We start from the raw sequence: 88,216 nt of genomic DNA on the forward strand, positions 1-88,216 counted from the left end.
ACGGCTCGATGGTGACGATGACCTTTGCGAACTGGCCGGAACCACCAGTCTGCTTCTTGTGGGTGTAGTCCAGGGACTCGACCTTCTTACGGATGGTCTCGCGGTAGGCAACCTGCGGGTTACCGATGTTCGCCTCAACCTTGAACTCGCGCTTCATACGGTCGACCAGCACGTCGAGGTGGAGCTCACCCATGCCGCCGATGACGGTCTGGCCGGTCTCCTCGTCCAGCTGGACGGTGAAGGTCGGGTCCTCTTCAGCGAGCTTCTGGATAGCGGTACCCAGCTTCTCCTGGTCAGCCTTGGTCTTCGGCTCGATGGCCACCTGGATAACCGGATCCGGGAAGTCCATGGACTCCAGGATGATCGGGTGATCCGGGTTGCACAAGGTGTCACCGGTGGTGGTGTGCTTCAGGCCAATGAACGCGTAGATGTTACCGGCGTCAGCGTGCTCGACCGGGTTCTCCTTGTTCGCGTGCATCTGGAAGAGCTTGCCCACGCGCTCCTTGTTCTGCTTGGTGGAGTTGAGCATGTTCTCGCCCGGGATAGCCTGGCCGGAGTACACGCGCACGTAGGTGAGCTTGCCGAAGAACGGGTGCACAGCGATCTTGAACGCTAGTGCGGAGAAAGGCTCATCGACAGACGGCTTACGGGTCATCGGAGTCTCGCCGTCGACCGCGGTGCCCTGAACCTCGCCCACGTCGAGCGGGCTCGGCAGGTAGTCAACGACCGCGTCGAGGATCGGCTCGACGCCCTTGTTGCGGTATGCGGTACCACAGAAGACCGGGTAGACCTCAGAGTTGACGGTGAGCTTGCGGATAGCGCCCTTGATCTCTTCCTTGGTCAGCTCCTCGCCGCCGAAGTACTTCTCCATGAGCTCTTCGTCGGACTCTGCGACGGTCTCGAGCAGCTTCTCGCGGTACTCCTCAGCAAGCTCCTGCAGGTCCTCCGGAATCTCGGTGATCTGCGGCGGCGTGCCGGTCTCGACCTTGCCCGGCCATTGGAGAGCCTTCATGTCGATCAGGTCAACAACGCCGTCGAAGTTGTCCTCGGCACCGATCGGGATCTGCATTACCAACGGCTTCGCACCGAGACGGTCAACGATGGTGCCAACGGTGTAGAAGAAGTCCGCACCGAGCTTGTCCATCTTGTTGACGAAGCAGATACGCGGCACGTCGTACTTAGCAGCCTGACGCCACACCTGCTCGGACTGCGGCTCAACGCCCTCCTTGCCGTCGAAGACGGCGACAGCGCCATCGAGCACGCGCAGGGAACGCTCCACCTCAACGGTGAAGTCCACGTGACCCGGGGTGTCAATGATGTTGATCTGGTTGTTGTTCCAGAAGCAGGTCACGGCAGCGGACGTAATGGTGATGCCGCGCTCCTTCTCCTGCTCCATCCAGTCGGTGGTTGCGCCACCGTCGTGGGTCTCGCCAACCTTGCGGTTGATACCCGTGTAGAACAGGATGCGCTCGGTCGTGGTGGTCTTACCAGCATCGATGTGGGCCATGATGCCGATGTTGCGAACCTTGTGCAGGTCCTTAAGCACTTCTTGTGCCACGTTATTACCCCAACTTAAAAGTCGTCGACGCGCTGGGCCGAAACCCAGCGTGCGCCTATGGCGAATAATTTCTTTGTCAATTCTGCCACTTCTTGAAGCAAATGGCAGGATAAGTCGCATTCATCACTATGAGAAACACCCGGGTGCCACCTCACAACGCGACTGTGGGAAGCAGGTATTCAATTTGCTTCTGCTGTCTTGTTGCAGGTGACGTCCGGGTGTCATAGCTACCGTGCGCGCAGGTATTACCAGCGGTAGTGGGCGAAGGCGCGGTTGGCCTCTGCCATCTTGTGCATATCCTCGCGGCGCTTCACGGATGCACCGAGGCCGTTGGAGGCATCGAGGATCTCGTTAGCCAGGCGCTCAACTATGGTGTTCTCACGACGCTGGCGGGTAAAGGTAACCATCCAGCGCAGTGCGAGGGTGTTGGAGCGGCCAGGCTTGACCTCAACCGGCACCTGGTAGGTAGCGCCACCAACGCGGCGGGAACGAACCTCGAGGTCCGGGCGGATGTTGCCCAGAGCCTTCTCCAGGGTGCCGACCGGGTCGGTGCCGGTCTTCTCGCGACACTGCTCGAGGGCACCGTAGACGATGCGCTCGGCGGTGGACTTCTTGCCGTCCTGGAGGACCTTGTTGACCAGCTGGGTCACCAGCTCGGACTGGTATACCGGGTCCTTGACTACGGGACGCTTCGGAGCTTGCTGCTTACGCATATCTGATTACTGTCCCTTCTTTGCGCCGTAACGGGAACGAGCCTGCTTACGGTCCTTCACGCCCTGGGTATCCAGCGCGCCACGGATGATCTTGTAGCGAACGCCCGGGAGGTCCTTCACACGGCCACCACGCACGAGCACCATGGAGTGCTCCTGGAGGTTGTGGCCCTCGCCCGGGATGTATGCGGAAACCTCAATACCGGAGGTCAGGCGCACACGTGCGACCTTACGCAGTGCCGAGTTCGGCTTCTTCGGGGTGGTGGTGTACACACGGGTGCACACGCCGCGACGCTGGGGCGAGCCCTTCAGCGCAGCGGTAGCCACCTTCTGACTCTTATCGTGGCGGCCCTTGCGGACCAGCTGCTGAATAGTAGGCATTCACGCTCTTTCTTGTTCTCGCGATCCGTGCGCAAGGTGGCCGTACATGCAAAAATGAGGGCTCTTCTTCGGGGCCCTGCCGATGCATGAACTACCAGCACTTTCACGAAACCGCTTGGAGTTCGTATTTTTCCGCCACGCGATAGGTCGCGAGCGAAACCTCATATACCTTACAACACGCCAAGGTGGCACGGCAAATCCGTGCTATTCTGCGTTCCATGAGCGAGCCGAACCTCCCCCGCAAGCGACTCAGCAGCGCCGAGCGTGCTCGTGCTGAAGCCTCCCTCCACGACGCATTCGTCGATGGCCAGCTCACGGTCACAGAGTTCGACGAGCGATCCGCCGCCCTCTACAGAGCCACCTTTGTCGATGAGCTTCCTGCGCTTATCGACGATCTCTCCCCCGTCACTCCCCAACACAACCAACCCGCCCGGCAAGACGGCACCATGGCTCGCTACGCCACCGGCGAATCGGGCGGTTCCCCGTTCAGCCTTTCCATCATGGGCGGCAGCGAACGCGGCGGTGATTGGCTCGTCGCTCCGAATCACACGTCCATCACGGTCATGGGCGGCAACTCCCTCGACCTGCGCGAAGCGCGACTGAGCGCACACGAGACCATCATCAACGCGTTTGCAGTCATGGGCGGCATTGAAATCATCGTGCCGGAAGACGTGCGCGTGGTGGACGCCGGACTGGGAATCATGGGCGGATTCGGGGTGGAAACCCACCCGTCCTGCACCATCGCACTCGCAGACCTTCCGGTGGATGCGCCTGTCATACGCGTGCGCGGGCTCGCGCTCATGGGCGGGGTAGGCATCGTCCGCGCCGCCCGTGGCGCACGTGTTTAGTGAACGGCGCGGCGAATGAGCTCGCGAATGCGCGCCCGGGTATCGTCGTTAAGTTCTTGGATGGCGTAACTGGTCGGCCACATCGCGCCGTCGTCAAGATGGGCGTTCTCCTGGAACCCGAGCGTGGTATAGCGGGCGTCGAATTTCGACGAGACCTGCAGGAAGAGCACGACGCCGTCTGACCCTTCCCAGGCGGGCATGCCATAGAACGTCCGCGCGTCGAGTTGGGGCGCTTCCTCCGTGACCATCGTGTGGACTGCGGCGGCGAGGTCGCGGTCTTCCGGCAGCATGGCGTCGATCAGCTCCTGCACGGCCTCGAGATTCTTGGCCTTCTTGTTGCCGCCTTTTTCGCGACGCAGTTCTTCTGCGCGCTGGCGCATCGCCTCGCGCTCGGCTTCGCTAAATCCGCTCATGCCGCCACGATACGCATGGATTGACTTGCGCTGTTCAACGCCCTGATCGCGTGTCGGCGGTCTTCCTAAAAGTGTCTTCCTAAATGGAGCTAGCTCCATTTGAACCTACGCCGGTTACAAAAGCCCAGGTCGCACTTCGCCGAGCCCCCTAAATGGAGCTAGCTCTATTTGGGCCTGCGGCGTCGAGAAAACGCCAGGTCGCGCCTCAGCGATCTCTCTAAACGGAGCTAGCTCCATTTGGCCCCGCGCCGGTTGCAAAACACCAGGTCGCGCATCGGCGATTTCCCTAAACGGAGCTAGCTCCATTCACCCCAACCGCTCCCGGCAGCAAAGGTCCTCAAAAGCCACCCCAACGCTTTGGGGCCCACGCAGCCAGCAACGCCAACGGCCCGGCCCCCGCGAAGGGAGCCGGGCCGTTAGCAGCAGACCGAAAAGACCTAGCAGTCAGCCAGAAGGCTAGATCTGGTCGAGCCCGTACTCGTCGAGCGGGACGGAGGCACCGGTGTACTCGCCGAAGCCCTCGTCGCCGTAGATGCCCTCGCCGAAGCTCGGGATGGAGTACGCGGCGGAGCGCGCAGCCTCGGTCGGCTTGACCTGGATGTTGCGGTAGCGGGAGATACCCGTACCGGCCGGGATCAGCTTACCGATGATCACGTTCTCCTTCAGGCCGATGAGCTGGTCGGAGCGCTTGTTGATCGCGGCGTCCGTGAGCACGCGGGTCGTCTCCTGGAAGGAGGCGGCCGACAGCCAGGACTCGGTAGCCAAGGAGGCCTTGGTGATACCCATGATCTCGGAGCGCATCTCTGCCGGCTGGCCTTCGTCCGCGACGGTGGCGGCGTTGACCTGGCGTGCCTCGGCGAGGTCGATCAGCGTGCCCGGCAGGAACTCGGTCGAGCCGGAGTCGATGACCGTGCCGCGGCGCAGCATCTGGCGGATGATGATCTCGATGTGCTTGTCGTGAATCGACACACCCTGGGTGCGGTAGACAGCCTGGACTTCGTCGATGAGGTGCTTCTCCACACCGCGGCGGCCGAGGACCTCGAGCACGTCGTGCGGATCCGCAGCACCGCGGAGCAGGCGGTCGCCGACCTCCACGTGGTCGCCCTCGCGCAGGGAGCGCTCGATCATGGCGTCCGGGTTGGACTCCATCGGGCGGCGCACCTGGGCCAGGCCCTGGCGCTTGGACAGCTTCTCGTAGACCACGTCGTCGGAGCCGTCGTCCGGGTGGATGGTCAGGGTCCAGAAGTTGCCCTCGTCCTCCAGCGAGATCGTACCGGCCACCGACGCGATCGGAGCGCAGTTCTTCGGCACGCGGGCCTCGAACAGCTCCTGCACACGCGGCAGACCACCGGTAATGTCGCCGCCGACACCACCCTGGTGGAAGGTACGCATGGTCAGCTGGGTACCCGGCTCACCAATGGACTGTGCAGCGACGATGCCGACGGCCTCGCCGATGTCCACCAGCTGGCCAGAAGCCATGGACTTGCCGTAGCACTTGGCGCAGACACCGGTCGGGGTCTGGCAGGTCAGCACGGAGCGGACCTTGAGCTCGGTGATGCCCTTCTCCACGAGCGTGTCGATGCGCTCCTCGGACAGCTCGGTGCCGGCCTCGAAGACCACGTTGCCCTCGGAGTCCTTGACGTCGGAAGCCAGGACGCGGCCGGAGACGGAGGTTTCGACCAGCTCGTGGCGGACGAACTTGCCCTCAGAAGCTTCAACCGCAACCGGAACCTTGACACCCTGGTGGGTGCCGCAGTCCTGCTCGCGGACGATGACATCCTGGGCCACGTCCACCAGACGACGGGTGAGGTAGCCGGAGTCAGCGGTACGCAGCGCGGTATCGGCCAGGCCCTTACGGGAACCGTGGGAGTTGTTGAAGTACTCCATCACGGACAGGCCCTCGCGGAAGGAGGTCTTGATCGGGCGGGTGATGTACTCACCGCGCGAGTTCACAACCATGCCCTTCATGCCGGCCAGGGTCCAGATCTGGCGCATGTTACCGGCAGCACCGGACTTCACGATCATCGGGATCGGGTTGTCGTCCGGGTACAGGTCCTCGACGGCCTGGCCGACCTTGTTGGTGGCGTCCTGCCACAGCTCGACCAGACGGTCGTAGCGGTTCTCCTCGGTCAGCGCACCCTTCTCCCAGTACTTGCGCTCGATCTCCTCGGCTTCCTTCTCGTAGCGCTCCAAGACCTCGGTCTTGTTCGGCAGCACGAGCACGTCGGACATCGTAATGGTCACGCCCGAGCGGGTGGACCAGTAGAAGCCGGCGTCCTTCAGCTTGTCCAGGGTCTGCGCAACAGTGATCATGGGGTACTTCTCCACCATGCCCTGGATGATGTCGCCGAGCAGCACCTTGCCGGAGCCGCCGCCCTTACGCACCATCGCGCCTTCCTGGTAGGGGAAGTTGTACGGCAGCAGCTCGTTGAACATGATGCGGCCGAGCGTGGTGTCCATCATCCACGGCTGACCCTTGGTCCAGCCGTCCGGGAACTGCTCCTTTTCCACCTCAACCGTCGGGCGGAGGTGGTCGATGCGGACCTTGATCGGAGCCTGCAGGCCAAGCACGCCACGGTCGTAGGCCATAATGGCCTCGCGGTAGGAGGAGTACACGCCGCGTGCCGGGCCGTTCTCGTCGGCAGGCGCGTACGCGCCCTCGCCGCCGACCTCGGAGGTGGACTTCTCCATGGTGAGGAAGTACAGGCCGGTCACCATGTCCAGGCGCGGGATCGCCAGCGGCTTACCGGACGCCGGGGACAGGATGTTGTTCGAGGACAGCATAAGCACGCGGGCCTCGGCCTGCGCCTCTGCGGACAGCGGCAGGTGGACTGCCATCTGGTCACCGTCGAAGTCGGCGTTGAAGGCCTCACAGGCCAGCGGGTGCAGCTGGATGGCCTTACCCTCGACCAGCTTCGGCTCGAAGGCCTGGATGCCGAGGCGGTGCAGGGTCGGTGCGCGGTTGAGCAGCACCGGGTGCTCGGAAATCGCCTCTTCGAGGACGTCCCACACCTCGGGGCGCTGGCGCTCGACCATGCGCTTCGCGCTCTTGATGTTCTGCGCGTAGTCGTTGTCCACCAGGCGCTTCATCACGAACGGCTTGAACAGCTCGAGTGCCATCAGCTTCGGCAGACCGCACTCGTGCAGCTTGAGCTGCGGACCGACAATAATCACGGAACGACCGGAGTAGTCGACACGCTTACCCAGCAGGTTCTGACGGAAGCGGCCCTGCTTGCCCTTGAGCAGGTCGGACAGGGACTTCAGCGGGCGGGAGCCCGGGCCGGTGACCGGACGGCCGCGGCGGCCGTTGTCGAACAGCGCGTCAACGGACTCCTGCAGCATGCGCTTCTCGTTGTTCACGATGATCTCGGGCGCGCCAAGATCGATCATGCGCTTGAGGCGGTTGTTGCGGTTGATCACGCGACGGTACAGGTCGTTCAGGTCGGAGGTAGCGAAGCGGCCACCGTCCAGCTGCACCATCGGGCGCAGCTCCGGCGGGATCACCGGGATCGCGTCCAGGATCATGCCGGCCGGGTCGTTGCCGGAGCGCTGGAACGCAGCGACAACCTTCAGGCGCTTGAGCGCGCGGACCTTCTTCTGGCCCTTGCCCTCAGCGATGATGGTGCGCAGCTCCTCGGCCTCGGCCTCGAGGTCGAAGTTGCGGATCAGCGTCTGAATCGCCTCGGCGCCCATGCCGCCGGTGAAGTAGTCCTCGTAGCGGTCGACGAGCTCCTCGTAGAGCACCTCGTCGATAATCATCTGCTTCGGGGCCAGCTTCTGGAAGGTCTGCCAGATCTCCTCGAGGCGCTCAACCTCGCGCTCGCCGGCCTCGCGGATGTGGGTCATCTCCTTGTCCGCGGCCTGCTGCACCTTCTTGCGGGCAGCGGCGGTCGCGCCGGAGGCCTCGAGCTCAGCGAGGTCTTCCTCCAGCTTGTGGGCGCGCTCGGCGATCTCGGAGTTGGCGTCCTCCTCGACCTCCTTCTTCTCCAGCAGCATCTCGGCTTCGAGGGTGGACATGTCGTTGTGACGTGCCTCCTCGTCGACACTGGTGATGATGTTGGCAGCGAAGTAAATGATGCGCTCGAGGTCCTTCGGCGCAAGGTCGAGCAGGTAGCCCAGGCGCGAAGGCACGCCCTTGAAGTACCAGATGTGGGTCACGGGAGCAGCGAGCTCGATGTGGCCCATGCGCTCGCGGCGCACCTTGGACTTGGTCACCTCGACGCCGCAGCGCTCACAGATGATGCCCTTGTAACGGACGCGCTTGTACTTACCGCAGGCGCACTCCCAGTCGCGGGTGGGGCCGAAAATGCGCTCGCAGAACAGGCCGTCCTTCTCGGGCTTGAGGGTGCGGTAGTTAATGGTCTCCGGCTTCTTCACTTCGCCGTGGGACCACTTACGGATGTCTTCGGCAGTGGCCAGGCCGATGCGAAGCTCGTTGAAGAGGTTTACGTCAAACACGTAAATTCCCTTTCACCTCCCCCAGCTGGGGAGGATTGCGTGTGGATAGTTTCTTCTCGTTTTCTTTCCAGGCGTCGACAAGCGCATGCTTTTCGACGCCCGCCTGGCGTCTAGACGGAATCCGCCGCAGAGCCCTCGTCGCGCGAGAGGTTGATGCCCAGCGAGGAGCCGGCCTGATCAAACTCATCGTCGTCGCCGTCGAGCTCCATGGCGCTGCCGTCGGTAGAAAGCACCTCAACGTTGAGGCACAGCGACTGCAGCTCCTTGAGCAACACCTTGAAGGACTCGGGGATGCCCGGATCCGGAATGTTGTCGCCCTTGACGATTGCTTCGTAGACCTTCACGCGGCCGACCACGTCGTCCGACTTGATGGTGAGCAGCTCCTGCAGGGTGTAGGCAGCGCCGTAAGCCTGCATTGCCCACACCTCCATCTCGCCGAAGCGCTGGCCACCGAACTGTGCCTTACCACCCAGCGGCTGCTGGGTAATCATGGAGTATGGGCCAGTGGAGCGGGCGTGAATCTTCTCGTCCACGAGGTGGTGCAGCTTGAGCATGTACATGTAGCCGACCGAGATCGGGTACTTGTACGGCTCGCCCGAGCGACCGTCATACAGCTTGGCCTTGCCGTGCTCATCAACCATGACGTCGCCGTCGCGGTTCGGCTTGGAGTTAGCGAGCAGGCCCGCGATCTCGTCATTGGACGCGCCGTCGAACACCGGCGTTGCGGTGAGCGACTCCGGCGGCACGTCGTAAAGCTTCTCGGGCAGGGTCTCCAGCAGCGCGGCGTTGGCCGGGTCATCCGGGTTCACGGTCCAGCCGGCCTTAGCCAGCCAGCCGAGGTGTACCTCGAGGACCTGGCCAATGTTCATACGACGCGGCACACCGTGGGTGTTCAGGATGATGTCCACCGGGGTGCCGTCCTCCATGAACGGCATGTCTTCGGTCGGCAGGATCTTGCCCACGACACCCTTGTTGCCGTGGCGGCCGGCCATCTTGTCGCCGTCCTGGATCTTGCGCTTCTGCGCCACGTAGACGCGGATCATCTCGTTGACACCCGGGGACAGATCGTCGTCGTCCTCGCGGGAGAAGCGACGCACTGCAATGACCTTGCCGGTCTCGCCGTGCGGCACCTTCAGGGAGGTGTCGCGCACCTCGCGAGCCTTCTCACCGAAAATGGCACGCAGTAGGCGCTCCTCCGGGGTCAGCTCGGTCTCACCCTTCGGGGTGACCTTACCGACCAGGATGTCGCCGTCGCGCACGTCCGCGCCGATGCGGATGATGCCGCGCTCGTCGAGGTCCTTGAGCACGTCCTCGGAGACGTTCGGGATCTCGCGGGTGATCTCCTCGGCACCGAGCTTGGTGTCGCGGGCGTCGATCTCGTGCTCCTCAATGTGCACGGAGGTGAGGATGTCCTCCTCTACCACGCGCTGGTTGAGGATGATGGCGTCCTCGTAGTTGTGGCCTTCCCACGGCATGAACGCGACCAGCAGGTTGCGGCCCAGCGCCATTTCGCCGTCCTTCGTGCCCGGGCCATCGGCGATGACCTGGCCGGCCTCAACGCGCTGGCCAGCGGACACGATCGGGGTCTGGTTGTAGCAGGTGCCCTGGTTCGTGCGGTGGAAGGTGCGCAGCTGCTGGGTATCGCGCGTGCCGTCGTCGCCGAGCACGGTGATGTAGTCGCCCGTGACGGTCTCCACAACACCCGTGAGCGGGGAGATGACGGTATCGCCAGCGTCGTACGCGGCGCGCTGCTCCATGCCGGTGGCCACGTACGGGGCCTCGGCGCGCAGCAGCGGCACAGCCTGCTTCTGCATGTTCGCGCCCATCAGGGCACGGTTCGCATCGTCGTGCTCCAGGAACGGAATCATCGCCGTTGCCACGGACACCATCTGGCGCGGAGAGATGTCGAGGTAGTCGACGCCCTGCGGGCCGACGACGCCGATGTCGCCGTCCTTCAGGCGGACCTCGATACGCTCGCCGGTGAGCTGACCGTCCTTGGTCATCGGGGTGGCCGCCTGCGCGATGGCGTAGCGGTCCTCCTCGTCAGCCGTGAGGTAGTCGATCTGGTCGGTGAGCTGGCCGTTGTCCACCTTGCGGTACGGCGTCTCGATGAACCCGAAGGGGTTGACGCGCGCATACGAGGACAGGGCACCGATCAGGCCAATGTTCGGGCCTTCCGGGGTCTCAATCGGGCACATGCGGCCGTAGTGCGAGGGGTGCACGTCTCGGACCTCAATGCCGGCGCGCTCACGCGAGAGGCCGCCCGGGCCCAGCGCGGAGAGACGACGCTTGTGGGTCAGGCCAGACAGGGAGTTGTTCTGGTCCATGAACTGGGACAGCTGCGAGGTACCGAAGAACTCACGGATCGCCGCGGAGACCGGTCGCACATTGATCAGCGAGGTCGGCGTGATCGACTCTGCGTCCTGGGTGGTCATGCGCTCGCGCACGACGCGCTCCATACGGCTCAAGCCGACGCGGACCTGGTTCTGGATCAGCTCGCCGACGGTACGCAGGCGGCGGTTACCAAAGTGGTCGATGTCGTCGGTGTTGATCGGGATGATCTCGCCGGACGGGGAGGTCATCTCGGTCTCGCCCGCGTGCAGGCGCACGAGGTACTCCAGCGTGGTGGCGATGTCCTCTTCGGTCAGCGTCATCAGGCCCTCGTGGTCACCGCCCAGACCGAGCTTGCGGTTGACCTTGTAGCGGCCCACGCGAGCCAGGTCGTAGCGCTTCGCCTTGAAGAAGGAGTTTTCCAGCAGGGACTGCGCAAGATCGCGCGTCGGCTGCTCGCCCGGGCGCTGCTTGCGGTAAATCTCCAGCAGCGCCTCGTCGGTGTTTGCCACACCGTCGTTCTCCAGGGTGGACATCATGAGCTCGGAGAAGCCGAAGCGCTCCGTAATCTGCTCGGTGGTCCAGCCCAGCGCCTTCAGCAGCACGGTCACCGGCTGACGACGCTTGCGGTCAATGCGCACACCAACGGTGTCGCGCTTGTCCACGTCAAACTCCAGCCACGCACCGCGCGAAGGGATCACCTTCACGGCATGCAGCGGGCGCTCGGTGGACTTATCAATCGTCTCGTCGAAGTAGACGCCCGGGGAACGCACGAGCTGGGAGACGACGACACGCTCGGTGCCGTTAACGATGAAAGTGCCCTTGTCCGTCATCAGCGGGAAATCGCCGATGAACACGGTCTGGGACTTAATCTCCTGCGTGTCGTTGTTAATAAACTCCGCGGTGACGTACAGCGGCGCGGAGTAGTTAATGTCCTTGTCTTTGGCCTCCTCGATGGAGTACTTCGCGTCTTCGAAACGCGGCTCGGACAGCGTCAGGCTCATGTTGCCCGAGTAGTCCTGAATTGGGGAGATCTCGTCGAGGATGTCCTCGAGGCCGCTCTTGACGCGTGCCTCATCCCCGCGCAGCTCCTGCTCGCGCTCACGCCACTCAGGCGTGCCGACAAGCCAAGCAAAAGATTCAAGCTGTACATCAAGAAGACCCGGGACGGTGATCGGCTCTTCGATCTTGGCGAACGAGTAACGTTCGGGGGCCCCGGGAATTTCAGCCATTGACATGGTCTGGTTTGAGACTGCCAAGTTGGGTCCTTCCAGCACCTAAGGCGGAGGCCGCTGTGCCCACTCTGGCTCTGCAGGCAAGCGGCGTTTCCGCTGGGTAAGTTAGCATTTCGGTCTGCTTCAGAAGACCCGCCCCCAGAGATGACAAAATCACCTTATCAAATCAGCACTCGCCGAAATCATTGCTGCCCAAAGGCCCGCTTTTCGACGAGCGCCTCATGCAAGGCGCACGCGCACACTGGAGACGGCTTCCAGCGCAACGACTTAGCCTATAGCACACTTCCACGTTTGTAAAGAGACAACACACCCCCGTGCCATCTTTGCGGCGGAGGAGCGAAGCCGTGCCGTCGAAAAGCTTGCTCTCGCTGCCAGAACCCCTCTGGCGACGCCGCTGCGGGGAAGCCTACCACTACAAGTGGCGGGGAAAACAAACTCGCGGCGCGCGCCTAGCGCTCACGGGCCGGGCGGAACGCCCCGACCAGGCCCAAAAGAGCGATAAGCACGCCCAGAGCAAGCACCGCCCACGTGGCCTTTTGCGAGACTGACTGCGAGTAGACGCGCGACAGCTGCTGCACCATAGCCCCGGTGTCCGCGGGGTCCATCTGCGCGTCGTAGGTAATCACGTTGGTGGGGTGCGCGCCCTCGTTGTCCGCGTAAAAGACGTCAACCTTTTCCTTGATACCCACGACTAGCCCGGAGATCTGGTCGACCTGGTACTCGCGATCTGCGGCGTAATAGCGGAAGGTGCGCACGGTCTCCCCCTCAACCTCAATGGAGCTGGTATTGAAGGCATCCGCGTAGCGCAGCGCGAGGTTCGTGGGCTCGATGTGCTGGGTAAAGGTGTAGACGGTGCGGCCCGCGATCTCATCCTCGCCGGCGAACTGCGCGGGCGCGCCGCCGCGCAGCTGCGGATCAAAGATGGCGTAGTCCTGCCGTTGTACATCCGAGGGCAGCTTCAGCCACGGGGCATCTAACGGCACCTCCACCGGCGGCATGCCCATCACGAAGGCCACCTGTGCGGGCAACGCAACCTCGCCGGTAAGACGGTCGAGCACCATCGACCACGTCGAGGCAGTGACGAGGTTGTCAAAGTCCCGCTCGGCGGTACCGGCACGCAGGGTGTCGCCGATGCGCACGCTGGCCACGTCATCATTGGCGGGGTCCTGGATCTCCATGTGAAGCTGGCGCGTCACCGGGGCGCGCTCCCCCTCGCGCGTGCCGTCCTCATCATGCAGCGTCCAGGTGGTGCGCTCCAGGTCAAGCGGCAAACGCCCATCCCCGAGCAGGAAACGCGGCGCGAGCAGACTGCCGACCACGAGCGCAAGGCCGAGGCCGACAAGGAGCGCGGAAAGGATCCGGGATTTAGGCAGCATGGCCAAAAGTGTAATGGACGCCTGCGCGCACGCCCGAGGGTACGTCGTAAGAACAAGGAAGACAGGTGTAGACGAGAAGGTAGCGCTGAGACCTCACGGCAGACGACCTGAAAATTTTGAAGCAGAGCTTACGTTAAGGAAACTCCCATAAGACCAGGTAAAGCGCATTGGCTACGTATTTTTTACACGAAACGTATTTTTTGCGCGTCCTTTCGGTAGGGATATTTTTGTACATTCCCGCGCTTTTTGTGCGCCCACCTGCACTTTTATGGGCACCCTTTTGGTTCCCTAATATTATTCCATACGTAACTACCCCCGGAGTTTCACCCTCAGGAAACGACACAATGCGCCAAACATAGTGATCAGCAACACTTTCTCCCGCTTGCCACATATACACACGTCCACAAATTACCCCCGCGACACCACTTCACCATTCACACTTGTCTAAGAAATGCTTAATGTGAAATGGCACCCCGTCAGAAAATCTTAAGGAGTATGTGATGACATCCACATCACCGCATCACAGCAAGGGCCGCCGCCGCGGCCTTACCATGCTCGCCGCGTCGATGGCTCTCGCGGTCGGCTCACAAGCTCTTCCCGCCGTCGCCGCACCGGCTGCCGGCTTCTCCCCCGCCGCGCACGCCGCCGAGGCACCGGGCGCAGGCGAGTGGGATCCGGCCAACATCGTTGCCGCCGACGCTATCGCCCCCGGCGAGCGCGTCACTAAAGGCAAGCTGGATGGCAAGCGCAACGTGGTCTGGGGCTATCTCTCCTTCGCTGACCGCGGCACGATGGAGGCCGACGACATGCGCAGCACTTGGCGCGACACCGCCGTGCCCGCAGGCATCGACGTCTACATGCGCTATGACACCGGCGGCGGCAAGATGTCCCGCATTCACAAGGCCACCACGCACACCGATAACCTGGGCAACACCGTCTATGCCTTCACCTTCAAAGACGGAAAGCCAACGCTCGCCGACGGCACGTGGAAGGACGGCTCCGCAGACGTCCAGCTGCTCATTGGCCAGGACAACGTGGCGGACAACCCCGCGATCGGCGAGCCGATGGCCGCGGTGCGCGTCACCCCAGGCGGCGCGTGGTACAGCGGTAGCGTCGCTGACTCGCGCAACATGAACTGGTCCATCCACCCGGTCGCCGTAAACGATGCGCGCGGCCCGATGTGGGGCGAAACCCTGGTCAAGATCTACCAGGTCTCCCCCGCCGCCACCGGACTCAAGAGCCGTCTCACCGCCAACGCAAACAAGGCGATCCCTCGCACCTATTCCGGGCGCGTGTGGAACGACTCGATGAAGGGCAACAACACCGAGAACGTCTGGAAGCGCGATGCATACAACATCAACGTGGACAATGGCGTGCTTTTCGACGGCACCGACACCCCGGCGAAGGGCCACACCGTCTACCAGGCAGTGCCAAACGACGCCGCCTACCAGGCCCTCGACGCCATCCGTCGCGAGACGAACCCGCAGAACAACCGACAGCGCGCCGACATCCAGTCGCGCATGAAGCGCATGGCAGACTACGTGCGCGCAAATCCGGAGAACTTCACCGTCTACTCCGCCAAGGTTAACGACGACGGCACCTACACCCTGCGCTCCTCCTTCGACCAGGCGCGTCACGCCGACTACGTCTACATGTGGGTCGAGGACGGCGAGGGCAACATCAAGACCAACCTGTCCGCCTGGAACACTCCGGAGTTCCGGGCACCGGTGGGTAATGATGTTTACACCGAGGCGGGGCACGCGCAGGCGTCGCTAAGCGATCAGAAGTCCTACCCCAACGGGCACGTGCCGGGCCAGGCGCACCGGCCGAATACTCCCACACCGAATTCCCCACGCCGCGACGGCGGCGGCAACTGGTCGAACGTGCACTTCGCGCTGGCGACGAACCAGGACGGCACCGGCCACACGGTCAAGCCGGGCGAAGAGGACCGCACCCCGGACAACGACGCGAATGATCCGACCTACGGCGACCGCGTGGAAACCCCGCGCGGCACCGACACCGTCGTCGGCCCGCCGAAGAACACCGACGGCACCCCGCTGGCGGACGGTACCTCCTACGAGCAGCACCCATCGTTGCCTGTCACCGGCCCGGACGGCACCAAGCTGCCGGAGTTCCCCGGCACCGTCACCGTTGACCCGGACACCGGCAAGGTCACGGTCAACCCGGATAACGGCGCGCGCGAGGGCGACTACGACATCCCGGTGCTGATCACCTACCCGGACGGCACCACCGACACGGTGAACGTTGAGGTCACCGTCCCGGCGCGCCCCGACACCCCGGGTGGCCCTGACGACCCTGACAAGTCGGATGCAGACACTCACGACCCCTACTACCAGCCAGCCCAGGGCAAGCCTGGTGTGGGCACGAGGGTCGACCAGACCGTGAAGGTGCCGAAGGGCACGAAGTTCGAGCCGACCCTGCCGGAGGGCTGGACCGCCACCGACGCGGACGAGGGCGGCGACTTCACAGTCACCCCGGCGAAGAACGCGCGCCCGGGCAAGGTCAACATCCCGGTCCTGGTCACCTACCCGGACGGCTCCCAGGAGACGGTCATCGCGCCGTTTACCGTGCTGCCGCTGGATGCGGACGAGAACGATCCGCGTTACGAGGATGCGGTGACCCCGCCCGGCGAGTCGACCATAATCGCCCCACCGAAGAATCCGGACGGCTCTGACCTGCCGGACGACACGACCTTCGCGCCTGGCGACAACGATGTCCCGGGCACCGTCGAGGTCGACCCGAATACCGGCGAGATCACCGTCACTCCGGATGAGGACGCCACCCCGGGCGACTACGAGATCCCGGTCGAAGTCACCTATCCGGACGGCTCCACCGACACCCCGACCGTCACCATCACTATTCCGGAGGACACCGGCGGCGATGGCGACGGCTCCTCCGACCAAGCCGCCGACAACAACCCGGGCTACGGCACGACCGAGGGCGCGGCGGGCAAGGAGACCAAGGTCTCCCAGGACGGCGACCGCGAGCTGCCGGAGGGCACGAAGATCACCGTCGCTGACGCGCCGGAGGGCTGGACCTTCGGCAAGCCGAACGAGGTCGGCGACTTCACCGTCACCCCGGATGCCGACGCGCTCGACGGCACCCGCGTGACCATCCCGGTCCTCTTCACCTACCCGGACGGCACGAGCGACAGGGCGGACGCCATCTTCATCGTCTCCAACGACGCCGGCGCGAACGACCCCTCCTACAAGGAGACCGAGGCACCGCGCGGCAAGGAGACGCTTGTCGACGCCCCCACCAACCCGGACGGCTCCACGCTGCCCAAGGACACCACCTTCACCCCTGGCGTAAGCGATGACCCTGACTTCCCGGGCAAGGTCGAGATCGACCCGAACACCGGCGAGGTCACGCTGACCCCAGATGAGGACGCCACCCCGGGCGACTACCGTATCCCGGTCGAGGTGACCTACCCGGACGGCACGCAGGAGACCATCGACGTGCCGGTCCGCGTCCCGGACGACGCCACCGTCACTCCGCCTGGCGATGGCGGCGATGGAGGCGACGGTTCCGATGATGGCGACGGCGGTTCCGACGACGGCTCCACGGACGCCGCTGACAATGACCCGGCCTACACCCCCGCGAGCGGACCGGCCGGCAGCGCGACCGAGCTGAAGCAGGACGGCGACCGCGAGCTGCCGGAAGGCACCAAGTTCGTCCTGCCGAAGGCACCGGCCGGCTGGAGCTTCGGCGAGCCCAACGAGCACGGCGACTTCACCGTCACCCCGCCGGAGTCCGCCCTGCCAGGTACCTCCATGACCATCCCTGTGACCGTGGAGTACCCGGATGGTTCTCGCGAGGTCGTGGACGCGCAGTTCGAGGTCGTCGGCTCGAGCGACGATGCGAAGGACAACGATCCCATCTACCCGGACGACACCAAGGTGAAGCCGGGCGAGACGGAGAAGATCGACCCGCCGCGTAACCCGGACGGCTCTGGTCTGCCGGACGACACCAAGTTTGAGAAGGACGACTCGGATCTCCCGGGCACCGTCGAGGTCAACCCGGATACCGGTGAGATCACGGTCACCCCGAACGAGGATGCCAAGCCTGGTGATTACAAAGTGATCGTCGAGATCACCTACCCGGACGGCTCCACCGACACCGTTGAGGTGCCCGTCAAGGTGATCCCTGACGACAAGGGCACGGATACCACCTCGGATGCGGACAACAACACGCCTGGCTACGAGAACCGGGAAGGCCCGGCGGGCACGCCGGTCAAGTTCACGCAGTCCGGCGATCGCGAACTGCCAGAGGGCACGAAGTTCGTCTTCCCGCGCTTCCCCTCCGGCTGGAGCATCGAGGGCGATGCGGCAACTGGTGACTTCACCATCACCTCCCCGAAAGACACGCCGAACGGTACCGAGGTGAAGATCCCGATCATCGTGTCCTACCCGGACGGTTCCAACGCCTCGCTCACCCCGGTGCTCAAGGTCACCAGCACCTCGCCTGGCTCCGACGAGAACCCGGGTACGCCTGGCGACGGTGGCAACGGTAACGACGGCGGTAATGACGGTGGTGACTCCAACGACCGCGAGAAGAACGACCCCACCTACGGTGATGATCGCACGGAAACCCCGCGCGAGAAGGACACCGTAATCGAGGGTCCGAAGAACAAGGACGGCACGGACCTGCCAGACGGTACGACCTTCAAGCCGGGCGAGCACGATTTCCCGGGCAAGGTCGAGGTCGACCCGGGTACCGGTAAGGTCACGGTCACCCCGGACAAGGACGCTAAGGGCGGCAACTACGACATCCCAGTCGTGGTGACGTACCCGGATGGTTCCAGCGTGACCATCACCGTCCCGGTCCGAGTCCCGCCGAAGGCAGGCAACGGCACGGAGGTCGAGGTCGCACCTGGCGACACCGTCATCATCGGCGGCGACGTCGACCCGAAGGATCTGCAGATCCGCTTCCCCGACGGTTCGGTCAAGGACATCTCCGAGCTGGACCCGACCAGGGATAAGAACGGTGACATCATCATCACCATCCCGAAGGATTGGGCCGACGGCACCTACATCGTCGAGACCAAGGATGGCACCCGCGTGGTTGTTCTGAAGGTCCGCAGCCCCCAGACCGGCGGTGGCGAGATCAAGACTGGCTCCTCCGAGCTGAGCGAGCGCTGCGTCGCAGGTCTCGCAGGTGTTGGTATCCCGCTGCTCCTGCTGATCCCGCTGGGCGTGGCCACCCAGGTTGCGATCCCGGGCCTGGAGGACTTCCGCGCCCAGGCTGGCAAGGCAATCGAGCAGGTCAACACCCAGATCCAGCAGCAGATGGGCATCTTCAATGAGCAGCTCGCTCAAGCGCTGGGTAAGAACTTCCCGGCCCGCGAGCTCGGTACAGCCGCAGCTGGCCTGGCGATCACGCTACTCGGTCTGCTCATCGCCGACCAGATCGCCCAGGCTTGTGCCCCGGGCTACGACGGGCTGAGCTCCAAGATTAGCGGCGGCGAAGGTGACAAGGCGCAAGGGTCTTCCACGCAAGGGTCTTCCACTAAGGAGGACGCGAAGAAGAACGAGGAGGATGAAAGCTAGTCCCTTGTAGCGGCACAAGGTTCACTACGGCACACCCCTGCACGGTCGTTGCGACGACCGGGCGGGGGTTCTGTCGTGTGTGCAGCAGGCAACTCGCCCGCTAGTTCATCAGCACTGCGATTGCGTCGCCACGTTCAGCCGCTGCCGCGTAGATCGTAGCTAGCTCCCCTACCGCATACGAGTCTTCCATCGTCCCAAGGTCGATAGCATCAAGCAGGGACGAAAGCTTTTCGACGTCACCCGGCTCGTTGCCCCGCAGTCCATCCGTTTCCTGCTGCGGATCCAAGTCGACGCCCCCATACACAATCGCCGCCGCAGCATCTTCACCGACGAGTTCGACCAGCACCCGGTGCGTCGCGCCGTACAGCTTATCGATATCTGCAACCGGGTACGTTTCTTCCTCCATCGCATCACACACTGTGTCTGCACGGGTCTCAGCATCAGCGGAAAGAAGCGACGAATACTCTCCCGCCGGCATCGACACATAGATCGGAATAGGACCACTCACCCCGTCATCAGCCAACGACTCCGACTCGACCGAAGTCTCAGCCGCGACCTTGTTATCTGAAGCAGCCAGCATCCGGTCGAGAGCGCCATCAAGATACTTGTTTTTGCCCCGGAAGCGCGATGTCGCCAACCATTGCAGCTCCGGAGCTTCACGAAAGAACTTCTTCCGCACCCCTGTTTGGATCACCACGGATTGTTGTCCTGCGATCGTGTCTGACTCAATCCGCAGCAGCCTGTCGAGTTGGTCAATATTGGATGCCGACATCACCTCACACAAAATGGTCAGATCGAAATTCAGTACCGCGTCCAGCTCAGGACCCATCTCCTCGTCTTTGAGCCGCTCCATTTCATCGACCACATAGCTAATGTCGGGGTATTTCACCCCGAGCCCCGGAAAACACCCAAAGAGATAGCGAGCTAGTGGATCATCAAACGATCGCTCCGCCAGCGGACGGACTCCCTCACGAATCGCGTTGAGCTCAGTCCGACTTGCATGCTCTTTGAGTTGGTCGAACAGACTCATACTCGCATCCGGGTCAAGCATGTTTGCCAATTCAGGATTGACTTCCTCCACCACCCGCAGAATCTCACCGCGAGCAGCCTCCGCCTGGTTCTTCCGATCCAGCTTCACGAACATGTCCGTAACTCCTCACCTGTGAAAGTCTCAACTACAGATCGAAAACGTGACTGACTCACGCGATACCGTAGGGCGAGCGGAAAATCGATGAGTCACTCTCAAGCGCGGCGAAAACCTTCCCAACCGCGAATTCCACTTCCGCCTCGCAGTACAGCGCTCACAGGTTGCCAGGGTACCGAATAGTCTTCGAATTCGAAGGCTAAACCGAGTGCTACCTGGCCTGAGCACCCGCTCCTCAGCGGTAAGGGAACTGCACTCCTGCACCCCCCAAACACGCGAAACCCCCGCTCCCCGGTGTAAATACCGGCGGCGGGGGTAGCGTCGAGAAGCGAAAGGCTCTTACTTGAGGGAGACCTTTGCGCCAGCCTCCTCGAGCTTAGCCTTAGCAGCCTCAGCGTCGTCCTTGGAAGCGCCCTCGAGGATGGCCTTCGGTGCACCCTCGACCATTTCCTTAGCGTCCTTCAGGCCCAGGCCGGAGACGATCTCGCGGACAGCCTTAATGACACCGATCTTCTTCGCGCCAGCGTCCTCGAGAACGACGTCAAACTCGTCCTTCTCCTCAGCAGCGGCAGCGTCGCCAGCAGCGCCCGGAGCAGCAGCAACAGCAGCAACCGGTGCAGCAGCGGTGACGTCGAAGACCTCCTCGAATTCCTTCAGGAACTCGGAAAGCTCGATGAGGGTCATTTCCTTGAACTGCTCAATGAGCTCGTCCTTAGACAGCTTAGCCATGGTGGCATCCTTTCTGTTGGTGGGCGTTTCCGCCCGAATGTTTGGTGTGTGTAGTTAGTTCGCGTTATGCGGCGTCGTCCTGCTTGTCCTGCAGTGCAGCGACAAGGCGGGCCGTCTTGGACGCCGGAGCCTGGAACAGGCCGGCGGCCTTTGCCAAGGAGCCCTCGAAGGCACCAGCGAGCTTTGCAAGAGTGGTCTCGCGGTTGTCCATCTCGGCGATGGCGTCAACCTGAGCAGCGTCGATGGCTTTGCCATCCATGTAGCCGCCCTTGATCACGAATGCGTCGTGATCCTTGTTGAACTTCTTCATGACCTTCGCAGCGTCGACTGCCTCGCCCTTGATGAAGGCGACAGCGGTCGGGCCGACAAGAAGATCGTCGAGACCCTCGATGCCCTGCTCGTTAGCAGCGATCTTGATGAGGGTGTTCTTGGCGACGTGGTATTCGACGTCGAAGCCGAGCTCACCGCGGAGTTCCTGCAGCTGACCAACGGTCAGGCCACGGTACTCAGTCAGCACGATCGAGCTAGCTGCCTCGAACTTCTCCTTCAGAACCTTTAGCTCCTGCTCGTTCTTCGGGTTAGCCATGTACACACGCCTCCTTCCAATTCTTCATGTCCTTCAATCCGCCCGGGACACAAAAAGTGCCCCGTGCAGAAGCACGAGGCACCTGAAAGGCAAGCCACGTTCCTCCTGCGTGGGTCGATCCCTGGAGTGGGATACCTTCGACTCCGCGTGACGCAGAGTGACCGACGGTCTTCGGTGAAACTTGAGCGCGGGTTTGCACCCGTTCAAACTTCGTGTCGTAGCTTAGCTGGTTGTGGGCGCTGATTCCAAATCGCGGTTGCCTGGTTTGCACTGATGACTGTTTTCGTTTTTGCGCGAAACAGTCATCAGCGAGTTTTCGGCCTTTTCCGGCTTCCTCGACCTGGGCTTTTGCGCGGCAGTTTTCGCTGATGACTGTTTTTGAGATTTTGCAAAACAGTCATCAGCGATTCTGTTCACCCGAAGCATGCCGGAGCATCTTCGCTGCCGCGGCAAACAGCACGATCCCACCCAGCAGCGCCATCAGCCCCACGCCCAGGATCAGTCCGCCCCAGAACCCGCCGGCGGTGATCCCCTGCGCGGCCATAATCTGCTGCGCATCCGCGTCATCCTCGGCCGCGTGCAAACTGTTGGGGTCAGTCCCGTCAAAGGAGGACACAATTCCGCCGCCAGCAGCTGCAGTGCTTGTCGATGCCGCAGACGTCGCCGCCTTTGTCGCCCGTTTCCCACTCGCGGTCGCACTCGGTTTCGCCTGCGCAGTCTTCTTTACCTGGCCAGAAGATTTCTTCTGCGCCGTCGGCTTCGCGTGCTCCGCTGGTTTTTCCTGCGCCTGCGCCCGGCGCGCAGTCTGCGTCGCAGACTTTTGCTCGGCAGGACGCTGCACAGGGCGCTGTGTCGCGCGCTGCTCGGTTGGCCGCGCAGTAGCGGTAGTCCGCGGTCCAGCAGTCTGCGTCGCAGACTCCGCCTTTCCGCTGCGGCCCAGCAGGTGCGCGAAGAAAGGCCCAGCCTTCTCACCAAACGAGGCGAATTCCTTATCTATATCGCGGATGCCCTTTGCCAGCGCACCCAGCCAGGAATCGGGCTCGCCGGAATCCGTGGCAGAAGACGCGCCGCAGTTATCCAGGTCAACACCTTCCAGCGCCGCGTACCCATTCGAGGCATACTCCTTGGCCTGTTGCACTGCGTCATCACCAACAGCAAAGGTGGCAGTGAGGTCCTTGGAGAACGGTGCCCCCGCGGCATCGGTGCCGGCGAACGTGAAGGTCGCAGCGTAGAACCCTGCTTTTGTAAAACCGAAAGCCTGGTGATCGTGATCGTTTAGTCCGTACTCCAGGGTGCGCGAACTGTCGCCGGAGTCGAGCTCTAGCTTCGCCCCTCCAACGCCTTCGTGCCAGGTGTAGATCCGCCCCGGACCGCGCACATCCCGCATGGTCACGGTGATTTTGCTGCCCTGCTGCAGGCTGTCCCCCGACAGGCGCGTGGTGGAAAAGCCGAGCCACGGCAGCCCTTTCACCTGTGCTTGCGGTAGCACCCACATAGATTCGGGCTCGCCTGGAAAGGTGCTGCGGAAGTTTGCGGGGATCTCTGTTTTCGCGGGATCGGGGACCTCGAAGAGGAAGGTTCCGGAGTCACGCGGGGTTGGCGCGCGGGGGTCGCTGTCGTCGATGAGTTTCGCGGCGATACCGCCCTCGTCCACCAGGCCCATATCCATATGCCCCGTACTAATCAGCGCCGAGGGTTTGGTGTGCAGCGCGCTCGCGGCTTCGCAGCGCGCGTCGGGCGCCGGTTTCGGGGAGGTGGGCGGCGCAGGCTCGGCAGAAGTAGACGGCGCGGGCTCAGCTGGAGCAGGCGGCGCGGGCTCGGCTGGAGCAGGCGGCACCGACGGCACTGACGGCTCAGTAGGCGCAGGCTCAACAGACGTAGAAGGCTCGGCCGGTTCCCCCGCGTCTCCGCCGACGTAGTGCTTCACCTCACGCAGCTCGGTGGTGGTGCCGTCGGCAAGGCCTACGTCGCTGTCGTCGCCGACGAGCCAGTATTGGGTTATGGGGTCGGTGAGCTGGCTCGTGCCGTCGTCAAGCACTGCCCTGCCTTGCCACGTCATGGCGTAGATGCCGGGTTTGCTGAATGTCCAGTTGAAGTGGCCGTGCCCGCCGACCTCGTACTCGATGCTCTGGGCGGCGGGGTCGGCGCTGTTGAAGAGGATTTCCGCAGGCGAGATGGCATTTTTGAAGAAGATCTGGACATCACCCGGCCCCTCCATTTCGGTCAGGTCGAAGTACATCAGGTCGTCCTTATAGTTGGACGGGATGGTCTCCGGGTCGCCCTCGTGGGCGGGGTCGAAGGCACCGATGCCGGACCAGATGGGCCGCCAGTTGTCGCTCCAGTCCACGGACTGCGGGGCGATCCAGACGCTTTCGCCCGGGGTACCGAGGAAGTCGAGGGAGCCGTCGTCGGGGATCTGAATGCGGGAGACCTCGTTGCCTTCTGCGTCGGCGTCGCGCGGCAGGCGGAAGCAGATGGAATCCTGGTCCACGACCTGCTGCCCGTCCACTGCCATGACTTTGAGCTCATCGGCGACACTGGTGCCGTAGAGCGCGTCGTTGTGCGAGTGGTAGAGCAGCTTGCGGCCCGCGCACGGGTGGGTCTTCCCCTCCCATTCCGTGTCGGCGGGCAGGTCGACGCCAAAGCCCACATCGCCGGGAACGTGCCCGGTGTCGGTCAGCTCGGCGGCGAAAGCTACCGGAGCGCTAACCACAACAAGCACCGCTGCGGTGACGAGTCTCAAAGAGCGCATCTAGACGGTCTCCTTCCGGATGGTGCGCAGCACGCCGCGCCGCGGGGCGAACAGCCAGCTCAGCCCGAAGATGGCGGTCACGCACAGGACAATCGTGGCGCCAGTGGGCGAGTCGAAAGACCACGCGAGCCACACACCAAGCACGCTTCCCGCAACCCCGATGAGCGCGGCGAGCAGCATCATGGTTTCCAGGTTGTCGGTAAACAGCCGAGCGGCAGAAGCGGGCGTGACCAAAAGCGCGATGACCAGGATGTTGCCGATGGTCTGCACGGACACCACCACCGCGGCCGTCACGCACAAATACAGCGCCAGGTCCAGCGTGGCAACCGGCAGGTGCATCGCGCGGGCGGTCTCGCGGTCGAGCGCCACCGCGGTCAGCCACGGCCGCAGCGCCACCATCAGCGCGATGATCAGTGCCCCGGTGATCCCGCTGACCGCGAGGTCGCGGGGGCTTACGCCAGTCAGGGAGCCAAAAAGAAAGGCGCTTAGCGACGCCGTGTAGCCCTCCACCCGCGAAATAATGACCAACCCCAGCGCGAAGGCTGCCGCGAACACGATGCCGATGATCGCGTCCTCTTTAATCGTTCTGCGCTGCGACAACACCGCGATCAGGATCGCCACCAGCGCCCCGGCCACAGCCCCGCCGAGCAAGACGGAGGCGTGCAGCGCAAAGGCGACGGCCACGCCCGGGAAGACGGCGTGCGCGACCGCGTCGCCGATAAACGCCATGCCGCGCAGCACCACGAAACAGCCGACCACGGCGCACAGCACCGAGGCGCACACCGCCGCGGCCAGCGCGCGTGGCAGAAACGCCAGCTGGGGGTTGGCCACGTCGGCAAGGAATTGCAGAAAACCGATCTCAAGCACTGGCGGCCTCCCGCACGTGTGTCTGAAGCGCGGCCAGCCATGGCGAATCCGGGCCGACGCCGAAGGTGTCCATCCATGCCTCTCGTTCGGTGAGCGCGTGCGGCGCGGCGTCGGCGACGATGCCGCGGTTGAACAGCACAAGGCGGTCGCAGGCGTCGACGGCCTCGACGATGTTGTGGGTAGACATCACGATCGCGATGCCCTGGTCGGCCAGTTCGCGGAATAGCCCCAGGAGTTGTTCGGTGGACGGGATGTCGAGGCCGGTAAACGGCTCGTCGAGAAGCAGTGCCTTGGGCTTGCGCACCAGGGCGCGGGCGACGAGCACGCGCTGGCGCTGGCCGCCGGAGAGATCCGCGATGGGGCGGCGGGCCAGCTCAGCGAGGTTCACGCACTCGAGCGCCTCGGCGACCGCCGCCCGCGTGTCCGCGCCCGCGCGCTTGTACCAAGGCCGCAGGTCCAGGGTGGCGTTTTCCACGGCAGAGGCGACGTCGATGGGAAAGTCCCAGGCCACGTCGTGGCGCTGCGGGACGTAGCCAACGCGCTTGCGCACCTGCCGACCCCGCGCACCAGCGACACTCACGGTACCGCGCGCACCCGGGATGAGCCCGAGAATGGCGCGCAGCAGTGTCGTTTTGCCCGCGCCGTTCGGGCCGATGAGGCCGACGAACTCGCCGCGGCCAATGCGCAGATCAACCCCGCGCATCACGCTGCGGCCCGGGTAGCCGGCGTCGAGCCCTTCCACCTGGATCAATGCTGCTTCGCTCACTTACTCCCTCCCCTTCCGCGCGCGCACGAGCAGCAACGCAATAAGTGCGATGACCAGCACGCCGACACCAAGCGCGACGAGCAGCCCGGTGTACTGACCGCCTGCCTGCGTCTCTTCCTCCGCCGCGGCCTCCCCGCCACGGAAGGGGCCTGCAAACGTGGCGGCACGCGCCTGCGCCGGATCGGTGCCGTCGCCTACCGCCACGCGCACGACCTGCTCATCGGTATGTGTCACGCCCTCGTTGTCTTTGACGACCGCGCGAACGCCGACCAGATGGACGCCGGGCTCAGTGAAGACCCAGTTGGCGTGGGTGTGTGTGTTCGGCTCCACCCACATCGGCTGGGTGCCGTCGACCTGTGAGGTCCACAGCAGTTGCGGCTCGTGGAACCCGCCGGGTTGCAGGAACAGGGAAAACTCGCCTTCGCCCTCGTGTCCGCCGAACTCCAGGCTCACCCCGTTGGAGGAGCGCTCGAGCAACGACGGCGCCTGCGCGTTCCAGCCCAGCCAGGGCACGCCTTGTACCTCGGTCTGCGGTATCACCCACACGTCCTCGCCCGCGCCCGCGCCGGTGAAGTCGAAATCCCCGGTCTCGGGCAGGGTCTGCTTCGCGGCGTCGGAGACCTGCAACACTACGTCGTCAAGCTCGCGCCACACGGGCGGTTCCTGCGAATCGTCGCGCGCGAGCATGGTGAGTTCGCCGTCGACGAACATCGTGCCAAGATCGACGTGACCTGCGCTAATGACAGCATCGCCGTGGGCGATCTGCTCGTCACCACTGACAGTCTGCTGCAGCGCCGGATCTGTCTGCGCGCCAGCCGCGGGCGCAAGCGCAATCGCCGCCGCCAGGAGCATCGTTTGCATTTTCATTTAAGGTTTCCTTTCACTCAAGCATTTGCTTATCGACGCCGCGTTTTCCTCCACGAGGCGCACATACGTCCCCGCCGGCCCCGCTCCCGGCGGGTCGAGCGTGTCCCCGCGGATCGGACACACTTCGATGCCCAACTGCGCCGCGGTCTCGGTGAGCACGCTGCTCGCGCCCGCGACCTGCGGCTCCAAAAAGACCGCGGGTACGCGCAGGTTTTCCAGCGTGCGGGTAAAGGCGATGACGTCGCGGGGGCTCGGCTCCACACTCGGGTTCGGGGTGACGAAGCCTGCGATCCGCAGCCCGTAGGCCTCGCCCAGATACGAGTAGCCGTGGTGGGTGGTGACCAGGTTGCGGTTGGCTTCCGGGATCTGCGCCACGGCCTGGCGCATCACCTCGTCCGCGCGGTCCAGCTCCTCTAGGTATGCGTCCGTGTTGCGCGCGTAGTCGGCCGCGTGCGCAGGATCCGCGCTGCTCAGCGTGTCGCGGACGACCTTGACCACCGCCTGCATGGCACGCACGTCGTGCCAGAAGTGCGGGTCCAACTCGCCGTGGACGTGGTTGCCCAGCACCGCCTGCGGAAGCAGGTAGGTCTCGCCGCCGGGATCGCCGAGGAAGCGGAAGGCACGCTCGGGCGGAACCGGCTGCAGCGTCGTGGTCGGCACCGCGATCACCGCGTCGGCCGGGTCCACATCACCCAGGTCGTCGTGGCGCAGGGTGAGGTGGGCTTTCCCATCGTGGTAGACGGTGGTGATGTCTACGTGCCCCTGGTCCAGCACTGTCTTGCCCGGCGCTACCTGGGCGGGGTCCTGGCCCACCACCACGGTGAAGGTGTCCTCCGCGCTGCCGCGGACTTCCTCGTCAGCGACCGCGTCGCGGACCTCGCCGCGCAACGTGAACTCGTAGACCCCGGGAGCGGAGAAGGCCCAGCTGACGTGGGTGTGGGCGTCGACAGGCAGCGTGGTCGCGTCGCGCGAATCGATGCCGTCGTGCGAATCGAAGACCACCTCCGGAGTGCCGAAGGTGCCGAGGATGAAGGCGAAGATATCGCCTGGGCCGTCGGCACTCACAAGCGAAAGCTCCGTGATGCCGGTGACGGGCAGTTCCTTGCCCGTATCTACGCGCAGACCCAGCCACACGGTGTCCAGGCTGGCATCCTCGACCAGGCGGATCGGCGAAAAGCCGTAGCGCTGCGCCTGCTCAGCGACCTCCACCACGGGGGTGTCCTCGGCTGCTGTGGCGTCGATGGTGTGGGTCAGCGACTGCGGTTCCAGCAGCAGACCGTTGGTGAAGACGGCGTCGGCGTACGCGATGTCGCGGGTGGCGTGCAGGCTCGGCTCGTAGGTGTGCGGGTCCACGCCCGCGCCGATGAGCGGCGTGACCTCGGCGTGCTCCCCGCCGACGTTTTCCACTACGTCCGCGAGGATGGAGGTCGACGCCACCACGCGGAGCTTGTCCGTCTCAGGTGTGCCGGTGGCCGGACTGCACGCGCTGAGTGCGAGGGCGGCGGCGATTGCGGCTGCGTGTATCGGCTTCACTGGTCGACCCCGAATGCTGCGAGCAGCCGACGGCGCAGCGCCGTGTCCAGGCACAACATGCCACCGCCGAAGACGAGGATGCCCAGGCCGAGCACCGCGATCGGCAGCGTCATCACGGTCGTGCCGGTCTCGGCGAGCGCGCCGTTGCGGGTACTGGTGGTGCCGGCGTTATCACCGGTGCCTGCGTTGCCTGCGCCGCTCGCGCTGCCTGCGCTGCCTGCGCCGCCTGCAGTACCCGCCGCGTGCGTTTCACCGCAGTCCCCCTCCGCGTCGTAGACGGAGCCGAAGTCGAAGTGCCCGTCGTCAGCATTGCCGGTGCCTCCCACCTCGAAGGTGAGCGTCGCGGTACCGCTGAGCTCGCCGCCGTCCTTGGCGGTAGCGGTGTGGCGGATTCCTACGTGGTAGGTGCCCGGGGCGCTGAAGACCCAGTTGGGGTGGACGTGCGAGTTCGCCGGGATGGTGTGGCTGCCCTGCGCGCTGCCGTTCTCAGCGCGGAACCACTCCTCGCCCACGATTGCACCCAGTCCGCCCTGGGTAAAGACGAACATGCTGCCGGGTCCGTCGAAGCTGGTTACCTCCCAGGTCACGTCACCCGTGGTGTGCTCGAGAAGCGACTCGTGCTGCGTATTCGCACCCAACCAAGGGACCCCGGCCTGCTGAGTTGCGCCGATCATCCAGGCTTTGCCAGCCGGGATCGGCCCAACCGCCTCGGGCAGCTCAGTCTGCGCGGCCTCCCCGAGTCCGAAAACCATGTCGGCCGGGTCATTCCAGGTGGCCGGCACCTGGCGATCGTCTTTGACCTGCGGGCGCAGCCCCGGCTTGCACGCTGCGGTTTCCGTCTTCTGCACGGTTTCCTGCGCGACCTCGTTCGCGTGCTCTTCTACCTGGAGCTCAGGCGCGTCGGTCTCCGCCAGCGTCCCCATTCCCGCCGCCTCAGCCTGCTCACCAACGCGCCAGGTGTACGTCGCTTCGTTCGACGTCGCGCCATCCGCGTGCGCCACCACGCGCATGGTGTACGTGCCGGGCTGAGTAAAGAGCCAGTTCGCGTGTGCATGGGCGGGCGCATCCTGGTGGATCTTCTCGCCAGCGGTGACCTCGAGCGCACCGCTTGCAAGCACCGGGCCAATGCCACCGAGGCCCTGCGTCTGGAAGAGATACACGGACCCCGGGCCGTCGATCTCAAGGAACTCGATATCAATGTCGTTGGAGCCCGCGAGCGCCTGCGTATCCCAGCCGGGCCAGAGCAGATCCGCCTGCTGAGTCTGCGGCAGAAAGTAGCCGACTTCACCGATGCCCTCCAGGGAGGCAGTTTCCTCCGTGTATGCGTGCTCACCCACCACGAGCTCCACATCCTCCGGCGCATGACGCACGTGCGTGCCGGTGACGTCCTCCTGCAGGCTCAGCGCAACTGTGTCGCCATCTGGATGCACCGCGAACGCGTCCACGTGGCCCGTCTCCAGGGTCAGTTCGGCCGCGGCGGCGCGCGGCACGGTGAGCACTAGGACAAGGATCGCCATTATCGACGCCAACACGCGCCGCACATCTCCAAAAGTTTGCACCTAATGAACACTATTTTCATTAAGTGCGTGAGGCAAATCGCCAGGCACACAGGTTGTTCCCAGACTAATTCCGCACGTGCGGAACCTTGGGATGATTCCAGCCTGGGTACCGGCGTACCGGCGGCCCCAAACGTTGCGCCGGGCGATGCCCCAAATGGAGCTAGCTCCATTTACACCAACGCTGCCTGCAAAACCCCAGGTCGCCACTCGACCGCAACCCCAAACGGAGCTAGCTCCATTTAGACCCGGACGCCAACCCCACCAACCCCCGCACCCAACACACCCCCAAACACAAAAAGCGCCCCGACACCAGACACACAGAGTCTGGCACCGGGGCGCTTTACGTGCGTGGGACTTATGCCTTCTTGGCGTAGTCCTTCTCCACGGACGGGTCAACCGGGACGCCCGGGCCCTGGGTCGCGGAAACCACGATCTTCTTCAGGTAGATGCCCTTGGCGGATGCCGGCTTCAGACGCAGCACCTCATCAAGCAGGGCACCGTAGTTCTCGGCGAGCTGCTCAGCGGTGAAGGAAGCCTTGCCGATCAGCGCGTGCAGGTTCGCAGCCTTGTCGACGCGGAAGGCGATCTTGCCGCCCTTGGACTCGGAGACAGCCTTCGCCACGTCCGGGGTGACGGTGCCGGTCTTCGGGTTCGGCATCAGGCCACGCGGGCCGAGCACGCGAGCGACGCGGCCGACCTTGGCCATCTGGTCCGGCGTTGCGATCGCAACGTCGAAGTCGAGCTGACCAGCGTTGATCTGCTCGATGAGCTCGTCGGTGCCAACGATGTCGGCACCAGCTTCCTTTGCCTTGGTGGCGTTCTCGCCCTCGGCAAAGACGGCGACGCGGACGGTCTTACCGGTGCCGTGCGGCAGGTTGACGGTGCCGCGAACCAGCTGGTCTGCCTTGCGCGGGTCGACGGACAGGCGCATGGCGACGTCGATGGTGGCGTCGTAGTTCTTGGAGGAGGTCTCCTGCGCCAGCTTGACGGCGTCGAGCGGGTGGTACAGGGCGTTGCGGTCGACCTGTGCGAGAGTCTCGTTGTAACGCTTGGACTTCTTAGCCATGTTGCGTTCCTTTCTTCGAATGTGATTTCAAGGAGTGGTGGTCCGGGCCTGGCCGGCCCTCCCACCGGGGAAACGTCGAGTAGGTTTTACTTCTCGACGGTGATGCCCATGGAACGGGCGGTACCAGCGATAATCGCGGCGCCAGCCTCGATGTCGCGGGCGTTGAGGTCCTTCTTCTTGGTCTCAGCGATCTCCTTGCACTGATCCCAGGTGACGGAGCCGACCTTCTGGGTGTGCGGGACGCCGGAGCCCTTCTGAATACCCGCAGCCTTGAGCAGCAGGGAAGCTGCCGGCGGGGACTTCAGGATGAAGTCGAAGGAGCGGTCCTCGTAGACGGTGATTTCCACCGGGATGATGTTGCCGCGCATCGATTCGGTAGCGGCGTTGTAGGCCTTGGTGAACTCGACGATGTTCACGCCGTGCGCACCGAGAGCCGGACCAACCGGCGGAGCCGGGTTCGCCATGCCTGCTTCGATCTGCAGCTTGATCAGGCCAGTGACCTTCTTCTTTGCCATCGTTAAACCTCAATTCCTTGGTACGACGCTCCACCCACGATGCTTGGTGGCGCGCCTCCGGATGCCCTATTTCGTTCAGAGCCACCGGGGAGACGAACAAAAACGTCGCGCCTTACCCACGTGTGGGCACGCGCGACGTATCAGCTTACGGCAGGTAGAGCTTCAGAAGCAAAACGCTTCTGTTACATGATCCGCTCGATCTGGTCTGCGGTCAGCTCCACCGGGGTCTCGCGGCCGAAGATGGACACGAGCGCCTGGATCTTGCCGGTCTCGTCGTCGATCTCTGAAATGGTCGCGGAGACAGAAGCGAAGGCGCCGGACAGGATGGTGACGGCCTCGCCGACCTTGTAGTCGTGCGAGATCTTCGGTGTGCTCTCCTCCTGCGGCAGATCCACGACGGTCTCGCCCTCGGCGTTGGTCTTCGCCGACTGGCCCTCGACCGGGGCGGCCTTGGGCATCAGGAACTTAGCGACGTCACGGTGCTTGACGGGCGTCGCATTCCCCTCATTGCCCACGAAGCTGGTCACACCCGGAGTCTCGCGAACCACGGACCACGCCGCGTCGTTCATCTCCATGCGCACGAGCACGTAGCCCGGCAGCAGCTTGCGCTTAACCAGCTTGCGCTTGTCGTCCTTCTTTTCCATGACCTGCTCGATGGGCACGACCACGTCGTAGATGGAGTCCTCCACCTCGAGGGTCTGGATACGCATCTCCAGGTTGGTCTTCACCTTGTTCTCGTAGCCCGAGTAGGACTGGATGATGTACCAATCGCCCGGCAGCTTCTTCAGCTCGCGCACGTAGGCGCGCAGGCGGCGCTTGTACTCGGCGTCCGCCTCGGCCGCCTCGTCGTCGCCCAGCGCGGAAGCCGCAGCGTCGACGTCACCCTGCGCGATCTCGCCTTCTGCTGCAGTCTCAGCCGCTGGCTCGGTCTCGGGATCAGTCTCCGGCGCAACCGGGGCACCCTCCTCGACCATGTCGAGCTCTGCCTCGCGCTCGGCCTCTGCTGCCTCTGCGTCAGGCTCCTGCGTGGCGTCGTCCGCGTTGGTTTCCGGGTTGGTTTCCGGATCGGTCTGCGCCTCCACGGGCGCGCCCTCCCCGATCATCTCCAGCTCGTTGTCCTCTGCCATGGTCAGTCTCCTTCGATCCTTTACACGTCCCACCCAAGCGTACCCACCTTGGCGGGTACGAGTGCGGGCCAAAAACTTATCCCGCCCCTCGAGTCTTTCCGAGGCGGCGGGATATTAAATAACCTTCAAGCATTATAGCTAACGGATGAAGATCCATTCAACCAGCATTGTGGCCAGGCGATCAGTGCCCCACACCATGATGGTCAGCACGATGAGGAAGGCGAACACGATCAGCGTGTAGTTCAGCATTTCTTTGCCGGTCGGCCAGATGACCTTGCGCATCTCCTCGACGACTTCGCCGGGGAACGCGGCGACGCTGCTCTTCTTCGAGTCCTCGTCGGTGTCGGGCTGCGCGGGCGTGCGCTTCTGCTCGTAAGCGTCCGTGGAAACAGGAGAAACCCCGCGCAGCTGACGCTTGCCGGTCGGCTGTGCTGGGTTCTGACCGTTGGGGTTAGTCAAGAAAACTCCTCCACGTTGATGTTTTGGCAGGGGCGACAGGACTCGAACCTGCAACCTACGGTTTTGGAGACCGTTGCGCTACCAATTGCGCCACGCCCCTAGGTTCCTGCTTTGCTTTACACGTACAGGAGCCTAACCCTACCACGGACACCGTCGCGCCCGCTTCAAAGGTTGAGTAGCGATGGAGAGAATTGAACTCTCGACACAGCGATTATGAGTCGCTTGCTCTACCACTGAGCTACACCGCCCTGCGCCTACCGGGGAAGGCCCCGGCAAACAACAGAGCCCCCTGACAGAATCGAACTGTCGACCTTTTCCTTACCATGGAAACGCTCTGCCGACTGAGCTAAGGGGGCACAGCCTCGCTGTTGTGAGTCTTACCTTTCGGTGTGACCCGCTCCGTTGAAGCCTTGAAAAGATTAACCCGAACTGCTTATAGAACACAAATCGCCTGCACAGTACACATTTTCACGCATGTTTATCCGCACTATAAACCGCCCCTCCCGGGCACCCCGCGAAGAGCCGTGAAAGATTTTTTCACCCCGCACCGTTTCCCCAGGAAACTTGTATATACAACTGGAAAAGTGGTCGAATCTTTCACGTGCGCCACCGAGCAACCCCAACCGCCACCGAGCAACCCCAACCCGCAACCGCAAAAACCCACCGCCTCACAAACGAGGCAGTGGGTGAACACTGTGCCAGGTAGAAGATTCGAACTTCTGAAGGCGAATGCCGGCGGATTTACAGTCCGCTCCCTTTGGCCGCTCGGGCAACCTGGCGTGCACCTTAAGTGCGTTGACTACCTTACAACACCCCTGCTAGCAAACAACAAATCAGCAGGTCATCAACCACAAAGAAGCCTAACCAACCCGGTCGATGGTGTAGCGAGACAGCTGGCGCAGCGCCTCGGTGGCGGGCCCCTGGGGCAGGGTGTCGAGTTCGCGGTTGGCGGCGGCGAGGTAGGCGTTGACGTCTTCAAGCGCGCGTGCCCGCCCCTGCGTCTGGCCGATCAGGGAAAGGGCACGCTCGACCTCCGCATCGGTGTGCAGCGGCCCGGTGAGCATCTCGCGCAACGCGCGGCCGGCCTCGGAGTCTTCCGCCATGGCGTAGAGGACAGGCAGGGTGAACACGCCCTCGCGCAGGTCGGTGCCGGGGGTTTTCCCGGACTGCTCAGGGTCGGAGAAGATGTCGATGATGTCGTCGACGATCTGGAAGATCATGCCGACCGCGGCACCGAGGCGCTGGCAGCTTTCCACCACCTCGCGGCTCGCCCCGGCGTGCGTAGCACCCAAGTAGGCGGCGGAGGCGATCAGCACGCCCGTCTTGCCCTCAATTACCTTGAGGTAGTGCTCGATGGGGTCTTGACCGCGCGCGCCGATGGATTCCAGCATCTGGCCGGTGACCAGGTCCTGGAAGGTATCGGCAAAGTGGGCGACGGTGGCGGTGTCGATCTCACTCATGATCCGGGAGGCGTGCGCGAACAGCACGTCGCCCGCGAGGATGGCCACCGTGTTGTCCCAGCGACTGTTGGCGGATTCCACGCCGCGCCGCCGGTCCGCCTCATCCATCACATCGTCGTGATACAGGGTGGCCAGGTGCACCATCTCGGTAATCGCGGCAGCCTTGACCACGTTCTCGGCCTCCGGGTGCGGCCCGAACTCACTGCACAAAAGCGCCATGAGCGGGCGGAAGCGCTTGCCGCCGGCGACGGCGAGGTGCGTGACTTTGTCGGTGATGAAGTCTTCGCCTTGTGAGAGCCGCTCGAGCAGCACGCGTTCCACCTCGCCCATCCCGTGCGCGATGCGCTGGTTGAGGGCGTCGTCGCCAAGATCCATGGTGAACGCATGGCTTTGCGACGCGTGGTTGGCGTTGGTCATCGATACCATCCTTTAAGGTTGGGCGAGACGGCCGCCGCGCACCAGTTTTATGGCAGCACGCAGCGACCCACGAGTAGTGCCCTCAACCGTAGTGCAACACGCTCCCTGCGTGTATCAGCGGGGCCGGGGTAGTCCGTGCCGGCAAGCCTGGCACAATGTTGGCCGTGATGGATGTCTTTGATTGCGTTGTCGTCGGCGGGGGCCCTTCGGGTGCGGTCGCGGCGATTGCCGCCCAGCGTGCGGGCTTTTCCACCCTGCTTGTCGACGCCGCCGAGCACGGCCGCGACAAAACCTGCGGCGATGGACTCACCCCGCGCGCGGTGCACACGCTGCGCACGCTCGGCCTCGAAGAGGTACTGCCCGCCTACCGCAACCAGGGACCCAAGCTCCACGGCTACGGCGGGGATGTCACCGCCCCCTGGCCTGACAGCCACTACGGCACGTTGGGCTCGGCGAGCCCGCGGAAGCTTTTCGACGCCGCGCTCATCGACCAAGCCACCGCCGTCGGCGCGACCGTCTGGACCGGGTGCGCGGCACACGATGCCGACTTTGATGCCCACGGCGCAATCACCGCAGTCCACACTGACCGTGGTCCGGTGCGTACGCGCTGGGTGATCGTGGCGGACGGGGTGCGCTCCCCCTTCGGCAAGCGCCTCGGCCGCACCTGGCACAAAGACCAGGTCTACGGCATCGCCGCCCGTTCCTACTGCACAAGCCCGCACAGCGAAGAGCCCTGGATGCACTCGCACGTGGAGCTGCGCGACCCGGCTGGTGAGATCCAGCCGGGCTACGGGTGGATCTTCCCGCTTGGCGACGGCACGGTCAACCTCGGCTGCGGAGCCCTATCTACCGACGCCCGACCAGCCAAGGTGAACACGAAGAAGCTGCTCGCACACTACGCCCGCGAGCAGTCCGCCGACTGGGGCTTAGGCGAACCACAAGAGGTCACCTCGGCCCTGTTACCCATGGGCGGTGCGGTTTCCAACGTGGCGGGCCCGAACTGGGCGCTGATCGGCGACGCCGCAGCCTGCGTCAACCCGCTCAACGGCGAGGGCATCGATTACGGGATGGAAACGGCGGTCATGGCGGTCGAGCTACTCGCCGAGCGCGCCGACCTCACGCTCGCGTGGCCCTACGTGCTGCGCCGCGCCTACGGCGACGCCTTCGCGCTGGCCCGGACGGCGGCACGCCTTCTGACCTACCCGCAGTTCCTACCTGCGGCGGGCCCGCTCGCCCTGCGCGGACTCGGCGGGCGCTACCTCATGCCCGCTGCAGCACGGTTGATGGGCAACCTGATTACAGAAGAAGACACCGACCTCATTGCCCGCGCCTGGCGCGCAGCCGGAAAGATCGCGCCGCGCGGCAGCGCGCTGTGGGATGTAGCTTAACCAGCCCGCGTCGCGCTGTGCAGCGCCACGATCCCGGCGCTTAGGTCCTGCCAGCCCGCGTCCTGCCAGCCGTTGCGGTTGATCGCCGCGGCGAGCTCCTCCTGGTCCGGCCAGGCGCGGATGGACTCGGCGAGGTATTCGTAGGCCTCCGCGTTGGAGGAAAAGACCTTGGCTAAAAGCGGCAGCGCGACCGGCAGATACTCCTTGTAGAAGGTACGGAAGCCGGGCACGACAGGGGTGGAAAACTCGTTGACTACAAGGCGACCGCCTGGCTTGGTCACGCGCGCCATCTCGCGCAAGCCCGCTTCGAAGTCGTAGACGTTGCGCAGGCCGTAGGAGATGGTGACGGCGTCGAAGGTGGCGTCGGCAAAAGGCAGGTGCATCGCATCGCCCACCACCTTGGGCACGTCGCGGTCACGGCCGGCGGCGAGCATGCCTTGAGAGAAATCGCAGGCGACCACCCAGGCACCCGACTTGGCCAGCTCAACGGTAGAAACCGCGGTGCCCGCGGCCAGGTCAAGCACCTTCTCCCCCGGGGCGAGCCGGAGACGCCTGCGCGTACGACGCCGCCAGTACTTGTCCAGCCCAAAAGACAGGATGGTGTTGGTGAGGTCGTATTTTTCGCCCACTCCGTCAAACATTCCGGCGACGTCGAAGGGCTTTTTCTCCAGATCTGCCTTGGCCATAGGAAAGCATTGTACGGCTCCACCCCACTTCCGCGGGTGTTCCCTGCGCCCGCTGTTGCAACTTCGTTTTGTCGAAGTTTAATATTTCCCTAACCGATACACACTGGAAGGAAAGACACACCATGATCCGACGGGCACTCGGCGTCTGCGCCGCCCTCCTCCTCGCATGCGGCACGACAAGCTGCGCAAACACCCCCTCCTCCGGCGATGAACCGGTCGTTTTGACCACTTTCACCGTCATCCAAGACATCGCCGCCAACGTCGCCGGCGAACACCTGCGGGTGGAATCCATCACCAAACCTGGTGCCGAGATCCACGGGTACGAGCCCACCCCGGGTGACATCGCCAAGGCCTCCGAGGCGGATCTCATCCTGGACAACGGTCTCAACCTGGAGAACTGGTTCGCCCAGTTCGTGGCAGAGCTCGACGTCCCGCACACCGTGGTTTCCGAGGGCATCGAGCCGATCGACATCACCGAAGACGCCTACGCAGGCAAACCCAACCCGCACGCCTGGATGAGCCCGAAGAATGTGCAGACCTACGTGGACAACATCGTCGACGCCTTCAGCGAGCTCGACCCGGAGCACGCCGAGCAGTACGCGGAAAACGGGGAGAACTACAAGGCGCAGCTGCAGGAAGTCCAGGACGAGATGACGCGCGAACTTTCGGCACTCCCCGAGCAGCAGCGCGCGCTGGTGACCTGCGAGGGCGCGTTTTCCTACCTCGCCCGCGACGCCGGGCTGCAGGAGCAGTACATCTGGCCGGTCAACGCAGAAAACGAGGCGACCCCGCAGCAGATCGCCCGCACCATCGAGTTTGTCAAGCACAACGAAGTGCCCACCGTCTTCTGCGAGTCGACTGTCTCCAACGCGGCCATGCAGCAGGTTGTCGACGCCACGGGTGCCCAGCTCGGCGACACCCTCTACGTCGACTCCCTCTCTCTTGAGGACGGTCCCGTGCCCACCTACCTGGACCTGATCAAGCACGACTCTTCCGCCATCATCGAGGGCCTGACGGGGCAGGCATCATGACGCCCGCGATCAGCGTCGAAGGCGTGACCGTCCGCTACGGCGATGTGGAGGCCCTGCACTTAGCCAGCGTGTCCATCGCCCCGGGCCGCGCCTGCGGGCTCGTCGGAATGAACGGCTCTGGCAAATCCACCCTGTTCAAGGCGATCATGGGGCTGGTCAAACCCGATACGGGCACAGTGCAGATCAACGGCACGCACCCCGCCGCCGCACGCAAGGCCCAGGTAGTCGCTTACGTCCCGCAAAGCGAAGAGGTGGATTGGCAGTTCCCAATCACCGTGCGCGAAGTCGTCATGACCGGCCGCTACGGCCACATGGGCTTTACACGCCGCCCGCACCGTCGCGATGAGGACGCCGTCAATGAGGCCCTGGAGCGCACGCACCTGACCGACTTCGCCGATCGCCAGATCGGCCAGCTTTCGGGTGGGCAGAAGAAGCGCGCCTTCGTCGCCCGCGGCATTGCGCAGGGCGCGAGCATCATGCTTCTCGACGAGCCGTTCGCGGGCGTCGACAAGCAATCCGAAGCGACGATCACCGCACTGCTGCGCGAACTCGTCGACGAAGGCACCACGCTGTTTGTCTCCACGCACGACTTCGCTGCCCTGCCCGCGCTCGCCGAGGAATCCGTCCTGTTAAATAAGCGCGTGCTCATGCACGCCCCCACCGAGGACGTGCTGCGGCCGGAAAACCTCGCCCGCGGCTTCGGCATGACCCCAACGCACACGGAGGAACACGCATGATGTCACTCTTATTGGATCCGCTGAACTACAGCTTCATGGGCCGGGCGCTGGCCACCGCGCTGACCGCCTCCATCGTCTGCGCGATGCTGTCCTGCTGGCTCGTGCTGGTCGGCTGGTCGCTGATGGGCGACGCGGTCTCCCACGCGGTCCTGCCCGGCGTGGTGCTCTCCTACATCGTGGGCGCACCTTTCGCCGTCGGCGCCGTGCTCTTCGGCTTCCTCGCGGTCGCCCTGATCGGCCTGGTGCGCAACACCTCGCGGGTCAAGGAGGACGCCGCGATCGGCATCGTGTTTACCTCGCTCTTCTCCTTCGGGCTGGTGCTCATCTCGGTCACGCCCTCGCACACGGACCTAAACCACATCATCTTTGGCAACCTTTTGGGCGTGTCCCGCGCGGAGATGCTGCAGGTAATCGGGCTTGCGGTGCTCGTGTTCGGCGCGCTGCTGCTCAAGCGGCGGGATCTGACGCTCTATGCCTTCGACCCCATCCACGCGCACGCGATCGGGCTGAGCCCGCGCGCACTCGGTGCCGGGCTGCTCGCCCTGCTCGCGCTCACCACGGTGGTTGCGCTGCAGGTCGTGGGCGTGATCCTTGTTGTTGCCATGCTGATCATCCCCGGCGCGACGGCGTACCTGCTCACCGATTCCTTTGGCAAGATGCTGCTCATCGCGCCTGCCATGGCCGCCGGCTGCGCGGTCTTGGGCCTGTACTGCAGCTACTACCTGGACACCGCTACCGGAGCGATGATGGTGCTCGCGCAGGCCTGCGTGTTTACGCTGGTGTATCTTTTTGGGCCCCGGGGGCTGGTGCGTGCCCGGGCGCGCTCACGTACACCGCGTCAGTCGCAGCACGCCCCAGCGGAATAGTCACGCCATCGGCCGCGTTTTGCACCTCCACCGCCCCGGAAAAGGGCGCGCCCTCGGCCACGTGGAGGTGCGAGCCGACGTTCAGGCCGTGGGCGTGGAGGTAACGCAGCAGCTCCGGGTCTTCGTCGGAGATCCGCTCGATGACCACGTCGCTGCCCGGTTCCACCGTGCTCAGGGTGACGGCGTCGGGGGCCTGTATCGAGCCATCGGCGGCGGGGATCGGGTCGCCGTGGGGGTCGCGGGTCGGGTAGTGCAGCAGGGCCGCCACCCGTTCCACTAAAAGGTCGGAGACGGCGTGCTCGAGCTGTTCGGCTTCGTCGTGGACTTCGTCCCACGAGTAGTCGAGCACCTGCACCAGGAAAGTCTCGATCAGGCGGTGGCGACGCACCATCTGCAGCGCGTGCGCCCTCCCCTGCTCCGTCAGCTGCACGGAGCCGTAGCGCTTATGCGAGACGAGCTTTTGGTCAGCCAGCTTGCGCACGGTGTCAGACACCGTCGACTGCTTCACGCCCAGCGCCTTCGCGATCATTGAGGTGGTGGCCGGCTCGTCCGACCACTCTTCAAGCTCCCAGATCGTCTTGAGGTAATCCTGGGTGCTTGCAGACAGATCCGAGACTGACATAGTTGGTCAGTCTACCTGGCCTTAAGCCCCGCGCGATTTCCGACGCCTCCCCGCCCACTTCGGCAGCGTGATATCGCGCCCGAAGATGCTGACCACGTTCGAGCGGTAGCCAGCGCGCGCCTCCTCGTAGTACCCGAGCAGCTGCTCACACAACGCATCCCAGGTCTTATCAGCCACGGACTCGCGGGCGTTGTGCTTGAGTTCGTCCAGACGGGCGGGGTCGAGCAGGTAGCGGGCGGCGTCGGGAAGCTCTTCGCTAAAGGTGTCCACCTCCAGCAGCAGGCCGTTTTCCCCGTCTTGGATCAGGTCGATCGGCCCGCCGGCCTTCGGGCCGATGGTGGGCACGCCGGAGGCCTGCGCCTCCTGGATGGCCTGGCAGAAGGTCTCGAACTCGCCGGTGTGCACGAACAGGTCCAGCGAGGCGTACGCGCGGGCCAGCTGCTCGCCGGACAGCGCGCCGGTGAACACGGCAGACGGCATGAGGTGCTCGAGCGCGTCGCGCTCCGGGCCGTCGCCCACGATGACGAGCTGGATGTCTGGGTCCTGCTCCAGCACCGCGAGGCGGCACACGCTCTTCTCACTGGCCAGCCGGCCGACGAATCCGACGATCTTCTTTTGCCCCGTGGGATCCCACTGATACCGCAGCATGTCCGAACGTTTCGTGGGGTGGAACAGCTCCGCATCCACGCCGCGGCCCCAGCGCTTCACGTTCTTGATGCCGTGAGCCTCCATCTCCCGGATCGCCTCCGAGGACGGCGCGAGGTTGAGCTGGCAGCGGTTGTGAATGTTGCGCGTCCAGTCCCAAGCCAGCGCCGCCACTGCGGACAGCTGGTACTTGGTGGCAAAGCCCGCCACGTCAGTCTGGTACAGCCCGACCGCGGGCACCCCCAGCTGCATCGCGGAGAACGCGCCCGCACCGCCGAGCACGAACGGGCTGGCCAGGTGGATAATGTCCGGGTCAAAGTCCGCGAGCGCCGCGGTGACATTCGTGGTGGGCACGCCGATCGGCAGCGAGTCCACCAGCGGCACGCGCATGGTGGGCACGCGCACGATGGGAAACCCCAGGTAGTCAGCGACTTCCTCCTGGAAGTCGCGCGCGCCCGGGGCGACGACGAGCGCCTCGTGGCCGTTGGCCTTGAGGTACTCGAGCACCCGGAGCACCGAGTTGGTCACTCCGTTGATGTTCGGGAGGAATGATTCCGCGACTATTCCGACTCGCATACTGTGTTACCTTCCCATGTCCGCGCGAACACCACTCAACCGTTGCGCAAACTTTGTTATAACTCAACGTGAACGCTGTGGTACCCAGCGGCGCACCGCCAGCCACACGGCCGCGAACACCAATGTTGCCACCACCGCCACCGAGACGGCAGGGATCAGCGCGAGCGCCCAGCCGCGTCCCTCCACTTTGACCAGGTTGGGATCACTCTTGGCGTAGGTCACCCAGACCTGCTGGCCCTCCCCCAGCCCCGAGGGGTACAGCAGCCCGCTCGGCGGTGAGAAGTGCCGACCTTCGGCGTCCTGGTATTCGATCGAGGTGCGCCACGCACTCACCCCGGTCACCGTGGCGATGCCGCGGCCAGGATCGGCCATGATGCGTGCGTCGTTGATCGCGGCCCCGCCGACCATCGCCACCGCGCCCAGCATGGCCGCCAGGTAGAGTCCCAGCACCACCTGCTTCGCGCGCCGCTGCCACTGGATCACTTGGTCAGCCTCTGCGCCAGCGCCCGCCGCGTCGCGCGCGTGGTATCCACCTCGACGATGGTGATCGGGTTGGGCTCCGCCTCGAGTGCAATCAAGGTCTCCAAAAGCTCCGGCAGGGTGTCCGCGTGCGCATAGGCCGCCCCGTAAGCCTCGGCCAGCTTTTCGACGCCCACGTCATGACTTGTCCCAAACACCCGCTCAAAGTCGCGCTCCACCGACTCCGCGCCGGCCTCCAACGTGTGGAAGATGCCGCCGCCGTTGTCGTTGGCCACCACGATGGTGAGGTTGCCCGGGCGCGGCTCGTCGGGGCCAATGAGCAGGCCGTTGATGTCATGCAGGAAGGTGAGGTCGCCCACCAGGGTGACGGTGCGCGGGGCGCGGATCTCGTCCGGGTGCAGCGCCTGGGTGGCCAGGGCGATGCCGACAGCTTGGGAGAGCGTGCCGTCGATACCCGCGGCTCCGCGCGCGGCATAGGTGGACACGCCGTCGAAAGGCATGCCCACCAGACTCACGTCGCGCACCGGGCTGGACGCCCCCACCACGAGCGTGTCGCCCACGCCTAAGGTGTCGCACACCGCGGCGGCGACGTGCATGCCGGTCAGCCCGAAGTTGTCCTCCTGCAGCGCATCGCGCACGGTCTGCGCGCCGACCTCGCCTGCGGCCTCGCAGATCTTGATCCAGCTATCCGTGGGCTGGCCCGTGGCGTTGACGCGCGATCCGCGGCGATCCGGCTGGCCGGTGAACGTCTCGGTGCGCGAGATCCCGATGACCTCGATGTCCGGATCGGCCATCAGCGCCATGACGTCGCGGTGCAGGGTCGGGTGCCCCACCACGATGAGCTGCTCCGGCTTGGTCTCCGCGGCGAAGTCGCCGCCGTCGTGCGAGATCGCCACCTCGCTCTTGGCAAAGAAGCGTGCGGCGAGCGGGTGCACCTGGTGGAAGGGGGCGGGCGCGGTCGGCTCCGCGATGGTGGGCACGTGCTCCAGACTGGGTACGTCCCAGGCCTCATCACCAGCGATGACCAGGGTGTTGCGGGTCAAGTCCACGTCCACGGCGCCGTGGTCGACCCAGGTGGGCGCAGTCTCGAGCCTGCCCGGGCCGACCCGGCGCGGCTCGCCCACCGGCGCGGGCAGGGTTTCGGGCACGAGCGGGGTATCCAGCGCAACGTTGATGTGCACCTGGTCGGCGGCAAAGGAGACGGCCTCGGCTTCCTCGCGCGTTGCCACCTGCTGGGTAGCGGCGTAGCGGCCGAAGATGCCGTCCTGCCAAATCGTTTGCGATGCCCCGGTGCCCACCAGGCGGGCGGGACGATCCGCGCTGATGATGGCGAGCGGTATGTGCGACATGTGCGCCTCCACCACAGCGGGCAGCGCGTTGGCGACGGCGGTGCCGGAGGTCATGACCACGCCGACGTGGCGGCGCTGCACACGCGCGAGGCCTAAGGCGGTGAAGGCGGCCGAGCGCTCGTCGATACGCATGTGCACGCGGATGTCCCGGCGCGCCAAGAGCGCGTACGCGAGCGGCGAGTTGCGCGAACCTGGACTCATGACCACGTCGGTGACGTTGTCTGCCAAGCGTTGGGCGATGATGCGGGCCAGCTCAAGCGATTCCATGGTGGCCCATTCTAGCTGCCGCCTACTGGCCCTGAAGCAGCCCTTCGGCGCCCTGGCGCAGCTCGTCGAAGATGTCCTGGGCGCTATCGCGCACGTCGTCGGGGACCTCTACCGGCGGTGCCTCCGGCAGCTCGGTGGGAACTGGCTCCTCGTTGTCTGTGTCGCGAGTGTCCCTGCTGTCGCGGTCGCCGAAGAGCGAGGGCCGCTTCGTGGTGGTCGCGGTCGTGGTGATGGTTTCCGTCTGCGTATTCGTCACGGTCACCGGCGGCTTGGAGGCTTCGGCGGAAGCTCCCCGCCACAAGAAGAATAAGACGATGCCGGCGGCCAGCGCGATGGCGAGCAGGACGCCGAGCACCGTGGCCAGCGTGTTGGAGCGCTCCTCCGGCGCGGGCGGCGGGCCGGGCGGGTTCGGCTGCGTGTACTGGGGCTGCTCGTACTGCCCGTAGTCGTAGTACTGCTGATCCTGGTACTGGTCCCGGTAGGGCTGCTGCGGGTACTCCGGCTGCTGCCGTGCTTGCTCGGCGGGCTCCGGAAAGTACTGCTTCGGGCGGGGCCTGCGCGGTTCTTCCTCCGGAACGCCAAACTGGCGCGTCTGGTTATCCATGTGGATAGCCTAACGCGCCAGTTGTAGCAGGGTTGTAATCTACAGCACCAGCCCGAAGACGGGGACTGCGAGGAAGTAGGTGGCCAGGGAGATCAGGACCAGTGCGATGGCGTTGAGCCACACGCCGCCCTTGATCATCTCGCCCATGGTGACGTAGCCCGAGGAGTACGCGATCGCGTTCGGCGGGGTTGCCACCGGCAGCATGAAGGCACAGGTTGCGGACAGCGCAACCGGGATGGCCAGCAACAGGATGTTCATGTCGGTGGCCTCGGTCAAGCCGATGCCCACGGCGACGCCGCCCATGATCGGCAGGAAGGTCGCCGCGGTTGCCGTGTTGGAGGTCAGCTCGGTGAGGATGAGCACCAGCGCGGCGATCGCGAAGATGAGCAGGAATGTCGGTAGCACAGCCAGTCCCTTCGCTGCTTCACCGATCCACAGGGACAGGCCGGTAGAGGTGAACATTGCGGACAAGGACAGGCCGCCGCCGAAGAGCAGGAGTACGTCCCACGGCATCTCATTCGCGGTCTCCCAGTCCAGCAGGCGCTTGCCGTTCTTCATGCCCGGCACGATGAACATGAGCAGGCCGGCGATGATGCCCACGATGGCGTCGTGGTAGGGGAAGTCCCACCCGTAGTGGTCGCGCGCCAGTGGTAGGAAGACCCACGTCAGGGCCGCGAGCGCGAAGATGATGCCGGCGGCGATCTGCGCGAAGGTCCAGGGGCCGAGCTTGCGGATCTCGTCCTGGATCAGCTCACGGCCGCCCGGGATCTGGTCAATCTCCGGCTTGAACACGGTGATCAGTACCAGCCATGCGATGATGGTGAACACAATTGCCACCGGCATACCGACGATCATCCACTGCCCGAAGCCAATGTTGATGTCGTGGGCTTCCTTCATGTAGCCCTGCAGCAGCGCGTTCGGCGGGGTACCGATCAGGGTGCCCAGCGAGCCGATAGAGGCGGAATAGGCGATGGCGAGCATGAGCGCTGTGGCGAACTTCTTCTGGTTCTGCATCCCGCCGACGGAGTCTGCGGTGAGCATGAGCACCGAGGTGCCGATCGGCAGCATGACCACGGCGGTTGCCGTGTTAGAGACCCACATGGACATGAAGCCGGTGGCCAGCATGAAGCCTAAGATGATGCGCTTTGGGCTGGTGCCGACGATCTTGACCACCACGAGCGCAAGTCGGCGGTGCAGATTCCAGCGCTGCAGGCCAAGCGCCATGAGGAAGCCGCCCATGAACAGGAAGATCGTGGCGGAGGCGTAGGGGGAGGACACCTTGGAGAACTCCGCCACACCCATGACCGGGAAGATGGCAATGGGCAAAAGGGCGGTCGCCGCCAGCGGGATCGCCTCGGTCATCCACCACACGGCCATGAGCGCGGTGGTGGCGGCGACGACGCGCATCGCCTGGGCGGTGTACTCCGCTTCCGGGTCAGCACCGGAGGACTGGGCGACCGTCTCAGGCGCGTTCGCCGGGAAGATAAACCAAATGAGCGCGGCGAGCGCCACGCCCACAATCAAGCCGATGAGTTGGCGGCGCCATTCGCCTGGTTCTGGGGCTTTGGCCAGATCACCATCCGACAGCGCGGAAGAATCGTGCACAACGGGGGTAGACATGCCCCACCTACTTTCCTACCGTTCCAATACAGCGTTTACAGGGTGTTTGGTGTGATTTTTCACATTCACCTGTACTGAAAATTTTAACGCACCGGGTGTAAAACCAAACATTTGGGCAGTGGCTCCCCCGCGTACCCCACACCTGCTACCCCCGTATGTAGGGGAGGCATGCACGCACCCGCTGGAACCACCACGTTTCGCGTTCGGGTGTCGCACGCAGGCCGTGGAGGCGCTCCGGGTCGGGTGTAGTCCTGGTGACGGCGAGGCGGCCGTCGACAAGCGGGCGGGGCTCGGCCACGTCTTCCGCGAACAGGTTTTGCGTGGCCAGGCCGGCCGCGCGCGAGCCGGTGAGCTTCGCCGCGACCAGGCCGGCGTCCATGCCGACCGCCGTATCGAGCGCGCTGGCCACGGTGATGTCCAGGCCCAGCTCGCGCGAGATGCGCACCAACGGGCGCACTCCCCCGAGCGGGGCGACCTTGCACACGGCCACGTCTGCTGCGGCCAGCTCGGCGACTCGGTAGGGGTCGCTGGCGCGGCGGATCGACTCGTCCGCCGCGATCGGGGTGGCCACGCGCCGGCGCACCTCGGCGAGCTCCTCGACGCTGCCGCAGGGTTGCTCCACGTATTCGAGTTCGGCCACGTTCGCGAGCGCGTCGATCGCCGCGCAGGCCTCGTCAACGCTCCAGGCCCGGTTGGCGTCCACGCGCAGGCGGGCGTCGGGGCGCAGGGCATGGACGCGGGAAAGGCGAGCGGTGTCGTCGGCAAGCGACTGCCCGGGCTCCGCCACCTTGATCTTGAAGGTGGACACCCCTTGCGGGTAGCGCGCGAGGACCGCTTTGACCTGATCGACGGGCACGGCGGGGACGGTGCCGTTGACCTCGACGTCGCCTGCGGCTTCGGGCAGGCCTTCGAATGCGGCCTCGATCCCGGCGCGCAGCCAGGCGGCGGACTCTTCTGGCCCGTACTCAAGGAAGGGCGCGAACTCGCCCCAGCCAGCGGGGCCTTGGATCAGCAGCGCCTCGCGGGTGGTGATGCCGCGGAATCGCACGGCCATGGGGAGCGCAACGACGTGCGCGCGCTCCAGGATTTCTTCAGCGGTGGGCAACATGCCCTTGACGTTAGCGCCGCCCCAGCACCAGGGCCACCGGCCCTTGCGATGCCTGGCACGCGCCCTTGGCCGGGCAGCCGCCGCAGCCGCCCGCGCAGGAATCCTGCAGGTACTCGCGCTGCAAGTACCCCAGGGCTTCAAGCTTTTCGACGACCGCGTCCACCGTCTCCCGCCGCAAACCTGCCCGCGCGGCGATGTCGGCGCGGCTGACGGCACCGTCCTCGATGGCGGACACGACTGCGCGCATCGGGCTCGCCATCTAGAGCACCACCTTGAGGATCTGGAAGGCACCGACCGCCAGCACCCAGGCCATGACGAGCTGCAACGCGAAGCCGAAGACGGTCCACTTCAGCCCGATCTCGCGGCGCTGCGCGGCAAGGGTTGCCACGCACGGCGTGTAGGCGAGCAGGAAGAGCATGAACGCCCACACCGCGGCGGTGGCGTGCCCGCCGGAAGCGGCGTCGAAGTCCTCGCGGATGGCGGCAGCCAGCGAGGCGTCGGTGGTCTCGATGGCCGCAGCTGCATCCTCAGTGGTGCTGGTACCCGCGGTCACCGGCTCGCCCAGCCCGTAGGTCTGCGCCCAGCTGGAGATCACGGCCTCCTTGGCCACGAACCCGGTGATCAAGGGGCCGGCGAGCGACCAGGAGTCGAAGCCCGCGGGCGCGAAGACTGGGGCGATGGTCTCGGAGACTGCGCCGTAGACCGACTCCTGGGGCGCGACTTCGCCGAAAGCGGGCGCGTCGTCGGCGGCGAAGTTCGCGGGCGTGGACTGCAGCGCCCACACCGCGACCACGGTGATCACGATGATCTTGCCTGCGGTTTCCAAGAAGCCACGGAGGCGCACCCACATCACGCTCAGCGCCAGGCGAGCGCCCGGTAGCTGGTAGGCGGGCAGGTCGATGACCAACGGCTCGGACCCCATCGTGGCCCACAGCGTGCGCCGCAGCACAATGCCGGTGCACACCACCAGGGCGATAGAGATGAGGTACATGAGGAAGACGACCGAGCCCGCGTGCTCGGGGAAGAAGGTGGCCGCCAGCATGACGTAGACCGTCAGCCTTGCCGAGCAGGACGTAAAGGGCACGAGCAGCGCGGTAAGCAGCCGGTGGCGCTTATCCCCCAGCACGCGCGTCGCGGAAATGGCGGGCACGTTGCACCCAAAGCCCACGATCAGCGGGATGAACGCCTTGCCCGGCAGCCCCATCGCGCGCATCACACGGTCGGCAACCACGGCCGCGCGCGCCATGTAGCCGGAGTCTTCCAGCACCGCGAGACACAAGAACATGAGCGCCATGAGCGGGGCGAAGGTGAGCACCATGCCCACGCCGCCGATCAGCCCGTCGATGACCAGGCCCTGCAGCCAGCCGATGTCGGGCAAAAGGCTCGCAGCGAGGTCTGACACCGGCCCAGTGAAGAAGGCCTCGAGTCCGTCCTGCAGCGGCGCGGCCACCGTGGTGGTGATCTGGAAGACCAGCCACATCGCGGCGAGGAAGATCAGCGGCCCGGCTACCGGGTGCAGCACGAGTTTGTCGATGCGCTCGGTTGCGGTCTCGCGGGGCTCGTCGCCAAGCTTGGCTTCTTTAAGCGCCGCATCCACCCACGCGAAGCGGGCGTCTGCCAGGGCGAACTCATCCGTGTCCGCGGTTGGGCGCAAGGTGTACGCGGGCAGGGCCAGCTGCTTCTCGACGCTCCCCTGCAGCCGCCCCAGTTCCCTTTTCCTCGGATCCACCGCGACCACCGGCACACCGAGCGCCGCCTGCAACGCCTCCGGGTCCACCGGCACGCCGGCGGCGTTGGCCACGTCCATCTTGGTCAGCGCGACGACGATGCGATACTCCACCTCCGCCAGCTGCGCGACCATGTAGAGCCCGCGCGCGATGTTGGAAGCGTCCACAGCCACCACGACCAGGTCGGGGCGCTCGGCCGCTGGGCGGTCCAGCAGCAGCTCGCGGGTGAGCTCTTCGTCGGGGCTTTGCGGGTCGAGCGAGTACGCGCCCGGGAAGTCGATGACGTTGAAGGCCTCGCCCCCGTGCTTCCACACGCCGCGCGAGACTTCGACGGAGGTGCCCGGCCAGTTGCCCGTCTTCACCTTCGCGCCGGTCAGCGCGTTAAAGAGGGTGGACTTGCCCGCGTTCGGCGCGCCGATAAGCGCGACCGTGGGCTGGCCCGTGACCGTGCCGTTGGGGGCTGGCGCGCAGCAGGAGGGCACGGTGTGCAGCTCGCTCATCAGGCTTCGACCTCGATTTGGCGCAGCGCCTCGGTGCCAAGCGCGTAGCGGGTGCTGCCGAGCTTGACCACGCGGCCGCCGCCGGAAGTCTTCTGCGCGATGGTGACCTGTACGCCGGGGCGCAAGCCCAGCTCGCTGAGGCGGCGGGTTGCTTGGGGTGCGGCGTTGACAGCGCAAATGGTGGCGCATTGGCCGACGTGGACGTCGCAAAGCTGGCACAGCGTGGGGGTTGCTGTGATGGTCTGGGATCTCATAGTTCTATTTAACTCCCCCATGGTTTAGGTAAGCAATACCTAACCTACATACGGGGGTAGGTAGGCTCTCCCCCATGAGTTACACCACTGACCAGCCCTTCGACCCCACCCAGTGGCGCAGCGTTGAAGGCTTCGACTTCACCGACATCACCTACCACCGCCACGTCGGCGAATCGCGCGCGGACGGCATCGTGCGCATCGCCTTCGACCGCCCCGAAGTGCGCAACGCGTTTCGCCCCCACACGGTCGACGAGCTCTACCAGGCGCTCGACCACGCGCGGCGCGATCCTTCCGTGGGCGTAATCCTGCTGACCGGCAACGGGCCGAGCGAGAAAGACGGCGGCTGGGCCTTCTGCTCCGGCGGCGACCAGCGCATTCGTGGTCGATCCGGCTACCAGTACGCGGGCGGCGAGACCGCCGAGACCGTCGACACCGCGCGCGTGAAGGCGGAGGGCGGGCGCCTGCACATCCTGGAGGTGCAGCGCCTGATCCGCACGATGCCGAAGGTGGTCATCGCAGTGGTGGGCGGCTGGGCCGCCGGCGGCGGGCACTCGCTGCACGTGGTCTGCGATCTGACGATCGCCTCCCGCGAGGAGGCGCGCTTCAAGCAGACGGATGCCGACGTCGGCTCCTTCGACGCCGGCTACGGCTCCGCGTACCTGGCCAAGATGGTGGGCCAGAAGTTCGCCCGCGAGATCTTCTTCCTCGGCCGCACCTACGGCGCGGAGGAGATGCAGCGCATGGGCGCGGTGAACATCGTCGCAGATCATGGGGCGTTGGAGGACGAGGCCATCCAGGTCGCGCGCGAGATCAACGGCAAGTCCCCCACTGCGCAGCGCATGCTGAAGTTCGCGTTCAACCTTGTCGACGACGGGCTCATGGGCCAGCAGGTCTTCGCCGGTGAAGCCACGCGCCTGGCCTACATGACCGACGAGGCCGTCGAAGGCCGCGACTCGTTCCTGGAAAAGCGCGACCCGCGCTGGGACGAGTTCCCGTTCTACTACTAGGGGTTTAAGGAGTTGTGGTGGGGGCGTATGCCCTCAGCCCTGCGTCATAAGTCCAGATCTCGCAGTCAATCTGCAACCGGTTCTGGTACATATTGGCTTCAACCAGGATCGACAGATCGCCCCCACCGACTCGCTCTTGAGCAAGGTCGTACCAGGTTCTTTGGGAATTGGCACCGTCGAGGAAAGAGCGGAGAAACGACTCTCCCCACTCGAAGTCGTGCAGAACCCATGGAGCTTCACGTTCACAAATACTCTCGAGCATTTTGCCGAATCGCTGAGCAATATCACGCCGACTATCACCGTTTTTGATCTGGGCGATGTGGTTCCCCGTCTCGATGACCGTCGTCACCGGTAGCACGAACTGAACCGAATTATCCTCCTGAAGTGCAACAAAGTCCTGTTGCGCTTTCTCCATGTCCTGGTTCTTGCCCGGTATGCGCAAAAGGTTGCTCAGCACACTGGTATCGATAAAGATCGCACGTCGGGACATCTCAAGCCCCGCTTTTAATACCGAATAGTGTATTCAGATCCGCGAAGCGTGTTTCAGTCGATGAATCATCGATGAGCTTGCCATCCGAAACTGCCTTGCCAAGAGATTGCTTCGACAGCTCTCGGGTGTAGTCAGGCAGATCTTGCAACTGGCTCACGTGACTTTGCCCTGTCTGCTCATCGCGGAAGCAGACGAGCACACTGTCGTTAAATCGGCCCTCGATACCGTCGAGGATCGCTGTACTGTGCGTTGTCACGAGGCACTGCGTCCCTTTCTCTGCCACCGCTGCCTCCAGTAGCGAGATGATTCGCTGCGCCTGCGAGGGGTGTAGGCCATTCTCAATCTCCTCGATAACTAGCTGCACTGCAGGACTGGGTCCGCTTCCGACCGCGACTCCCGGCAAGTTCACATCCAGGTTGTCCGTCGGAGACTTCAATGCTGTCGCAATTGCGAGAAAACGCAATAAGCCGTCACTCATTTCTCTGGCGGGTGTCCGGCCCGAAGCTTTTTCAGCCAAGGCGAGCATCACATCACCCAGATCAGAACTGGAGAAACTCAATCCTTGAATGTTCTTTCCCGCGACGTCGCTCACAAGCTGCTCGATCTCCGCAAAGATCTCGGGCGTACTCTGCTGAACCTGAAGGAGCGTGGCTGAAAGATTCTCGCCGGTGCGCCGCAGCTCATCGTTGCCCTTAGGGACGTAGTTTCGCATCAGAGAAGGAACTGGGTCGAGGTGGTACACAGACTGCAGCACTCCCCGCACAGTCTCTGCCGCTTCAATGACCGATTTCTCGGCTCGGTTGGAGCCAGGCAGGGTTTGCAGAATTTGCACGAGGATCAGCCTGGTATCGCGGAAATGGAAGCTCGGATCTGCCCCTCGCTTGCCGCTGAATACCTCTGCGGTAATGAACGCAGCGGTATTCTCTTGCTTCTTCGTCTGAAACAAGCTTGCACTCGGTGATTTCGAACCGCTTTTCACACTTAAGCCCGGCCCCGTCAGCTTCTCGGATATCAGCCGAAGTTCGGGCTCCACCTGGACCTCGACATCGTAAACGTACTGATCCTTCGTCGCGGGATTCACCACTGTGCAGCCGATAGAGAAGCTCTTTGTCCCATGCGGCGCACACCCCCGGGAACCTCCGCGCACTGGCCCTCGAATAGATCCAGCCCCGTCCAGTGCCTCGACCATGTCTAGGCCTGTTGCAAGTCGGGCGAGCACTTCGAGCCCATCCAAAACGTTCGATTTACCGGAACTGTTCAGACCCGTCAGAAATGTCACAGGCCGGATAGGCACCACAGCACCATGGAACGACTTGAAAGCGCCTAAACGTAGCTCACTGAGATGCGCCGTATCCGCACTCAACGTCCCGCCTCCTTCTCTCAGGCTATTTCCGTTAGAAGCATAGTGGAACAGGCCTCACAAAGAAGTTGGAAAACTAGGCCGCGTATGCGCCTCGGCGCCTTGCCAGCAGACGGTCTGCCACCAACATCGCCACGAAGCTCACCCCGAACAGCGGCAGGAACGCCCCGACGGCGACGGTGAACAAGGCGAGTACTGCCCAGTCAGTGCCGGTCAGGTCTGCCCGGCCGGGCACGCCTGCGAGCGCGCCCTTCGTCGGGCGGCGACGCCACCACAGCATGTAGCCCATAACGATCATGGCGCAGATCCCCACAGCCAGGGCGAAGAGCGCGAGCTGGAGCGGCAGGCCGAACATCATGCCCATGTGCAGGTAGATGCCCCAGGACGTGAGCTTGGAGAACAGCGGGAGCTCAGAAAACGGCAGCTTATCCACCACTTCGCCGGTCGCCCCGTTGACGCTCACCGCGTCGGAGGTAATGCGGCCGGGGATCCAGCGCTCGCTGGCCTGCCATGCCTGCGAGGTGTCCTCCGGGATGAACAGGCGCAGCTGCCCGGTCAGCCCTTCAGCGCGGGCGGCGTCCAGTACGACAGCGGATTGCTCTGCGACCTGCTGGTCAGTCAGCGGATTCCCCGGAGTGCTGCTGACCGTGGTCTCGATTGGCTCCGCGTCGCCGCCGAGCCATTCGACAGTCTTATCCACGTTTTGCCCCGCAAACAGGGACCAGGTGATCCCGGTTGCGGAAAGAGCAAGCATTCCGACGAGCAGCCAGGCGCCCACCACGCCGTGTAGGTTCAGCACGCGGCGGCGCTTGCCTGAGGTGTTGCTCAGTCCAGTGAACACCTTCTTGCCGGCGGTGCGCCACCACAGGTACAGGCCACCAAGCGCGATGACCCATAGCCAGCTGGCCGCCAGCTCCGAATACAGCTCACCGGGAGTGCCCAGGTGGAGGTTCTTGTGCAGCGCGGAGATCCAGTGACGCATTGGCAGCTCACCCACTCCCGAGTAGCTCGGCTCGTCGCCGATCACAGCACCAGTGTGGGGGTTCACGAAGACGCTGCGCAGCTCGTCGTTGTCGGCGATCGATTCGTCGATAAGCAGCACGCGCGTCGACTCAGTTGGGGTGGAAGACGGCCAGACCTGCGCGACTTCCATCTCGGGGTGCGATGCCTGCGCGGCGGCAACCTGGTCGGCAAGGGGCGTGGAAGTTTCTTGCGTCTCGACGGTGAGCACATCACGGTAGAACATGTTCTCCATCGTGGGAGCCAGCGCGTAGAGCCCACCGCTGATGGCAGCGACGAGGATGAACGGGGCGACGAAGAGCCCTGCGTAGAAGTGGATGCGGCGAACGAAGGCGGGGAGCCCGCTCCTCGGTGAGCGATGCGTACTCAAAGCCTCCGCCGGTTTTCGCATCGCCGCTTTTGTTGGTGCTGTCACATTCATACTTTCGGTTGATCGTGAGGGACACCAAGTAGTCGCAGATCACATCCCTCCGGTTCCCTCGGGGGTAAACTTTCGTCGTTTTACCTGTTTACAGCGAGCGCTCCCCTACCCCCGCCGCAGGCGTTCTTTATGAACGCCCCGCCCCCTGCCCCACCAGCACCCGGCGCGCCCCAGCCCACGCCCCGGCTGCAAGCACCGCCCCGCCGACAAGCGCGACCCCCACGCGCACCGGGCTCGTCGCGGTCTCGGCCCAGGCCGGCACGGCGAGCACCCACAGCCAGCTACCCGCCAACACGTCACCGCCGATGGTTACGGAAAGCACGGTCCACGCAAGCGTCGCCGCGAGCGTCCACGCGACACCGAAGCGCGCAGTAATAGCCAGCGCAAGCAGGGCGAGCGCACTGGTAGTAAGCAACGCGATCACGGTTCCGGCCACCCTGAATCCGCCGGTCAGCGCCCCGAACGCCACTACGAGAGCGACCACGCCACACACCCACACCAGCAGCGCGGTGACCACGCGCGGGTGCTCGATGCGCATGAGCTGCCACGCGGGCGCGAGCCTCGGCCACACTAGGGTGGGCAGCAGTCCCACGCCGACCGGCAGGATCAGGTAAATACTCAACGCGCGCCGCACGTCGACGGGGTAGCGCATCGCCGCCAGCATCACCAACGCGGTGAGCAGGAGCAGTACGCTTAACGACGCCACACTCCCCGCCCTTTGCACACCCCGCAGCGCCGCTACGAAACTCACGTGCGGCGGGCGCGTCACCGCAGGCTGCGCCGCCCGCGGTGCAGCCACAGCGTGAGTTGTTTTGCGACGCCTGCGCTGCGTGCGCGGAGGTGTCCACACCGCGCACGCAGCGCCGACGACGGCAGACAGGAAGCACAGCGCAAGCGGTGCCCACGGCGACTGCCCGTCCAGGGCCGAGCCGGGCTCCAAAGGCAGCAGGTTGAACTGCAGGCCCATCAGTGGCAGTTCGAGGCGCAGCGGCCAAGCGGCGGGGTTTGCCCACCACCAGTCGCGATCGCAGAAGTAGCCGAGCTCGACCTGGTAGAGCAGCGCAACGAGCAAGGTGGGCAGTATCCCGATCCGACGCACAAGCGCGGCAGCCACGCCCGCCACACCGCACATGCCGACCCAGACTGCGGCACCGACAGCGAGCACCGCGCCTGCGCTCTCCAATCCGAAGACGGCAGCCACCAGCCAGTTCACCCCGAAGTCCGCGAGGCAGAACCCACCGAGCGCGGCCCACACCATCGCGAGACGAGCCGCCCGCACACAGCGCGGATCCACCGGACGCCAGTCAGTTCCGCCCGAGCGGGCTGAGCGTTCGCGGGCCTCCACCACACCGGCAAACAGTGCCGCAACCGGTGCGGCGAGGGCTGTGACCAAGAGCCCCTGCCAGTTCATCAGGTCGCGGGCCGTCTCCACCTGGCCGACGAGCGAGAAGGCCGCGAAGACGCAGCCGAGGACAAGGCCCGCCGCGGCGAGCCACCACAGGGTCGAGCCGCGCGAGCGGATCCATTCAGCGTGCAGGTAGTTCACTGTGCTCCCCCGCTTCCGTCGGCGGTGAGCCGGAAGAAGGACTCCTCCAGGTTCGGGCCCAGCTCGGCAAGCTCACCGGCGAAGCGGACTCCGCCGCCGGCGATGACGGTGGCGTCGTCGGCCATGTGCCGCACTTCGCCGAGCTGGTGGGAGCTGACCAGCACGGTGCGGCCCGCGGTGGCGTATTCGCGCAGGTAGGAGCGCAGGTGGGCAATGCCTTCTGGGTCGAGGCCGTTCTGGGGTTCGTCGAGAATGAGCACCTCGGGCTCGCCGAGCAAAGCCTGCGCGAGCGCCAGTCGGCCCTTCATGCCGGTGGAGAACGCGCCCGCCTTCTTCTTGCCCGCGTCCTGCAGCCCGACGAGCGCGAGGGCGCGGTCCGCCTCCGACTCCGGCAGGCCAAGCAGCGTGGTGTGCACGCGCAGGTTGTTGCGGGCGCTGAGGTGGCTGTAAAAGGCGGGGTCGTTGATGGAGGCGCCCACGTGGCGCAGGTTGGCCCGGTCAAAGGGGCGCCCCATGAGCGTCACCTCGCCGGCGTCGGGCGCGAGGAGCCCGAGTAGGACCTTCATGAGCGTCGACTTGCCTGCCCCGTTGGGACCGAGCAGGGCGTGGACGCGGCCGGGGGTGGTGTGCAGGGAGACGTCGGTAAGCACGCGGTGGCTGTCGTAGGAAACGGACACGCCCGCGCAGGCCAGCTGTGATGAAGTCATGCCCCCGATTCTCGCGGCCCGACGCCCGCGCCACATCGCCCCGCGGGCGGAACTTAGCTCCTCCCGTGGGAGGAGATGCCGGCGCGTTGCGCGATGAGCACCAGCGCGATCCGGTCACGCGCGTCCAGTTTGGAAAGCAGGCTGGACACGTGCGTTTTCACGGTGGTCTCGGCGATGTACAGCTGCTGCGCGATCTCGGCGTTAGTCGCCCCGTGGCCGATCTCGGCGAGGACTTCGATCTCGCGGGCGGTCAGCCCGTCGAGCTGCGCCCGGGCCGGCGGCTCGCCTGCCCCTTCGCGCGCCCACTGCATCACACGCCCCGTCACGCCGCTGGCCAGCACGGACTCGCCGCGCGCGACGGTGCGCACCGCGTCCGCGAGCACCTCGGGGTCCGCGTCTTTGAGCAGGAAGCCGTGGACGCCGGCGGCGATGGCGGACTGGATCAGGGCGTCGTCGTCAAACGTGGTCAGCATCATCACGCGCGTGCCCAAGGGCAGGATTTCAGAGGCCGCCGCGATCCCGTCGAGCACCGGCATGCGAATATCCATCACCGCCACGTCGATGCGGTGCGCCCGCGCCTGCTCTACCGCCTGCGCCCCATCCTTGGCTGTGGCAACCACCTCCATATCCGGCTGCGTGGAGAGGATGGTGGACAGGGCGGAGAGGAGGAGCGGTTGATCGTCGGCAAGCAAGATGCGAATCATCGGCCCAGCTCCGCGCGCACAATAAAGGTGTTTCCGTGCTGCATGGTCTCAAGCGTGCCACCTGCGCTTGCCGCGCGCTCGCGGCACCCCTCTAAGCCCGTGCCGGTGCCGGGGCGAGGGCGGATCGGCCCGGTCGAGGTGATGGTCACGGTGCACCGCTGCCCCGCATCGACTCGCACGCGCACCTCCGGGTCCTGTTGGTGGCGCGCGGCATTGGTCACGGCTTCGGCGACGATGCGGTAAGCAGCCACGCTGCTCACGGCAGGGACCTGCGGCAGGGTGCCCTCAAGCGACACGCCCACCCCCGCCTCCCGGAAGCGGCGAATAAGCTCCGGCAGCTCATCCACGCCAGCGGTCGGCGAGAGCACCACGCCGTCGTCACGCAGGCCCCGGACAAGCTGCCGCATGTCCGCAAGCGCAGCACCCGCCTCCTCACTGATCTGCGTCAGCGTTTCGCGCTCGTTGCCCGCCGCGAGCCCCGCGTTGGCCTGCACTTTGATCAGGGTGAGCGTGTGCCCCAGAAGGTCGTGCACATCGCCGGCGATAGCCAGCCGCTCAGCTTCGCGCGCCTTCTGCAGCCGCTCCCGCCTGGCCCGATCCTCCTGCGCCAGATTCGCCGCCACCAAATACGCCACCGCGCACACCGCCCAATGCGCCGCGAGCGTGAGCCCCCAGTCGATCCCGCGCCGGTAGAACAGGACGAGGCTCTCGTCCCACGTCCACATAAACGGCGAGGCAAAGGACCACGCCATCGCCGCGGCAAGCACACCGTAAGCGAAGCGCCCGCCCGCAAACCTCCGCGCGACGAACACTGCGACCGGCACGGCGAGCACCCACACCGTGTAGCCCAGGTTGATCGGCGCGAGCATCCACACCGCCGACCAGGTCGCGTTCAGGGTAATCATGCTTGCCGACGCCCACCTCACCCGCGCCCGCAACGCTCCGAACGCCGCGACGAAACCCCAGGACAACAAAGCTTGCGCCCACCCGAACACGTCGCTCGGGTCCGCACACGCGCCGGCGGTGTATACGAGCGCCAGCACTGCGGCAGGTGCGGCGAGCACTGCGTCGACCGTACGCCACCGCACCGCTCACAGCCCCCGGACGAACTCGGCGAAGCCCGGCGCGGTGAACTCCAGGTAACCGTAGCTAGAGGTATCGATGAGCCCCTTGTCCAGCAGGGAGCGTCGCGCCATACTCAGATCGTTGGAGTCCCGCCCCATTGCCTCGGCGATCGCGCTGCGCTTGACGGGGCCGTCTCCGACAGCCTCACCAGTGGCAGCCATGGCGCGCAACATCCGCGCTTCCGCGGGTGTGGCCTTCTTCCAGCGGGCGCGGAAGAAGGTCTGGCGCATCTGGTTGAAACCCTCGCCCGCCGCTTCCACCTGCGGCACTTCCAGCACGGTGCCGGGGCCGGGGAAGCCGGCGGCGCGCCATGCCTCATCACCGATCACCTGCATGAAGTAGGGGTAGCCGCCCGCGAACCCGAGTGCCGCCTCGAGTGCGTCGGCGGACCAGCGGACCCCCTTCGCCGCGGCGAGGCTATCCAGCGCGTTACTCGCCTGCGCGCGGGTGAGGTTGTGCAGGTGCTGGTAGCCGAAGCGCTCGGCGAAGCTTACTGCGTCTGTCACCACGTCCTGGGTGTGGCTCAGGCCTGCGGTGTAGGCGGCCATGGGCAGGTCGCGCTGCTCGGACTGCATGTGTTGCCAGGCGTAGGCGAGCGCTTTGATGCCGTCGGCGTCCGCGCTCTGGATCTCGTCGATAAACAGCACGAGGCCGCGGGAGCGTTGTCGCGCCGCTTCACCTGCGGCGGCAAGCAGTTTCTGCAGCCGGCGGCCTTGGCTGCCCGTCTCCGGGCTCGTGCGCGGGGCCGCCCCGCTCACGGAGACGCCGGCAACCTCGACTTTTGCGGATTTGATGAGGGTACGCAGGGCGTCGACAAGCGAGCCCTGCCAGGTGCTGGAGATCTCTTCGAGCGCTTCCACGAGCGCTCCAAGCAGCGGCCCGTCGCCCGCGGTGACCCAGAGCGTGTCGAAGCCCTTGGCCGCGGCGTCGGCTTGCGCGGCGCGCAGCAGGCTCGTTTTGCCCACGCCGCGCGGGCCGGCGAAGACTTGGATGCGGCCGACCAAGCGCGGCTCGACGATGATGAAGGCGAGGTCGCGGCGGATGTCTTCAAGGATCTGCTCGCGGCCGAAGACTTCGGGCGCGATTTCGCCTGGGGTGTACGGGCTGGGCTGCATGCCACCTTTATACCTCTTTATGACTCGCCGAGTCATAAAGATCCATAAGCACTGCTAGGCTATTTCCGTGACCAAGCGCCTTGAGATCCTGCCCGTCGACCCCGCGAACCCGCTGGCCATCATGCCCGCGCTCGAGGAAGCGCTGACCGGCCAGCGCGCGCTTTTGCCCGTGCCCGCCGACGACCCGGCGCGTGCGGACCTGCTGCGCAACACGCAGGGCATAGGCCAGCCTATCGACGATGACGTAGCCCTCGTCGTCGCCACCTCCGGGTCCACGGGCCGCCCGAAGGGCGCGATGCTTTCGCCTACGAACCTCATTTCCAGCGCGGACGCGACCCACCAGGCACTCGGCGGCCAGGGTCAGTGGCTGCTTTCCATGCCCGCCGCCTACATCGCGGGCATCCAGGTGCTGGTGCGCAGCATGGTCGCCGGCGTCGAGCCCGCCTACCTGGATCTTTCCCACGGCTTCAGCATCAACCAGTTCGCCGAGCGCGCCGAGGAGCTCGCGGCGACCGGCGAGCGCTGCTACACCGCGCTGTCGCCCCACCAGCTGGCCAAGGCCACTTCGAGCCTGCAGGGCATCGATGCTTTACGACGCTTCACCGCCGTCCTCGTCGGCGGCGCCGCCACCAACCCCCGCCTCCTCGACTCCGCGCGCAAGCTGCGTATCAACGTGGTGACCACCTACGGCTCCTCGGAGACTGCGGGCGGCTGCGTCTACGACGGCGTGCCCATCGCTGGCGCGCGCGTACGCGTTGACGGCGGCCGCATTATCCTTGGCGGCCCGATGGTGGCCAAGGGCTACCGCGGCCGCGTGGAGCCGAACCCCTTTACCACTGACGCCGACGGCCGGCAGTGGTTCACCACCTCGGACGCCGGCCGCATCGATGGCGGCACCCTTACCGTTGAGGGCCGCCTGGACAACGTGATTTCCTCCGGTGGCTTCAAGCTGCAACCGGAGGTGCTCGAGCACTTCCTGCTCGCCCAGCCCGGCGTGACCGGTGCCTGCGTCGTCGGCGTGCCCGATGAGCGCTTCGGCCAGCGTATCTGCGCCGCTTACACCGGCTCCGCGTCAGTCGCCGAACTCATGGATGCCTTCGAGGACCTGCCACGCTGGCAGGTGCCAAAAGAGCTGCGCCCCATCCCCGCACTCCCCCAGCTCGGCCCGGGCAAGGTGGATCGCGCCGCGGTGGCGGAGCTGTTCGGCGGGAACTAGTCTCCGACGTTTACGCTCTCGCAACACGGGGTCCTGCACACTTTGGGTTGTACATACCCATCCCTCACACAAGGAGGACACCATGAAACGTCTCACCGCTTGCGTCGCCGCATCCGCGATCGCGCTTTCCGCGTTCGCCGCACCCGCCCACGCCGCAACCGTCGCCCAGAAGGACAAGGACGGCACCTGTGCGGTCAGCCTCACTGCCGGCGAGAAGCAGTTCATCTCCACGCTTTTCGACGAGTCCAAGGCCATCGGCGAGCACGAGCAAGCCCGCGATCTCGTCGCCGCAGTTGAGTCCGTCTATCCCGGCGTCATCGCAGAAAACGAGAAGGCGCTCAAGGGCGAGGAGGCAGACCTGACCAAGGTGCTTCCCGCCCAGCTCGCTGAGAAGTACGCAAGCGCGCAGAAAACGCTCAAGGAAACCGAACCGACGACGGAGCGCACACTGGAGGACATCAACACGGACTCCTGGCACGTCGGCCCCGAGACGAAGCCTGTCGAACTGCCCTTCGCCGTAGCGAAGAGCGATGCCAAGCTGTACGACGCTTGGTCCGCCACGCCTGCCGGGAAAGTCGCTGTGAAGCAGATGCAGCTTAGCGACGCCGACGTCGCCGCTGCCGCAGCCTGCGCCAAGGGCACCCAGGCAAATGTGGAATACCCCACCGCGAAGCCGGATCTGAACGTTCCAGCCATCATCGGTGGGGTCGTCGCAGCGCTGTTGGCGCTGCTCGGGCTGCTTGCCCTGCCACAGCTCGGCCTGAAGCTGCCGAAGCTGCCGATGCTGGGCAAGTAAGTAGCGCTTAGAGCTTGGCGATCGGGCCGAGCACCCTATCTACCTGCTGCGGCAGCAGCAGGGCGATCAGGGACAGCAGGCCCGCCAGGCCCGCGATGGTCAGCAACGCGATCAGCCACGGCGACTCGGCAGAGGAGCCAGTGGTGGTACCCGGCTGCTCGTCGACCTGCTGCATCTTGTTCTCGAAGGTGAGGTCGTGGTTGATCGGGTCGATGCCGAGGGCGTTCAGGCTGGCGAAGAAGAGGTCAGTCTGGTCGATCTGGCCGGTCAGGTTGGCCGCACCCGGGCCGGAAGCTGCGACGCGCAGCTGGGCACCGGTGTGCTGCTGGCCGCCGAGGGCGTCCTCGTCCTCGTTGGTCTTAGAGGTGGCGAAGTTGACCGCCATGGTGGAACCTTCGACCGTGGTCAGCTGGGTCACGCGGCCAGCGGTGTTGCTGTCCTCGTAGGTGATCTGCGCGGTGTGCGCGTGATCTGCGGTCGCGACGATGAGGGTTTCCTCACCGGTCTTCTCCACCCACTGCTGCACGGCCTGGACGGCCTCGTCGAGCTGGCCGACCTCGCCGATCAGGCCGCAGGCGTCTGCGTCGTGGTCGGCCTTATCCGGGGAGGCGGACTCGACCTGGAGCAGGAAGCCCTTGTCATTCTGCAGCAGCTCCAGCGCCTTGGTGGTCATGTCCGCCAGACGCGGGGTCTCCGCGGTGAACTCCGGGTTTGCCACACACGTCGCCGGAGCCATGTCGCCGCCGTCGGTGGTCGGGATGGACTGGTTCAGCGTACGCGGCATGTTGCCCTCGGAGAACAGGCCCAGCACCGGCTTTTCTGCGTCTGCCTTGTCAACGGCGTTGAGCTCGGAAAGATTGGTCGCGACCTGGTAGCCGTTGTCCTTCGCGTTCTCCAGCACCGTCTTGCCTGCGGTCCAGGTGTTGCCGTCCTCGCCCCACTGGCCGCCCTGCACGACCTCGGTGTTGAAGTACTTCATGCCGCCGCCGAGAGTGACGTCGGCGCGCAGGTCGACGATCTGCTCCGAGATGGAGCCAAGGCCGCCGTTCTCGCGCAGCTGCTCGCCCTGCGCCACCTTCTTATCACCGGACGGCGCGTAGTAGGAGCGATCAAGCGCGTGTGCGGCAAAGGCCGCCGGGGTGGCGTCCTGGATCTCCGCAGTGGAGACGTTACCGATCTTCATGCCCTTCGCCTTGGCCAGCTCGCCGAGGGTAGCAACCGGATTGCCCTTGCTATCGACGCCAATCGCGCCGTTGTAGGCCTTCACGCCAGAGTTCCAGGCGGTGCCGGTCGCGGCGGAATCCGGGACGTAGTTCGGCAGGCCGGTCTCCTTATCCAGGGAGAAGGTGGTCAGGTAGCCGGTGTAGTCCAGGTTGTCCAGGCCGTCGAAGCGGCCCGCGGAACCCTTCAGGTAGTTGCGGGCGGCGGTGATTTCGGAGTCGCCCGTGCCGTCGCCAATCAGCAGCACGACGTTCTTCGCCTTCGCGTTATCGATGCCCTGACCGGCGGTGCCGAACTGGGCGCAGTCGCCGACCTTCGGTGCGGCACCTTCAGAGACGAGGTAGCACAGCTGGTCGCCCGGCTTCGCCTTGGAGCGGGTAGCCAGCGACATGACCTTGTTACCCTTGTTGATCTCCCACGGATCCTGACCGCCCTCGGTGCCGCCGTTAAGGCCGAGCGCGTTCGCCATGACGTAGAAAGCGTCAGTCTGGTCGAGCTGACCGTTGACGTTCTCGGAGCCCGGGCCGAAGCCAGCGATGCGCACCTGGGTGCCGGTGTGCATCATCGACTTGGTCTCCAGCTCGCCGCTTTCATTGATGGACCACGGCTGGGTGCCGAAGCCGATGGACATCACCGCGCCGCCATCCTTCTGCGACTTCAGACGGGTCACTGCGGATACCGACGGACGGCCGTCCGGCACGATCTCTGCGGTGTGCGCGTGGTCAGCCGTGACCACGATGAGCGTGTTCTTGTCCTTCTTGGCAAAGTCGAGGGCTTCCTTGATGACCTCGTCGATCTGCTCGGTCTCACCGATCATGCCGCAGGCGTCAGCGGCGTGGTCCGCCTTGTCGATGGATGCGGACTCCACCTGGAGGAAGAAGCCCTTGTCGGACGAGGGGTCGTCGAGAAGCTCGATTGCCTTCTTCGTCATCTCCGCTGCCGTAGGCTCGTTGCCGGTGTCCTGCGGGGTGCAGGTCTCCGGCTCCTTGTCGGAGGCGTTGCCCGGGACGGTCTGCTCGTAGCGGCGGGTCATGTTGCCGTCGTTGAACAGGCCGAGGACCGGCGCGTCCTGGTTAGCCACGGTGACCGCGTCGAGGCCAGCCTTGTCATCGACGATGGTGTAGCCCTTGGCCTCCGCGTTCTCGCGCACAGTCTTGCCGGCTTCCCATTCCGCGCCGCCGTCGTGCTTCTCGGTGAGGAAGGGGTTACGGTTCTCGCCGCCCGCCTGCACCTCGGTGTCGAAGTACTTGCGGCCGCCGCCAAGGGTGAGGTCCGCGCGGGTGTCGATGATCTGCTCGGAGATCGAGCCCAGGCCGCCGTTCTCACGCGCCTCCTTGCCCTGCACGACCTTCTTCTCGCCCGACGGCGCGTAGTAGCCGCGCTGGGAAATGTGCGAGTGCATCGCGCCCGGCGTGGCGTCCTGGATCTCGGCGGTGGAGACGTTGCCGGTGCGCATGCCGGCGTTCTTCGCCATCTCAATCAGGTTCTCGTGCGGTGTGCCCGCCGCGTCGACAGAGAGCGCACCGTTGTAGGTCTTCGCGCCGGTGGACCAGCCGGTGGCGGACGCCGCCGAGTCGGTCACGTACTGGCGCTTGCCCTCCTGGGAGACGGCGAAGGTGGTGTACGCACCCGAAGCCGTCAGCTCGTCCAGACCCTCGAAGCGGCCGTTCGCACCCTTGAGGTAGTTACGCGCTGCGGTGATCTCCTGGTGGCCCATGCCATCGCCCAGGATGAAGATCACGTTGCGGGCCTGGGCGTCGGTGTTGCCCTGCCCGCCCTTGCCAAACTGGGTGCAATCCCCCGGCTGCGGGACGTGCACCAAGTTGCCTTCGGCGTCAAGGGTCACACAGGACTCTTTGCCGTTAAAGTTCTGCTCCGCCGGCGCGGCGGAGGCTGTGGGGAGACTCGCCAGAGCCAGCGCGGAAGCGCTGACCACGGCGGTCAGAGTTTTAAACGGAATACGCATGTGGGGTTCCTTCACATGAAAAGCCAAGAAAATCGGATGGTTGTTCAACCGCCACACACCATAAATCCAGCAAATTTCCAATACGGAAAACCCAGATGAACTTTAGGTGACTACAAAACGTAGTTAAGGGCGCTACCCGAGTAGCCGGGTAGCGCCCTTTACTTATGCTTAGCGCGGATTACTTCTGCGCGGAAGAACCATCCTTCTCAGAGGAGGTCTTTCCCTCCGCGGAGGAGCCCAACACGGTCAGCCCGTTGTCGAAGCCTTCCTCGCGGCAGGCCTGCGCAATGAGCACACCGGTCAGGCTGAGCGCGGCGATGGCACCGAGCGCGATACCCAGCGGTTGCAGCTGCTCACCGTAGCCAGCGAACTGACGGTTGATGGCGTTCGCCTGCGCCTGCAGTTCGCGCATCCACTCGGGCTGCTCAGCGTTGTGGCCGTGGCCACCGCGGCCGAAGCTGTTGTCCGGCAGGGATTCCTGCACGCGGCGGTTAAGCTGGCCAACCGCCTGCTGGATCTGCGGGCCGAACGCCTCGTTCACTCCGTAGCCAACGCCCGCCAGCAGGCCGATCGGCAGCAGCCACAGGATCGGGCTGTTTGCTGCAAACGCGTTGGCGACGCAGCGCTTCGCCTTCTCAGACGACCCCTTGGACGGATCCTGCGGATCAGCCGGAACACTCGGCTCCGTCGGTTCCGTCGGCTCCGTGGGCTCGGTGGGCTTGGTCTTCTTCGTGCCCACCTTGATGATGAGCTTCTGCGCAGGAACCTCGACGACGCTGCCGTCCTCCCCGTGGATACGCTCACCAGGCTTACCGGGCTGCACAACCTCGTGCTTACCCGACTCCAGGTTCGGATCCTCTACAACCTCGTAGTCGTAGGCAAGCTCTTCGGTCCAGCTGGTGCCCTTCGGCGGCTTGCTGCCAACACGGACGACGCGCTCGACCGGCTGCTCCACCAGTTCGGCGACAGGCTTGCCGTCGACGATCTTGATGACGTACTTGCCGTCCTTGCCAGCAACGTCCTCGACCTCTTCGCCCGGCTCCAGGTTCGGATCGAAAACAACCTTGGTGGTGTAGCGGACCTCAATCTCGATGCCACCCTCAGGGACCGGCGTCGGGTCCTCCGGCTCACCCTCAGGCTGCTTCGTGCCGATGTGGATGATGTGATCCTGCTTCTCAATCAGAGTTTCTTCCGAGCCATCGGCCTTGTGGTGCACCAGGCCCGGCTTGCCCTCCTGCTCGACCTTGTGTTGGCCAGCCTCGAGCGTCGGATCAAGCTTGGCCTTCACCTCGAACGGGATCCGCTCGTTCCACTCGACACCATCCGCCGGCTTGGTGCCGACGCGGACGATCCGCTGAATCGGTTCCTTAGTCGTCTTTGCGGAAGGCTCACCATTTTCAACGGTCACCTCGATCTTGCCGTTTTCACCCTCCTGCTCCACGATCTCCTCGCCCGGCTTGAGCGTCTCGTCGTAGATGATCTTCGTAGTGAACGGCAGCTCGACCTCCTTCGGAGGCAGCGACGGATCCGGCGTCGGCTCGTCGGTCGGAGGCGTCGGCTCATCCGTCGGCGGAGTCGTCGGAGGCGTCGGCTGCTCAACCTTCTTGGTGCCGATGCGAATCACCGCGTCCTTCGGCTCCTTGGTGCGCTCGGTTGTCACCTCAGGATCACCAGACGGCTTACCGTTGACAAGCTTCTGCGTGGTGGTCACAACCTCCTCGCCGAATTCGCCGTGCTCGACGACCTGCTTGCCCTCTTCGAGGTTCGGGTCCTCGATGACCTTGGTCTCGAAGTCAACCGAACGGGTCGTCTTGGACACCAGCTCGTTGTCCTCGAGGCCCGGGCCGTACTCGACGATCCGCGGGCTCGGCTCGGTGCGACCCGTCTCCTCGGTCTTCGTGGCCTCACCGTTGGTGCCGCTGAACGTCGCGGTGTAGGTCACCTCGCCATCCTTGCCCTCCTGGACGACACGCACCTCACCCGGAGCAAGGTCCGGGTTCGCATGCAGCTCGGTCGGGTACGGGATCGGCTCCTTCCACTCCACCTTGTCGGACGCAGTTGCCTGCTTGGTACCGACCTTGATCACCTTGGTGACCGGCTCAGTAGTGGTCGTCTCGCCACGCGTGGCCTCGACAACCTTGCTGTTCACGATCTTCTGCGTGATCTTGGTGATCTGCTCACCAGGCTTGCCCTCGGTGACAACCTTGTACTCGCCGGCCGGGATCTCCGGGTCGTACTCAATCCGGGTATCGAACGGGATCGGCAACTTCTCTTCCAGCTCGTACGTGCCGTCGGTCATGGAACCGACACGGACGATCTGCTTCTTCGGTGCCTTCGTCTCCTCGATGGTGATTGTCGGCTCGCCGACAGACTTGCCGTTCTCGACCTTCTGGGTAGAGGTGATCAGCTCTTCGCCGTTCTCACCCTCCTGCTCAATCTTTGTCTGCCCGACCGGCACCGTGTTATCCACGATGAACTCGGTCTCGAACGCAACCTCGCGGGTCTTCGTCGACGTCAGCGTTTGGTCCTCGGGGGTCGGACCGTACTCGATGATCTGGTTGACCGGATCCTTGGTCTGCTTCTCCTCCGGCTTCACCGTTGCTTCATCGCCCTTGGAGGTGAAGTCCGCAGTGTAGGTCTTCTCACCCGGGACGCCCTTCTGGACAACCTTGATCTCGCCCGGCTTCAGCGCCGGGTTCGGACGGGTTACTACGTCGAACGGAACCTGGGCAGCCCAGGTGACCTCCTCGGAGGTTTCAGACGGCTTGGTGCCGACCTTGATCACCTGATCCACCGGCTGCTCAGTGATCTCCTCCTTGACGGTGGCTTCACCATCCGGCTTGGAGTTGGTCACCTTCTGCGTCACGGTGACAGTCTTCTTGCCCGGCTTGCCCTCAGTCACGGTCTCGGAGGTGCCTGCAGGCATGTTCGGGTCGAACTCGACCTTCACACCAAACGGAACCTCGGCTTCGACCGTCTTGGTGGTCTCACCAGTGGTCTTCGTGCCCACGCGAATAACGGCATCCTGCTTCTCGGTCACCGTGGTGGTCTTCACTACTGGGTCACCAGACGGCTTGCCGTCGACAAGCTTCTGAGTGCTTGTAACCTTCTCCTCGCCGATAACGCCCTGCTTATCGACGACCTGCTCACCCGCCTCCAACGTGTCATCGAAGATGATTGTCGTTTCGAACGGGATCTTACGGTCGGTCTCCGTAACCAGCTCTTGGTCGGCCAGACGCGGGCCGTATTCGACGATACGGTCTGTCGGCTCGGTGCGAGCCTTGGTCTCCTGGACGGTGGCCTCGCCGTTGACGCCGTTGAAGATGGCGGAGTACGACGCCTCGCCGTTAGAGCCGTCCTGCACGACGCGGGTTTCACCCGGAGCCAGCGCGGGATTCTCGCGCACAATGGTGGAGTACGGAATAGGCTCGGTCCACTCGACCCTCTCGCTCATCGGTTTCGTGCCGATGACTACGACCTCATTCACCGGACCCTTGGTCCGCTCCCACTTGCCGGTTTCCCTGTTAAAGGTGTCCTCACCTGGCTCACCCTCGGTCTCAACCTGGTAGGTGCCCTGCTTGACGGTGGCGTCGTACTTGTACTCAACCTTAAACGGAACCTCGCGCGTAGGAGCGTCCTCCACGTTCACAGTTGCGGTGGCGGTGTCCTTAGAGCCATCCTCATACGTCACGATGACCGGGACGTTAATCTTGTCGCCTGCCTTGGCGGTTGCCGGCGCGGTGGAGATGACGTTGCCCTGCTTGTCCAAGCCGACAATCCAGTCACCGTTTGCGTTTGCAATCTTGTAGGTCGGGTTGCCGTACTCATTAGTTTCACCGGTAGGTGCGCTACCTGCTGGGAGCCCCGCCGGGTCAATGACAAACGGGTCTACAGCCGCGAAATTGATGCCCTGCGGCTTGTCCACGCTGATCGGCGAGGTAACCGTGCCGCCCGGACTGACCGTCTCAGTTGGGAAGGTCGGGTTGGCCTCCCAGTTGTTGGTCATCTTCACCACGGTGGCAACGGGGACCTCATCAATCGAGCCGTCAGGGTAGGTGACGGAGACGTTGTACCTGTGCTTGTCGCCAGGCTTGGCGTTTGCAGGCGGGGTCACCGAAACTACGCCGGTGTCAGGATCGATCTTGTACGTCCAGCCGTCGACAGTAGTCTCAGTGACCGGCTCATCACCCTGCATACCGAAGGAGAAAGTCGAACCATCCGGAATGTTATTCAGGTTGACGTTTCGCGTCACCTCTTCGCCTGGGCCCGCATCCTGAACGGAGTAAGACGGCTCGTAGACGTCCTTCTGCGACTCTCTCACTTTGAACGGAGCCAAGACAACGTCCTGGGAACCGTCGAGGTAGGTCACGGTCACAGGCACCTGGATGCCGTCGCCCGCCTTGGCCGTCTTCGGCGGTGTTGCGGTGACAATGCCGGTTTCATCAACCTTGACTGCCCAGCCATCAACAGTGTCAGGGACGCTGTAGCGTTTCGACACGTCCGTAGCCAGGTCGCGATCAGGGACCTTCGTATCCTCCGTGATGGAGGAGGCGACACCCTCACCCGGTTTGGTGGTCTTCTGCTCATACTTCGGCTCATAGATCTGACGGTGCGCGCCCTGCGCCACCACAGTGGCGATGGTGAAGTCCGTCGAACCATCCTTGTACGTTACGCGCACAGGAATGTCTGCGGCCGAGCCCGGCAACACGTGAGCAGCAATTGGCGTCTTGATCTCGCCCGTAACAGGGTCAATCTGCACCTGGTCCCAGGTGAGGTTACGTGGCGGCGCAATGTAGTCCGGGTCGTTCGGGTCAGTGACCAGGGAGAAGCGCGGCTCTGATGCGTCGCTGAGGTTCTTGCGATCAACCTGGCTTGTCACCGTTGTTCCGGTCTTACCCGTCACCGTCGGGTACGACGGCTGGTTGGCACGCGCGTAGGTCCCAACCACCGTGAAGTCTGCCGGTACCTCAGCCGTAGAGCCATCCGGATAGGTGACATGTACCGGGATGGAGACGGACTGACCATTCGGAACGCTTGGGCCTGGGGTCGCGGTGACGGTACCGCTTCCGTCGATAGTGAACTTCCAGTCCTTCGGCCACTGATTCTCCGGCGGCAGCTTGTACTTAGCCAACGTCGGATCGGTCAGGAGGCTCTGGAATTCTGTGCTCACCGGCTCCCCTGCCTTGGTCAGCTTCGGCTGGTAGTGCGCGGTATCCTCACCCGACTTATCACCAATCACACTGATGGTGCCGGTGGTGATCTGCGGGTTTGCACCACTGGCATAGTGTGCCTTCACCGGCACGGTCAGCTGCGCGCCAGGGAAAACATTAGGCGGGATGGTGGTAGACAGTACACCTGTGTCCGGGTCGATCTTGAGCGTCCAACCGCCGGTCGTGTACTCGGTGGAGCCGTCCTCGAACGTGTAGCGGTTCGGCTCTTCGTCCGTGTCTTTGCCGCCCTGCCCCACCGGGGGCATAACCGGTTGGAGCGACACCTCCTCATTATTTTTACCGGAGACCGCGGTGTAGTCCGGCACCTTCACACTGTTGATCACCTGGAAGGTCAGCTTGACAGTGTCGCTGGTGCCATCCGGGTAGATGCCCTTGATTTCTGGGGAGATTGTGGAGAAGTTCGGAACATCTGAAGGCGAGGTCGCGGTGACCTTGCCGTTGTCATCCACGGTGACAGTCCAGCCCTCAGGCACGGTGTTCGGATCGACTTCATAGCGCTCCGGCTGGACGGGGTCGTGGTCTTCAAAGGCAGGATCCCAAGTCAGCTGTGCCTCGATGGGGTGGCCCGGAACACCCGTGGTAGTTCCAGGGCTAACCAGCGTAGTGACCTGGGTGTTATTGGGGTCCACAACAACAAGTAGCGGAATGATGTCACGGGAACCGTTGGAATACGTCACAACAACGCGTGGCTGCGCGAAGGTACCCGGGTTCGGGTTCAGCGGCGCGGTGACGGTGACCTCGTAGGTGTCGGGGTCCATCTTGGCTTCCCAACCCGAGTAGACGTTCTTCTTATCCAGCTTGACCTCGGCCTCAAAGCCTCCGTCCTCGCGCTTCTTCACCAGGTCCGTAATCTTGTCCCCGGCTTCCTTAAACGTGATTACCTGGCGGTCCTTAGCGGGTTCGTTGTTTTCCACGCCGGAAATAATTGCCTGCTGGGCAGGGTCATACTTCGGGTCATGGAACTGGGTGTCGTCGAAGCTCCACTGGTGGTTGGCAATAACGTTCGCCTGGTTGTAGCGGGTCAGCGAGTTGGAGCTGTCGAAGACCCCGCCGCCGCCAAAGGCGTTGTTGCGAGCAGCAGCCTGCAACTGGTCGACGGTACGGGGCTTCGCCAGCACGTTAAAGCGCATGCCCTGCTGGTCGCTCAGGTTCGTGCCCTTGTACTCCGGCATGGTGTAGAAGATCTCGCCGGTGTCCTGATCAATACGTACGCTCGACTTACCACCACCAGAAGCGTCGGGGTCACTCGTGCCGATGAAGTTACCCTGGGCGTCGTAAGCCTCCACAACCATGCGGGACATGGAATCGTCCGTGCCGCCGTTCTCCACCTTGGGAACGTTGATCTTGCCGACCTTGAGCTTCTCGCCGGGCCTAATGACCAGCTTTTCTCGGTTCTCCCACGAGACCGTGATTGGGTTACATTCAATATTCTCGCTCGGCCACGGGTTTACAGTAGCGCTGAATTCCGAGCTGCGACCTTGTGTGGCTTGCAGCACACCCGAAGGATTGTCCTTCTTGTAATTGCCCTGCCAGGCGTAGCGCACGGGATTGTCGGCAGTGGCCGAAGCGAACTGCCCGACCTTCTCCTCGGTCATCTCTGCGGAGAGATTCAGGTTTCGTTGTGTGCGAGAAGCAGTAATGTCAATGCTTTCGTCGGCCTTGTGAGTGACGCTCTTGTCAAGGAAGGTCTGGCCGGCCTCCATGGAAGGCACCTCGCCGACATCCAAGTAGTCGGCAAGGTTCCCCGCATTGGTGAAGTACCAATCGGCGAATGTGCGGTCCTTCGAGTTATCAAAGGAGACGCTCAGGCCCCACAGGGTTTTCGAGGGGCTGCTCCCACTCGGCTCCTGGGTGTTCCAGCTGAAACCAGCCTGGCTACCATCCGGTTTGTTTGTCGCTGTAACAACACACGACCCGGCCGGCAGGTCGGACGCCTGTTGGACGTCCTTCTCCACCGCGCCGGACTTGTCACGAATGCCGCCGGTGAAGCCGGATGCCGCAGCAGCGTAAGGCGCCAGCGGGCCGGGGGCGACCACGCTCACGCCACCGAGCGCGAGCGCAATGATGGAAGAGGCTGCGATGCCTGTAGAAGTTGATTTACGAAAACGCCGAGATGCTCCGGCCATGGGTACTCCTCAATCAAGCTGCTGAACAGGGCCTGGCATGTGCGGCCCGCTACCAGTCTTTGGTTATGCGCACTTCACCTATCTCACATTGCGAGGTGCTGCACTACAGAACACTTTAGGGAAGCTTAAAACACATGTCGAGATTGATGCTTCCTGCAGCGCATGCCAAGCACTCCCGCCCACACTCAGGTTTCAGCTTCAACCAGATCTGCAGGTAGCTACATACGCCGGAGATTAGCGTGCTGGTTTGTTGAGGGACAACGCGGCGTCGAGAAGCAAAACCAAGTCCTCTTGCGCATAGGTGGCGCGCAGCTGGGCGTCGTTGCCGCCGCGCAGATTGCCCCGCACTAGCGCCACGCCCTGGGAGGCCGGCACCATGGAAAACTCGCGCGGGTGCGGGAAGACCTGGCGCACGTAGTGGCCCGCGCGCAGCGCGCACCGGTTGAGCCAGATGTCGTCGGCGTGCGGGGCGCACTCCAAAAAAGCAGTGCCCTGTGCGGCGACAGCATCCACCATCGCCGGCGGGTACGCCACGCCCGATACCCCGGTGGCGAAGTGGCGTGGGTCCGGATCCGTGTCCTGCACAGACTTCCACTGCCTGTAGGGAGCCAGCTGTCCGTTTTGCAGCACGATCTCGTGAGCGCGGTAAGCGACCACGTTGTTGGGGTCAGCGTCGGAGGCGTTGAGGAGTTTTTCGGCGAACCACTTGGGGTACATCATGTCGTCGTCGACAGTGATGACGCGGGTGCCTGTGCCGGCGAACTCCTGGAAGGTGCCGTAGTACTTCGTGTGCGGGCCGTAATGCCCGTCCGAGCAGCGCACCTTAAGGCCGTGTTCCACGAGCGCGTGCAGACCTTTCGGCCACTCGCCCTCGTAGTCCTCTTTATCCAGCCACAAGTAGACCGGCAGGCGCTTGGTACCAACGAGGAGGGAGGAAATCGCCACCACTGCCGACTTCAATCGCGGGCCGTGGGAAGTGAGCGAGATGACCGTGCTGCCCTCTTTAGGGAAGCGTGCGGGAGACTTGCGCGCAACCACCCGCAGCTGAGGCGCGCGCAGTAGCGCACCTACCCCGCCCAGTGCTTGCCGAAGCGCATAGTCGATCCACATGAGCCAAAACTTTAGCCGACACGAGCAAATCGGGGCATGATAGGAGGCATGACTGACACGACGGGCAATGGAAACGACTCTGCGCAGACTGGTGGCGGTGCTGACGGGACTGCGACTTTTCACGACTGGTGGCAAGCGGCGCGTCCTCACACGTGGCCGAACGCTTTCGCGCCCGTCATCGCCGGTACGGGCCTCGCTGCGTACAACGGCGGCATGCACCTGGGCAAGGCGCTGTTGGCGCTCGGCGTTGCGTGGGCCCTGATCGTCGGCGTGAACTTTGCCAACGACTACTCCGACGGGGTCCGCGGCACCGACGATGACCGCACCGGCCCCACCCGCATCACCGCCTCGGGGTTAGCGCGCCCGCAGGATGTGAAGCTTGCGGCGTTTGCCTCCTTCTTTGTTGCTGCGGTGTTGGGTGTGATTCTCGCAGTGATGAGCGCGTGGTGGCTTGTGCTGATCGGCGCGGTGTGCATCGCTGCGGCCTGGTTCTACACCGGCGGGAAGAAGCCTTACGGCTACTACGGGTTCGGGGAGCTGGCCGTGTTTGTATTCTTCGGGCTCGTCGCGGTGCTGGGCACGCAATTTACCCAGGCGGGCTGGTTGACCGTGGACGGGTGGCTGGTGGCCATCGCGGTCGGCGCGATTTCGGCGTCGGTGAACTTGGCCAACAACATCCGCGATCTGGATTCGGACGCGCTTGCAGGCAAAAACACCTTGGCGGTGCGCATCGGCGAGGTGCGTGCGCGCCGCCTGTTTACCGTGCTGACCTTGACGCCGTTTGCGGTGACGCTGCTGCTGGGCAACTCGCTTGCGCTGCTCGGCTTCGCCGCGCTGCCCTTTGCCGTGTCCTCCATCTTGACCGTGCAACGTCAGCACGCTCAGGGCAAGGACCTCATCCCGGTACTAGGTATGAACGGTCGTGCCATGCTGCTGTGGTCCATCCTCACCGCTGCCGCCCTCACGGTGACGGGTTTACAGCTTTGGGGTTCCGGCATGGTGGTGCCGTACACGACGCACTAGGTGTGCGCCGCTCTTGGCGCTGTCGGTTTTCCTGGCCCTGACAGTCTGCGGCCGCAGACTGTTGGGGCTGTTTTTCGTCCGTACAGGCCGTGCAGGTGGCGGCGCACGTGCGGGGGCTGGGTTTCGGCGGGACTGTGGGGTGCGCCCGGTTGTAAGCGGTGAAGCGGGTGCCGTCGGCGAAGCGGTAGTGGATGTCGCCACCTCGCTGCCGGATGTGCACCGAGTTGTTGCTCACTAGCGAGTGGCAGGACGAGCACAGGGGAAGCAGGTTGTCCATGTTGGTCTCCCCGTTGCGGGACCAGTCTTTGATGTGGTGCATCTGGAGAAAACGGGTATGCGTACATCCGGGCATGGCACATTGGTGGTCCCAGCTGGCCAGGAGTGCAGCGACCTGACCGTCAGTGGCGAAGCGCTGTTGGCGGCTCACGTTGAGCGTGAGCCCCTGGCTATCCAGCACGTGGAAGCGGACCATGGCGTTGGCGATGTAGCTTTCCACCGCGGAGGATTTGGCCTGCAGGTTGTTGGGCATCCAGGCCCGGCCGTCCTCGGTGACCATGATGTTCACGTGGGCGCCTGGGGTGCGGAGCGGGCTTGAGGGGCTGGTGCGCACCATGTTGATCATGGCGATGAAGGCGGAATAAAAGTTGCGAGGCTCAGGCGGGCCGAAGCGCGAGGCGTTGTGCTCCCCGTCAAGCGCTTCGGCGGTCGATTTGATGTCCTCCCAGATGCTCTTGCGGTTGGCACCTGGCGGGGCGGTTTTCTTCGCCGGGCAGGCCTCTTCGGTGGCTTCCGCCTGTTTCAGGAGCGCGTCGAGCGCTTCGGGGTCGTCCAACTCTTCGGGTGTCGCGCCGTCAAGACCGTGGTTGGCCAGCTGCGCGAGTTTGAGCGCGGCGAGAAGTTCCTCACCGGTGACGGCTGGCAGGAGGACGTCGAGGTGGACCATCCCGTCTTTGCGCTTGTTGAGCCGGAAGTACGGCTCGGTGGGGTCTTTATCATCGTTCGGCTCCACACCGGCAAGCTTCTGCTGAAGCTCGGAGAAGCACATTGCTTCGGCGGCTGCGACGAGTTCGCCCTCGTTCTCCTCATTCATGTAGTTCAACAGCCACCTGACGGTGGTGTAACTAATCCGCGCTTTTTCGAATGACTCATAAAGCATGCGATATCGTCGTATCCCTCTGGCAACGAATACATACTCGAATGCAGTACTACGGGGGATACGTAGATCACGTATTAACCAAGCGGCGGTAGTTTTCGAACCTAGGCGCGGCGCACACTCCTCCTCATCGAACTGCCCGACGGCATCAAGCATCCGCGCACGGGCAACAGTGGAATCATCGTGGTTGACGTGGATATTCTTTGCTAGTTGAGCAGCGAGTTTTTCTTCTTCCGGGATGACAAGGTCCATGACGGTCTCTCAATTCTGCGGCACGGCGGTTTGGGTGGGTGGTTTTGCCTTCCGTTATATACATACACATGTTCGAGCGCAACAGGTAGTGGACGTTGTGATTAAAATGTGACATTTCTCGATTAAGCACACCACGCGAGTTTGGAATGGCAGATGAGGAACCTCAAAAAGTCTGCGGCCGCAGACTCGCGGACGGCCCCCAGAACAGTCCGCGGCCGCGGACTCCCCCGCCTAGCGCCGCTTGCCCCGCAGGATCACGTAGCCCAACCCAAGCCCGAGCGCGCCGCCGAGCACCACCAGCGCCACAAACGGCAGCGCAGTCGGGTTCATGATCACGAGGATCTCCAGCGCCTGCACCACCGGCGGCACCACGCACCACAGCCAGTTGACCTTCTCAGCACGCACCGTGTCCCACGCTGCGAGCGCGAGCGCCAGCAGCGGGTGGCCGAGCAGCAGCACCACGGCCCACCCCGCAGGCCCAAGTACAGACGACGCCAGCAGCATAACCAGCGACACCACGGCGAAGATGCCAAACACAGCCGACTCGGCTAGCACGCCGCGTCGAATTCTGCTTGAGTCCACGTCTGCACACTCCCATCGTAGGCACTTACGCTCAGCACGGTACCAGCTGGCTGCTCCAGGATTTCGCGTTTCGTCGCGCTCGCAGACGCAATTGTCCTCTCCGGGCGGAAGACGCCGTTGCCCCCGTCGTCGTCAGGCGCGGGGGTAAGGAGGAGGGCGCGGTTGTCGGGGTACGTGGCGTCGAGAGGCAATTGCTCGGCCCACGGCGCGGGATCGCTCAAGTTCACCTGGATGTGCCCGGACTGTGCTTCGGGGGCGAAGTAGCGTGCGAGGACCTCGTTTGGCTCGTCGTCAACCAGCCCCAGCCGATCCGCCGCGATGTCGAGCTGGCTGATCGACTCCCCGCAGGTATGCACGTGAGCGATGATCTCGCCTTGCTCGTTGTGGGAGAACCCAGATGCGCCGATGACCTCGACGTTGACGTAGTTGCCGCACCCCGCCAGACCGAGGCCGGCCGCAATACTCACGGCCAGCAGCCGCGTGCGCTGATTCATGCTTGCACCTCCTTGACGCATTGCCCAGTAGCGTAGGGAACAATGTTCACGTAATCCTGAAAGTCTCGCGAAAGGTTGTTTTTCTCGTGCTGGACGTGTTGACGGGCTTCGCCATCATCTTCGCCGTGATCGGTGTGGGCTTCGTGCTCGCGCAGAAAGGCGTGATTGGCAAGGGCGAGGCGCGCCTGCAACTCAACCGCATCGCGTTCTGGGCGGCCACCCCGGCGCTGATCTTCTCCAGCGTGGCAACCTCGGACACCTCGGCGTTCGCCTCGCCGGTGGTGGGGGTCATCGCCATTGCCTCGGTGGCGACGATGGCGATCTACTGGGGGCTCAGCGCGCTGTTCTTCCGCCGCAGTGTTGCAGAGACGATGGCGGGGGCGGCGTCGTCAAGCTATTACAACTCGGTCAACATCGGCCTGCCGATTGCCACCTACGTGATTGGCGACGCCACCTACGTCATCCCCGCGCTCGTCCTGCAGATGGCGGTGCTCTCCCCCATCATCATCGCGGGGCTCAACGCCGAGGGCGGCGGCCTGCGCTCGATCGGCAGCTCCTTTATCGCCGGCCTCACCGCCCCAGTCGTGCTCGCGGCCTTCGCGGGGTTCGCCGTCTCGACCTCCGGCTGGCAGGTGCCTGAGCCGGTGATGGCGCCGCTGGAGATCCTCGGCGGGGCTTCGATCCCGATGATTCTCATGAGCTTCGGTGCCTCGCTCAAGGGAGATGGTGTGCTTTCGCAAGAGCGCTTGCCGACGCTCACCGCCACCACCCTCAAACTCGTCGCCATGCCCGCCCTCGCCCTGCTCGTCGGCACGGCCATGGGACTGAACGGCACGCAGCTCTACGCGGCACTCATCCTCTCCGCGCTGCCCACGGCACAGAACGTGTACAACTACACGGCCACCTACCGCGTCGGTGAGACAGTCGCACGCGACACCGTCTTCCTCACCACGTTCCTCTCACTGCCCGCGATGCTGGTCATCGCGGCACTTTTCGGATAACGCTAGTCTGCTAAGACTAGCGCTCAGCGAGCTCGCTGGCGATCCACTCCTTGCGCGCCTTGCGCTGCTCGCGCCACTGGGCGACCGCCTCGGTGGCCTCGATGCGCTGGCGCTTGAACACCAGCATGGACAGCGGGAACGCCACGATCAGGGCAAGCAGTGCGGACATAATCAGCGGCACTGGAGCGCCGATGAGCAGCGCGGCCCCCTGGATCACCACGGTCAGCGCGATGAACAGCCCGAGTCGGCACAGGCCATACACCGCGGCAGCTTTGTTAGCGCGGGAACGGGCGGCGGGGTCGAGCTCGGGGGCTTGTTGTCGCATATACCTAACCCTAGACGGCAACCAAGTATGTTGGAAGTTATGGGAAGGCTACTACTCCTCGTGCTCATCGTCGTCGCCATCTACCTGATGTGGCGCGCGTTCGGGCCCGGCTCGCAGCAACGCATCGAGCAGGCCCAGCAGCGCCCGCAGATTAAGGGGCCCGACGATGATGAAGACTTCCTCTGGAACATCGAGAAAAACCGCTTCAAAGAGCGCCGCGCCCGCGAAGAAGCAGAGCGCAAGCGCCGGGAAGAGGAAGAACGCCGCCGTCGCCGCGAAGAAAACGGCGAGAACTAGCCCCGCTCAAGCACCTCGGGCAGGCGCTTTGCCCACGCGAGTGAATCGCGGACCCCGTCAGCGACGCTGCGCTCCGCGCGCCATCCAAGCAGGCGAGCAGCCTTGTCGGTGCGAGTAGCGCAACCTGCGACGTCCCCGTCGCGCGGCGGGGCGGTGCGCACCTCGAGCGGGGTGCCCGTCGCCTCGCCGACCGCGTCGGCCAGCTCGAAGACGGTCGTGCCCTGGCCGGTGCCCAGGTTGATCACCTCGTAGTCGGCAAGGTCCGCCTGCAGCGCCGCGACGTGCGCGCGCGCCAGATCCCACACGTGGACGTAGTCGCGCAGGCCCGAGCCGTCGCGGGTGGCCCACTCGACACCGGTGACGGTAAACGGCTCGCCCGCTTGGTATGCGGAAATCATCTTGCCGAGTGCGTGCGAGGGTGCCGGGTTCTGCAGGCCGGTGCGCAGCTTGGGGTCCGCGCCGATCGGGTTGAAGTAGCGCAGGGAGGTGGCTTGGATGAGGCCGGCCGCGGCGGCGTCGGCAAGCACGCGCTCCAGCATCCACTTCGACGCCGCGTACGGGCTCGAGGGGTCGCAGGCGCTCTGCTCGTCGACAAGCAGGCGCTCGTCGGGCGCGTACATCGCCGCGGTCGAGCTGAGCAGGACGCGCTTCACGCCGCGCTCGGCGAGCGCACGCACGCAGGTGGTCGCCTTACCCACGTTGTTCTCGTAGTAGTACAGCGGCTTGGCGACGGACTCCGGCACGATGATCTTCGCCGCGCAGTGGACGACGGCCTCGATGTCCGGGTGCTCGTCCATGATGCGGTGCAGCAGCGCCACATCCGCGATGTCGCCCTCGTAGTGGGCGAAGCGCTCGGCAAAGACGCGCAGGCCGGTGGAGTAGTCGTCCAGGATCACCGGGGTCATCCCGTTGTCTTCGCAGCAGGAAGCGATGGTGGAGCCGATAAAACCGGCGCCACCGGTAATGAGGACCTTCATGTAACGCGCCTCCCTAGTTCAGCCCGGCGTAGGAGTGCAGGCCGGCGATCACGGTGTTGACGTAGGTCATGTTGAAGATCGTCATGGCCAGGGCAAACACGTTAATCCACGCAGCCTTCGAATTCTTCCAACCCGCGGTTGCGCGCGCGTGCAGGTAGGCGGCGTACAGGATCCAGGTGATCATGGACACGGTTTCCTTCGCGTCCCAGTTCCACGGGCGGCCCCAGGCCACCTCGGCCCAGATCGCGCCGAAGACGATGCCGATGCCAAACAGCGGCAGCGTAATGATCGCCGTCTTGTAGGTGATCTGGTCCAGCGTCTTTGCCGACGGCAACGGGTGCACAATCTTGCCAATGAAGCCGTGCTCCTCACCCTTCGGCTGCCACATGCGCAGCAGGTACAGCAGCGCGAACACACCGGAGACGATACCGACCGAGGCACCGATCGACACCGTGGAGACGTGCACCGGTAGCCAGTAGGACTGCAGCGCCGGCACCACCGGGGCGGCCTTCATGTGGAAGACCGTCGAGTTGAGGAACATCGCCACCACCATCGGGAACAGCAGCCACGGCCAAATCGTGTGCCAGCCCTTGCGCCCAATCACGATCGCGGCAGCCACCATAATCACCGCGGTCATAAACAGGATGTACTCGTACAGGTTGCCCAGCGGGAAGCGCTGCGCCGCGATACCGCGGGTGACAAAAGCCACCAGGTGCAGGGCCACACCGAACCACACCAGGGCCTGCGTCATGCCCGACCACTTGCGGGCGTTAGCCACCCGCGCCTCGTACGCCTCATCCAGGTCCTGCTCAGAGGGCAGTTGCTTCTCGACGACCGCGGGACCGCCCGCGCCGACCGCAATCCTCTCTTCCGTGCGCTCCTGCGCACGCTTCTCGCTGCGCTCACGACGCGCGTCCACGACCGCGAGGACGCGGCCGTAGTACACGCACGACATCAAAAGCGCGACGATGTAAATGATGAATGCAGTGCGAAACGTGAGATCGGACAGCTCCGCCATGGTGGTGTTGACAAGCATGGTTGTCAACTTACCTTATCGACACCTTGTTTTCCAAGGTTATCCGAGGTCATCCACCTCTTCGGGGTCATCTTCCTCCGCTTGCCCAAGGATCTCGGCGGCAAGCTCCCGAAACTCCGGGCCCCATCCAGCGCGGTCGGTGCGCGCAAGGCCGGCGATCTCCACGGCGGTGACGCCGCCTGCGGCCGGCGTGAGGCGCACCCAGATGCGACGGCGCTTAATAGTCAGCGAGCCGGCCAGGGCGACCAGCATGATCGTGGAGGCCAAAAGCGCCCACATCTGCGTCGGGTCGCGCGAGATCTGGTAGTTGGCATACTCGGCCGCGCCGTCGAAGCGCACCTTCACCCCGCCGTCAATGGTGACCTCCTCGCCCGGGGCGAGGTTGACCCGCTCCACCTTCTGCAGGCGACCATCGGCGATGAGCATCTGGTCCAGCACGAAAATGTTCTGCGGGCGGCCCGAGTCCAGCCCCGAGTCGCCGCGGTAAATGTCCATCGAGATCGCCGGGTTATCCATCGAGGGGAAGCCGGAAGCTAACGTGTCGCCGTTCTCCCCGCCCCACTCGGCGGTCGGCGCGAAGTTGCCCTCGAGCGCGATCTGGTGCTGGCGGCGCTCCTGAAGGTCCGGGTACATGCCTGCCGGCGGGTCGAAGCGCATCACACCGGAGGACAGGAAGGTCTGTAAATCATTCGGGCGGAACTGCATCATCTGCGTGCGCGACTCGCCGTTCGGCCACGTCACCGTCACCTGCGGGGCAAAGCCGTGGCCCTGCAGGTACACGCGGTCGCCGTGGATACGCAGCGGGTGGTTCACCGCCAGGGTGGTCTCCTGCCAGTCCTCCTTCGGCGCGCTCAAATCGTCCGTGTAGGAGATGTCGGACCAGAAGCCGTTCGCTTGCCCGTTGTTCAGGTACTCGGCGCGGAAGTTTTTGGCATCGATGCAGAAAGGGGTGAGCCCGGTGCCGTCGAAAAGCGGGCCGGCGCGGAAGACGTCGAAGTTGGCGGGCGAAGTATTGCAGAACTCGGTGGACTGCTCCACCGGCACCGCGTACTCCGACTCCGAGTTCGTCACCACAATGACCTGGCCCTCGTAGTAGACCATGCGGCCCGCGGCGAAAGCGACGATCATGCCCACAATCCCGATGTGGAACAGCAGATTCATCAGCTCGCGCGTATACCCGCGCTCCGCCGAGATGGAATAGGTGCCCGCGCGGTCCTCCTCTGGCGAGTAGGCGGCCACGTGCCAGCGCTTCAGCAGGCCGCGGACCTTCGCCTCGACCTCCTCGCGGCTGCCGACGACCTCGCCTTGTGCGTGCAGCGGCATGCGGGAGAGGTAACGCGGGGCGCGTGTGGGCTGGGCGCGGTAGGCGCGCCAGTGGTCGATCGAGCGCGGGATGATGCAGCCGATCAGCGACACCATGAGCAGGGTGACGATGGCGACGAACCAGGTGGAGCTGAAGACGTCGAAAAGCTGCAGGCGATCGTAGATCGGCCCCATCGTCGGATTGGCGTCGAGGTAGTCGTTGACCAGCGACTCGCTCACGTTGCGCTGCGGCAACAGCGAGCCCGGGATCGAGGCCAGCGAGAGCAGGAAAAGCAGCACGAGTGCCGTGCGCATACTGGTCAGCCAGTGCCACGCCTTGCGCAGCCACGTCCACACTTGCTTCACCTAAATCACCGTCGCTCCATATCCAACGATCCACTGCCTCGACCAGCCAACAAACAGGTCCCACAGGCCCGACACCAGCATGACGCCCACGAGAATCATGAGCACGCCGCCGATGATTTGAATTGTGCGCGAGTGGCGGCGCAGAAAATCGACGCTGCGCACCGCCTTCGCCGAACCCAGCGCCACCAGGACGAACGGCAGGCCCAGCCCCAGACAGTACGCCACCACCAGCAACACGCCGCGCGCCGCGGTCATGCCTTCCGTGCCCACCGACACCGAGATGATCGCCGCGAGCGTTGGGCCCAGACACGGCGTCCAGCCCAGGGCGAACACGCCGCCGAGCAGCGGCGCGCCAAGCCAGCTGGCTACGCGTTTCGGCTGCATGCGCGTATCGCGCTGCAGGGCCGGGATGGCGCCTAAGAAGACGATGCCCATCACGATGGTGACCACGCCACCGATGCGCATGAGTAGCTCGGCGTTGAGCCTGATCAGGCTGATCGCGCCGAACACCGACACCGTGGCTAAGAGAAACACCACGGTAAAACCGGCGACGAAGAGCCCTGCCGCGCCCGCGACTGCCCACTTGCGGGACTGCACCTGCGGGCCGTGCTCATCCATGCGCATCTCGCCGCCGACCACGCTGGTCAGATACGACATGTAGCCGGGCACCAGCGGGATCACACACGGCGAGGCGAAAGAGACCAGCCCGGCTGCTGCTGCGGCACACATGCCCAGCAGCAGCGGGCCGCTCGCTACGAGGTCCGCAAACGTCTCGCCCACCTTAAGCGCCGTCCTCCTGCTCGAGCCTGTCCACCACATCCAGCAGATCCTGGGCGGTCACCTCGCGCAAGAACACCGCGGCCGGGCGGTGCTGCGCGTCCAGCACGATCGTGGTGGGGATCACCGAGCTGGGCACGCCGCCGAGGAAGGAGGCGGTCTTAAACGGCGGGTCGTAGATGGAGGGGTACGTCGTGTGGTTATCCGTGAGGAAGTCGCGGGAGATTTCCGGCTGGTAGTCGCGCACGTTGATTCCCAGCACCGTGCCGGTGCCGCGGCGCTCAAGCTCGTCCTGTGTCTCCTGCAGATCGTCCACCTCGGCGCGGCAAGGGGCGCACCACTGGCCCCACGCGTTCAGGATGACGATCTCGCCTTCGTAGTCACTTAAGCGGATCTCCTCGCCCGGCTCCCTCAGCGACTCACCGTGGAAGTCCTCCACCGGCTTGCGCTCAGCCTCTTCGTAGAAGATCTCGGTCTGCCCGCCCGGCGAGTGGAACGCAAAGGTCTCCGACCCGCCATCGGACGAGCAGCCGGTGAGCAGCAGCAGTGCCGCCATGGGGGCCGCGAGCAGGCCGAAGCTTCTGCGCATGACGTGAGTACCTCTCAAATCTTCTCGGCGGGGGTGGTATACGACCAGTCAACAACAACGTCGCCGTCAAACACAAGTGACGTCACGCTGGCCAGATCGCACTCGCGGCTCGCGTGCGCAAGACGTTTGCCCTGCACGTAGCGCTGCACCATCACGATGGGCAGCTGGTGGCTCACCATCACCGCCTCGTGGCCTTCCGCTTTGTCTCGGGCATCTTCTACCGCGGCGCACATGCGCTCGCAGATATCCACGTAGGCCTCGCCCCAGCTCGGTTCGAAGGGGTTAAGCATGTGCCGCCAGCGCACCGGGTGCAGAAGCTGGCTGCGCCATCCCTTCGTGCGCAGGCCCTCGAAGGTGTTGCCCGCCTCGATAATGTCCTCGCGGGTCTGGATCTCGAGCCCGGTGACCTCCGCGATCGGCGCGGCCGTCTCCTGGGCGCGCTCCAAGGGACTCGCCGCCAGGTAGGTCACGTCGCGCCCGGCGAAGAATTGCGCGGTCACCGCCGCCATCGAGCGGCCCCGCGAGCTTAGGTGGTAGCCGGGCATGCGCCCGTAGAGTACCTTCTTCGGGTTGTAGACCTCGCCGTGGCGCACGAGGTGGACAGTGGTTTTACTCACTCGGCGCCACCGCCTGCGTGGCGGCCTTGGCCGCAGGCACGAGGGCTTCTTCGATGCGGCCGAAGTCCTCGTCGGTCAGCGCGGTGGAGACGAACCAGGTCTCGAACGGGCTCGGCGGGGCAAACACGCCGTTGTCCAGCAGGGCGTGGAAGAACGGGGCGTAGCGGAAGGTATCCGCCGCCTTCATGTCGGCAAAGTTGCGGCCTTCGCCTTCGGCGAAGCGGAAGGACAGCATTGTCGACGCGCGCTGCACGTGGTGCGCCACGCCCTCGCGCTCCAGCGCTGCCGAGACCATGTTCGCCAGCGTGTCCGCGTTACGCTGCAGCACCGGGTAGATGTCCTCCGAGGCCAAGCGCAGCGAGGCCATGCCCGCGGCCATCGCCACCGGGTTACCGGACAGGGTGCCCGCCTGGTAGACGGGGCCGTTCGGGGCGAGACGCTCCATGATCTCCTTGCGGCCGCCAAAGGCAGCTGCCGGCAGGCCACCCGAGATGACCTTGCCAAAGGTGGTCAGGTCACCGGCGACGTTGTCCACGCCGTACCAACCGGCATACGAGGTGCGGAAGCCCGTCATCACCTCGTCCAGGATGAGCAGCGCGCCGTTGGCGTGCGCCACCTCCTTGAGCTTCGCGTTGAAGCTGTCCTGCGGGGCGACCGTGCCCATGTTGCCCGCTGCCGCCTCGGCGATCACCGCGGCGATCTCGCCCTCGTTCTCCGCGAACGCGGCCTTGACCGCCTCAATGTCGTTGTACGGCACCACGATCGTGTCTGCGGCCTGCGCACCGGTCACGCCGGGCGAGTCCGGCAGCGAGTACGTCGCAATACCCGAGCCTGCAGCGGCGAGCAGCGCGTCGACGTGGCCGTGGTAGCAGCCGTCAAACTTGATGATCTTGGCGCGTCCCGTGTAGCCGCGCGCCAGGCGCACCGCCGACATCGTCGCCTCGGTACCCGAGTTGACCATGCGCACCTCCTCCACCGAGGTACGGCCCACGATCATCTCCGCGATCTCTACCTCAGCCTCAGTCGGCGCGCCGAAGCTCAAGCCCTTGGCCATCGCTTCTTCGACCGCCGCGAGGATCTCCGGGTGCGCATTGCCGTGGATCATCGGCCCCCAAGAATTGATGAGGTCGACATAGGCGTTGCCGTCGACGTCGATAAGCGAGCTGCCATGCGCACTCTCGATGAAGCGCGTCTGGCCGCCCACGGAGCCGAAGCCGCGCACCGGCGAGTTCACCCCGCCCGGCGTGGTCAGCTGCGCGCGCTCCCACAGCGCGGCGGAGCGGGAGGTATGAGCGGACGTTGGGTACTTGGCCGAAGTAGTCATACCCGCCAATCCTAGGCCATCCGGCTTACTTGGCTTGTTTGCCCTGCCTGCGGAAGATGCCAATGAAGATGACAACCAGCAGGCCGATCGCGATCCAATTCGCCACCCGCGCGTACTGCTCCAGCACGAAGACCACCGGCTCGCCAATCGACCAGCCCAACGCGAAGTAGCCCAGCGACCAGATCGTCTTGGACACGAAGTCCAGGGCTAAAAACTTCCACAGCGGCATATTCGTCATGCCCATCAGCACAAACACCACAAACGCGATCGGCAGCGGGATCGGCACATACGCCAGGAAGATGCCCAGCCAGCCCAGCTTCATCGCCCACTGTTCCACCCGCGCAATGTTCTTCGCGGTGCGCTTCGAATTCTGGGCCTGCACCTCCAGGATGCCGCGGCCCCACAGCTTGCCGGCCCACCAGTAGATCCAGTCGAACTTGATCGCCACCAGCGAGCCAATGAGCAGGTAGAAGAGCCAGTGCTGGGCCTCGCCTACCGACGCCAACGCGCCCGTCGACGCCGCACCAATCCGCGAGCCCGTCACCGCCAGAAGAATCGGCGGATCCAGCCCGAGCAGCCAGGCGCGCAGCGGGATCATCGCCAGCCCGAACAGGCCGACGAAGCCGAACCAGCCCAGGCACCAGTAGTCCGCCTTGGTGGGCTTTTCGTTCCAGGGCATGCCTGGTTGCTCCCACCACTCCGGCTCAGCTTGGGGGCTGGTCTGTTCCTCGCTCGACATAGGCAGGAAGTCTACCTACTTGTGCGCTGCGGGTTAGAACTGCTTGCTAGAACTGCGGGAGCAGGCCCGGGTTCAGCGCCACCACGATCCCGACGATGGCCAGCAGGCCCAGCACCACGCCGGCGATGATGCCGCCGGTTGAAGAGCCGTCCTTGTCCGCGCCGGTCAGCTTCGCGCACTCCTGCTTTACGGGCTGGTAGGCGGACTCGGCCGCCGCGGTGTTCGCGCGGGCCTCGGCCGTGGCGGTGCGGGCTGCCTCGGCTTCCTGCGCGCGCGTGGCCGCGACCTGCTGCGCCTCGTTCAGCGCCTGTGCGGCGGCGGCCTCGCGGGCGGGCTGCGCCTCCTTCGCGACGGCGAGCTCCCGGGTGCGCGTGGTCACGACGTCTTGTGCTGCCTGCAGCGCCTGGGCCGCCGCGAGCGTGTCCTGCGCCTGGCCGACCTCGGCCTCGCGCGCAGCGAGCGCCTCACGCTTCGCCGCGTCGCCATGCTCGATGGCGTGGACGAGCCCGTCGTAGTAGGTGTTAAAGCGCTCGGTGTACTCGGCAACCGAATAGGTCGTATCCGGTGTCCAGTTGTAGGCGAAGGTCTGCGCGTGCGCCACAGACCACGGGTAGCCGTCGTGGTAGAACTCCTCCGTGTTCACCGCAAAGCCGGTCGCGTGCATGTCAGGGTTCACCAGCGCCATATAGTGGCCCGCGCCCGCGTAGAACGGGTTCTCACCTTTCTCTACTGCTTCGAAGTACAGCGGGCGCTCCTTGTGGAACCAGCCGTCGAAGGGGTTCTCGTAGTTCCACGAAAGGTTGTCCCACCCGTTCTCCGAGTGCCCGCGCGGCAGCTGCTGCGACCAGTTGATGTTCACCTGCGCCTGCGCCATCAGGACATCCGCGACCGGCAGCGCGGGCTGGCCGTCGCTTTGCCGCAGCTCGTTCGCCTCCGGCAGCCACTCGATCGCCGTCTTCATGTTGTCCAGGTGCGTCGCGTCGTCAGCCGCACCGATGCGCGTGTCGTCCGCGATGCGGTACCCGGTCTGCCCCGTAAACGGGTCCTTCTTGGGGTAGCGGTAGTCCGTGTGCAGCTCGGCGACCGCATCGTCGGCCCCCATCGCCTCGAAGAACCCGAGCGAGCCGCGATCAAACTGCGTCTGCGCCTCGGCCTTGCTCGCCTCGAGCGCTTCGCCTGCTGTCTCCGCAGCCGCCTTCGCGCCCTCGAGCCCCTCGCTTGCCGACGCCACCGTCACCCCCTCCGGCACCGCACCCTTTGCCGCATCACGCTCCTTGGTCGCGGCGTCAAGCGCGCGCTCGGCATCCGCGACCATGTTCGCGCTGGCGGTGCGCTCCTGCTCGGCTGCGTCGACGTCGCGCTGCGCCTGCGCGAGTGCCTCCTGCGCTGCACGCTCGGTGTCCTCGGCGGTGCGCTGTGCGCCGGTGGCGTCCTGCACGGCGTCGATAAGCGCGACGCAGCGCTCCTGCGTCACTGGCTCCGCCGCCGCCTGCGGTGCCACCATGATTGTGGCCGAGCAGGTCGCGGCCAACACGAGTCCCAGATGCTTCTTCATACCAGCAGATTAGCAGTCGTTACCCAGCCGCGCCCAAGGTGTGGTCTAGAGTTTCCTCCATGACACAGGCACTTACCCGCACGCAACGCCTCGACCGGCTCCCCGTCACGCGCAAGCACAAAAAACTCCTGTTCGGATCAGGGATCGGCTGGGCACTCGACGCGATGGACGTCGGGCTCGTCTCCTTCGTCATCGCCGCGCTCGCCGTGCACTGGGATCTGGAGAAGACCACCACCAGCTGGATCGCGTCCGTCGGCTTCATCGGCATGGCCATCGGCGCCTCCCTGGGCGGACTCGCCGCCGACAAGATCGGGCGGCGCAACGTCTTCGCCATCACCCTGCTGCTCTACGGCGTGGCCACGGGCGCCTCCGCGCTGGCTGGCTCGGTGGCCGTCCTGCTCGTCTTCCGCTTCCTCACCGGCCTCGGGCTCGGCGCGGAGCTGCCCGTCGCCTCCACGCTGGTCAGCGAGTTCGCGCCGCTGAAAGTGCGCGGACGCATGGTGGTGTGGCTCGAAGCGTTCTGGGCGGCGGGCTGGATCCTGGCCGCGATCATCGGCACCTTCGTCGTCGCCGAGGGCGAAAACGGTTGGCGGTGGGGCCTGGCGCTCGGCGCTGTTCCTGCTGCGTATGCGCTGTACGTGCGCATGCAGCTGCCAGAATCGGTGCGCTTCCTCGAATCGCGCGGCCGCGAGGAAGAGGCAGAGGCGGTCGTGCGCAGCTTCGAGGAGGGCGTGGCTCCGGATCAGTTGGCCAGTGTCTCGGTTCCGGATGAGTCTGTGAGCACCAGCACCCACATCTGGAGCCCCGAGCTGCGCGCCCGCACCGCTGCCTTCTGGACCGTGTGGTTCTGCGTCTCGCTCGCCTACTACGGTGCGTTTACTTGGATCCCTTCACTGCTTGTCGACCAAGGCTTCAGCCTCGTCCGCTCCTTCAGCTTCACCCTGATCATCACGCTCGCCCAGCTGCCCGGCTACGCCCTGGCGGGCTGGCTCATCGAGGTCTGGGGACGCCGCACCACCCTCGCCGTCTTCCTCGCCGGCTCCGCCGTCTCCGCCGGGCTGTACGGGTTTGCTGCGGTGCCCTGGCAGATCATCACCGCCGGTTGCCTGCTCTCCCTGTTCAACCTGGGCGCCTGGGGAGCCCTCTACGCCATCGGCCCCGAGCTCTACCCCACCCAGATCCGTGCCACCGGCACCGGCGCTGCCGCGGCCTTCGGGCGTGTCGGCTCTATTCTCGCGCCGCTCATCGTCCCGCCGGTGCTGGCGTTTGGCGGCCACGCCGGCGTCTTCGCGGTCTTCGCCGCCGCGTTCACGGTGGCGGCGGCAGCGGCGTTCGTCCTGCCGGAGCAGCAGGGCAAGCCGCTGGGGTAGGTTGCGTCGGTGGTTGGGCTAAATGACGAACACACCTTGACGAACAAGTCCAAAAAATCGGGCCCGATCATGCGGTGGATGCGCCACGA

The 88,216-nt window shown here is 64.6% G+C and carries 69 protein-coding genes and 4 tRNA genes (1 of these 73 cut by a window edge); 13 read left to right on the forward strand and 60 right to left on the reverse strand.

The annotated features are described in order from the left end of the window. The 3 genes from fusA to rpsL form a co-directional block, all read right to left on the reverse strand. Positions 1-1,558, reverse strand: partial view of an elongation factor G gene (gene fusA, locus HMPREF2990_RS06420; RefSeq protein WP_070763324.1) — the 5' portion only. The gene continues 563 nt to the left of window position 1, outside the view; 1,558 of the gene's 2,121 nt are visible here — the first part of the coding sequence; it begins with the start codon at positions 1,556-1,558; its stop codon lies off the left edge, out of view. Between the two features lie 245 nt (positions 1,559-1,803). Further along, complete coding sequence (rpsG, locus tag HMPREF2990_RS06425; RefSeq protein ID WP_070763326.1) at positions 1,804-2,271, reverse strand: 30S ribosomal protein S7; 468 nt, start codon at positions 2,269-2,271, stop codon at positions 1,804-1,806. A gap of 6 nt (positions 2,272-2,277) precedes the next feature. Further along, positions 2,278-2,649, reverse strand: coding sequence for a 30S ribosomal protein S12 (gene rpsL / locus HMPREF2990_RS06430; protein ID WP_038588209.1), 372 nt, complete (start codon positions 2,647-2,649; stop codon positions 2,278-2,280). A gap of 218 nt (positions 2,650-2,867) precedes the next feature. On the opposite strand from rpsL, the gene HMPREF2990_RS06435 reads away from it, so the two are divergent. Next, the gene (locus HMPREF2990_RS06435; protein ID WP_070763328.1) at positions 2,868-3,497 is read left to right on the forward strand and encodes a DUF1707 SHOCT-like domain-containing protein; all 630 of its coding nucleotides are present in this window, start codon (positions 2,868-2,870) and stop codon (positions 3,495-3,497) included. Here the strand turns inward: HMPREF2990_RS06435 and HMPREF2990_RS06440 are convergent. From HMPREF2990_RS06440 to HMPREF2990_RS06455, 4 genes are all read right to left on the reverse strand, one after another. Then, positions 3,494-3,910, reverse strand: a complete 417-nt coding sequence (locus HMPREF2990_RS06440) for a hypothetical protein (RefSeq protein ID WP_070763330.1) — start codon at positions 3,908-3,910, stop codon at positions 3,494-3,496. The genes HMPREF2990_RS06435 and HMPREF2990_RS06440 overlap by 4 nt on opposite strands. 456 nt (positions 3,911-4,366) lie before the next feature. After that, the gene (locus tag HMPREF2990_RS06445) at positions 4,367-8,368 is read right to left on the reverse strand and encodes a DNA-directed RNA polymerase subunit beta' (RefSeq protein WP_070763331.1); all 4,002 of its coding nucleotides are present in this window, start codon (positions 8,366-8,368) and stop codon (positions 4,367-4,369) included. Between the two features lie 110 nt (positions 8,369-8,478). Beyond that, on the reverse strand, positions 8,479-11,976 hold the full coding sequence (locus HMPREF2990_RS06450) for a DNA-directed RNA polymerase subunit beta (protein WP_070763333.1): 3,498 nt from the start codon (positions 11,974-11,976) through the stop codon (positions 8,479-8,481). A gap of 407 nt (positions 11,977-12,383) precedes the next feature. Next, the gene (locus HMPREF2990_RS06455) at positions 12,384-13,310 is read right to left on the reverse strand and encodes a cell envelope lipid trafficking protein PgfA (RefSeq protein ID WP_070763335.1); all 927 of its coding nucleotides are present in this window, start codon (positions 13,308-13,310) and stop codon (positions 12,384-12,386) included. 500 nt (positions 13,311-13,810) lie between these two features. Between HMPREF2990_RS06455 and HMPREF2990_RS06460 the strand changes: the two genes are divergently transcribed. After that, positions 13,811-18,880: a Rib/alpha-like domain-containing protein gene (locus tag HMPREF2990_RS06460; RefSeq protein WP_070763337.1), complete on the forward strand. Its 5,070-nt coding sequence runs from the start codon at positions 13,811-13,813 to the stop codon at positions 18,878-18,880. 100 nt (positions 18,881-18,980) lie between these two features. Here the strand turns inward: HMPREF2990_RS06460 and HMPREF2990_RS06465 are convergent, their stop codons facing one another. The 18 genes from HMPREF2990_RS06465 to HMPREF2990_RS06550 all read right to left on the reverse strand — a co-directional run bounded on the left by HMPREF2990_RS06465 (position 18,981) and on the right by HMPREF2990_RS06550 (position 34,727). Then, positions 18,981-20,024 (reverse strand): DUF1877 family protein, encoded by a 1,044-nt coding sequence (locus HMPREF2990_RS06465; RefSeq protein ID WP_070763339.1) that lies wholly within the window; start codon positions 20,022-20,024, stop codon positions 18,981-18,983. Between the two features lie 339 nt (positions 20,025-20,363). After that, positions 20,364-20,753 carry a 50S ribosomal protein L7/L12 gene (gene rplL, locus HMPREF2990_RS06470; RefSeq protein WP_070763341.1) on the reverse strand — a complete coding sequence of 130 codons (390 nt, stop codon included), beginning with the start codon at positions 20,751-20,753 and terminating at the stop codon, positions 20,364-20,366. Positions 20,754-20,817: 64 nt separating this feature from the next. Next, positions 20,818-21,339, reverse strand: coding sequence for a 50S ribosomal protein L10 (gene rplJ / locus HMPREF2990_RS06475; protein ID WP_070763343.1), 522 nt, complete (start codon positions 21,337-21,339; stop codon positions 20,818-20,820). Positions 21,340-21,739: 400 nt separating this feature from the next. Next, the gene (locus tag HMPREF2990_RS06480; RefSeq protein WP_070763345.1) at positions 21,740-24,091 is read right to left on the reverse strand and encodes a choice-of-anchor M domain-containing protein; all 2,352 of its coding nucleotides are present in this window, start codon (positions 24,089-24,091) and stop codon (positions 21,740-21,742) included. Then, entirely contained in the window at positions 24,092-24,958 is an 867-nt protein-coding gene (locus tag HMPREF2990_RS06485; RefSeq protein ID WP_083317039.1) for an anchored repeat-type ABC transporter permease subunit, read from the reverse strand. After that, positions 24,951-25,724 (reverse strand): anchored repeat-type ABC transporter ATP-binding subunit, encoded by a 774-nt coding sequence (locus HMPREF2990_RS06490; RefSeq protein WP_070763347.1) that lies wholly within the window; start codon positions 25,722-25,724, stop codon positions 24,951-24,953. Before HMPREF2990_RS06490 ends, HMPREF2990_RS06485 begins: the two co-directional genes overlap by 8 nt. Next, positions 25,725-26,591: a choice-of-anchor M domain-containing protein gene (locus HMPREF2990_RS06495; protein WP_070763349.1), complete on the reverse strand. Its 867-nt coding sequence runs from the start codon at positions 26,589-26,591 to the stop codon at positions 25,725-25,727. Continuing rightward, on the reverse strand, positions 26,592-28,124 hold the full coding sequence (locus HMPREF2990_RS06500) for an anchored repeat ABC transporter, substrate-binding protein (protein WP_246817469.1): 1,533 nt from the start codon (positions 28,122-28,124) through the stop codon (positions 26,592-26,594). Then, positions 28,121-29,683: a TIGR03773 family transporter-associated surface protein gene (locus tag HMPREF2990_RS06505; RefSeq protein ID WP_070763350.1), complete on the reverse strand. Its 1,563-nt coding sequence runs from the start codon at positions 29,681-29,683 to the stop codon at positions 28,121-28,123. Before HMPREF2990_RS06505 ends, HMPREF2990_RS06500 begins: the two co-directional genes overlap by 4 nt. Before the next feature lie 355 nt (positions 29,684-30,038). Continuing rightward, entirely contained in the window at positions 30,039-30,749 is a 711-nt protein-coding gene (gene rplA / locus HMPREF2990_RS06510; RefSeq protein WP_038588172.1) for a 50S ribosomal protein L1, read from the reverse strand. A gap of 86 nt (positions 30,750-30,835) precedes the next feature. Then, positions 30,836-31,264, reverse strand: a complete 429-nt coding sequence (rplK, locus tag HMPREF2990_RS06515) for a 50S ribosomal protein L11 (RefSeq protein ID WP_038588169.1) — start codon at positions 31,262-31,264, stop codon at positions 30,836-30,838. Positions 31,265-31,446: 182 nt separating this feature from the next. Further along, positions 31,447-32,391: a transcription termination/antitermination protein NusG gene (gene nusG, locus HMPREF2990_RS06520; RefSeq protein WP_051904711.1), complete on the reverse strand. Its 945-nt coding sequence runs from the start codon at positions 32,389-32,391 to the stop codon at positions 31,447-31,449. Positions 32,392-32,529: 138 nt separating this feature from the next. After that, on the reverse strand, positions 32,530-32,850 hold the full coding sequence (gene secE / locus HMPREF2990_RS06525) for a preprotein translocase subunit SecE (RefSeq protein ID WP_070763352.1): 321 nt from the start codon (positions 32,848-32,850) through the stop codon (positions 32,530-32,532). Between the two features lie 24 nt (positions 32,851-32,874). After that, a tRNA-Trp gene (locus HMPREF2990_RS06530) sits at positions 32,875-32,950 on the reverse strand. Between the two features lie 76 nt (positions 32,951-33,026). Further along, a tRNA-Met gene (locus HMPREF2990_RS06535) sits at positions 33,027-33,098 on the reverse strand. Positions 33,099-33,133: 35 nt separating this feature from the next. Then, a tRNA-Thr gene (locus HMPREF2990_RS06540) sits at positions 33,134-33,206 on the reverse strand. A 340-nt stretch (positions 33,207-33,546) separates the two neighbouring features. Beyond that, positions 33,547-33,629, reverse strand: a tRNA-Tyr gene (locus tag HMPREF2990_RS06545). Between the two features lie 81 nt (positions 33,630-33,710). Next, positions 33,711-34,727, reverse strand: a complete 1,017-nt coding sequence (locus tag HMPREF2990_RS06550; protein ID WP_070763354.1) for a polyprenyl synthetase family protein — start codon at positions 34,725-34,727, stop codon at positions 33,711-33,713. 167 nt (positions 34,728-34,894) lie between these two features. Here HMPREF2990_RS06550 and HMPREF2990_RS06555 point away from each other — a divergent pair, with 167 nt between their 5' ends. Next, positions 34,895-36,115, forward strand: a complete 1,221-nt coding sequence (locus HMPREF2990_RS06555; protein ID WP_070763454.1) for a geranylgeranyl reductase family protein — start codon at positions 34,895-34,897, stop codon at positions 36,113-36,115. Here the strand turns inward: HMPREF2990_RS06555 and HMPREF2990_RS06560 are convergent. After that, the gene (locus HMPREF2990_RS06560) at positions 36,112-36,801 is read right to left on the reverse strand and encodes a demethylmenaquinone methyltransferase (protein WP_070763356.1); all 690 of its coding nucleotides are present in this window, start codon (positions 36,799-36,801) and stop codon (positions 36,112-36,114) included. The genes HMPREF2990_RS06555 and HMPREF2990_RS06560 overlap by 4 nt on opposite strands. Positions 36,802-36,923: 122 nt before the next feature. Here HMPREF2990_RS06560 and HMPREF2990_RS06565 point away from each other — a divergent pair, with 122 nt between their 5' ends. The 3 genes from HMPREF2990_RS06565 to HMPREF2990_RS06575 are packed head-to-tail and all read left to right on the forward strand — an operon-like array spanning position 36,924 to position 39,435. Then, on the forward strand, positions 36,924-37,832 hold the full coding sequence (locus HMPREF2990_RS06565; protein ID WP_070763358.1) for a metal ABC transporter substrate-binding protein: 909 nt from the start codon (positions 36,924-36,926) through the stop codon (positions 37,830-37,832). Further along, positions 37,829-38,569, forward strand: coding sequence for a metal ABC transporter ATP-binding protein (locus HMPREF2990_RS06570; protein ID WP_070763360.1), 741 nt, complete (start codon positions 37,829-37,831; stop codon positions 38,567-38,569). Before HMPREF2990_RS06565 ends, HMPREF2990_RS06570 begins: the two co-directional genes overlap by 4 nt. Then, on the forward strand, positions 38,566-39,435 hold the full coding sequence (locus tag HMPREF2990_RS06575) for a metal ABC transporter permease (protein WP_070763364.1): 870 nt from the start codon (positions 38,566-38,568) through the stop codon (positions 39,433-39,435). The genes HMPREF2990_RS06570 and HMPREF2990_RS06575 overlap by 4 nt, the downstream gene beginning before the upstream one ends. On the opposite strand, the gene HMPREF2990_RS06580 is transcribed toward HMPREF2990_RS06575, so the two are convergent. The 10 genes from HMPREF2990_RS06580 to HMPREF2990_RS06625 form a co-directional block, all read right to left on the reverse strand. Beyond that, positions 39,341-40,057, reverse strand: coding sequence for a metal-dependent transcriptional regulator (locus tag HMPREF2990_RS06580; RefSeq protein ID WP_070763366.1), 717 nt, complete (start codon positions 40,055-40,057; stop codon positions 39,341-39,343). The genes HMPREF2990_RS06575 and HMPREF2990_RS06580 overlap by 95 nt on opposite strands. A gap of 21 nt (positions 40,058-40,078) precedes the next feature. After that, positions 40,079-41,278, reverse strand: coding sequence for a glycosyltransferase family 4 protein (locus HMPREF2990_RS06585; protein WP_070763367.1), 1,200 nt, complete (start codon positions 41,276-41,278; stop codon positions 40,079-40,081). 63 nt (positions 41,279-41,341) lie between these two features. After that, positions 41,342-41,758, reverse strand: coding sequence for a DUF3592 domain-containing protein (locus tag HMPREF2990_RS06590; RefSeq protein ID WP_070763456.1), 417 nt, complete (start codon positions 41,756-41,758; stop codon positions 41,342-41,344). Continuing rightward, on the reverse strand, positions 41,758-43,374 hold the full coding sequence (gene menD / locus HMPREF2990_RS06595; RefSeq protein WP_070763369.1) for a 2-succinyl-5-enolpyruvyl-6-hydroxy-3-cyclohexene-1-carboxylic-acid synthase: 1,617 nt from the start codon (positions 43,372-43,374) through the stop codon (positions 41,758-41,760). Before menD ends, HMPREF2990_RS06590 begins: the two co-directional genes overlap by 1 nt. Before the next feature lie 22 nt (positions 43,375-43,396). After that, positions 43,397-43,978 (reverse strand): hypothetical protein, encoded by a 582-nt coding sequence (locus tag HMPREF2990_RS06600; RefSeq protein ID WP_070763371.1) that lies wholly within the window; start codon positions 43,976-43,978, stop codon positions 43,397-43,399. A 39-nt stretch (positions 43,979-44,017) separates the two neighbouring features. Further along, entirely contained in the window at positions 44,018-45,598 is a 1,581-nt protein-coding gene (locus tag HMPREF2990_RS06605) for an SLC13 family permease (RefSeq protein ID WP_070763372.1), read from the reverse strand. A 145-nt stretch (positions 45,599-45,743) separates the two neighbouring features. Next, the gene (locus tag HMPREF2990_RS06610; protein WP_070763374.1) at positions 45,744-46,706 is read right to left on the reverse strand and encodes an o-succinylbenzoate synthase; all 963 of its coding nucleotides are present in this window, start codon (positions 46,704-46,706) and stop codon (positions 45,744-45,746) included. 10 nt (positions 46,707-46,716) lie between these two features. Continuing rightward, on the reverse strand, positions 46,717-46,965 hold the full coding sequence (locus tag HMPREF2990_RS06615) for a FeoC-like transcriptional regulator (protein WP_070763376.1): 249 nt from the start codon (positions 46,963-46,965) through the stop codon (positions 46,717-46,719). Further along, entirely contained in the window at positions 46,966-48,933 is a 1,968-nt protein-coding gene (gene feoB / locus HMPREF2990_RS06620; RefSeq protein ID WP_070763378.1) for a ferrous iron transport protein B, read from the reverse strand. Then, a complete protein-coding gene (locus HMPREF2990_RS06625; protein ID WP_083317042.1) occupies positions 48,933-49,187 on the reverse strand; it encodes a FeoA family protein in 255 nt (84 codons plus the stop codon). Before HMPREF2990_RS06625 ends, feoB begins: the two co-directional genes overlap by 1 nt. A gap of 74 nt (positions 49,188-49,261) precedes the next feature. Here HMPREF2990_RS06625 and HMPREF2990_RS06630 point away from each other — a divergent pair, with 74 nt between their 5' ends. Beyond that, positions 49,262-50,194 (forward strand): 1,4-dihydroxy-2-naphthoyl-CoA synthase, encoded by a 933-nt coding sequence (locus HMPREF2990_RS06630; RefSeq protein ID WP_070763380.1) that lies wholly within the window; start codon positions 49,262-49,264, stop codon positions 50,192-50,194. A 4-nt stretch (positions 50,195-50,198) separates the two neighbouring features. Here HMPREF2990_RS06630 and HMPREF2990_RS06635 read toward each other — a convergent pair whose 3' ends face one another. From HMPREF2990_RS06635 to HMPREF2990_RS06670, 8 genes are all read right to left on the reverse strand, one after another. Continuing rightward, complete coding sequence (locus tag HMPREF2990_RS06635) at positions 50,199-50,651, reverse strand: hypothetical protein (RefSeq protein WP_141757822.1); 453 nt, start codon at positions 50,649-50,651, stop codon at positions 50,199-50,201. A 34-nt stretch (positions 50,652-50,685) separates the two neighbouring features. Next, positions 50,686-52,047: an AAA family ATPase gene (locus HMPREF2990_RS06640; protein ID WP_070763381.1), complete on the reverse strand. Its 1,362-nt coding sequence runs from the start codon at positions 52,045-52,047 to the stop codon at positions 50,686-50,688. A 73-nt stretch (positions 52,048-52,120) separates the two neighbouring features. Beyond that, complete coding sequence (locus tag HMPREF2990_RS06645) at positions 52,121-53,479, reverse strand: PepSY-associated TM helix domain-containing protein (protein ID WP_246817471.1); 1,359 nt, start codon at positions 53,477-53,479, stop codon at positions 52,121-52,123. A 133-nt stretch (positions 53,480-53,612) separates the two neighbouring features. Continuing rightward, positions 53,613-55,031 carry an ABC-2 family transporter permease gene (locus HMPREF2990_RS12945; RefSeq protein WP_070763384.1) on the reverse strand — a complete coding sequence of 473 codons (1,419 nt, stop codon included), beginning with the start codon at positions 55,029-55,031 and terminating at the stop codon, positions 53,613-53,615. Then, on the reverse strand, positions 55,028-55,738 hold the full coding sequence (locus tag HMPREF2990_RS06655) for an ATP-binding cassette domain-containing protein (protein WP_070763388.1): 711 nt from the start codon (positions 55,736-55,738) through the stop codon (positions 55,028-55,030). The genes HMPREF2990_RS12945 and HMPREF2990_RS06655 overlap by 4 nt, the downstream gene beginning before the upstream one ends. Positions 55,739-55,791: 53 nt before the next feature. Continuing rightward, entirely contained in the window at positions 55,792-56,442 is a 651-nt protein-coding gene (locus tag HMPREF2990_RS06660) for a response regulator transcription factor (protein WP_070763390.1), read from the reverse strand. Then, positions 56,439-57,347, reverse strand: coding sequence for a sensor histidine kinase (locus tag HMPREF2990_RS06665; RefSeq protein ID WP_070763394.1), 909 nt, complete (start codon positions 57,345-57,347; stop codon positions 56,439-56,441). The genes HMPREF2990_RS06660 and HMPREF2990_RS06665 overlap by 4 nt, the downstream gene beginning before the upstream one ends. 186 nt (positions 57,348-57,533) lie before the next feature. Next, the gene (locus tag HMPREF2990_RS06670; RefSeq protein WP_070763396.1) at positions 57,534-58,682 is read right to left on the reverse strand and encodes an ATP-binding protein; all 1,149 of its coding nucleotides are present in this window, start codon (positions 58,680-58,682) and stop codon (positions 57,534-57,536) included. 67 nt (positions 58,683-58,749) lie between these two features. Between HMPREF2990_RS06670 and menE the strand changes: the two genes are divergently transcribed. Both menE and HMPREF2990_RS06680 read left to right on the forward strand, forming a co-directional pair. After that, complete coding sequence (menE, locus tag HMPREF2990_RS06675; RefSeq protein ID WP_083317046.1) at positions 58,750-59,898, forward strand: o-succinylbenzoate--CoA ligase; 1,149 nt, start codon at positions 58,750-58,752, stop codon at positions 59,896-59,898. A gap of 82 nt (positions 59,899-59,980) precedes the next feature. Continuing rightward, positions 59,981-60,694 (forward strand): hypothetical protein, encoded by a 714-nt coding sequence (locus tag HMPREF2990_RS06680; RefSeq protein ID WP_070763397.1) that lies wholly within the window; start codon positions 59,981-59,983, stop codon positions 60,692-60,694. A gap of 7 nt (positions 60,695-60,701) precedes the next feature. Here the strand turns inward: HMPREF2990_RS06680 and HMPREF2990_RS06685 are convergent, their stop codons facing one another. The 3 genes from HMPREF2990_RS06685 to HMPREF2990_RS06695 all read right to left on the reverse strand — a co-directional run bounded on the left by HMPREF2990_RS06685 (position 60,702) and on the right by HMPREF2990_RS06695 (position 72,348). Further along, on the reverse strand, positions 60,702-63,881 hold the full coding sequence (locus HMPREF2990_RS06685; protein ID WP_070763400.1) for an alkaline phosphatase: 3,180 nt from the start codon (positions 63,879-63,881) through the stop codon (positions 60,702-60,704). Between the two features lie 178 nt (positions 63,882-64,059). After that, complete coding sequence (locus HMPREF2990_RS06690; protein WP_070763401.1) at positions 64,060-71,238, reverse strand: G5 domain-containing protein; 7,179 nt, start codon at positions 71,236-71,238, stop codon at positions 64,060-64,062. A gap of 234 nt (positions 71,239-71,472) precedes the next feature. Then, a complete protein-coding gene (locus HMPREF2990_RS06695) occupies positions 71,473-72,348 on the reverse strand; it encodes a glycosyltransferase (RefSeq protein WP_070763403.1) in 876 nt (291 codons plus the stop codon). A gap of 48 nt (positions 72,349-72,396) precedes the next feature. On the opposite strand from HMPREF2990_RS06695, the gene HMPREF2990_RS06700 reads away from it, so the two are divergent. Next, positions 72,397-73,371, forward strand: coding sequence for a 1,4-dihydroxy-2-naphthoate polyprenyltransferase (locus HMPREF2990_RS06700; protein ID WP_070763406.1), 975 nt, complete (start codon positions 72,397-72,399; stop codon positions 73,369-73,371). On the opposite strand, the gene HMPREF2990_RS06705 is transcribed toward HMPREF2990_RS06700, so the two are convergent. From HMPREF2990_RS06705 to HMPREF2990_RS06715, 3 genes are all read right to left on the reverse strand, one after another. After that, entirely contained in the window at positions 73,310-74,461 is a 1,152-nt protein-coding gene (locus HMPREF2990_RS06705) for an HNH endonuclease signature motif containing protein (RefSeq protein WP_070763408.1), read from the reverse strand. The two genes, HMPREF2990_RS06700 and HMPREF2990_RS06705, sit on opposite strands and share 62 nt — an antisense overlap. Before the next feature lie 546 nt (positions 74,462-75,007). Next, positions 75,008-75,331, reverse strand: coding sequence for a hypothetical protein (locus HMPREF2990_RS06710; RefSeq protein ID WP_070763410.1), 324 nt, complete (start codon positions 75,329-75,331; stop codon positions 75,008-75,010). Further along, positions 75,325-75,852: a hypothetical protein gene (locus HMPREF2990_RS06715; protein WP_070763412.1), complete on the reverse strand. Its 528-nt coding sequence runs from the start codon at positions 75,850-75,852 to the stop codon at positions 75,325-75,327. Before HMPREF2990_RS06715 ends, HMPREF2990_RS06710 begins: the two co-directional genes overlap by 7 nt. A gap of 86 nt (positions 75,853-75,938) precedes the next feature. On the opposite strand from HMPREF2990_RS06715, the gene HMPREF2990_RS06720 reads away from it, so the two are divergent. Continuing rightward, positions 75,939-76,853: an AEC family transporter gene (locus tag HMPREF2990_RS06720; RefSeq protein ID WP_070763413.1), complete on the forward strand. Its 915-nt coding sequence runs from the start codon at positions 75,939-75,941 to the stop codon at positions 76,851-76,853. Between the two features lie 16 nt (positions 76,854-76,869). On the opposite strand, the gene HMPREF2990_RS06725 is transcribed toward HMPREF2990_RS06720, so the two are convergent. Next, positions 76,870-77,178: a DUF4229 domain-containing protein gene (locus HMPREF2990_RS06725; RefSeq protein ID WP_070763416.1), complete on the reverse strand. Its 309-nt coding sequence runs from the start codon at positions 77,176-77,178 to the stop codon at positions 76,870-76,872. A gap of 39 nt (positions 77,179-77,217) precedes the next feature. Here HMPREF2990_RS06725 and HMPREF2990_RS06730 point away from each other — a divergent pair, with 39 nt between their 5' ends. Further along, positions 77,218-77,475: a hypothetical protein gene (locus HMPREF2990_RS06730; protein ID WP_070763418.1), complete on the forward strand. Its 258-nt coding sequence runs from the start codon at positions 77,218-77,220 to the stop codon at positions 77,473-77,475. Here HMPREF2990_RS06730 and galE read toward each other — a convergent pair. Genes galE through HMPREF2990_RS06775 form a run of 9 tightly spaced genes read right to left on the reverse strand, consistent with a single transcriptional unit; the run spans position 77,472 to position 86,757 of the window. Next, positions 77,472-78,452: a UDP-glucose 4-epimerase GalE gene (gene galE, locus HMPREF2990_RS06735; RefSeq protein ID WP_070763420.1), complete on the reverse strand. Its 981-nt coding sequence runs from the start codon at positions 78,450-78,452 to the stop codon at positions 77,472-77,474. The two genes, HMPREF2990_RS06730 and galE, sit on opposite strands and share 4 nt — an antisense overlap. A gap of 13 nt (positions 78,453-78,465) precedes the next feature. Next, positions 78,466-79,488, reverse strand: coding sequence for a c-type cytochrome biogenesis protein CcsB (gene ccsB / locus HMPREF2990_RS06740; protein ID WP_070763422.1), 1,023 nt, complete (start codon positions 79,486-79,488; stop codon positions 78,466-78,468). A 39-nt stretch (positions 79,489-79,527) separates the two neighbouring features. Beyond that, positions 79,528-81,156, reverse strand: coding sequence for a cytochrome c biogenesis protein ResB (locus tag HMPREF2990_RS06745; protein WP_070763424.1), 1,629 nt, complete (start codon positions 81,154-81,156; stop codon positions 79,528-79,530). Further along, positions 81,157-81,975 carry a cytochrome c biogenesis CcdA family protein gene (locus HMPREF2990_RS06750; RefSeq protein ID WP_051904697.1) on the reverse strand — a complete coding sequence of 273 codons (819 nt, stop codon included), beginning with the start codon at positions 81,973-81,975 and terminating at the stop codon, positions 81,157-81,159. It lies immediately after the preceding gene. Next, positions 81,938-82,522 carry a TlpA family protein disulfide reductase gene (locus HMPREF2990_RS06755; RefSeq protein ID WP_070763425.1) on the reverse strand — a complete coding sequence of 195 codons (585 nt, stop codon included), beginning with the start codon at positions 82,520-82,522 and terminating at the stop codon, positions 81,938-81,940. The genes HMPREF2990_RS06750 and HMPREF2990_RS06755 overlap by 38 nt, the downstream gene beginning before the upstream one ends. A gap of 14 nt (positions 82,523-82,536) precedes the next feature. Further along, a complete protein-coding gene (locus HMPREF2990_RS06760; RefSeq protein ID WP_070763427.1) occupies positions 82,537-83,139 on the reverse strand; it encodes a histidine phosphatase family protein in 603 nt (200 codons plus the stop codon). After that, positions 83,132-84,463: a glutamate-1-semialdehyde 2,1-aminomutase gene (gene hemL / locus HMPREF2990_RS06765; protein ID WP_070763429.1), complete on the reverse strand. Its 1,332-nt coding sequence runs from the start codon at positions 84,461-84,463 to the stop codon at positions 83,132-83,134. The genes HMPREF2990_RS06760 and hemL overlap by 8 nt, the downstream gene beginning before the upstream one ends. A 25-nt stretch (positions 84,464-84,488) precedes the next feature. Beyond that, the gene (locus HMPREF2990_RS06770) at positions 84,489-85,202 is read right to left on the reverse strand and encodes a DedA family protein (protein ID WP_070763431.1); all 714 of its coding nucleotides are present in this window, start codon (positions 85,200-85,202) and stop codon (positions 84,489-84,491) included. Positions 85,203-85,248: 46 nt separating this feature from the next. Further along, positions 85,249-86,757, reverse strand: coding sequence for a CAP domain-containing protein (locus tag HMPREF2990_RS06775; protein ID WP_141757827.1), 1,509 nt, complete (start codon positions 86,755-86,757; stop codon positions 85,249-85,251). 59 nt (positions 86,758-86,816) lie between these two features. Here HMPREF2990_RS06775 and HMPREF2990_RS06780 point away from each other — a divergent pair, with 59 nt between their 5' ends. After that, entirely contained in the window at positions 86,817-88,127 is a 1,311-nt protein-coding gene (locus HMPREF2990_RS06780; RefSeq protein WP_070763434.1) for an MFS transporter, read from the forward strand. Positions 88,128-88,216: the final 89 nt, after the last annotated feature.

Origin of the sequence: Corynebacterium sp. HMSC071B10 (assembly GCF_001814825.1) — a bacterium.
In the GTDB taxonomy this organism is placed as follows: domain Bacteria; phylum Actinomycetota; class Actinomycetes; order Mycobacteriales; family Mycobacteriaceae; genus Corynebacterium.

Bases quoted from the DNA above. Each gene is read 5' to 3' on its own strand.
- HMPREF2990_RS06705 (WP_070763408.1), bottom strand. From the start codon at position 74,461: ATGAATGAGGAGAACGAGGGCGAACTCGTCGCAGCCGCCGAAGCAATG.
- HMPREF2990_RS06685 (WP_070763400.1), bottom strand. From the start codon at position 63,881: ATGCGTATTCCGTTTAAAACTCTGACCGCCGTGGTCAGCGCTTCCGCG.
- HMPREF2990_RS06550 (WP_070763354.1), bottom strand. From the start codon at position 34,727: ATGACCAACGCCAACCACGCGTCGCAAAGCCATGCGTTCACCATGGAT.
- galE (WP_070763420.1), bottom strand. From the start codon at position 78,452: ATGAAGGTCCTCATTACCGGTGGCGCCGGTTTTATCGGCTCCACCATC.
- HMPREF2990_RS06630 (WP_070763380.1), top strand. From the start codon at position 49,262: ATGAGTTACACCACTGACCAGCCCTTCGACCCCACCCAGTGGCGCAGC.
- feoB (WP_070763378.1), bottom strand. From the start codon at position 48,933: ATGAGCGAGCTGCACACCGTGCCCTCCTGCTGCGCGCCAGCCCCCAAC.
- HMPREF2990_RS06755 (WP_070763425.1), bottom strand. From the start codon at position 82,522: ATGCGCAGAAGCTTCGGCCTGCTCGCGGCCCCCATGGCGGCACTGCTG.
- rplL (WP_070763341.1), bottom strand. From the start codon at position 20,753: ATGGCTAAGCTGTCTAAGGACGAGCTCATTGAGCAGTTCAAGGAAATG.
- HMPREF2990_RS06655 (WP_070763388.1), bottom strand. From the start codon at position 55,738: ATGACTTCATCACAGCTGGCCTGCGCGGGCGTGTCCGTTTCCTACGAC.
- HMPREF2990_RS06465 (WP_070763339.1), bottom strand. From the start codon at position 20,024: ATGTTCGTGAAGCTGGATCGGAAGAACCAGGCGGAGGCTGCTCGCGGT.
- HMPREF2990_RS06480 (WP_070763345.1), bottom strand. From the start codon at position 24,091: ATGCGCTCTTTGAGACTCGTCACCGCAGCGGTGCTTGTTGTGGTTAGC.
- HMPREF2990_RS06460 (WP_070763337.1), top strand. From the start codon at position 13,811: ATGACATCCACATCACCGCATCACAGCAAGGGCCGCCGCCGCGGCCTT.
- ccsB (WP_070763422.1), bottom strand. From the start codon at position 79,488: ATGCTTGTCAACACCACCATGGCGGAGCTGTCCGATCTCACGTTTCGC.
- rpsL (WP_038588209.1), bottom strand. From the start codon at position 2,649: ATGCCTACTATTCAGCAGCTGGTCCGCAAGGGCCGCCACGATAAGAGT.
- HMPREF2990_RS06725 (WP_070763416.1), bottom strand. From the start codon at position 77,178: ATGCGACAACAAGCCCCCGAGCTCGACCCCGCCGCCCGTTCCCGCGCT.
- menD (WP_070763369.1), bottom strand. From the start codon at position 43,374: ATGGAATCGCTTGAGCTGGCCCGCATCATCGCCCAACGCTTGGCAGAC.
- HMPREF2990_RS06680 (WP_070763397.1), top strand. From the start codon at position 59,981: ATGAAACGTCTCACCGCTTGCGTCGCCGCATCCGCGATCGCGCTTTCC.
- HMPREF2990_RS06750 (WP_051904697.1), bottom strand. From the start codon at position 81,975: ATGTGGTGGACAGGCTCGAGCAGGAGGACGGCGCTTAAGGTGGGCGAG.
- HMPREF2990_RS06715 (WP_070763412.1), bottom strand. From the start codon at position 75,852: ATGAATCAGCGCACGCGGCTGCTGGCCGTGAGTATTGCGGCCGGCCTC.
- HMPREF2990_RS06555 (WP_070763454.1), top strand. From the start codon at position 34,895: ATGGATGTCTTTGATTGCGTTGTCGTCGGCGGGGGCCCTTCGGGTGCG.
- HMPREF2990_RS06730 (WP_070763418.1), top strand. From the start codon at position 77,218: ATGGGAAGGCTACTACTCCTCGTGCTCATCGTCGTCGCCATCTACCTG.
- HMPREF2990_RS06495 (WP_070763349.1), bottom strand. From the start codon at position 26,591: ATGAAAATGCAAACGATGCTCCTGGCGGCGGCGATTGCGCTTGCGCCC.
- rplA (WP_038588172.1), bottom strand. From the start codon at position 30,749: ATGGCTAAGAAGTCCAAGCGTTACAACGAGACTCTCGCACAGGTCGAC.
- rpsG (WP_070763326.1), bottom strand. From the start codon at position 2,271: ATGCGTAAGCAGCAAGCTCCGAAGCGTCCCGTAGTCAAGGACCCGGTA.
- HMPREF2990_RS06440 (WP_070763330.1), bottom strand. From the start codon at position 3,910: ATGAGCGGATTTAGCGAAGCCGAGCGCGAGGCGATGCGCCAGCGCGCA.
- rplK (WP_038588169.1), bottom strand. From the start codon at position 31,264: ATGGCAAAGAAGAAGGTCACTGGCCTGATCAAGCTGCAGATCGAAGCA.
- HMPREF2990_RS06580 (WP_070763366.1), bottom strand. From the start codon at position 40,057: ATGTCAGTCTCGGATCTGTCTGCAAGCACCCAGGATTACCTCAAGACG.
- HMPREF2990_RS06565 (WP_070763358.1), top strand. From the start codon at position 36,924: ATGATCCGACGGGCACTCGGCGTCTGCGCCGCCCTCCTCCTCGCATGC.
- nusG (WP_051904711.1), bottom strand. From the start codon at position 32,391: ATGGCAGAGGACAACGAGCTGGAGATGATCGGGGAGGGCGCGCCCGTG.
- HMPREF2990_RS06435 (WP_070763328.1), top strand. From the start codon at position 2,868: ATGAGCGAGCCGAACCTCCCCCGCAAGCGACTCAGCAGCGCCGAGCGT.
- HMPREF2990_RS06575 (WP_070763364.1), top strand. From the start codon at position 38,566: ATGATGTCACTCTTATTGGATCCGCTGAACTACAGCTTCATGGGCCGG.
- HMPREF2990_RS06660 (WP_070763390.1), bottom strand. From the start codon at position 56,442: ATGATTCGCATCTTGCTTGCCGACGATCAACCGCTCCTCCTCTCCGCC.
- HMPREF2990_RS06775 (WP_141757827.1), bottom strand. From the start codon at position 86,757: ATGAAGAAGCATCTGGGACTCGTGTTGGCCGCGACCTGCTCGGCCACA.
- HMPREF2990_RS06455 (WP_070763335.1), bottom strand. From the start codon at position 13,310: ATGCTGCCTAAATCCCGGATCCTTTCCGCGCTCCTTGTCGGCCTCGGC.
- HMPREF2990_RS06665 (WP_070763394.1), bottom strand. From the start codon at position 57,347: ATGATTACCCTGAACGCGACCTGGTCGGCGGTGTGGATGCTCGCGCCG.
- HMPREF2990_RS06585 (WP_070763367.1), bottom strand. From the start codon at position 41,278: ATGCGAGTCGGAATAGTCGCGGAATCATTCCTCCCGAACATCAACGGA.
- rplJ (WP_070763343.1), bottom strand. From the start codon at position 21,339: ATGGCTAACCCGAAGAACGAGCAGGAGCTAAAGGTTCTGAAGGAGAAG.
- HMPREF2990_RS06770 (WP_070763431.1), bottom strand. From the start codon at position 85,202: ATGTCGAGCGAGGAACAGACCAGCCCCCAAGCTGAGCCGGAGTGGTGG.
- HMPREF2990_RS06625 (WP_083317042.1), bottom strand. From the start codon at position 49,187: ATGAGATCCCAGACCATCACAGCAACCCCCACGCTGTGCCAGCTTTGC.
- HMPREF2990_RS06690 (WP_070763401.1), bottom strand. From the start codon at position 71,238: ATGGCCGGAGCATCTCGGCGTTTTCGTAAATCAACTTCTACAGGCATC.
- hemL (WP_070763429.1), bottom strand. From the start codon at position 84,463: ATGACTACTTCGGCCAAGTACCCAACGTCCGCTCATACCTCCCGCTCC.
- HMPREF2990_RS06570 (WP_070763360.1), top strand. From the start codon at position 37,829: ATGACGCCCGCGATCAGCGTCGAAGGCGTGACCGTCCGCTACGGCGAT.
- HMPREF2990_RS06700 (WP_070763406.1), top strand. From the start codon at position 72,397: ATGACTGACACGACGGGCAATGGAAACGACTCTGCGCAGACTGGTGGC.
- HMPREF2990_RS06695 (WP_070763403.1), bottom strand. From the start codon at position 72,348: ATGTGGATCGACTATGCGCTTCGGCAAGCACTGGGCGGGGTAGGTGCG.
- HMPREF2990_RS06615 (WP_070763376.1), bottom strand. From the start codon at position 46,965: ATGGCGAGCCCGATGCGCGCAGTCGTGTCCGCCATCGAGGACGGTGCC.
- HMPREF2990_RS06780 (WP_070763434.1), top strand. From the start codon at position 86,817: ATGACACAGGCACTTACCCGCACGCAACGCCTCGACCGGCTCCCCGTC.
- HMPREF2990_RS06605 (WP_070763372.1), bottom strand. From the start codon at position 45,598: ATGTCTACCCCCGTTGTGCACGATTCTTCCGCGCTGTCGGATGGTGAT.
- HMPREF2990_RS06670 (WP_070763396.1), bottom strand. From the start codon at position 58,682: ATGCAGCCCAGCCCGTACACCCCAGGCGAAATCGCGCCCGAAGTCTTC.
- HMPREF2990_RS06560 (WP_070763356.1), bottom strand. From the start codon at position 36,801: ATGGCCAAGGCAGATCTGGAGAAAAAGCCCTTCGACGTCGCCGGAATG.
- HMPREF2990_RS06610 (WP_070763374.1), bottom strand. From the start codon at position 46,706: ATGTTGCCCACCGCTGAAGAAATCCTGGAGCGCGCGCACGTCGTTGCG.
- HMPREF2990_RS06600 (WP_070763371.1), bottom strand. From the start codon at position 43,978: ATGGATAACCAGACGCGCCAGTTTGGCGTTCCGGAGGAAGAACCGCGC.